A 115343-nucleotide genomic window follows, 5' to 3' on the forward strand; every position below is an offset into this window, starting at 1 on the left:
AATCAGATCCCGAAGCTCTTCCAGCTCCAGCGATGTTTTTTTCTCGCGTCCTGTTAGTTGATCGATGCGTCGGGCAATAACATGCTCGACTGATTCAACGGGCAGCAGTGATGCCCACTGGCCTACATCAGCCCAATGGTAAATAGTGCGCGGCGGCAGGTTTAATTCCTGTGCGATGTCTTTCGGCACCCAGCGTTTAATATACAGGGCGCGTGCCGCGTCTTTTATTTCATCGGAGTATTTAGCCATGAGGCTATTATGACGGGATTATTCTGCCGTAATTATCAATAAATATCGGTAAAAAGCGGATAAGCGTTTATATCCGAATACATCAGAAATAAAGCGGTCGCGAACAATTAATCAATTGGTAATACTGACTACCGCAAACGAAATGCCGTTATTTACTTTTTCAACGAAGGTTATTATGCCGCAATCTCATTACCGCACTGATTGGTTATGTATTGCCACATCTGGGCAGGCTGTGGACGGTCGTATTATTGAAGCGCAATGGCTGATTGATGCGGCAGAAACCTACACCCGTAAAACCTATACCGCCATGATTTGGCCGCACCATCCGCAATACGATATCGGTGAACGTGAATTTACCTGCAATCTGGGTGAAGTGGATGCACTGAAAGTGGAAATAGACGGTGATGTTACGAAGTTATATGCCCAGTTAGTGCCGAATCAATTTTTAATTGATGCCAATCGAATGGGGCAAAAACTGTTTACGTCTGCTGAGTTTATTTCTGATTTTGCGGGAAACGGGCGGGAATATCTTTTCGGTTTGGCGGTAACGGATATTCCGGCCAGTCTGGGAACGGAAAAACTCAAATTCGTTTTGGCTGGAGAAGAAAAGGACGCCGAGCGCGGGAACCTTGAAACGTTCAGCCTGGGAAAATTACAGACGAATAAATCAGATAAAAAAGAATCTTTCTGGTCGCGCTTATTTTCGACCAGTAAAGAGTTTACGCCAACACCAGAACCTAACACTGATAAGCCCAACGAGGGTGAGGAACAAAAGATGGAAGAGCTAAAAGCCCTCATCCAGCAATTGCTGGAATTGGTCAAAAGCGGCAAAGACGCTGCCAGCGGTGATACCGACGCGGTTGATACGCCGGAGCAAGCTGCTGAAGAGGTAGCGGGTATCGCAGAAGAGATCGCCGATGCCGCTGAAGAAGTGGCTGTTCTTGCGCAGGACGTTGTTGATAACCCAGGCGATGAAGTCAAAGCGGCGGAATTCACCGTTGCAAAAGCCAACCTGGCAAAAGCAATGAAGGCGTTCAACGTCACCCCAGAGAAGCGCCCTCGTTCGCGCCCTCGTCGCCGTGAGTTTTCCGCACGTCGTCAGCCCGCTAACCAGCCTGCTAACGATGCAATGGGCGATCTGACCACGCAATTGACCACGGTTTTGACCAAGTTGTCAGCGATGGAGGACGGCAGCACACGTCGCCCGAACAATGCACCAAACGGCAGCAATAAACCGTTTGAGTTTGTTTAACCGCTCCTCTTTTCAGGAATAAAAAGATTATGCAATTAACCCCAAGAGCCGAGGCGCTACTGCGCAAATATGCCGCAGGTCTGGCAACGGCTAACGGCCAGGTGGACACGTCGCGATTTTTCTCGCTGACGAATCCAAAGGAAACCCAGCTACGCAATGCGTTACTGCAAAGTTCCGAATTCCTGAGCCTGTTGCCGAACGTACTGGATGTCGATCAGATAACCGGTCAGGTGGTGACCACGGGCAAGCCAGGTATTTACACCGGCCGTAAGAAAGACGGTCGGTTCACTCGCCCGCTGAGCGTGGGGGGGAACGAATACAAGCTGGTTGAAACGGATTCGGGTTCATATCTGCCGTATTCGCTTTTGGTTGTCTGGGCAAACTCGGGCAGCGAAGAAGAATTCTTTCAGCGCATCCAGGCGTTCAGTAATGAATCGTTCGCACTGGACATGTTGCGCGTGGCGTTTAACGGCATCAGCGTTGCAGACGATACCGATCCTGAAGAAAACCCGAACGGCGAAGACGTCAACATCGGCTGGCACCAGATTGTTAAAACGCGTAGCGCTGAGCAAATCATCGTTGACGACGTGACCATTGGCGGGGCCGGTGCCGACTTTATCGGTCTTGATGCGGCGGTTACCGACCTGGTGCATAACTGCATCTATGAGCCATTCCGCAACGATCCGCGCCTCATTGTGCTGGCCTCTGCTGACTTAATCGGTAATGACGCCACAACTATGATGAATCGGATTGATCGCCCGACTGAGAAGGTCGCCGCGCAACTGATTGGCCGTCAGATTGCGGGGCGTACCGTCTACACCCCGCCGTTTATGCCGGAAGGTCGCCTCGTCGTTACCACGCTGGATAACCTGCACTTGTATACCCAAGGTGGCACGCGTAAGCGTAAAGCCGAATGGAACGATGACCGTAAGCGCTTTGAAAACAATTATCTGCGCATGGAAGGTTACGGGGTCGAGCATGACGAGCTGTACGCGGCATTCGACAAAATCACCCTGGCAACAGGTGACGGCGGCGGTGAATAAAGATGGCCATGTCCCCGTGTCAACGCCATCGCGCTAGCGTGAAAACCGCCAAAGCGCTGGATAAACGTGAAGCACTGGCCGCATCGCCGGTCAGCTTCCATCTGCAAAAGCTGGAGCTGGAAAAAGATGTTGCCATGCTGCGCAGCCTGCCGCGAACAGAAGACCGCATTGAAATGAAACGCAATGTGCTTCTCCCGCGCTGGATGCCGAGCGTTGAAGCCTATCTGGCCGGTGATGCCCGCTTTGCAAATCCGGCGCTGGTTTACTGCGTGATCTGGTTGTTTGACACGGGGGAAATGGGCAGGGCATTGGACTGGGCCGATACGGCAATCCGTGAGAGCCAGGCGACGCCGGATAACTTCAAAAGCACGTTACCGGCATTTGTGGCTGACACGGTGCTGGAGTGGGCCACAGACGAAGCCGCCGCAGGGCACAGCATTGAACCGTATTTCAGCCGGACGTTTAACAACATCCGCGACAAGTGGCGGCTGCATGAGGACATCAACGCGAAATGGTTCAAGTTCGCGGGGCTGTATTTACTGCGTGATGAGAACGGCCAGCCGCGTGCAACGGCGGTTGATGATGTTGACACGCTGGAACAGGCGGATGTGCTGCTGGAACAGGCTGAGAAATTTAACCGGCACGCGGGTGTGGGCACCATCCGTAAAAAGATTACGGCCCGTATTCGGATGCTAACTGAAAAGTAACGACTACCGGCAAGCCGGGGCGGGCGCGAGGGAGGCTGAAAACTCGCAAGGTTTTCAGGCCGTGGATCTCGGTCTGCCCGCCGTCCCTGCTTGCATTGATGAGGTGTGACATGGCTGTGCCATCCCTGGGGTTTAGCGGAAAACCGATTGATTATCAGGATGAACCCATCGTTAACGGTGTGGCGTTCTGGCCCGATCTCAATCTGGGGGAGTTTCAGCGCTCACGCACTATTCCGCCCGATCTGCCCGCGTCTACGGCGACACAGGCGCTATTGGCGGCGGTCGCAGAGGTGAACGATAACCTCGGTGATGTGGTGATTTACTGGCGTGAACGGGGGCATGAGCAGGCCATTGATGTGCCAGGCGCACGGGCAGGGAATGAAAATCAACTGACCGCGCAATACAAAAAGGCGATTTATGCCCGCGCGAAAGCCGATTTACTGGGCGAATTCGCCAGCATTGGTAGACGAGAAACGCACCCAGGGCAGGAAAGCGCCGAAACGCGCGACATTTTGCTAGCAGAAGCGGCCGTTGTGCTGCGAAACATGCAGCGTTATCCGCGTGTTGGGGTGCATCTGATATGAGCCAGATTGAGAGTCTGACCGCGTTTTTAACGCAGAACCTGCCCGAGCGGGTTATGCACCAGTTTGAAAGTGCGCTGGACAATGCGGAGTTAATCCCATCACCCAAAGCGCTGGGGCTGGAGCAGCGCCGGATAGGGGTGTTTCGTTATCAGGCGATATTGAACTGGGGATCGTTCCCGTATCGGATTTGCGCGCCTGCGCAGGTTTACGCGCTGGTACTGGCATGGCTGGCTGACAGCCGCAACGCGCTGTATGACGAGTTGGAGTTATCACCACCCAGCGTTGACATTGAATTCGATGAGGAACTGTCGTCCCCGCTGGAAATCGTCGTCGAGCTGGCTGACAGCATCAACATCCGGCCAAGCGACACGGGTGATATTCCGTTCGGCGGCAAACGTTGGGAGCTGGCCGATCCCGAATTATGGACGGCGTTAAGCGGGGCGTTGTATGCCGCAGACGCCAGCGGCGCACCGCTGTAATGGCGCTGTCTGTTCAAGGCGGGTTGCCGCAGCGACAGTTACGGCAATTGCGTGCCGCGCTGGCATCACTGGAGCTGCCACCCAAAAAGCGCCAGCGGTTGCTGTGGCGTATTGCCAAGTTGGGGGTCATTGTCGCGGCCAAGCGCAATCAGCGTAACCAAACCAGCCCAGACGGTGAGCCGTGGGCACCGAGAAAGTCGAAACGTCGCGGCAAAATGTTGCGTCAGTTGCCGAAGTTGCTGCATGTGCGCGAAATGCCAGAAATTGGCGCAGTGCGTATTTATTTGCAAGGTGGTGGATACCGTAACGGGGAAACGCCTGTACCCGCTGGGGTTGTGGGATATAGCCAGCAAAACGGCATGGACATTACTGTCAATCGCAGGCAGGCCAGGCAGCAACAAAAGAACACGCAAAGTAGTGGAGGTGCGGATCCGCCATCGGCAACAGATCGACAGGCTAAGCGATTACGCGCACTGGGTTACAAAATGCGCAAGGGGAATCGGTATGTCAAAGCGAGCAGCAAATACATTACCGACACCCTGAACATGGCGCAGGCGGGGTTACTGATAAGAAAACTCCGTGGCGAGCCAGCGAAAACGACCTGGACAATAGATATTCCCTCGCGTGTGTTTTTGGGCGTGAGCGATGACGAATTTAACAAAATTTTGGCGCGTCAGTTGCAGGCCATCGGGTTTGGCTGGGACGTCAACGCACAGGATCGAGGGGGATAAATGACCTGGCCTACTATCACAATAAATCAGCTCAATCAGCTTCAGGGCGAAACGAAAGAGATCGAGCGGGTTGTGCTGTTTGTTGGCCGCGCGGTGGGGGATGCGATCCCTGTCACGCCGGTAAACACTCAGAGCAATCTGGATAGCCTGCTGGGCGCTGACGACTCAACGCTAAAGCGTTGTGTTGAGGCGGCGCGGCTGAACGCAGGGCAGAACTGGAGCGCGTTTGTCGTTTCTATTTCTGACGACGAGCTGGACGAGCTGCCCGCCGCCGAGGTTGCCAAAATCTGGGTGAAACGGGTGGAAAGTGCGCAGGCCGTCGCCAGCGTTGAAGGGGTTGTGCTAACGCTGGACACGACAAAAGCCACGATTGCCGCTGCTGCTAGCCTGCGTACCACGCTGATTTCAAAATATGGCCGCTGGGTCTGGTTCATTCTGTCCGTCAGTGGCCTGCAAGCGGATGAAACGTGGTCAGCGTACCTCGCACGTTTAGCCGATTTACAGCGCGGTGAAGCGGTGCCCTCGGTGCAACTGGTGCCGAATCTGTGGGGCAGTGAAGCGGGGGTATTGGCGGGGCGTCTGTGTAGCCGTGCTGTGACCGTCGCTGATAGCCCAGCGCGAGTGCGCACAGGGCCGTTAATCGGCATGGGCACCGTATTGCCCGTTGATAGTGATGATATTCCGCTAGAACTGGCGACCTTGCAGGCACTGGAGGCCATCCGCTACAGCGTCCCGATGTGGTATCCGGATTATGACGGTATTTACTGGGCTGACGGGAGAACGCTGGACGTTGAGGGCGGCGATTATCAGGTTATCGAACACCTGCGCATTGTGGACAAAATCGCGCGGCGTGTTCGTCTCCAGGCTATCGCAAAAATTGCCGACCGTTCAATGAATAGCACGCCAGGCAGCATCGCCGCACATCAGACGTTTTTTGCGCGTCACATGCGTGAAATGTCCCGCAGTAGCCAGATTAATAACGTCACGTTCCCAGGCGAGGTGCAATCCCCGCGCGAGGGGGATGTGGTGATCGCCTGGACGTCATCGGTTGCCGTGGCGGTGTATCTCACGGTGCGGCCTTACGGCAGTCCGAAATCAATCACAGTGGGCATCATGTTAGATGCCACGTTGGAGGCATAACGATGACACAGCGAATCGGCGGGCAGTCGTTTGATATTTCGCTAGGGACTGAACTGGTACACGTCAAGACCGCGACATTGGATATCACGGATAACACCGCCGTATCACAAACGCGCGGCATTCCAGACGGTTACGTTTCCGGTGATGTCGGCGCTGAAGGTGAAATGGAATTTGATACGAAGAATTTCAAAAAAATCACCGCGCTGGCCCGCGTAGCAGGCAGTTACCGCGCCATCCCGACCTCCGATATTTTGTTTTACGCCAACACTGGCGATGAGGAATTCAAGGTTGAGGCGTTCGGGTGCAAGTTGGTACTGACGGGGCCGGTTGCCTTCGATCCGAAGGGCGGGGAGACGGCGACGCATAAAGTGAAGTATCTGGTGACCAGCCCCGATTTTGTGCGTATCGACGGCGTGCCAGTACTGTCTGAAACGGATATTCGGGATCTCATTGGGTGAATTATGCAAAACGGTGAAACGTCATTTTTTACCAGTTTATTAGTTGTTGGCGCGGCTATCGGGTTGGGGAAGCTGCTGGTCAGTGAGGAACGGATCACGTTTCGCCTGTTAGTGGGCCGCATTATTTTAGGTTCGGCGGCGTCAATGGTCGCGGGTGTGGCCCTGATCCAGTTTCCTGAGCTGCCAGAACTGGCGGTGTTGGGATTGGCCTCGGCGCTGGGGATCGCAGGGTCAACGGCGATAGAGGCCATCATTGAACGCAAACTGAGAGCATCACGGGAGAATTCATGAGTTTAAGCGCAAAACAAGCCACGTTTACGGTCATGGTTGCACGCCTGATCACCTGGGCGGCAGAGAACGGCTATTCGCTGACGTTTGGCGAAGCCTATCGGACGCCGGAGCAAGCCGCTATCAATGCCAAATCGGGCGCAGGTATCAGTAACAGCCTGCACACCCAGCGTCTGGCCGTGGATTTTAATCTGTTTATTGATGGGGTGTATCAGTCGAAAACGGAAGCCTACATGCCGCTTGGCGAGTTTTGGGAGTCCATCGGCGGCGCATGGGGCGGGCGCTTTACCTCCCGTCCTGATGGCAACCATTTTAGCCTGGCGCACGGTGGCGTGCGCTGATGAAGCGGCTGCTGGCGTTAGCGGTGGTGGCATTTGTTGCGGGCTGGTATGTCAACAACTTGCAGCACGATAGCGAGGCGTTGCGCATCACCCGCGCGGCTAATGCCGCAGCCGATGGAACGCGTGCCAGGCTAGAGGACATCGCCGGTCAATCAGGGCGGGCGCTGGAGCAGAAATTACAGGAGCTACGCGCAAATGAGCACACACAAGATCGCGTCTTTCATACAGAAACCCTTAAGCCTGTTTTTCTTAATGTGTGTGCTAGCGATGAATACGTTCGGTTGTTCAACGACAGCGCAGAACAGGCCGAACGTGCCTTATCAGGCGAATTTGTTAACCCTTTGTCCGGTACAGTTCCCCCGCCTGGCGGGTAATACCGGTCAGGATTTTGACCAGGCGTTACGGGCGTACCGCGTGCTATATAGCGAATGCGCCGCCATACATAACCAACTGATAACTGACATTAATCAACGCAGAGAGATTGAACGATGAGCAAAGAAACCAACGTGATCACGCTGACCGTCAACGGTCGTGAACTGTCATTTGCGCCAACACTGGTGGCGTATAACAAGCTGTCAAACGAGGCCGCGCGTGACGGTGATGTGATCGGCACGATTGCCACCTACCTGAAACGTATTGTCACCCCTGAAACCCGCGACGCGCTGAATGAGTTGCTGCAACGACCAGGCATCGGCACGCAGATCGCTAAAAAAGTTAATGAAATTTACGCGCCAGAGGTGGAGATCGAAGTAAAGGGATAAGTGCGCTGATTGATGCCATCAGGGGCAATCAGCTTGAGCAGTATATGACGCTGCGGCGTCATTATCTGCCACATGACGACGACGACGCCATGAGTCTGGCCCGCGCGGCGTGGCTGGCTGAGTATTTTCACGAATGCCAGATTAACAGTACCGCCGCAGGTATCGCGTTTGCGTTCAACGGCAGCAGGGAATAACGATGAGAGAGCTGGGCTTTTTATTAAGTCTGAAAAACCAACTGAGTGCGCCGCTGGGACGGGCGCAGCAATCCGTTGAACAGTTTGCTAACCGCAGCGCGGAAGCGCTGGGCCGTGTGGCGATTGGCGCGGCGGGGTTGTGGGGCGTTGCTCAGAGCGTCAAAGGTTTGCTCGATCCCGCTAATGAAGTGAGAAAGGCGCTGGATGAATTATCAACCCGTAACGTCAGCACGCAATCGCTGGATAAAATTTACCAATCAGCTCAGGCATTCAGCACGGCTTACGGTAAGTCGGCGGCGGAGTTTGTCGCGTCTGCAACCGTCATTCGTAGTTCAGTCGCGGGAATAACGGACGACGAGCTACCCCGATATACCACAGGACTCAATACGCTGGCCGTGGCAACAAAATCCAGTGCTGAAGGTGCCGCCAGTTACATGAATGACATGGCGAGTAACTTCAGTACCGTGGCAACGCGAATGGGCAATATTCCGTTTGCTGAAATGATGGCGTCAAAAGGGGCGTACATGGTGCAGAACTTTGGCACCAGTCTGGACGAACTCAAGGAGTTAGTGAAGTCCAGCAAGGGCACGGGCACCCAGATGGGTGTCGGCATGGATGAACAATTTGCCGTCATGGGGATGCTGAAGCAGACAAAAGGCACGGAAGCGGGCGGGATTTATGATGCGTTTCTGAAATCAGCGGTGGAAGGTGGGAAACAGCTCGGTCTGAGTTTCACCGATGCGCAAGGCAAGATGTTGCAATTCCCCGATATTCTGCAAAAGCTCCAGGGCAAATTTGGCAGCTCGATCGAGGGGAACATCAAAGCGCAGGCAGCGTTAAACAAGGCGTTTGGCGACGGTGCGCAGGCATTAACGGCGACGTGGGGCCAGGCGGATAAATTGCGTCAGCATATGCGTGATATGGGCAATACGCAGGGGCTTGATCGTGCCACGGACATGGCGAAAAAAATGGCTGACATGTGGGAACGTCTCGATAAGGTCTGGGAGCGTATTCGGGTATCGATCGGGATGCGGTTGATCCCTGCTATTTCTCCCCTCGGCAATACCGTGATCGCCATCGGTGAAAAATTCGCTAAATGGCTGGATATGTTCCCGAATATCGCCCGTTGGTTGGGTTATGTGGCGCTCGGTACGCTGGCATTTGCGGCAGCGGGGGCGACGGCTAATATCGTGTTTGGCCTGTCCCGATTTATCTGGACGGGGCTGTTACCGCTCTGGTCGCTCGGTACGAAGTCCGTGGCGCTGGTCACGGGTAAATTAAACATTATGGCGGCGATCGGCACAAAGGCCACGACGGCAATGAACTGGCTGAAGTCATCATTTATCGTCACAAAAGTTGCCGCCTGGGCAGCGGCCATCGGTGTTAATGCGGTTATCTGGCCGATCCTCGCCATTATTGCTGCTATCGCGTTGGTTGTGGTCGCCGTCGTGAAGTTTTGGCATCCCATCAAGGCCTTTTTTAAAGGGTTTGTGAGTGGCTTTGGTGAGGCATCCGGCGCGCTTGCGCCACTGTCTCCACTGTTTGACCTGCTGGGAGCCGCGATCGGGATTGTCTGGCAAGGGGTGAAAGCCCTGTTTGGCTGGTTCACCGACTTGCTGACGCCGATTGCGTATTCCTCTGAAGAGCTGGCTGGCGTCACATCAGCTGGTGAGGCGTTCGGACGTATTGTTGCGGAGGCTATCGGCTGGATCCTGGCTCCCATCGGTTGGGTGATTGAGGCGTGCCGTGTGCTGGATGGTGTTTTTTCTGACCTCTGGTCATCGATCCAGCGTGGGTGGGAAATGGCCGTGAATTTTTTTGCGGGGCTATCCCCTGTTGCGGCCTTTAGCGGGTTTGTTGATTCGATAACCAATATTTTTAACGGGCTGTGGGCCTCGCTAATGGACTCGTTTACCCAGACCTACAACTTCATTGCTAAAGGGCTGAATTACCTGCCTGGCATCAATATTGACCTGAAGCCTACCACGGGCAGCGGATTGGCCGCGCCTGCTGGCGTCACTGCGCCAGCGATGCAGAACGGCGGGATTTCCAAAACCTTGCAGACAAATAATCAGAGTACAGCGAATACACGCAAAACAGAGATTGCCAGCGTGAATATCTATCCACCGAACGGCGCAACGTTTACCAGTATCGCAGAATCTCAGGAGCTGGCCGCAGGATGAGTGATGCACTGTATTTTGACCTGCTAATCACTGACGGTGATTTCACGCTGAATACCGGCAATGAACCGCAGTTGTGTAATAACCGCGTCAGCATTGCGCAGGATGTGGTTCACCGGCTGATTGAATCAGGGCTGGTTAAGCAACTGGTTGCTGAACGCAGTCCGGTATTGCGCAGTGACATCATGTTACGCATGGAACTGCTGACAGAAGAAGATACGCGCCTGGTGCCAGGGACGGTGGTTATCCGTGATAACGGTCGCGGGAATTATTTCATTGATGCTGAAACGTATGATTTCGGCCCGATCTCAGTGAGTGAATCATTATGAATAATCGCCCCAATCCCGACTATGAACGCATTCTGGCTGAACAGGGTATGCCTGTTACCGAGAAACAGATCCGTGCAGAGTTTGACGAGGTCGTTTCTGATGCGGGCATGATAACGAACACGTCCCGCATGTCCCCGTTCTGGCGATTAATCACGGCGATTGTTACTGCGCCGGTGATGTGGCTAAAGAATGCGCTGGTCAACACAGTGATGAAAAACCTGTATCTGGCGACGGCCAGCGGGGCGTTTGTTGATGTGTTCGCCTGGGCGGTCAATCTGGAGCGCAAGGGGGCCGTGGGGGCGCGTGGGGTGATTACGTTCACTAAGTTCGATCCCGATATAACCGCCGTTGTGCCTGCGGGAACCCAAATCCAGACGGAACGTATCAACGGCACCGTCTACAGACTGACAACAGACGCTGATTTTACTATCGATGCGGGCGTCAGAAGTGCCCCGATTCCCGTGACGGCCACGCTTGCCGGTAGCGGGCATAACCTCGCACCAGGCTACTACCGAATTTTACCCGTTGGTGTAGACAATATTGAACATATTGTTAACGACGATGACTGGCTGACCGCGCCAGGGGCGGATGTTGAATCTGATGACGAGCTGCGTGACCGCGTGCGCAATCAGTTTAATTTGCCTGGGCAATATCACATTGATGCCGTTTATCGCGGCGCGATTGCGCAGATTGCAGGGCTGACAACTGACCGCATCTTTTTTCAACATGATGCGCCACGCGGGCCAGGTACAGCCAATGTCTTTTTGTTGCTGGATTCCGGCGTTGCCAGCCAGCCGTTTATCGATACCGTCAATGATTATGTGATGGCGCAAGGGCACCACGGGCACGGTGATGATGTGCTGTGCCTGCCCCTGCCGGAGTTTGACGTAACGCTCGATGTTACGGTTTACCTGAAAAATTATGAAAACTTCACGATTCAGGAATTGCAGGCGTTACGCGTTAACGTGCTGGATCTGATCCGCTGTGCATTTCGCCAAAACACCGATTATGACGTGAAAAAGACATGGCCCTATTCCCGTTTTTCCTTCTCAAACTTGGCAGGGGAATGTCATCAGTATTTTCCTGTAATCGAGTCAATCACTTTCAGTGAGTCAGACATTGTCAGTGAGCTGAGCATTCCGCGCCTGTCGGGTGTCAGCGTGGTATTTAAAAATGTCTGAGTTTAAAACGTGGCTGGATAGTCAGACGTTACCGCCGTGGATGGACAACGGGGAACCGCTCAAGCTGTTTACGGCCGTTAAACAATTTTGGCTGAAAACCTATGGCTGGATGCAATTTCCCTTGCAACAGTTTGACGCTGAAACCTGTGACGTGGCGCTACTGGATGCGATGGCGTACCAGCGCGATATCCAGCGGTTTAACGGGGAGCCGTTGGCGCTCTACCGCAAGCGGGTGAAATTCGCGTTTATCAACGCGGTTGATGCGGGCAGCGTTGCAGGGTTCATCAACATCTTCAAGCGGCTGGATGTCGGGGATGTGACGCTGTCCGAGCGGCAGCCCGCGCATGATTGGGATGTTGTCCTGGTGCAACTGAATGACGAGCAGCTCGGCACCTATAACACGTTGATGATGGATTTGATCCGTCAGTATGGCCGTACGTGCCGACGCTACTATTTTGATGTACAGAACATGGATACATCCCGCATTCGTGCCGCAGAGTTCAGTCATGACACCGCGTATTACGCCGCCGATGTTGACATTGTTCATGGGCTGGTCGAAGGGCGAATCCCAGCAAACGCCCCCGCGTTCACATCATCAACCGAATATTATACCGCCAGTCAGTGAGGTTTTATGGCACAGAGTATTGTTACCCGTGCATTTGAAGCATGGAACGTAAAAAAAGTGCTGGATGGGCAACCCGCCGTTCCCGACCAGATCGTTTTCGCCCTGAACCCTAATCAGGACGAGAATCAGGCGGTGAGCCGTGATGAAGGAATGCCCGCCGCTGCGGCAATCAAACACCGCGCCGCTATCACGCAATCAGGTGTACTCAATACTAACGCGGTGGTCTATTCCGTTGTGTTAGACACAGCGATCGGCGATTGGGATTACAACTGGATAGGACTCGTCGATAGCAAAACCAATACCGTGTTGATGATCGTCCACGTTCGCACCCAGCAAAAAATCAAAACGCAGAACGGCAGGCAGGGCAATAGCTTAACGCGCAATCTTGCTATGCAGTTCGATGGGGCGGCGGCGGCGACACAAATCAACGTATCGGCAGCAACGTGGCAGATTGATTTTTCTGCGCGGTTGTTCGGGATGGATGAAGCGCATCGGCTGGCCATGTTGGATTACTACGGTGCGGCGGCGTTTCTCAATGACGGGTTCCGTGTGTCACTGGCTAACGGTGTGGCCACGGTGATGGCGGGGATCGGGTATGTGGGCGGGTTACGGGCGCAGTTGGATGCGCCGGCAATGCTCAACGTATCGGCTAATACATCTGTCTGGCTGGACGTCAGCAGGCAGGGAACTGTAACGGGCGCATGGGAAAACCGTATCAAGTTTACTGCCGCTTCGCCCATTACAAGATTCAACAATTACACGGACGATGCAGGCTACGCGCACTATGTTACTAAACTGGCTGCTATCGTCAGTGGTCAGTTAACTGATAATCGTCCACTTTCTCCGATTGCCGATCTTGATAGTCGCTTTATTCTTAAAGACCAAAACGGCGCAGACATCCCAAATAAGCCGCTATTTCGGGAAAACGCGGGCATTACTGCGTTACTAAATGAAAAGGCGAACAGCAGCACCGTGTTGTTGCTAAAAGGGCCGATCGGCGCCAGCGATTTGGATACACTGGCGGGACAGAATTACCAGGGACGCTGGACGCAGGGAGATACAGCTAACGCGACAATCGCAAGACATTATCCAATTGTTTCTGCTGGTTCTCTCGACGTCATTTATAACGCCGTGGCTGGGTATGGCACTGTTCAGATATATACAACGCATATATCAAACAGAATATTTGTAAGAAGCAAACCACTAACTACAGATCCTTGGTCTGACTGGGTTGAGGTTTGGACAAGTGCAAATCTACCTAACCCGATGACAACTGACACAGCGCAAACAATAACGAACGCAAAATCATTTAAATCTGGACAGCAGCCCCTGCGGCTTCTGGCAGACGTGGAAGGTGCACCAATATTCATACCATTTTTTGACTCAAATGGGACAACAAGAAAGGGCTTGGTCGGTCGAGGTTCAGCTAACAACAGTATCCAGATACTAAATGACGTCACAGCAGCAGGCATTATACTAGCCCCTAACGGCAACATTAATCTGTCAACATCGGGGGCGGGCATTGTTAACTGGAATGGTCAGCAGGTCTTAATGTCTGGCAATGCGCAGACAATCGCAGGGATAAAAACATTTACAGCAAACCCAAGCATCGCGCGCGCTGGATTTCCGGGGATAGAATTTACAAATTCGTCTGTAGCCGCGAATGCGGTTGGGCGATACAAGCTTTTGACGTCCCCCACAGCCACGCTGATGCAAATATACAGCCGCGTTGATAGCGAAACAACGACAGGGCAAACAGTAATATCAATACCAACTGCGTCAACTGGAACCGCTCTAGTAACAGGAAATAACGCAGTGGCAGATGCTAACGGTTCGTGGGTTATGCCTGGTAGCGCTGGTTCAGTATCTATTAACGACCTAGCGGGCATCCCCCTGCCATTCCCAGCGGCCGTCGCGCCATCTGGCTGGCTCAAATGCAACGGGCAATCATTTGATAAAACCCTGTATCCGGTTTTAGCGTCCCGATACCCATCCGGCGTATTGCCCGATTTGCGCGGCGAGTTCGTCCGTGGCTGGGATGATGGGCGGGGCGCTGATGCTGGGCGTGCGTTGCTGTCAGCGCAGGGCGACGCAATTAGAAACATCACAGGTAGCCTGTTTTATGGTTATGACGCAGATGTAGCGATAAAAAAAGCGAATTCATCAACAAGTGCGATGTATTACGATACTAGTGAAAAACTGCATGATACTGATAATTATATGAGTGTTGTGGATAGTCCAACAATGAACGCGTGGTATCCAGCTAAATTGGACGCGTCACGCGTCGTACCCACAGCTAACGAAAACCGCCCCCGTAACATTGCATTTAACTACATTGTGAGAGCAGCATAATGAGCAACTATTCAACACAAATCACTAACGCAGAACTGAACGAACGTGGGCTGGCTATCAATTCCGGCTGGATTACCGTTTATCACGTTAACCCTGCAACACGCGAATATCAGTCAGCGAGTTACGAGTACGTCATGCAAGGCATTGGACTGCCTGCTGACAGCTACGCAGACGAACCCGAATTGCCGCCTGTCGGCAAAGCCCTGCGCCGTTCCACTGATGGCACATCGTGGGAGCAAGTGCCGGACTATCGCGGCCAGACGGTCTACAGTACGGAAACACGACAGCCGCAGACTGTTAGCCAGTTCGGCGAACTGCCGGATAACGTCACGCTGCTGAAACCATCCACTGAGTTTGATGTCTGGAATGGGAAAAAGTGGGTGATCGATAAAGATGCGCAAGCCGCAGCCGCGCTCAAGGTTGCACAGCAAGAGTTGGCCACCCGTCGCGCTTCTGCAACGTCACGCATCAATGAATTGACCTATGCCATTGATCTGGACATTGCGACAGATGAAGAAAAAGCCGCGCTGACTGAATGGCAGACCTACGCGGTGTTACTGAGCCGTATCGATGTGAACGCGGTGAAAATCGACTGGCCGGAGGCCCCACAGTAATGTGGCATGAAAAACGCCTCGCCATTCCTGCGAACATGCGCCCGATCACGTGCTCGACAGTGATCGTCCATCCGTGGACGTTTGGTGTCGGGCACGCGGTGGAATCCGGTGTTTTTCTCAGTCCGCCCAATGCCGTTAACGCACTGGCGGGAAAGCTGACGGGCGCGCCTGCTAATCATGATGTCGTGATATTCATGATAACCGCGACCACGAACGAGCAGTTTATTACGTTGTTAACTGCCGCCGCTGCCGTGTTCCCGTTGCCTGAGTTAACGCAGGTTCAGCGCCGCGCTCGTTCGGCATTGAGTCTGGCCGTAACGAAAATGCAGCGTCCCACGATGGCAGGCAGTTTGCCCGCTGCCGCGCCGCTGTCATTCAGTACGGCCAGACAGGCATCATCCGCGCAGGCGATGCAACAGGCTATCAGCCAGACGGGCGGGGCTGGGATGGCGGATATCGCCAACGCGTTGGCAGGGTTTGCTGTCCAGCGCCAGGCATTGTTGGCTGCGGCGGGCGAGACACTACAACAGTTACAGGGGGCGTCCGTGCCGATTTGGGCACTGTCAGTCAACAACAGTATCGAAACGGCACTATTGGACATGCGGGAAAATATCCCCAACCCTGATGCCGTGTTGACGCTGTGCATGATGTTTGTGGGTGAGGATTTAGGGCCGCTGCGTGAAATGGTGACAGAACGATGAATCAGATTATTGTGCTGGCGTTGGATGGTGAGGCGATTTTGCTAAAAAATATTCTGGTGTCGCCGTCAATGCAAATTCAGGATAAAGACCAGAGCGGGCAGGCCAGCAGCACAGCCAGCGCAGAGCAGGGGATTAAGGGCAAGGAACTGCGGGTTTCCGGCCTGATCCCGTTTGCGGAGAAAACACAGCTTACCCGCCTGTTTGCACTGGCTGAGGCAAAGAGCGCGGACGGCAGCATGAAACGTTATCGTGTGGCGAATGAAGTTGCCCAGGCGATAAAATTCAGAGAGGCAACCTTTTCCGGCGCAGTCGATGCCGCGCCGCAGACTGACAAAATGGCCTGGCTGGTCAATTTCACGCTAAAAGAATTTTTCAGCGTCGCAGAGCGCAAGGCGGCGCAGGCCAGCGCGAAGGGCGGGATGGGGGCGACGGTTCAAACGGCCAGCGGTACGGGCAGCGCCGATGAGGGAGAAGAAAAGCTATCCTGGTTTGAATCCGTACTGAAGAAAATCGATAACAAGATTGGCCCCGCAGAGGAACAGACATGAAACCGATCATCGCATTGCGACTGGCTGGCGAGGATGTCCCTGTCAGTGGCTTAAATCTGGTGCTGGAGCTAAATAAATGCGGTCTGGGGTTTGTGACGGCACTGACCGATCGTGATGTGACGGGTGAGCTGGTTCGTTTGGATTTGGGGTATAACACCTCTGTATATCGCTGGTTTACCGGATTTGTTGAACGCTGTGCGCCTGCGGAGAACGGCGCACAGCGTCTGTTTATTCGTGAGCTGGTCGGGGTATTTGAGCGCCATTGGCCGATCTCGCTGCAACATCCCACGCTGCGTGATGTGATAGCACAGCTTGAATCCAGCACATCCATGCGGTTTTCATTGCCCGCCGCGCAATATGCCGATACGCCAATCCCGCATTTTACCCATTCCGGCAGCGGCTATCTGCTACTGGCTAATCTGGGGCGTGCGTTTGCCATTCCAGACTATACGTGGTTCCAGTTGCCGGATGGCGAGGTTTATATCGGCAGTTACGCGGATTCACGTTTTGCCAATACCCCCGTCGAGATCCCCCGTGAATTTTCTACCGCGGGCGGCGCGGGCAATACCCAGACATTACCGGTCATTCCTGCTATTCGGCCAGGGGTCATTGTGAACGATCGGCGCATTACGAAAGTGGCGATTGATAATGATGAAATGTCGCTGACGTGGACACCGCTGAACGCCAGCGGCCAGCCCGCACAGAAGCCGCCCGCGCAACGCCAGATAGAACAGTATTACCCTGAGCTGGGGGCCGGATTGCACTTACCGCGCCTGGCGCGTGTGATGAGTGCGAATGACAGCGCCGCGCTAGGCGACCAGTCCGATCCGTTTCGTCCCCGTTACGCGGTTAATCTGCAATTGCTGGATGAGAACGGCAACCCCGCCGCCGACACGCCTGAATACAATGCCGTGCCGCTGCCCGTTCCAATGGCGGGAGCCGAAGGGGGAATGTTTCAGTATCCGCCTGCGGGCGCGGTTGTTGAAATCGGATTCGCGGAGGGGAGGCCAGATAAACCGGTTATCAGACAGACCATGCAGGACGGCATGGCATTGCCGGATATTAAGCCAGGCGAGCAGCTCCAGCAGCAGCGTGCAGGTGTAAGCCAGCGTGTCACAACTGACGGCAGTTGGCAGCGGGAAACCGATCAAACTATTCAGGAGCGTAGCAGCCAGCGCCACATCACCAGCGATGCAGAAACCCGCACGACCACGACACGGACAATCACGGTCAACGGGACGGACACGATAACGGTACTCGGTACACATAAATTATTGGCTGGCGCGGTTGTGGCGTTGGCTGATGGGGATTACGCGATCGGCACATCGGCAAACATGCTGATCCGCAGCAGTAAAGACAGGAATGACTATGTCGGCCAGAACTACAATTCAGAGGTTGCTGGCGCATTAACAGAGCGTATCGCAGGTATTCGCCGCAGTGTAGCCGCACAACAGGAATTGATCGCGCCGTCGATAAGGTTGGGCAGCGATCAGTTAAATGTGCTCACGCTACTGACGGACACGCTGGACGTGCTGCATACGCTGGCGCAGCAGACGGCCAGTCACACGCATAACAACACTGGCGCACCGCTGAACGCTGGGGCGATTAACAACACCGGCCAACGCGCGACGGCGCTACGTGAGAAATACGGCCCCTTCATCGCCTGATACCCAGCGCATTTACTCCCTATCCTGTAAAACCGCGTCAATCACATTCTAAGCCCCGCGGGCCGTCATTAACGTGACGGCCTGTGTCATTTCATGAACGTTCAACCACCTGCCGCGCCGGAGTTCTCAGCCCGCATACGGAAGCGCCAGCGAGACGTAAACGGCGCTACACCGCACCCGCCTGCACGATTTGGATCATAAAAATTTTGCAAAAGAAATCTGGCGCAAACCATACCGCCAGCCCGCGCGGTGGCTGGGGTTCTGGCATCTGGGCGCTTTTGCACTCTGTGTAAGGTTTTGCAGCATTTTGCAAAATCAGGCGCATGACGCCCGCGTGATGAATTGAGTAATGCATTGTTTTAAAAGGATCGTTTGTGGTTTTCGTCACTCTGGCCGTGAACAAATTTAGCCGTTGTTATTTTTCCGAAAATGCGGGAAACCCAATGCTGGCGCGGCTTGCAGGGCGATAGTGTTGTTAGGGATGTTTGCAAAATATTGCACGAAAGGATCTGCAAAAGGATCGTTAAGGCTGCGGGGAAAAAGGTTTGCGGGCTGATGACGGAAAGTAGATTCAGGGCGTTCCGTGATGGTTCGCCAGACATGTTTAAATGCCGAGTTTACGGCGTGGGCTGTACAGCGTGTGATCTACAACGATGAACCCTTTTTCCAGCCATTGCGACACCTGGGCAGGTTGTACGCCGGTTAGTCGAGCAAACGAGGCTTGATTCCCGTTGTAGTATTTTTTGATGTAGTCGAGCAGTGGCATGGAACTATCCTTTTATCTATCTCAATTATCATATAGTAAAACACTATATGATTATTTAGATAAGAAAAAAGTTTGAGAAGGTTTCCCGCCTGTTTATGGGGGCAGTCTGAAAGCTCAGGGGACAAAAAGGGGACAGTGACCACAATTAACAAAAAAGCCACCTTGCGAAAGGTGGCTTAATCATATGATTTTAAAGCTAAAATTTGGTGGCCCCTGCTGGACTTGAACCAGCGACCAAGCGATTATGAGTCGCCTGCTCTAACCACTGAGCTAAGGGGCCGAATGGGCTGTGATTATACGGTAATGTGCGGGGGGAGGTCTATAGTCTATCTGCCGGGTGGTGGTTTTATACTCAAGATAGCTTGTTGTTATTCTTATCAGAATTTACGATGGCTGTAGTCAACGGAAGTAGGGAAAGACATGATTACCGATATTCTGGCCATGAATCTTCAGGTGGTTTTCTGCGGCATTAACCCCGGGCTGTCGACGGCCCATCACGGTTACCACTTCGCGAACCCCAGTAATCGCTTCTGGAAAGTGATTTATCAGGCAGGCTTTACGGAACGTTTGCTGGTACCCGCGGAAGAACAACATCTGCTGGATACCGGATGCGGCATCACCATGCTGGTGGAACGCCCAACGGTTGAAGCCACCGAGCTGGGGCGAGATGAGCTGCTGCAAGGCGGCAATGCGATTGTTGAGAAGATGACGCGCTATCAGCCGCGTGCGCTGGCGGTGTTAGGGAAGCAGGCGTTCAGTCAGGCGTTTGGTATCAAGAAAGTTTCCTGGGGACGTCAGGCGCTGTGTATTGGCGAAACGCAGGTTTGGGTACTGCCGAACCCTAGCGGGCTGAACCGTGCGACGCTGGAGTCGCTGGTGGCGTCGTATCAGGAACTGCATCAGGCGCTGCAAAATAAGGCGTGAAACCAATCTGAGCGTTTTTGGCGGGCAAAAAATAACCCCGGCGGACCGAGGTTATTTATCATGCAGTTATCTGAAGTGTGGATTAGCTTAGGAGTGAATTAATCATCCAGGAAGCTACGCAGCACTTCGGAACGGCTTGGGTGACGCAGTTTACGCAGCGCTTTCGCTTCGATCTGACGAATACGTTCACGCGTAACGTCAAACTGTTTGCCCACTTCTTCCAGCGTATGGTCGGTGTTCATATCGATACCGAAACGCATGCGCAGGACTTTCGCTTCACGTGCGGTCAAGCCAGCCAGTACGTCGTGTGTCGCAGAACGCAGGCTTTCCGACGTGGCGGAATCCAGCGGCAGCTCCAGCGTCGTATCTTCGATGAAATCGCCCAAATGTGAATCTTCATCATCACCAATCGGGGTTTCCATTGAAATCGGCTCTTTCGCGATTTTCAGCACTTTACGGATTTTGTCTTCCGGCATCAGCATACGCTCAGCCAGCTCTTCCGGCGTCGGCTCGCGACCCATTTCCTGCAACATCTGACGAGAGATACGGTTCAGTTTGTTGATCGTCTCAATCATGTGTACCGGAATACGGATGGTACGCGCCTGATCGGCGATAGAACGGGTGATCGCCTGACGGATCCACCAGGTCGCATAGGTCGAGAATTTGTAGCCACGGCGATATTCAAACTTATCTACCGCTTTCATCAGACCGATGTTGCCTTCCTGAATCAGGTCGAGGAACTGCAAACCACGGTTGGTGTATTTCTTCGCGATAGAAATAACCAGACGCAGGTTAGCTTCCACCATTTCTTTCTTGGCACGACGCGCTTTCGCTTCACCAATCGACATACGGCGGTTGATGTCTTTCACCTGCTCGATCGTCAGGCCAGTTTCTTCTTCGATCTGCTGCAGTTTTTGCAGGCTGCGGGTGACGTCTTCTTCAACATCATTCAGCTTTTCAGACCATGGCTTGCCCATGGCGACTGCTGCGGCAAACCAGGTGTTGTTGGTTTCATTGCCAGTGAACATCGTGACGAAATTTTTCTTCGGCATTTTGCACTGTTCAACACACAACTTAATGATCAAACGTTCCTGAGTACGAACGCGATCCATCATGGAACGCATGCTGTTAACCAGGAAATCAAACTGTTTTGGCACCAGACGGAACTGTTTGAAGACTTCTGACAGATTCAGGATTTCCTGTGCTGCCAATGCATGGCTACGGCCGTGAGCTTTGATAACCTGACGGGTCGTTTCATATTGCTCACGCAGCTCGGTGAACTTCTCACGTGCCAGCTCAGGATCGATGCTGTTGTCGTCCTCTTCTTCCTCTTCGTCTTCTTTTTCCTCATCGTCATCGTCCATTTCTTCGCTCGAAAGCTCGGAACCAACGTGAGTCGCGGTAGGCGCAATGTCCTCTTCCGCATTAGGATCGACGAAGCCAGTGATCAAGTCGGACAGGCGGCTTTCGCCCGCTTCGACGCGATCGTATTGTTCCAGCAGGTAAGTAATAGCTTCAGGATACTCGGCAACAGAGCACTGAACCTGGTTGATACCGTCTTCAATACGCTTGGCGATATCGATCTCGCCCTCACGCGTCAACAGCTCAACGGTACCCATTTCACGCATGTACATGCGAACCGGATCGGTGGTGCGACCAATTTCCGATTCGACACTGGATAGAACCTGCGCAGCAGCCTCTGCCGCATCTTCATCGGCATCATTGGTGTTTTCGGCCAGCAACAGATCGTCTGCATCCGGTGCTTCTTCCATCACCTGGATGCCCATGTCGTTAATCATCTGGATGATATCTTCGATCTGATCCGAGTCGATGATATCTTCCGGCAGATGGTCATTGACCTCAGCATAGGTCAGGTAGCCTTGCTCCTTACCACGGGTGACAAGCAGCTTCAGCTGTGACTGCGGGTTTTGCTCCATAAGACGGTATCCACACTTCAGAGTATTTGGGTTGGTGTCGGTCAGCGTAGTTCGCTAACAATAGCATTAGGGGTATTTTTCTTATCGCCGCGCCCCTGTAGCGGCTCTTTGCAGGGCTCAACCCTGCTATTTATCGGCAATTAAGCCTCTGTATCAGTGTTTTCTGGTCAACGCCAGTTGCAACGACCAAAGCTCTTTTTTTTCTTTGGCGTTGAGCCCATTCGGATTTGTCCTGTCACGGGCAATCAAAATTTCTAATCGCTGGTTCAATAACTGATCGTAGAGCTCTGCCAGACTAATTCTGAACTTCTCTTCGAGCTCTTCCTCTACGATCATATGGTTCCATACCGCGATGGTTTCAAGTTGTTTATAGTATTTGCTGTCGCGATATTGTTCTAACAGCAGAGCCATACTCATCCTCGGGCTGGCGTTACAGGTTTTCACCAAGTCCTGAAACAGCGATAAGCCTGGGACTTTGTCTTGCTCAACACCTTCCAACGCAAGGTCAGGCACCTCTGCTGCCAGTCTTGGGTTTTGCACTAAGAGTCCTATAAGTATACGCATAGTTGTGACTTTTAGTTGCGGCGTCTGGTAAGACTGCTCCAGCTCTGCCGCTTTGGGCAGCAGCCGATCCAACTGGCTGTCGTCCAAAATACCCAGCTTGTTGCCAAGCTGCTGGCGTAAGTAAAGCCGCTGTGTTTCTCCCGGCACCTGGCCAATCAATGGCATAGCGAGAATACCGAGTTTGGTTCGACCGTCAGCAGAACTCATATCCACCTGCTGTTGCAGCGTCTCAAACAGAAACTGCGACAGCGGCAATGCTTGTACCATACGCTGCTCAAAGGCGGCTTTGCCTTCTTTACGTACCAGCGTGTCGGGATCTTCACCGTCTGGCAGGAACATAAAACGTAGCTGGCGACCATCGTTCAAATAGGGTAGCGCAGTTTCCAGCGCGCGCCATGCCGCTTCACGTCCGGCACGGTCTCCGTCGTAACAACATACCACCTGGTCTGTGGCGCGGAAGAGTAACTGAATGTGTTCAGCTGTGGTGGAAGTACCCAGCGATGCCACCGCATAATCAATACCAAACTGCGCCAGCGCCACCACATCCATATAACCTTCAACAACCAAGAGTCGTTTGAGATCTTTATGGCTTTGCTGTGCTTCATACAGGCCGTACAACTGGCGACCTTTATGGAAAATGCCCGTTTCTGGTGAGTTCAGATACTTCGGCGTATCGTTACCTAACACACGTCCGCCGAAGGCAATCACTCTTCCCCGTTTGTCACGGATGGGGAACATCACTCGCTCGCGAAAGCGGTCGTATGTTCTGCCCTGATCGTTAGTCACCAGCATGCCGGCATCGTTCAATACGTTGCGATCGCTACCTTCACCAAACCGCTTGAGAACGTTATCCCAGCCGGATGGGGCGAAGCCAATTGCAAAATGGCTGATCACCTCTGCACTTAAACCACGCTGTTGCAGATACTGCAATGCAGGAACTCCGACGGAATGTTGCAGCGCTTGCTGATAAAACTCGCTGATGTGTCCCATCAGCTCGTACTGATTATGTCGTTGGTGAATTTCTTGCTTAGTTGGACCTGTGCCGGTTTCATAAGGCACTTCTAGGCCATGCATCGTAGCCAGTTCTTCAATGGTTTCAACGAATTCGAGACGATCGTAATTCATCAAAAAGTCAATGGCGGAACCGTGTGCGCCACAGCCAAAACAGTGATAGAACTGTTTGTCACCGTTTACGGTGAATGAGGGGGTTTTTTCGTGATGGAACGGACAGCACGCATGGTAGTTTTTGCCCTGCTTTTTCAGTTTGACGCGCGCGTCAATGAGATCGACGATGTCGGTGCGAGCAAGCAGGTCATTAATAAATACGCGTGGGATTCGTCCAGCCATAAGCCCCTAGTGTATACCCTTCTGTAAGGTGGTTACATTGGATATAGCTTATAAACGACAACAAGCCGCGCTTCCTTTCGGAAAGCACGGCCTTACGTATGCAACTGCTAAGTCTGCGGATTAATCACGCGTTGGAGGGAAACCCTCCTGAAAATTAATACAGACGAGTGCGGCGTGCGTTTTCTCGAGCCAATTTCTTCGCGTGACGTTTCACTGCAGAAGCTTTAGCGCGCTTGCGTTCAGTCGTTGGTTTTTCATAAAACTCACGACGACGAACTTCAGCCAGAACGCCTGCTTTTTCACAGGAACGTTTGAAGCGACGCAGAGCTACGTCGAACGGCTCGTTTTCACGTACTTTAATTACCGGCATGTGCCTCTCACCTCAATAAATTCGGTTTGCCGCTGGCCTTGTGCCAGCCTTTTCAAAATGGTGCGGAATTCTACTGCAAACGTGACGCCTTTGTAAAGCATTGCGGTGATCATAAAACACCCAACCGCGGCCAGCGCAGAAATCAGGTCGCTTATGGTAGACTATCCGCAGTTTGAAGCAAGCGGCATTTAACGAATGCTTGTATCGTCATAAAAGTAGGAACAGCAATGCGCGTATTGGGTATCGAAACATCCTGTGATGAAACCGGAGTAGCTATTTATGACACGGAAGCTGGTTTGCTCGCCAATCAGCTATACAGTCAGGTCAAATTACATGCTGATTACGGTGGTGTAGTGCCTGAGCTCGCCTCACGCGATCACGTGCGTAAAACGGTTCCGTTGATTCAGGCGGCGCTGTGTGAAGCTGGGCTACAGGCTGACGATATCGATGGTGTGGCTTACACCGCTGGCCCAGGCTTGGTCGGCGCGCTATTGGTGGGTGCGACTGTCGGCAGGTCGTTGGCATTCGCCTGGGGGGTACCGGCGATTCCTGTGCACCATATGGAAGGGCATTTGCTGGCGCCGATGCTGGAAGATAATCCACCTGCGTTTCCTTTCGTGGCGCTGCTGGTTTCTGGTGGTCATACGCAGCTCATCAGCGTGACAGGCATTGGTGAGTACCGTTTGCTGGGCGAGTCGATTGATGACGCGGCGGGTGAAGCGTTTGATAAAACGGCAAAGTTACTGGGATTAGATTATCCCGGCGGGCCAATGTTGTCGAAAATGGCGCAGGCGGGGAATTCCCAACGCTTTACGTTTCCGCGCCCGATGACAGACCGGCCGGGGTTGGATTTTAGCTTTTCTGGGCTAAAAACGTTTGCTGCCAATACGATTCGTAGCAACGGTGATGACGATCAAACGCGTGCCGATATTGCTCGTGCGTTTGAAGACGCCGTCGTAGATACGCTGGCGATAAAATGTCGTCGTGCGCTGGATGAGACGGGCTTTAAACGACTGGTCATGGCGGGGGGCGTGAGTGCAAACCGGACGCTGCGTCAGCGCTTAGGTGAAGTGATGGCGAAACGCGGTGGTGAAGTGTTTTATGCACGCCCCGAATTCTGTACAGATAACGGTGCGATGATTGCTTATGCGGGCAGTGTACGTCTGGTTCATGGCGCGAGCCAGACGCTAGGCGTATCCGTTCGGCCACGTTGGCCGTTGGCTGAATTGCCTGCGGTGTGAGTGTTCGAGTGATAACCACTACGTGTAGATAACTGCTCTACACGTAGTGAAGAAAGCGTAGCAAAAAGCGCATTACAGCTCTTGTTCGAATAGCACCAGAATCGCTTCGTAAAGCTGTTTGACGCTGAAGCCTCGTGCCGGGGTGGTAAAGATAGTATCATCCCCCGCGATGGTGCCGAGAATGCCTTCTGACTTACCTAATGAGTCCAGCAGGCGAGCAATGAGCTGCGCAGCGCCTGGGCTGGTATGGATCACGACGACGGCATCATTGTAATCCACGTCCAGTACAAGGTTCTTCAGCGGGCTGGACGTCGTCGGGACGCCAAGCTCGGCAGGGAGACAATACACCATCTCCATTTTGGCATTGCGTGTGCGCACGGCACCAAATTTCGTTAGCATGCGTGACACCTTGGATTGGTTGATGTTTTCAAATCCGTCGTCTTGCAATGCCTGAACAATTTCACTTTGAGAACTGAATTTCTCTTCCTTTAACAGCGCTTTGAACGCTTTAACGAGGTCTTCTTGTTTTGTCGAATTTCGCATTCTGCACCGGATTAATTGTTATGGTTAATCTTCCTATTATGCAGTTGTGTGAATTTTTATGCAATTAAATCGCGTATAATTCCAATCCATTTCACCAGATATGCGTTAGTCGCTGTTTTCAAAAAAAATCGACTCTCGGGTAGTCCGAAAAATGCGTCCTGCGTCACATAAAAGTAAATCAAATGTTATCAGAATGATGTTGTTTGGACGCCACCGATCGGTGTAATGTAGCGCACAGGTTAATTGCACGTGAATGAACACCGCGTTATAGCTCAATAGCTTATTAACTTTACTTACCTTTCAAACGAATGGTTGTTTTTGATTTATTATTAGAGACATAGCGTATTTTTGTCTCTCATACAATTTGTGGAGAGATAAGTAGGTTGCTCGTATTCCCATTTTTATATTCTGTTTATAACCAAATGAATTCACGGCACTTTTTTATTTTATGATAATAAGGAGTTTAGGATGAAAGTTGCAGTTCTCGGAGCAGCAGGTGGTATCGGTCAGGCACTCGCACTCCTCCTCAAAACCCAGCTTCCTTCAGGTTCAGAACTATCCCTTTACGATATCGCCCCTGTAACGCCGGGTGTTGCCGTCGATCTGAGCCATATTCCTACAGCCGTGAAGATCAAAGGTTATAGCGGTGAAGATGCTAAACCAGCGCTTGTTGGTGCAGATATCGTGCTGATCTCCGCGGGTGTGGCACGTAAACCTGGTATGGATCGTTCCGATCTGTTCAACGTCAATGCTGGCATTGTGCGTAATCTGGTTGAGCAAATTGCGGTTACTTGCCCGAAAGCCTGTATCGGTATCATCACCAACCCAGTGAACACGACCGTTGCGATTGCGGCCGAAGTGCTGAAAAAAGCTGGTGTATATGACAAAAACAAACTGTTCGGCGTCACTACGCTGGATATCATCCGTTCCAACACGTTCGTTGCTGAGCTGAAAGGCAAACAACCGCAGGATATTAATGTGCCGGTTATCGGCGGACACTCTGGTGTGACGATTCTGCCTCTGCTGTCTCAGGTTCCTGGTATCAGCTTCAGCGAGCAGGAAGTGGCCGATCTGACCAAGCGTATTCAGAATGCGGGTACTGAGGTTGTTGAAGCCAAAGCGGGTGGCGGATCGGCAACGCTGTCTATGGGTCAGGCAGCTGCGCGTTTTGGTCTGTCTCTGGTTCGTGCGCTGCAAGGTGAAAACGGTGTGGTTGAATGTGCATACGTTGAAAGTGATGGCAAATATGCCCGCTTCTTCGCTCAGCCGATTCTGTTAGGTAAAGACGGCGTCGCCGAGCGTAAAGACATCGGCACATTAAGCGCTTTTGAGCAAAACGCGCTTAACAGCATGTTGGATACGCTGAAGCAGGATATTGAGCTAGGCGAGACGTTCATCAAGAACTAAATACCCGTCATACTTCAAGCTGCATGTGCGTTGGCTTTCCTCGCTCACCCCAGTCACTTACTGATGTAAGTTTCTGGGGACTCACTGCGTCGCCGCCTTCCTGCAACTCGAATTATTTAGGGTATGAGCGAGTGTTAGTCATTCGCAGAATAAAAAGCCGGAGATGTTGATCTCCGGCTTTTCTTTTTTAATCGGGACGGATGAGTTTTTTTCTGTCGATAAGCTCATTGGTTTCCGGGTTGTAGTACCGGCTGGGCCAAATCTCTGAAGGGTGAATACCCAGCGCATCGGCAATAAGCCATTCCCCCTTGGGCCAAGGGCGTGAGAGCGCATTAGCTAACGTCGATGAGCTTAATCCGGCCGCTCGCGATACCGCCGCCAGCGTTGTGTTTTTCTTGCGCAGTGCAGCAATGATATCAGCGGGATGCCAGTCTTGTTTCCTTAAAATCATAATCCTTCCCTTATTTGCTATAAGACGACTGTCGATTAGTGGTATAAATAACGGATGTTAGTTATATGCCGAACTAACATGACATTATTATTTGGAAATAATATAGCATTAATTTTCCTTAAAATTCTCAATTAATTTCCAAATGAGCGCGTTTTTGTTAGGGATGGCACTATCAGGATGAAAGGCAATGAAAAAAGAGTGGTTTGCTACCAGCGAATTGGTTGGAGTCGGCGGCCTTCCGAAATCAAGACAAGGATTAAATAAACGCGCCCGCGAGGATGGATGGGAGAAGCGTCGCCGTAGAGGCGTCCAGGGAAGAGGGGTGGAATACTCAATTCACAGCTTGCCGGATACGGTAAAAAAATCCCTATTACTCGAAATCGAGCCTTCCGCCTACTCGGCGAAACAGCCTGCGGCACTGGCCGTATGGATGCAGATCTATCAACAACTATCTGAAAAAGAAAGAGATGAGTTAATCGCTTATATTTTGCGAGTCGGGGTCTCTACCACGCTGAGCCAGTTAGGCATTACACCGTCGGATGAGGAACCTATCTCATCGATGGAGATTGACTGATTCGCTACTGGCGATCTTTTTGAACGTTAATCATCAGTGATGAAAAGGAACCTGTGCTTTCTTTTCCTTTATAGCCCGTTATGTTGCCGCGGTGCTTGGTTATCGCGCTGGATTTCATCATTTCTTCTATTATTTAGGTGTATTGGTAACATGTAAGAGTTAGCGGTTTAGGTAACAATAGTCTATTATATGGAAACTTTTGGGCGAGTTGACGTAATGCCTGTTCAAAACAAACAAGGGAGTGACGAGTATGGACAAAGAGTGGTTTGCAACAAGTGAGCTGGTTGGCGTAGGTGGTTTGCCGAAATCACCGCAGGGGCTGAACAAACGGGCGCGTGACGACGGTTGGGAAAAGCGCAGGCGGAAAGGGGTTCAAGGGCGTGGTGTCGAATACTCTATTCGCAGTTTGCCAAACGAGGTCAGGAACTCCCTACTGGTAAAGGAAAATCCGCCAACCGAGTATTATCGTATAGATAATGAACCGACCCTGCTGTCATCGTGGGTGCATATCTTCCATCAACTTTCCGTTGATGAACGAAGTCGGCTGATTAATTTCATCTTGCGTGAAGGGACAATAGCAATGCTGTCTCGGCTGGATGATGTCACACTCGACCAGACTGCCTAAGTCTGGCGAAGGAGTAGCGCTGCAAGGCAGCGCTACTTATGAATCAACGATCTTATCAGATAAGAACCTTACACCACGTTAGAAATCGCGCTGTACGGCTAAGTGAGCAAGCCCTTCGAGCGCAATGCGGTGTGGCGTTTCCGGCAGCAGCTGTAGTGCGCTAATCGCCTTATCTGCCTCTTCTTCGGCACGCTGACGCGTATAATCAAGTGAACCACATTGCTGCATGGCGGCAAGAACCGGTCCCAGCAGATGGCGCCCGTTTCCTTCTTCAATCGCCTTGCGAATCATCGAACGTTGTTCTGCATTACCATGACGCATCGCGTGCAGCAGCGGCAGCGTTGGCTTGCCTTCATTGAGGTCATCACCCGTGTTTTTACCCAGCGTTTTGCCGTCTGCGCTGTAGTCGAGCAGATCATCAATTAACTGGAAGGCGGTGCCCAGGTAGCGGCCATAGTCCTGAAGCGCCTTTTCTTGCTCTGGCGTCGCGCCGGCAAGGATGGATGAAGATTGCGCTGCGGCTTCAAATAAACGCGCCGTTTTGCTGTAAATGACGCGCATGTAGCTTTCTTCAGTGATATCCGGATCGTTGCAGTTCATTAGCTGCAAGACTTCGCCTTCAGCAATCACGTTCACCGCTTCTGACATCAGCGCCAGCACACGTAACGATTCGAGGCTGGTCATCATCTGGAAGGCGCGAGTATAGATGAAATCCCCGACCAGCACGCTTGCTGCGTTGCCAAAGGCGGCATTTGCCGTCGCTTTACCTCGGCGCATGTCTGATTCGTCTACCACGTCATCATGTAGCAGCGTTGCGGTGTGGATAAATTCGATCAGTGCGGCGACAGTGACATGCTTATCACCGGTATAGTCGAGGGCTCTGGCCGCAAGGACAGCAATCATCGGGCGTATACGTTTTCCACCACCGCTGATGATGTAATGTCCAAGCTGGTTTATCAAAACGACGTCTGAATTCAGTTGTTCAAGAATGACGTTATTAACAGCTGCCATATCCTGCGCAGTTAATGTTGTAATTTGTTCTAGATTCATGGTTTGTGCCAACGTATGTCTTCAACACTGCCGTAAGATTGCTGTTGCATATCGGCAAGACGAAACTGATTGTGCCGATTGTACTTGAAAAATGAGAGAGATAAACGGCAGTTGATACGTTGTATTCTTTTTCTTCACATCCGTTGATTATGCACTTGTCATCCTCAGTATTTTTGCGTAGAATTCGCGCCCTATTATGAATATTTATAGCGTGCTCTGAAACCTATTAACGGGTGCGCGGAAAGCGGAGTTTTATATGTACGCAGTTTTCCAAAGTGGTGGTAAACAACACCGAGTAAGCGAAGGGCAAACCGTTCGCTTGGAAAAGCTGGACATCGCAACTGGTGAAGCCGTTGAGTTTGACCAAGTTCTGATGGTTGCCAACGGTGAAGAAATCAAAATCGGCGTTCCTTTCGTCGATGGCGGTAAAATCAAAGCTGAAGTTGTTGCTCATGGTCGTGGCGAAAAAGTGAAGATCGTTAAGTTCCGTCGCCGTAAACACTACCGTAAGCAAGCAGGCCACCGTCAGTGGTTCACTGACGTGAAAATTACCGGCATCAGCGCTTAAGATTAGGAGAGCGGATTAAATGGCACACAAGAAAGCTGGCGGTTCAACCCGTAACGGTCGTGACTCTAACGCACAACGTCTGGGCGTAAAACGTTTTGGCGGCGAAAGTGTACTGGCTGGCAACATCATCGTTCGTCAACGTGGTACTAAATTCCATGCAGGAACTAATGTTGGCTGCGGGAAAGATCATACTCTGTTTGCTTTGACTGATGGTAAAGTTCAGTTTGAAGTTAAAGGCCCGAAAAACCGTAAATTTATCAGCATCGTTGCTGAATAATTTTCCGCGTTAGGTCTAACGGATTTAAGCCCTGCAATTCTTTGCGGGGCTTTTTACATTCTGATTCTGAGTAAACCATCTGGATAAGTATGAATACTAAACAACAGACGGGCATCGGTCTTTGTCTGGCGCTGACTACGGCTGTTTGCTGGGGAGCGTTGCCGATAGCCATGAAACAGGTTCTGGTGGTGATGGAACCTTATACGATTGTTTGGTATCGCTTTTTCATTGCTTCCATTGGACTTGGCATTATTTTGTCATCCCGTAAGACGTTGCCACCAATGCGGGTTTTCCGGCATCGGCGCTGGTGGGTTCTGCTATTGATTGCGACGGCTGGGCTGCTGGGCAACTTTGTTTTCTTTAGCTCGTCTCTCCAATATCTGAGCCCGACGGCGTCTCAGGTTATCGGGCAGCTTTCCCCCGTAGGCATGATGTTCGCCAGCGTACTTATCCTAAAGGAAAAGATGCGCGGTACGCAGGTTATCGGCGCGATCATGCTGATCTGTGGTCTGCTCCTGTTCTTTAATACCAGCCTGATTGAGATTTTTACCCGACTGACAGACTACACGTTGGGCGTGCTGCTGGGTGTTTGCGCCTCGGCGGTATGGGTATCCTATGGTGTAGCGCAGAAAGTTCTATTGCGACGTCTGACATCACAGCAGATTCTGTTTTTGTTATATGCTCTGTGTGTCGTCTTTATCACGCCTTTTGCCAAGCTTGAGGTTATTTTTCAACTGAGCAACTGGCAGCTTATTTGCCTGTTATTCTGCGGTGCGAATACGTTGATTGGCTATGGTGCGCTGGCGGAGGCAATGGCTCGCTGGCAGGCGTCGCAGGTTAGTGCGGTCATTACGCTGACGCCGTTGTTTACGTTGCTGTTTTCCGATCTGCTGGCGTTAGGGTGGCCGACTTTCTTTGCTGTGCCAGTATTGAATTGGATTGGTTACGTCGGTGCGTTTGTGGTTGTTGCTGGCGCCATGTTTTCCGCTATTGGACATCGTTTCCTTCCTAGAAAGAAAGAGCCTGTGCTGCCATTGGTCGCGAAAAAATAGCTTAAGAGAAAGTGTATTGCAGCGGTCACTGCCATCTTTTGACAGCCTGCATGTGTTGTTTATTTTTAATACAGATGAAATTATTGGAGCGGGCAGGTACAATCCGCTCCTTTGCTGGAATGCGTTCTGGTGCGTCAGTTTTTTAATGGTGAGTAGAAATACGCTACATGCCGTAAAATCAAAAGTTACGCCAAGAAGAACCAATAACAAGCCTAAAACACGTAGATATTCTCTATTGGTTTTTTGCGGAGAGAATCAATGAAGTTTGTAGATGAAGCCACAATTCTCGTTGTGGCAGGCGATGGCGGTAACGGTTGTGTCAGCTTTCGCCGTGAAAAATATATTCCCAACGGCGGTCCGGACGGTGGTGACGGCGGCGACGGCGGCGACGTTTATCTGCTGGCAGACGAAAACCTGAACACGCTGATCGACTATCGTTTTGAAAAATCCTTTCGCGCTGAGCGTGGACAAAACGGGCAAAGTCGTGACTGTACGGGTAAACGCGGCAAAGATATTACGATTAAAGTCCCTGTTGGTACCCGTGTTCTGGATCAGGGAACTGGCGAAGTGCTGGGCGATATGACGCGCCATCAGCAAAGCTTGATGGTGGCGAAAGGCGGCTGGCATGGTTTAGGTAACACGCGTTTTAAATCGTCCGTCAACCGTGCTCCTCGCCAGAAAACCAGCGGTACGAAAGGCGAAGAGCGTGAGCTGACGCTGGAACTGCTGTTGCTGGCTGACGTGGGCATGCTTGGCCTGCCTAATGCAGGTAAATCGACCTTTATCCGCGCAGTATCAGCAGCAAAGCCGAAAGTGGCAGATTATCCGTTTACCACGCTGGTGCCTAGCCTTGGTGTTGTCCGTATGGATAGCGAGCAGAGCTTTGTTGTGGCGGATATCCCTGGTTTGATTGAAGGCGCATCTGAAGGCGCTGGGTTAGGGATTCGTTTCCTGAAACACCTTGAACGCTGCCGTGTTCTGCTGCATTTGGTTGATCTGGCACCGATTGATGAGTCAGATCCGATTGAAAATGCCAAGATCATTATCAACGAGTTAGAGCAGTATGGCGCTGGCTTGGCAGAAAAACCGCGTTGGCTGGTTTTCAACAAGGTTGACTTGATCGATAAGGCTGAAGCGGAAAAACGTGCCAAAGAGATTGCGGCCGCGCTTGGTTGGGATGATAAATACTATCTGATTTCTGCAGCGAACCGTGAAGGCGTCAACCCACTTTGCTGGGATGTGATGAACTTCCTGAAAGCCAATCCTAAAGTAACGGCGATTGCCGAAAGCGCACCGGAAAAAGTGGAGTTCATGTGGGATGATTATCACCGCGAACAGCTGGCTGAAATAGAAAAAGAAGCTGAAGAAGAGTGGGATGATGACTGGGACGATGAAGATGATGAAGGCGTTGAAATCATCTATCAAAAATAATTCGTTCTTCTGCTAGTCATGTCTTACATACGCGGGCTTATCCTATCAGGGTAAGCCCGCGTTGTTCTTTTAATTGCTCTGGTAAATATCTTTATAGAGACGGCTTTCAAATCTCACCAGAGGGACGCGACGTGCGCGCTGGTCTTCTGGTGGCACGGCATAGCCGGACAGGAACTGGACGAATGCCATGCGCTGGCCGCTCGCGGTAGTAATGAATCCTGCCAGATTATATACGCCCTGCAATGCCCCGGTTTTAGCCGAAACCTTGCCATCGACGCCTGCTTCATGTAGGCCGCCACGATAACGCAGCGTGCCGTCATAGCCGGAAAGCGGAAGCATCGTGATGTAATTCAGTTCATTATCGTGCTGTGCGATGTACTGCAAGACCTGCATCATCGTTTCCGGTGAAATCAGGTTATGTCGTGACAGGCCTGAACCATCCACCACAATGCTGTTTCCTAAATCTACACCTGCCTTCTGACGCAGAATTTGTCGCACGGCATCAGCGCCAGCGCGCCATGTTCCTGGTACGCTAAAACGCTCGTGCCCAATAGTACGAAAGACCGTATCGGCAATCATGTTGTCTGATTTTTTCAGCATGATAGTGAGCAGGTCGTGCAGCGGAGGCGATTGTGTCTGGGCTAGTACGCTTCCTGCTGGGCCTGGCTGCGTCTGACGGCGAAGGCTGCCTTTAATACGAATATCTGCCTGCTGTAGCTCATCTTTAACGATAGCGCCGGCATAGCTGGCGCCATCCTGAATCGCGAATGCCAGCGGAAGCGGCTCTGTGCGCTGAACCAGACAACCTGTAAGCGTAAAGTGATTTAATTCCCCAGGGACTACATCCAATTCGCAATATTGGGTATCGGATGAACCTTTGGCCAATGTGCGGACTTCGCTGAACATTTGCACTGGATAATAGGATGCAACGCGGATAAACGCATTATCACCCGCTTTAGGCGCACTGTAGAGTGAAACAGAGAAGCAGTTGCGATCGACAATCGCAGCACTCGGAGGGGCGCTGAAACACTGTGTCATGTCGTTCCAGGGCCAGCCCGGTGCTTTATCGTGACTGGCGAACACTGAGGTGTCGATCAGCACATCACCTGCGATTTCTTGTATCCCGCGCTTTCTTAACTCTTGCACCATATTGCGTATTTGCTGGCGTTTAAGCGTAGGATCGCCGCTAAACCGTACAACGAGATTACCGTTCAGAATACTGTTGGTGACAGGCCCGTGGCTTTCCATCGTGGTGATGAATCGATAATCTGGACCCAATTGTAGTAATGCAGCTAATGCGGTTATCACCTTTTGCGTACTGGCTGGAAGCGCCATTTGTTGGCTATTGAAGGCCATACTGGGTGTTGTTGCGCCAACTTTTTGTACCAATAGCGCCAAATTGGCACCATCGGGTAAATATTGGCGATGATCCTCAACAGAAGCTGCATTGGCATGCAGAACAAAAGCGCAGGCAAGTCCGGTAACAATCGATGAAAAACGCATAATCTCAGCTAATAACGGGGTAACGTGTGGTCATACTACGGCGCAATAAGGTCTAAAGTAAACGATGACCCTCATTGAACTCTGGGGTAAAATACGTATCAAAATGCAAAGCCGCTGCTAGCCTGGAAATTTTGTTCCGGGACTGGTTGCTTTTGTTTTATGTCCAGTGAGGACTGGCACGTTGCAGAGACTCCGTCGCCTTTGATTTTTAGCGCGTCAGGATGACGATTATTCGAGTCTTACGGACTTTTTTAGAGGTATAGACAATATGAAACAATTTCCGATGACGTTGCGTGGCGCTGAAAAATTGCGCGAAGAGCTTGACCACCTGAAATCTGTGCGTCGACCTGAAATTATTGCCGCGATTGCCGAAGCACGTGAGCACGGCGATCTGAAAGAAAATGCAGAATATCATGCTGCCCGCGAGCAGCAGGGTTTTTGTGAAGGACGTATTCAAGATATTGAAGCAAAACTGTCTAACGCACAGGTTATCGATGTCACGAAAATGTCAGCGAACAACGGGCGTGTTATTTTTGGTGCGACTGTGACGGTGATGAATCTGGATAACGAAGAAGAGCAAACCTATCGAATTGTTGGCGATGACGAAGCGGATTTTAAACAGAATCTGATCTCTGTGAATTCCCCTATCGCGCGTGGCCTGATCGGCAAAGAGCAGGATGACGTTGTGGTCATCCGTACACCGGGCGGCGACGTGGAATATGAGATCCTGAAGGTCGAATATCTATAAATTTTGCCGGATTGTTGATTAAAACAGCAAAAATTGTAAAGAAAGGAAAAAGGCCGCTTGCGGCCTTTTCTCTAACCGATAGGCGTGGCACCTTTCCGTTAAAACCGAGTATCCTGAAATAAAAAGTGTTATCGTGGTAACACAATTTTACGTTCTTTTGCAGGCCGGTAGAGTACCAACGTATGGCCGATAACCTGAACGTTAGCGGCACCCGTTTCACGAACAATTGCCTCCACGATCAAGGCCTTGGTTTCGCGATCTTCTGTCGCTACTTTTATCTTGATCAGCTCGTGATGTGCCAATGCTTGTTCGATCTCAGCCAGAACACCTTCGGTGAGACCGTTATTGCCCAGCATGACAACCGGTTTTAACGGATGTGCCAAGCCTTTCAGGTGTTGTTTTTGTTTATTACTTAGGTTCATTGTCTTTTTTACTTAGGTTGGGATTGAAAACGGGTCATTCTACCGCCATCTCATAATTATAACCAATTTGACTGCTCTGATTGGTAATATGTGAGAAGTTTCTCCCCACACACGAGCGTGTTACTGAGAATAGTTGGAAAATCGATGGCGAATAAAAAGCGTTCTGCAAGTTCCAGTCGCTGGTTGCAGGAACACTTTAGCGATAAATATGTGCTGCAGGCCCAGAAAAAAGGGCTGCGCTCACGTGCTTGGTTTAAACTTGACGAAATACAGCAAGGCGACAAACTGTTTAAACCCGGTATGACAGTTGTGGATTTAGGCGCAGCACCTGGCGGCTGGTCACAGTATGTGGTCACGCAAATAGGTGGAAATGGTCGAATTATCGCGTGTGATATTTTACCGATGGATCCGATTGTCGGCGTCGATTTCCTGCAAGGGGACTTTCGTGATGAACTGGTCCTCAAAGCCTTGCTCGAAAGGGTTGGCGATAGCAAAGTTCAGGTGGTGATGTCTGACATGGCCCCTAACATGAGTGGTACTCCAGCTGTTGATATTCCGAAGTCGATGTATCTGGTTGAATTAGCACTTGATATGTGTCGAGATGTATTAGCACCAGGCGGAAGTTTCCTGGTGAAAGTGTTTCAGGGAGAAGGTTTTGATGAATACCTGCGGGAAATTCGCTCCCTGTTTACGAAAGTGAAAATTCGTAAACCAGACGCCTCACGTGCTCGGTCTCGTGAAGTGTATATTGTAGCGACAGGGCGCAAACTGTAGTACCCTAACGCTGTTTTTTAACACAGTTGTAATATGAGGTTAATCCCTTGAGTGACATGGCGAAAAACCTAATTCTCTGGTTAGTCATCGCAGTGGTGTTGATGTCTGTTTTCCAGAGCTTTGGGCCCAGCGAGTCGAATGGCCGTAGGGTGGATTATTCAACCTTCTTGACTGAAGTGAATCAGGATCAGGTCCGTGAAGCACGTATTAACGGGCGTGAGATAAGTGTTATCAAAAAAGACAGCAACAGATACACGACTTATATTCCTGTCAATGACCCCAAGCTACTGGATAACCTGCTAACGAAGAACGTGAAAGTCGTTGGTGAGCCGCCGGAAGAACCGAGCTTGCTGGCTTCTATCTTTATTTCTTGGTTCCCGATGCTGTTACTGATTGGCGTTTGGATCTTCTTCATGCGTCAAATGCAAGGCGGCGGCGGTAAAGGTGCCATGTCCTTCGGCAAGAGCAAAGCGCGCATGCTGACTGAAGATCAGATCAAGACGACGTTTGCTGATGTAGCGGGTTGTGACGAAGCGAAGGAAGAGGTTAGCGAACTGGTCGAGTACCTGCGCGAGCCTAGCCGTTTCCAGAAACTGGGCGGTAAAATTCCAAAAGGCATTCTGATGGTCGGCCCGCCGGGAACAGGTAAAACGCTGCTGGCAAAAGCGATTGCCGGTGAAGCGAAAGTGCCTTTCTTTACGATTTCCGGTTCTGACTTCGTTGAAATGTTTGTCGGTGTCGGTGCTTCTCGTGTCCGTGACATGTTCGAACAGGCGAAGAAAGCCGCGCCTTGTATCATCTTTATCGATGAAATCGACGCCGTTGGCCGTCAGCGTGGCGCAGGTCTGGGCGGTGGTCACGATGAACGTGAACAAACGCTGAACCAAATGCTGGTTGAGATGGACGGATTTGAAGGCAACGAGGGCATTATTGTCATCGCCGCAACTAACCGCCCTGATGTTCTTGACCCCGCGCTGTTGCGTCCAGGTCGTTTTGACCGTCAGGTTGTGGTTGGCCTGCCAGATGTTCGCGGTCGTGAGCAGATTCTGAAAGTTCACATGCGTCGCGTACCGCTGTCTCCAGATATTGATGCGTCAGTGATTGCACGTGGTACGCCAGGCTTCTCTGGTGCAGATTTGGCTAACCTGGTTAACGAAGCCGCATTGTTCTCCGCTCGTGGTAACAAACGCGTTGTTTCGATGGTCGAATTTGAGAAAGCGAAAGACAAAATCATGATGGGTGCAGAGCGCCGTTCCATGGTTATGACTGAGAAGCAGAAAGAATCGACGGCGTATCATGAAGCTGGGCATGCGATCATTGGTCGCCTGGTGCCAGAACACGATCCGGTTCATAAAGTGACGATCATTCCGCGTGGTCGTGCGCTGGGGGTGACGTTCTTCCTGCCTGAAGGCGATGCGATCAGCGCCAGCCGTCAGAAGCTGGAAAGCCAGATCTCTACGCTGTACGGGGGTCGACTGGCCGAAGAAATTATTTATGGCGTGGAGCATGTTTCTACGGGCGCGTCCAATGACATCAAAGTGGCAACTTCGATTGCTCGTAACATGGTGACGCAGTGGGGCTTCTCTGAAAAACTCGGTCCGTTGCTCTATGCGGAAGAAGAGGGTGAGGTATTCCTCGGTCGTTCTGTGGCAAAAGCCAAGCACATGTCAGATGAAACCGCGCGTATTATCGATCAGGAAGTAAAATCGCTGATTGAACGTAACTATGTGCGTGCTCGTGAACTGTTGATGGCAAACATGGATATTCTTCACTCAATGAAAGATGCATTGATGAAGTATGAAACCATTGATGCGCCGCAGATCGATGACCTGATGGGACGTAAGAAAGAAGTACGTCCGCCAGCCGGTTGGGAAGCGTCTCGTTCTGACAACGATTCTGGTAACGGTGGCGGTACACCTAAAGCCCCTACGCCAGTGGATGAGCCGCAGACGCCTAATCCTGGTAATACGATGTCTGAGCAAGTGGACGACAAATAATCCCCCTGCGATTCATATCTGTAACTTACGAAACCCCAGCTCATGCTGGGGTTTTTTACTGGGAGTGTTCTTCGAACCACATTTCATGCTAACTACACCAGACTGCGGAGGTAAATCATGCAACTGGTCGCCAGAGACTCAACGCTGGATCTTTCCTGCCCACACATCATGGGTATTCTTAACGTCACGCCGGACTCTTTTTCCGATGGCGGTAAACACAACAAGCTCGATGCGGCATTACTGCACGTTCAGGAGATGGTTACCGCGGGGGCGACCCTGATCGATATTGGCGGTGAATCGACACGCCCCGGTGCGGTTGAGGTAAGTACGGAAGAAGAGCTGGACCGTGTGGTGCCCGCGGTTGAAGCCATTGCTAAACGCTTTGACGTATGGATATCGGTCGATACGTCAAAGCCTGAAGTGATGACGGCGTCGGCGAAGGCGGGGGCACATCTGATTAATGATATTCGCGCTTTGCAAGAACCCGGCGCTCTGGAGGCGGCCGCAGCTACAGGTTTACCAGTCTGCCTGATGCACATGCAAGGTATGCCGAGAACCATGCAGCACAAACCGCATTATGATGACCTGATGCAGGACATTGGCGATTTCTTGCAGCAGCAGATTGATCGCTGTGTGAATGCTAATATTCCGAAAAGTAAGCTATTGCTGGATCCTGGGTTCGGATTCGGTAAGAATCTTGCCCATAATTATGCGCTTCTGGCTCGCCTGAGCGAGTTACATCGTTTTGAACTGCCTCTTCTGGTTGGCATGTCGAGGAAATCCATGATTGGACAGATCCTCAACGTACCGCCTGCGCAGCGTGTTCATGGCAGCGTCGCTTGTGCGGTGATCGCGGCGATGCAGGGGGCGCAGATTATTCGCGTTCACGATGTTAAAGAAACGGCTGATGCTATGCGCATTGTTGAGGCCACCCTTTCTGCGAAGGAATGAAAAACGAGATGAGTAACCGCAAATATTTTGGTACCGATGGTATACGTGGCAAGGTTGGTGATACGCCGATTACCCCTGATTTTGTACTTAAACTGGGCTGGGCTGCGGGGAAAGTGCTAGCTCGGCATGGTTCGCGTAAAATTATTATCGGCAAAGATACCCGTATTTCTGGCTATATGCTGGAGTCTGCATTGGAAGCTGGGCTGGCAGCCGCCGGTTTATCGGCTTCTTTTACTGGCCCGATGCCTACGCCTGCGGTTGCTTACCTTACCCGCACGTTTCGTGCTGAAGCGGGTATCGTGATTTCGGCTTCTCACAATCCTTATTACGACAACGGTATTAAATTCTTCTCGATTGACGGCACCAAGCTGCCAGATGAAGTAGAAGAAGCAATCGAAGCTGAACTGGAAAAACCACTGACGTGCGTTGAGTCCTCAGAGTTAGGTAAAGCCAGCCGCATTGTTGACGCTGCCGGACGCTACATCGAATTTTGCAAAGGAACGTTCCCGAGCGAACTTAGCCTTAATGGCTTAAAGATTGTCGTCGATTGCGCCAATGGCGCTACCTATCATATCGCCCCTAGCGTATTGCGCGAGCTTGGCGCTAAAGTCATCGCGATTGGCTGTGAGCCAGATGGCATGAACATCAATGAAGAATGCGGAGCGACGGATGTCAGGCAGCTACAGGCGCGTGTGCTCGCTGAAAAAGCGGACGTTGGTCTGGCATTTGACGGCGATGGCGATCGGCTCATCATGGTCGACCATTTAGGCAACAAGGTCGATGGCGATCAGATTCTGTATATCATCGCTCGCGAAGGTTTACGCCAAGGGCAACTACGCGGTGGCGCGGTGGGCACGCTGATGAGTAACATGGGGCTTGAGGTGGCGTTAAAGCAACTGGGTATCCCGTTCGCTCGTGCAAAAGTGGGTGACCGCTATGTCTTAGAAATGATGCAGGCAAAAGGGTGGCGCATCGGGGCAGAAAACTCCGGTCATGTGATCCTGCTGGACAAAACCACGACGGGCGATGGTGTGATTGCCGGTTTGCAAGTCCTTACCGCGATAGTGAAAAACCATATGAGCCTGCATGATTTATGCAGCGGTATGAAGCTGTTTCCACAGATTCTGGTCAATGTGCGGTTTACGGGGGAACACGATCCGCTGGAAGACAAAAATGTGCAGCAGATTACGCAGGATGTGGAAAAAGAATTGGCTGGACGCGGACGGGTATTGCTGCGTAAATCCGGCACTGAGCCACTCATCCGCGTTATGGTTGAGGGGGAACATGAAGAGACGGTAATCGCGTTGGCAAATCGTATTGCCGATGCGGTAAAAGCCGTCGGTTGAAGGTTTTTTTGATTAGCCAATCAGGTATATAAGGCTTTCGATAGGTATCTTGCGTCGAAAGCCGCTGTTTTTTTCTGCAATCAACCTGTGTTGACCAAATTACCCTTGCGTACGTTACATCCTTTGGTTAGTATTCAAATCCGCTTGATAAGGGATGTTCTACGCCCTGTTTAGCGGAATGACACGCGGTTTACCGCCAGAATATAGCATCTCCATAAATCATGGAGAAAACGGTTAACGGGTACGACTATGTACGAAGCTCTATTAGTAATTTTCCTGTTAGTATCGATCGGGCTAGTTGCTTTGATCATGCTTCAGCAGGGTAAAGGTGCTGATATGGGGGCCTCGTTCGGAGCAGGTGCTTCTGCCACTTTGTTCGGTTCGGGCGGCTCTGGTAATTTCATGACCCGCATGACAGCAATACTGGCGAGCCTGTTCTTCGTTATTAGTCTCATTCTGGGCAACTTAAGTTCGCTGCAGAAAAGAGGCGGAACATGGGACAACCTGAACCAGCCAGAAAAAGCGGAGCAAACGACAACGCCTGCTGCGCCTTCAACGCCGGTGAGTGACATTCCGAAGTAAGCGTTTTAAATCAGCGATTGTGATGCCGTGGTGGTGGAATTGGTAGACACGCTACCTTGAGGTGGTAGTGCCCGATTGGGCTTACGGGTTCAAGTCCCGTCCTCGGTACCAACATAAAAAAATAGACGTCTATCGACGTCTATTTTTTTGTCTTTAATTTACTGTCTCAGCACCTTACAGGCGTACCAACTGCTTGCCAAAGTGTTTGCTGTCCAATAAGTCGATAAAGGCTTGGGGCGTGTTTTCTATTCCCTCAATAATGTTCTCTCGATATTTTAATCGCCCTTTCTCTACGGCATCCAATAGCCATGTGTTTGCTTCTGCATAGTCTTTGAACCACTCGGTGACGAGAAAAAAGCGGCTCAGCGGCGCATCGGGGAGAGAAGAAAAAAATGCCACTATGTTGGACGCGTCAACGTCAGGATCCTGATTGTATTGTGCCGCACTGCCACAGACGGGGACTCTTGCGCCTTCGTTAAGCAGTTTGGCAACGAAAAGTGAAACTCTGCCGCCAACGTTTTCAAAATAGATATCAATTCCGTTAGGGCAGGCAGCCCGCAAAGCGTGATTTAAGTCATCTTCTTTATAGTTAACACAGGCATCAAAGCCTAATGTCTCAACGACATAGCGACATTTTTCTTCGCTTCCAGCCAGACCGACAACCCGGCATCCAGCCTGTTTACCTAATTGACCGACGACGGAACCTACGCTCCCTGACGCGGCGGATACCACCAACGTTTCTCCCGCTTTGGGTTTGGCAATTTTGTTCATGCCAAAATAAGCGGAACGTCCCGGTGTGCCCACCACGCCGAGAAAAACAGAGGGTGACAGGGCCGTTGACTGCAGGCGATGCGTAATAAAATCCTGAGGCGTGCCGACATAGTATTTCTGCCAGCCTGAAAACGTGAACACACAATCTCCAACCTTAAAGTGTGGGTTCTTCGTTGCCACGACGTAGCCTACCGTTTCACCTTGAATCACTTCTCCCTGTTTGATTGGGCTCACATAGGCTGTATTTTTGTTAAGCCGTGGGCGTGTATAAAGATCAATGGATAGCCATTTGTTTTCAACCAGATATTCGCCAGGCTGTAGTGCATTGATATGGCGTTCTTCGAGCCGGAAATCCTCTAACTGTGCGGGGCCATCAGGATGACGATTCAGTACAATCAGTTTGTTTTCTAACGGGTTCATAATATTCCCTATATTTAACATTCATTATGTTATGCACTACCTGCAACGCTGATCAGGCAGCGTTATTGTGTGCGAGTGATGACCAGCGATGCTTTGGCCATCGGAAACTGAAGATCACCAGCAGTAGCGTAAGAGGCCATCCGCTGATGAGGACAAGCGTATCCATCGGCAAATCAGACTGGCGGGAAAGTAGGTAGATAATGATGGCTTTCACCAGGTAAACCAGAATCCAGACCAGTGATACCTCGTTCCAGACTCGAACGTACTGCGGTGTGCCATAAACGGGGAGTGTCTTAAGTGCTGGCGTGGCTTGTTCGGCCAATGTTTGTATGACCGGACGCCCCTTGATGCTGTAAAGGGTAAAAATGATCACGGTTGAAATTGCGCCGCTGACCGACAAAAAAACGCTCTCCTGATGGATATCAAACAGGATGACGCCTTCCAGATAAAGGTAGTGGCTAAGCCCCGATACCAGAATGAGAGCAATGATTGGCAGATAGCCTTGCCAACGGCTGATGAGTTGCAGTACACCGGAATAGATCGCGGTTATTAACAGCGCGACGCCAGCCCCCCATTGTAAAAATGCGATGTTGTAAATAACGACCGGTATGATGATGGTCAGAAGCGCATCGCGCGATACTAGATATCGCCAAACGGTTAATGACGGGGGATGGCCCATGTTTTCTCCTCACTTACGTCATAAAATCGCCGTTCTGCGTTGGAAACCGCAGACGGCGAATGTGTTATTGCCATACTTTTTTGAGCTGTTCGGCTATACGGGAAATGTGCGGTGCGTTCATCATTGAGATATGATCGCCGGACGTCGGCAGTACCGTCAGGCAACCTGAAGTGAGGCGACGCCACCCCAGCCCCGACTCTGGCAGGCGGATACGACTGGGTAAGATATCTTCCGCTTCGACGACCAGCACATCACCTGCGTAGCGTTCGCCACGGTAAGCGTCCGTCGCATAGATATGGGTTTGCAGGATATTGATAAAGTCCTGAAATGCTCCAGGCCCAATTGACTCAGGAACCAGCCCCACACGTTTAAATTCAGCCAGAAAGCGCGACGTTCGTTGCGCATTGCTCATGTTCGCAAGTGACTGTTCCGACAGATCGAAAGACGCACCGGTAAACAACGCCACTTTATGCGCAAAATACGCCAGACGTTCAGCCTCGTTCATGTTTGCTGAGCCGTCGATGTTGATCTCTGGTGCCGGTTGATCCAACACTAACACCGTCGGTGTTATGCCTTTTTTCGCGAGCTGCTGCGCCATTTCAAAAGCAATAGTTGCACCCAGAGACCATCCTCCTAATACCAGACGAGAGTGATGAACGATGTCGCCAGCTTCTGAGAGATAAAAAGCGGCAAGCGCTTTGATATCGGCGTTATAAGGCTGGTTAACGCTGAAATCGGGCACCTGAATACCATAGATCGGATAGCGCTCGCCCAATTCACGCGCCAGCCCGGAATAACACAGTACGTTACCGCCTGCTGGATGAATCAGAAGCAACGTGGGGTTATCTTCAGGCTGCCCACGATTGATCGTCACCCTTGCGGCTTGAGTCTGCGATCCCTTTTCTTCAATCACGCGGGCCAACTGGGCAATGCTGCTGTTTTCGAACAACTGCCCCAGAGACAGGGAGGTGCCGAAGTGCTGATTAACGCTCAGGATGAGCTTTAATGCGCTGAGAGAATTCCCACCAAGGGTAAAAAAGCTCTCCTGCGTATCAATCGTCTCGCTTTGCAAAATGTCGCGATAAATTTCATGCAGGTCGTGTTCACGCGGATTTTCCGGGGCATGGAATGCTACGCGCTTTTCTGCTGAGGGCAGGGGTAACGCGGCATAATTTATCTTACCGCTGGCGGTTAATGGCATCGCGTCTAGCCATACCCAGCGTTCTGGCTGCATATAGTCTGGCAGTTTTTTTTGCAGCGCCGTTTTTACTGTGGCATGACTGGGTTCATCAATGCCGCACAGGTACGCGGTTAAGACGGTTTCCCCGTGGTGCAGCGTGTTTTGTTTAATAGCAACGTGGGTCGCATTAGCAACCTGTTGCAATACCTGTTCGATCTCCGTCAGTTCAACACGGTAGCCGCGCACTTTCACCTGACGATCCAAGCGTCCCATAAATTCAAGATTGCCATCAGGCAGGAAACGACCTTTATCACCACTGCGATAGAGCCGCTCGCCCTCAAGGTAAGGATGAGGAATAAAGCGTGCATTATTTTGATCTGGCAGGCCAATGTACCCTTCTGCGACATGCGAACCGCCCAAATAAATTTCCCCTGGTAAGCCGGCCGGAACGAGCTGGTGATAAGGATCGAGCAGCAGAACATGGCTATCAGACAGAGGTTTACCGATAGGCAAATAGTCGCCCGAAAGGAGGCTGAGATCGTCCGGCACCGGATAGGTGGTGACACCGACGGTGCATTCGGTTGGCCCATAATGATTGAGGAGGCGGCAAGACGTTCGGAACTCGCGTACACGCTTGATGAGTGACAGAGGAACACGTTCTCCGCCGATAACCAATAACTGGCGAGGTAACAGCGCTTCAGCCTGCGGTGACGTCAATAACGTCGCTAAATGCGACGGCGTAATCTTTATGCAATCGACTGGGTATTGCGCCAGATAAGCGAATAGCTCCTGTGGGGAGCGGAGTAATTCCGTGCTGATCACGTCTAACTGACCCTGGTGAATTAGGGCAGGGAACAGCACCGTGTGTGCTAAATCGGTGGTGAAGGATGAAAACATGCCGTAGCGAGCATCGGGCGGCAGGTTGAGCACGGGCCGAATGGCCTGACAGTAGTGGCTAAGCTGCGAGTGTTTGACACGAACGCCTTTCGGTTTGCCGGAACTGCCCGAGGTATAAATGATGTAAGCTGGGCCATCCGTAACCTGTGGCGGCGATGGATTGCTTACCGGCATCCTACTGCGATTTTGTCTTACGTAGAGGCAAGGGAGCCTGTTACCGGGTGCCTGTTCGTCGATGATGACACAGCGGGCGGCGGAGTTTTGCAAGATGAACTCAACCTGCTGAGCAGGGAGATCGATATCGATTGGAACGTAGCATCCGCCTGCTTTTAACACGGCCAGAATCGCGACGACGTAATACTCGCTTTTCGGCATGAACAGCGCGACGCACTCGCCATGAGTAATGCCGTTTTTCTGGAGCTGATGAGCCAGCTGGTTTGCCCGTTCATTGAGCTGGGCATAGCTGAACGTACGGCCTTCACAACGAATCGCGATGGCATCGGGATGTTGCTGTGCCTGTTGTTCAAACTGCCGATGAACCGCAGGCGGTAACGCGTTAGCGGTTGGGCGGCATTGTGCGATTGTCGCGCGGCGTTCTTCGTCGCTTAACAGTGAGATATCCCGAACGGTTAACTGCGGCTGGGTGATTAAGGTTTCAAGAACCGTCCGCAGGTCGTTCAGCATGCGCTGGATGGTGCTGATGGAAAATAATGCGCTACTGTAGTTCATGGTGAACAGCAGGCCGTCGCTATCCTTGTCTTCTTCTACCCATAAGTTCAGATCCAGTTTTGCGGTGCCGTAATCCACTTTTAACGGCTTATATTTGAACCCACCATAGCTGCTGTGAAAATGGGGGAAGACCTGATACGTCAAGATTGCCTGAAAGATGGGATTGATCTGGGGATTACGCACATAGGTAATCTCGTCCAGAATATAATTGAACGGCACATCCTGGTATCTCAAGGTTTCTTCACACTCGGCGCGCGCGCCCTCAATCAGGGAGGCGACACTGGCATTAGGATCGATATCAAAACGTAATGGCAGGGTATTCATGAATAGCCCCATCATGTTTTGCGTGGCAGGTAAATTTCGGTTGGCAAACGGTGCGCCGATGATGATTTCCTGCTGCCCGCTGTATTTATGCAGCAGGAGTTGGTATGCCGTGAGGATAACGTGGAATTGTGTCGCCTGATGCTGTGTCGCACAGGTTTGCAAGCGCTGGCAGAAAGATGCATCAAAGAACTGGCTGGCGATTCCCCCTGTGGTGCTCATTTTGGCCGGACGCGGGTAATCCGTCGCCAGATCTAACTGCCCTGTGATGCCATCCAGCTTCTTCGCCCAGTAGGCCAGCCCGGTCTGGTATTCGCCCTCGGTATGCCACCGATCTTCCGCCAGTGCATAATCGGTGAACTGGAGCGTTTTTTCGATGGGTAATGTCCCGCCCTGCAGCAGACGAAAGTAGTTTTCCATGAGCATCTTGAAGAACACATTGACCGTCCACCCGTCGGAAATAATGTGATGAAATGTCAGGAACAGGACATAGTCGTACTGATGGGTTTTGACCATATGGAGATAAACCAAGGGGCCATTCTCCAGATCAAAAACAATGTTCCCTTTCGCCTTGGCTGTCTCCGAGACATATTTTTCAATGTCTTCTTCGCTGAATGTGGAGATATCTTCAAAGCTGAACGTGAAAGACATGTCGTCAGCAACGCACTGGCACACGTCGTTATCGACCAGCCGGAATGTCGTACGCAGAATGTCATGCTGTTGCATCAGATAGTCGAGCGTTTGCTGTACTCGCTGTGGCTCCATATCGTGCTCGATCCGGCAGGCAAGCACATAGGGATTATTGTAGACCTGGCTATCGTCAAGGTATTGGGAGAGCATCCAGATGCGCTTCTGCGCGCTGGTCATGGGGAAGTGTACTCTGCCGGGTGTCGCGTGCGGAACAATGGCTTTGCCTGAAGATGCGTTGCCCGTTTTCTTCTTTTCTCTTGCCAGCTTTTTGAGTTCATCCAGGCTAAGCGAGGTCAGTTTTGCGGTGGGAAGCTGCGTCATTATCGAGTCTCATTTTGTGACATTCGGTTTTACATTAGCGGCCGCCTTCGAGATGCATACTGAAGGCGGCCGTTCCCTTATTCCTGCAATAAGGCTTCCAGCTCGGTAAGGATCAGCGTTGCTAACCCTTTCACGGTCTGGTTCTGGTAAAACAGATCAACGCGAATATCGATTTCAAATAGGCCGGAAACGGTAGACACGACCTGTACTGCCAGCAGCGAGTTACCGCCCAGTTCAGTAAAGCTGTCGTTAACGCCGATCCCCGAGATCCCCAGAATCGACTGCCAGACTTTGACGATCTCCTTCTCGATGTCATTTTCTGGCGCGACATAATCCACAGAGAGGGCCGGTCGGGCATATCCTTCCGTTGCTTCGCTATTCTGCAAAATGAATTCAGGCGTTTCCTGTTCAGGAATCGACTCATAAATGAGCTGTTCCAGATCGCTGGTGACGACGACTAACTGTTCAAATTCCAGATGCGCGAGCTGGCGTTTTATTGCATCCAGCCCTTCTGGCAACAGAATGTCTTTATCTGCCAGATTCACTTTTACTGCTGCTGTGGCTGCTGTGGCTGCCGTTGAGGCGTTTTCTGACGTCGCGAGCTGATTGCCCATCGTCATCTTCATCAGCGTGTAATTTTCCAGAACCAGCAGCGGAATGCCCTCTGGTGACAGGAACGTGATATCCATGACGATGGCGTTATCCTGCGGCTGATAGGCCTGCTTGAGCCTGGCGTGGGCGTAGCACTCTTTCCCCAGTGGCGATAAGAAGGTCATCTTGCCATAGCTGATAGGCAGGAAATTCTCCTGTGTAATCAATGATAGGCAGGAGATGGCCGTAGCATCAATCACTGCGGGGTGGTACGGGTAGCGGGTAAGATCGTGCGTATACTCGCTTCCCAGCACTTTGTGGATCAGCCATTCGTTATGGCCCTGAACAATCTCGCGGTGGTTGTTCCAGCGCTGGCTAAACGACAGGAAATTCTCGCCCGTGTTGGCATTACCCAGCTCGGTGATAAACGGCGCGTAGGGAACCTGCGTGGTGCAGCGCTGTTTGATGGCGTCAATCGATTGTGGCGTGAGGTCTGCCGTTGGAGCGCCGTGGCCTATGCTTCCGAACGCGTGTTCTTGCCATGCCAGCTCAAGCACGCCCCGCGTCTTGAGGCTGAATTTATAGCCTTTCCCCTCTGGCGTGATGAATAGCCTCATCTGACGCGGCCAGGCATCGGTATAGATCACCGGCTTGGTCAGCATCAGGTTCTTGACCTGAAGGCTTTCCTGAGACTTAAAGCCTGTCATGAACTCATGCAGCAGCGATAAGATTGTCGCCCCCACCAGTGAAGGTTGTTTCGCAAGGCGGTGCTCATCGATAACCCAGTCCTGCGTGGTGAGATTGACCTGATAGCTTTCCTGCGTGCCTTCACGTTCCAGGTGCGTCAGCAGGTCGCCTTTAGTTTCCTCAACGGCAGCCAGCTTGCTGTTTTTCTTCTCCTGCAGCTGTTTGCCCCAACGGACGGCCATTCCCACATCGCCCCATTTTCCCCAGTTCAGCGAGACGGTGCGCCCACGGCGATGCTGGTTGCGATAATGCGCAAAGGCATCCATAAACGCGTTACCCGAGCAGTAATCGATGCGGGCTTCGTCACCGACGATGGAGGTAATAGAAGAGAATAAAATAAAAAAATCAGGCTGTTTGTCCTGCAGCAGCTCATCCAGAATGAGCGATCCTGCCACTTTGGGATCGAGCACGTTGGCGCAATCGGCGTCATTCTTCAGCGCAATGATACCGCCGCCAGCCACGCCTGCCGTATGGAACACGCCATCGACCTGCGGGAACGCGGATAACATCTCGCGCATACCGTGATAGTCATTCACGTCGACCTGCGCCAGATGTATCGTGTTGCCGCGAGCTTCCAGACGTAAAACGCTCGCCAGTTTTTCACTGATAGGATCGTCAACCGGATGCTGTTGGATCCAGGCTTGCCACTCTTCACGCGGTGGTAACGCCGTACGGTAAGTCAGGATGATCGCCGCATTACTGTTTTCAGACAGGTGGTTGGCGAGCAGTATCCCCAATCCACCCAGGCCGCCGGTGATGAGGTAGACGCCGTCGTCTTTCAATTCCGCAGGTAAACCGAGGGTGTCCTGCTTCAGATGCACGGCCTGATAACTTTCTTCCCAGCGCTGGTTTCCGCGGTAAGCCACCAGATTGCCGTGTGTGGCGATATGGCTTTCTGCAATCAGACTGTGGGCAAACTCATCAAGCTGTTCGGCGTTTTGTTTAAGATCGATATCCACCAGGTGGCACTGCACTTCAGGATACTCGTGATAGAACACGCGCGACGGCCCGACCAGTAACGCATTCTCCGGTGAAGCGATGCGCTCACCCATCACGCTGAATGTGTTGCTGGTGGCGAAGGTCACATGCAGATCGTCCAGCAAATTCTCGTTCACCAGCGCCTGCTGGAGATAGAGAGCAGGGTAGAACGTGTTCAGCGGTGAAGAGAGATAGGTGTGCTCAAGCGGCTGGACCTGTTCCGCCACCGTCAGGTTCCATAAATACAGGATGCGTGATGGACGTAACCCTTGTTCTGTCAGGCTTTTCAGCAGCCGGACATAGTCGGCGCGTGAGGATACATTGAGGGTGTATTGGCCTTCGGAAAGCGCTTCCTGATACTGCGTTCCCGGGCTGACGAAAAAGACCTTATGCCCGTCCTTTTCCAGCAGTTGCTTCGCACGTTCGGCGATCCCCTGCGTATCCGTCAGGAGCAGCCAGCAGGTGTTCTCGGCTTCAACGCGTTTGCCCGCCATGTATTTCGCCGGAATGGTTTTCTTCCAGGTCGGCATATAGAACCAATCACCGATATCCGCCTGTTTCCGCTTTTTAGCCTTAACGGATTGCTCACTCTGCATGTCATGACTGGCTGACGACAGGGCTGGCAGGGCGAAGCGTTTACGCTCGAAAGGGTAGCCCGGCAGCGGGATGCGGCGACGGTGCTGTTCTGGATGATGCTGATGCCAGGGAACGTTTACGCCGCTTGCCCAAAGCGCACCGAGCGTCGACAGGAGGTGTTCGCCGGATAAGGCTACGTCTTTCGCCGTTGGCAGGGAGGCATAAATCAATGCGCCGTCTTCTGCGCTGAAATGCTGCTTGGCAGACGATTCCAGCGAGCGTCCCGGTCCGACTTCAAGGAACACGAAATCGTGATGCTCATCAGCCATCAGCGTTTTGAAGGCGTGAGAGAACAGCACCGGATTGCGTACGTGACGCACCCAGTAGTCGCTGTTCTTCGCCAGTTCTTCAGTCACCCATTCTCCGTTAACGGTAGACACAAATGGGATCTGCGGCGCGTGCAGCGTGATGCTATCAATGACCTTTTTGAAAGCGGGCAGCATGGGTTCCATCATGTGTGAGTGGAAAGCATGCGAGGTATCCAGATGTTTGCAGAAGATATTGCTGTCTTCCAACTGCTGTTGGAAACGTGCGACATCGTTTGAAGCACCGGCGATGACGCATAATCCAGGGTAGTTAACCGCCGCAATTTCCAGCTTGCTGCCGTGAAGTTTGGCCTTCAGGGTTTCTTCATCGAGCAGGACGGCAAGCATATCTCCCGCGGGTAATGCCTGTACCATCTTGCCCCGCATCGCGACGGCTTTCAGTGCATCTTCCAGTGAGAACACGCCGGACAGGCAGGCTGCTACGTATTCCCCCACGCTGTGACCGATCATGACATCAGGCTGAATGCCCCACGACATCCACAGTTTTGCCAGACTGTACTCCACCACGAACAGGGATGGCTGGGTAAACTGGGTTTCATTGATGCGGGACTCGGCGATATTATCGCCGTCCTGAAAGATAATCGACGTCAGATTGACGTCCAGAATCGGCTCCAGATAGTTACAGCATTGATCCAGGCTCGCGCGGAAAACATCGTAGGTGTCGTATAGCTCACGCGCCATATTAACGTACTGGTTGCCCTGTCCCGGGAACATAAACACGACGGATTTTTGGTTTTTTCCCTGCTGTGTCACCACCAGTGAAGGCTGATCCAGCTTGGCCAGCAGTGAATCGCGATCCTTCCCGATAATAGCCGTGCTGTGAGAGAATTTTTGTCTCCCAACCTGCAAGGTGTAGGCGATATCTGCCAGATTGGCATCGTCATGCGCACTGAGGTAATCGCGCAGACGGTGTTTCATGTCTTCCAGCGCCGTGCGGCTTTTCGCGGAGAAAGGCAAAACCAGCAGGCTGTTGTCATGGATATCGCCCGCTTTTAGCGGCGGTGCGGCTTCCAGAATGACGCAGGCATTGGTGCCGCCGACGCCAAAAGAGTTCACCAGCGCGCGATGCGGTGTTTCTGACGGTTCCAGTTCACTGAGTTCGGTGTTCATGATGAACGGGCTGGTTTCAAACTCAATGTTAGGGTTTGGCGATTCGAAATGGAGCGAGGCTGGCAGTTTTCCGGTTTCCAGCGCCAGTGACGCTTTGATGAGGCTGGCCATGCCTGACGCTGCGTCCGTATGGCCGATGTTGGTTTTCACCGATCCCAGACGGCAATATTGGGTTTTGTCCGTGTATTCCTGAAACGTCTGTGTGAGCGAGGTGAACTCGATGGGATCGCCCAGCGCCGTCGCGGTGCCGTGAGCTTCAACAAAGTTGATCGTGGCGGGATCGAGCTGCGCATTGGCGATCGCCTGTTTGGCAACGGCGATTTGCCCGTCGATGCTCGGCGCAGTAAAGCCAGCTTTCAGGTTACCGTCGTTATTCACTGCGCCGCCTTTCAGTACGGCATAAATATGGTCGCCGTCGCGTACGGCGTCATTCAGTCGTTTCAGTAATACGACGCCAGCACCGCGGCTGAACACCGTGCCGTTGGCTCGCGAGTCGAAAGCATAGCAGCGACCATCCGCGGATTCCATGCCGCCTTGCATGTAGGGGTAACCCCGGCGTTCTGGCGTGTCCACGGAAACGCCGCCCGCGACGATCAGATCGCTTTCCCCGTTCAGCAGGCTGTTCATACCCATCACGACGGCGACCATCGCGGTTGAACAGGCGGTCTGTACGTTAACGCTCGGCCCTTTTAGGTTGAGCTTGTAAGATACTCGGGTCGTTACGTAGTCTTTATCATTGTTGGTGACGACCGATGCACCGCTGGCGTACTTCTGCACTTCAGGATGGGCATTCACTTTACTCAAATGCCAGGCGGTTCCCGTTCCGCCGAATATGCCCACTTTTCCAGGGTAGGTGGCAGGGACGTAGCCGGCATCTTCAAACGCGTGCCAGCAGCATTCCAAAAAGACACGATGCTGTGGATCCATAATTTCGGCATCGCGGGGCGTAATATCGAAAAAATTAGCGTCAAAGTGCTGTGCGTTACCCAGAATCCCCCGGCGGCGAATATAGTTGGGTGAGGCGATCATCTCTTCTTCAATGCCTGACTCCCTCAGTTCTTCTTCACTGAATGTGCTGATCGTCTCCACGCCGTCCAACAGGTTTTGCCAAAATATTGCGGTATCTTCTGCACCGGGAAAGCGAGCCGACATTCCTACAATGGCAATATCCTTATCGCGGAACTGTTCTTGCTGTTTCATTTCATTACCTCACCGTGAATATATTCGCCTCCTTTTCACGGCGCAGGCCGCTAACCTTCTTTCTCTGAATACTATCCAGAGGAAGAAAGGTCGACGTCCTACGCCGTGAATATAGAAGGGACAGCTACATTAAAAGTTAATTACTTTTTGCTACCTGCGACGCCAGCAGTAACCCGGCTGATGAGGCTTTGCAGGTTAGAGGCCGACGGGTGTTGCAATGCTGCTTTGATTGAAACAGGAATGTCTGGAATAGACTTCGCACGCCAGTATTTCTTGGTGTTAGGAAGAATTTTCTGGCCAATCGCATAGTAGTGAGCGGGCTTGGATGAATTTTGGTGACTCAGAACAAATTTAATTGCCGAATCCACTTTTGCTTTGACTGCCGAGGCAGCGTTCAATTGAGTTGCAGACATGGTATTACCACCTATTATCAGTGAAATAAGGATGATGAAATGCATTACCCATTACAGGGCGGTTATTCCCCTGGAGGATAAATACGCTTTTGGGCGTAATTACTTCTTGCTGCTTGATTTCCCAGCGTGTATTTCGCTAATACGCTTGCTTAGCATCTGTACCGTTGGGTATTGGAATAAATCAACAATAGAGATAGGTGACTCCATTTTGTTTTTTATTTCGCGATAAACCTTGGACATCAGCAGGGAATTTCCGCCTGCATCAAAGAAGTTCTCTTGGATAGAGACTTTCGGATTGTTGAGTACGGTCCGCCAGATAGAAATAATATTTTTTTCTATCTCGGAAGGTAATATTGCTTTGTCGTTTGACATTTTTTCACCATTAGTTATTTACGCAGGAACACAGCTTGGATTTATCAATTTTTCCATTGGGGTGCGTTGGCATTTTTTCCAACGCAACGAAATGAGAGGGCACCATGAAAAAAGGCAGCGTCTTGGCAAGGTGCGCTTTTATCTCTTGAATATCGATGTGCTTTTGATGCCGTAATACATAAAAGGCTGAGAGCGATGGCGCTGCGTTTTCCGAGCGCTTTTCGAGAATAACGGCAGCATGGTTAATTTGCGGCAGCGCCTGTAGGTGCGTTTCTATTTCCGCCAGCTCAATACGGTGTCCGCGCAATTTAACCTGGCTGTCTATTCGGCCAATGAACTCCAGCACGCCATCGACGCGCTGCTTAACCCAGTCGCCGGTTTTATACATTTTCTGCCCGGTCTGATGGCTAAACGGGTCATCAACAAATCGCTCCTGCGTCAGTTTTTCTGCATGCAGATAGCCTTTTGCCAGAATATCCCCTGCCAGATAAAGTTCACCGCTTTCCCCCACATCGACAGGCTGTTGCGCCTCATCTAATACATAAGCGGCGGCATGGGGGATGGGTTTGCCAATCGGGGCAATTTTTTCTTCTGCTCCCGGCTGGCAGAGCCAATGACAGGCAAAGATTGTTGCCTCGGTCGGGCCGTAGAGATTGTGGATCTTTCCCGGATATTGCAGGGAAAGATCGTTGACCAGCGTTTGATCGAGCGCCTCGCCGCCAGAAAAGATATGGCATAGAGAGGTGCAGCGGGATAGCACTTCCGCATCCACAATGACGCGCAGTGCTGTCGGTACGAACTGTGCGACCGTGACCTGATGACGGTGCATAAATTCAGCCAGCAGCTGCGGATCGTACTTGGCATCCTCGGTAATGACCGCACAGCTTGCGCCAGCGATCAGCGGCCAGAAAATTTCCCACACTGAGACATCAAAGCTGAACGTGGACTGGTTAAGGACCACATCGTCGTGCTGTAGCACGAAGGCGCTTTGCATCCACGCCAGATAATTGACCACCGTCCTGTGACTGACCATGACGCCCTTTGGCGTTCCGGTGGAGCCGGAGGTGTACATCACATAACAAAGCTGTTCTTCACTGACTGAGGGAAGCGTGTGAGTAGCCTGAACGCTCAGATCGATCTGATTGATGTCAACGATCTCACGATGGCTCGGTGCCAGCGTAAGCGCGTGGGCATTGTCGGTAATAACCAGACGCGCATCGGCATGATTGACCATGTAATCCAGACGCTCGTGCGGATAGTAAGGATCAAGCGGTAAATAGCACGCACCGGTTTTCAATACGCCGAGCAGGCTGACGATCAGATTCGGGCTTTTATGCAAATAAATACCGACAACATCCTTCGGCTTTACGCCCCGCTGCAATAGATCGCTCGCCATGGCGTTTGCCTGCTGATCCAATTGCCGGTAGGTCAACGTTTCTGTATCGCTTCTCAGGGCGATGGCGTCCGGCGTCTGATGCCGCTGCTGTTCAAATAAGGTGTGGAGCACTCTTGCCGATGCCATGATCTGATCCTCTGGTGATGCCAGGGGTCACGCCGGGCATCCTTTTACGCGTTATGCAGGTACGGCACACATGCACTATGCCGCTGAATAATGTGCTTTGATTATGATGACGCTTCTTGTTGCTCCGCAGGTGCTGGTGGTGCGGCGTTTTCCGCTACCTGCGGTGCGCTTTTCTCTGCGGGAATACTGGGTCTGATTGCGGCATCGGTCAGAAAATCGATGACGCGCATGAGCGCTTCGGGCGTGGGTTGACGTTTTACCTGCGTGTGAATGCTGTACTTGGCGCGTGTGTCCGTCGCACGGGTCTGCGCTGACTTGTGTGATACCCGACCGGCCATTTTGACTTTGAATGGCCCCCATCCCAGTGACGCCGCCAGATTGCCGTCTTCTCCGGTATCATCGGATGAAGATTCACTCTGTGTGACTTCAAGTTCGAAATCGATCGTCCCTTCTTCAATAGAAATAATCGGATGGGTAATCGCGGCAATGAGCGGTATGTGCATCGTTTTTGTCACGGCACCTTTTGCGACTCCGCTTTCGTCAATAAGCGTTTCGTCGTAGTCGAATTGGATAGCGACAGCTTTATTATTCTGAATGCAGACGGATAATAGAAAATCCGTATAGGCTTTGCTGGCTTGAACCTGTGCGTTAATCATTGCCTGTAATGGCCCGCTAATCATATTTTCCAGCGGTAGCGCATTAATAACAGAACCGATAAATTGTGAATCCATCGGAGCCTCCAATTATCTGCGGATAGGGTGTGATGCACTGTCAATAAAAATAGCAAAGGGAAGGGAAAATAATACCCGTCAGGGTACGGGGAGACTTTCGCATTCTGGCGTAGTCCTTTTGGTATATAGGCAATAATGTCTTTTATTTGTTAAACCCATACTCAGGCATGCGCGTTATTTTATGTGTCTTTCCTGGTATTAGCATGACGAACCCATCATTACGTGTTTTCATTTTTATAGCATTAATTTTTCATCGCGTGAGATACCGGAAGTCGCGTTAGAACCATTCCCGAAAAAAGCATCCTTTTACAATATGGAAGGAAAATGATGAAGAATAGAAAAACGGTCTTTGAAATTATCTCTGAATGGTCACTGAAAAGTCCCGATAAGACGGCGGTGGAATTTAATGGCGACAGGTTGAATTATCAACAACTAGAGTCTCAGTCGCGCCGTTTGGCCGATTATTTATTATTACATTATCCAGATAATAAACGGGGAAGAATCGCCGTTTATCTGGAACCTGGTGTGATGATGCCTGTGGTCTTGCTGGCTATTTTAAAAGCAGGACATACCTATGTTCCGCTCTCGCATTTTCATCCGTCAGAAAGAATTATGCAGATCCTTGATGATTCTTCGACATTTTTATTTATTTCCACGCGAGCGATGTTAAATAAAACGGCCATCGATAAGGTTTTCCCCTCCACGATTGTATTAGAGGATATCCATTATTCTGCTGAGCCTGTGGCGACGCTTCCACCCGTTTGCGAAAACGATCTGGCTTATATTCTCTATACCTCCGGTTCTACAGGGAAACCAAAAGGGGTGGCCATTGAACACCGGAACCTGAGTTATTATCTGAACGGGTTTAATGAGGACGTGTGGCCAGAGACCCGTGCGACGCTTCCTCTGACATCGACACTCAGCTTTGCTGCTGCCGTGACACAGCTTTATGCGCCTTTATTGCGCGGCGACACGCTGTTTATTTTGCCTGCCGACAGCTTGAATGAGCCGGAGGTGTTATTACGCTGGCATCAACAGCATCCCGACGGTGCCATTTATTGCGTGCCGACCGTTTGGGATGAGCTGCTGCGCTATCAGGCATCCTCTTCTCACGCGTGGGCATTACCTAAAACGGTCTTTCTCTCCGGCGAGCCCGTCTCTTTTGATTTAAAAGAGCGTACGTTCCAACAGATTCCTGATGTCAGGCTCTTTAATCTGTATGGCCCGACGGAAACGACGGCCAACTGCTCATTTGCTGAATTAAAGCTGGGAAAAAGTGTGACGCTCGGTAAGGCACTGCGTGGCAGCGAAATTATGATCGTGGATGAGAACCTGTGTCCCGTGGCTGAAGGGCAAGAAGGGGAAATTTGCGCGTTCGGTGAAGGCGTCGCCCGTGGCTATATTAACCGCGACGAATTAACACAGCAGCGTTTCTTCACCCATGTTCGAGCCGATAAACGCTCTTGGGGGCACCGCACTGGCGATCTAGGGAAAATGACGCCAGAAGGGGAAATCCTGTATCTGGGACGTATCGATCGCCAGATTAAGATTAATGGCATTCGTATCGAGCCTGAAGAAGTCGAAATTGTGTTACGTCAGCATGGCGATATCGACAAGGCGCTGGTGCGGCCGATTCAGGAAAACGGGCGTCAGCGTCTGGTGGCCTATCTGGTGAGCCGTAACCCGTCGCTTGCCACGAACGATCTGCGCCGCTTCTTGCAGGATAAACTGCCGCGAGCGATGCATCCGTCTCACTTTATTATGCTGGAAACCCTGCCCAAATTGCCTAACGGGAAATTGGATGTGAGCCGGCTTCCAGAGCCTTGTCCGCAGCGCCCTGAGTTGGGATATCCTGTTAAAGCCGCAGGTAACGAGCTGGAACAGGAACTGATCGATATCTGGCAAGAGGTGCTTGGCTTTCGTGAACTCGGCGCCAACGATAACTTTTTCGATTTAGGGGGCGATTCGCTTCAGGCGATGAAAGCCCGGCTACTGATTAGAAAACGGCTGTTTAGTGACATTGATTACCCGTTATTTTTCAACAACGCGACGCCCCATCTGCTGGCTTTCATCGTCCCTTACTATGTGAACGATGACGAGCCTACGTCTGACGAGAACAACGCGGATATCGAGGCACTCGCACCTTCATCGCAGCAGCGTTATTTTCTGACGCTGGACCAGCTCAGCTCGGAGCCGTCGGCCTATCAATTGGCTTTCCGTTTGACGATAAAGGGCCCACTGGATGAGTCTGCTGTGGAGTGGAGCATTCGGCGTATTCTGGAAGGTAATCCGGTGTTACGAACCCGCTTCGATCTGGATCGTTTACAGTGCCTTGAGGGTGATTATCCGATCGAGGCGATCCCGATTGAACGCCTGACGGCGTTCTCTCCTGATGGGGGAAAGAATACGCTGAGCGACCGACGGCTGCTGGAGCTGATCAGCACATCGGAAATGGATGTAGAACACTCGCCGCTCATCTGTTTTCATCTGATTTCGCTGACAACACAACGGCATATTCTGCTGGGACGTGTACACCATACGGTATTCGACCATGACGCGATTGGTTTGTTCTTCCATCAGTTTGTTGATTACGTCCGTGCGTATAGCGCTGGCGATCGCAGCTATCGAATAGGCAGTGAAGAGCGCTATTTGCGCTATCGGCAGCAGCAACGGCGCACCAAAGATCAATGCCATCCGAGAGAGCGTCAGTTCTGGCTGGATAAGATGGAGGATTACCTGGCTGCAGGAGCCGATGCGACGGCATTCCCGCTCAGTGACAGCCAGGACGGAGAAAATTATTGGTGCATGTTGTCAGATACGCTGACGCAGGCGATAAAGCACTATGCCCAACAGCATCGCACGACGCCGTTTGTTTGCATGCTGACCGCTTTTACCCAACTGCTCAAAACGACAAACTATCGTCATGTTCCCATCGGTATTCCGGTGTCGAACCGTATGTTGACTGAAAACGCCACCACAATAGGCTGTTTCGTTAATATGGTGGCTTACTACGATGATTCGCCGGCTCAGGAATCTTTTAGCACGCTTTTGGCACGTAGCCAGAATAAGATCCATGCGATTTTGGACAATCAGACGTTGCCCTATGATGTGTTAATGGCCGATGTCCGAGCTAAAGGATGGTCTGATAAGCTGCGTTTTCCTGTGAGTTTTAACTATCTGACGGCCATGCCGCCAGCCGTACAGATCAATGAAACTGCCTATCAGATTACGGATATTGCTAATCATCAGGCTCGGCTGGATTTAACGCTCTCTGTTTATGACGATGAGGCTCTGGCGCTGTGTTTTAATTATCAGCAAGCGGCTTTTAAAGCGGGCGAGATTGCCACACTGTCCCATCAGTACCATCAAATTCTGCTGGATATCGTACAGCCAAATACGACTCTCTTGTGCAGTAACCTGTAGATAATGCTAACGAAGGTGTCCCGAATTGAGACACCTTCGTTGAGGAGACCCACATTGAGGCGTTGGTTTTATTGGCAATGTATTGTCTGGGTGGCTGAACACGTCAGGAAGAGGAAAGCAGTAGCAGTAAGGCAACGAGGTGCCTTACTGCCATATGGGCGACGTGCGATTGATTAAGAACGCTAGCCTTCAAGAACGCTTGCTCTAAAGAACGTTCTATCTTATAAAATTAACCTTTAAGAACAATCTCTTAATGGTCTGATGGGGTTTTGTCATTGGGTGTTTTTTTCTGGGCCTCATTAATCAAATGAACGCCTTTTCTGGCCTGTTTTATTTCCGATGCGACATCCAGAATATCGTTATTTTCTCGATAGCTGAAAAAATTTGCCAGCAGCGTAACCAGACCTACGCTAATCGCACCAACCAGATAGCCTAATCCTATTGCATTCTCCATTTTACTAATATTAACGTGCAGCAATTCGGCGATAATCCCTACCAGTGAGAAGGCAGCTGAAATGCTGATGATGATAATGATTAATGCGGCAATGAGTTTGTCGTAATTATTCAGTTTCTGCGGTCGCCAAAAAAAGGAAATACTGAGGCCACCGAATAATCCTGCAATTGATGCAATAATATCACTGATCAGAATGTCATAAATAATAGGGAATTGTGATGTATCCATAATATATCCACGATAATTTTCTATGAAATAGCGTTTTTTACTTTTGTTGAATATTAATTTGATGTGACGGATTGTAGGAAAAGTGCTTTCTCTGCTTCTCTACGGCGAAGGAGTCCTGCCACGATTTGCTCACCATCTTTGTCCCAGCGTGGAAATTGATCGGCTGCGCCAGTATAGTCACCTTGGTTAAGCAGGCGTAATAATGTCGACGTCTTCAGGCTATTGACTCCGAGATTGTAGGTAAATGACGTTAATGCACCAAATTGATTGTCGTTGAGATCAACGTTCACATAATGCTGAACACCCGTTTCCGCCGTTTTTAAGTCCTGCTGTAACAGAGAATCCGCTTCCTGGAGGGTAATTCCGTTATCAAAGTTTTCATTCGGCAGTATTAAATGTCCATATCCAATCGTCCATTTACCCGCTGTGTCACGATACTTTGTTAATTTGAGACCTTCAAAACTCTTAATCAGAGAGAGACCAGCTTCATTGATCGTGCCTGGAATATTAGCCATTGTTTTTTTCCTCTTGCGTAATTTTTGGGATAACGAGATTGGTGTATTCATCAATTAACCGCATGATGCTTTCTGGAGGATCCAGCGCAGTGAATTGCATTTCTATATCGACGTGCTGACTATTTCTGCCTTTTTTTTTGCCTGAAGGCGACATGCTGACGTGAAAATTAGTGATGTTATGATCGTCTAAAGATGAGGTGATTTTGTCCTGGCTGACCGCATCGGCTCTCACCGTCATTCGCACTTTCATTTTTTCCAGCATCAATCCCCTTGGGGTAGAAAGCGCAACCAGTGGCAGTTCGACGTGGTGCTGGGGATCGAGTTGAATCGCAACCGTCTTTGGGGTTAACACGCCATCAGCGTCACGTTCAAAAAAAGGCTCGAGAGTCTGTTTATATTGATGAGCGATAAATTGATTGGCGGCGGTGGCAGCATGCTGCATACCGCGAGCAATATCTGCTAGCGTCATTGCCTTTGATGACGTGATGCTATCGTTCCGTGTGGAATGGGGGTTTTCTTTTTTGGTATTATTGTCATTTTCTGTTTTTTTATTTTTCCCCGTTATCCAGTTCTTTAATGACATACGCTCTCCTTATCTTATTTTTCAGACGACAAATATGAATTTCCTGGAGTGAAATAAATGATAATTTGAGAAAACGTTAACAGCTAATGAGGGAGGTGCGTATCAGCCATTATGTTATAGACATAATGTAATCTGGCATAGGCTATTCACTCCCGATCTATATTTTCCAGTTTTAAAATTCTGCGATAAATGTTTTGTGTGTTTATGAAATCATTACGCCACCAGATCTTATTTTAAGATAATATTTCATTGCTAATGAGTATTCCTTTTTGGGGCGGTTGTCTGGAATTATCATGTCAGTATGCACGAATAAATATAGCCTGGTCTATAAGGTAAACGGCATATGCCAAATGGCGTGAAATCATTCTTTCAAGATAGGCTAAAACTTCTTAGAGGTACTTTTAAGCATGGCATTTTAAAATAAAGGTAAATGGAGGTTGCATAGTGAATGTTGTTATTATTGATAAGTCCCCTGTGTTCATTCAGGGGTTATCTGTTGGGTTGAATGATTTTATGCGTGATGCCAATATTGTTGGTGTAAAGGAAATTGAAGATGTATGGCCTGTCCTTGAGGGAATGAACAATGCTTTTATTTTGCTAAATTGTAATAAAGAGAGTGGAGAGTACAGTTTTTTCCTTGAGTTACTGCATGAGAAATATATTAATGTCAGTGTTATTATTATGGTTGATACTATTGAAAGACATATTTTGAATAACTATCTGAAACACCATGTGATGGGCGTCATTCTTAAAACATCATCGGTTGATTCTATTGCTCAGGCATTAAAAACAGTGTCGATGGGTATGGTCTGTTTACCGGATGATGGGGTGATCTATGAGGGGTGGAGTATCGATAATAGTGTAAAAGGCAAACTCAGCGAAAGGCAGCATGAAGTTCTGCAACTCATTGCGTCAGGCGCTTCCAATAAACAAATCAGTCGGACATTAAACATCAGCGCAGGAACGGTGAAGTCACATTTGGAGTCGATTTTCAGGCGGCTTAATGTGCGTAACCGCACGCAGGCAGCGATCGTGCTATTAGAAGAAGAACGAAGATAAGTTTTATCTCATTATATTAGTCGTTATTGTTTGATTTAAGCATCAGGGAATTTCACACGTTATCTCTTTCAACTTTCTTGGCATCAGGGGCTTTGCTTCGACCTTCTACGATAGGTCTACTGTACGGCTTGCGTGATGGCATCACGCAAGGTCTGCTTACAAAAAAGTAGAATATCCATTTTTGCGATGACCACTTTCAGGCGAACGCTTATTCTTGACAAAGAAACCTACCTAGCGTATAAGAATTGCCTTCGAACCAATCCTATGGATGACTTGCATTTATGCAGTTGTCAGCGTAGTATTTGCCACGATTTCGGACGCGGGGTGGAGCAGCTTGGTAGCTCGTCGGGCTCATAACCCGAAGGTCGTCGGTTCAAATCCGGCCCCCGCAACCACTTAACTTCCAGTAAAGTGTTTTTTCAAATACGTTCTTCACTCAATTTTTCTCTCTTTTTGCAGTGATTTTTGAAAAAATCCTTCACCGAAGTTATGCCGCGCTGGTTAGCGGTATTAGGGTCCAGTTGCATAAAGCCCCGATTTTCGGGGTTTTTTGTTATTTGGCAACAAACAACTGGGCTATTAGGCCCTTTTTTTATGTCTTGGGGGTGGACTTGTCCACATTAGAGCAAAAATTAACAGAGATGATTTCAGCACCCGTTGCCGCATTAGGCTATGAATTGGTTGGGATTGAGTTCATCCGTAGTCGTCAATCTACGCTGCGTATCTATATTGATAGTGAAGATGGGATCACTGTTGATGATTGTGCTGATGTCAGCCACCAGGTCAGTGCGGTATTGGACGTAGAAGATCCAATTACTGTCGCCTATAACCTGGAAGTTTCGTCTCCAGGGCTTGAACGTCCCTTATTCACGGCGGCACATTATCTGCATTTCGTCGGTGAAGACGTCACAGTGGTGCTGCGTATGGCAGTCCAGAATCGCCGTAAATGGTTGGGTGTGATCAAAGCTGTTGACGGCGAAATGATCACCATAACAGTGGAAGGCAAAGATGAAGTATTCGCACTGAGCAACATTCAGAAAGCGAATCTTGTACCCCACTTTTAAAGTTTGGATGAGGCAACTAGGATGAACAAAGAGATTCTGGCTGTTGTTGAAGCAGTTTCCAATGAGAAAGCCCTTCCTCGCGAGAAGATTTTTGAAGCGCTGGAAACCGCACTGGCGACAGCGACCAAGAAAAAATATGAGCAGGAAATTGATGTTCGCGTCAGTATCGATCGCAAAACGGGCGATTTTGATACCTTCCGTCGTTGGTTAGTGGTGAATGAAGTCACTCAGCCAACTCGTGAAATTACGCTTGAAGCGGCGCAGTTTGACGATCCTGCTCTTGATGTTGGTGGTTACGTTGAAGATCAAATCGAATCCGTAACGTTTGATCGCATCACGACGCAAACGGCAAAACAAGTTATCGTGCAGAAAGTTCGTGAAGCAGAACGTGCGATGGTTGTTGATCAGTTCCGTGAGCAAGAAGGCGAGATTATCACCGGTGTCGTGAAGAAGGTGAATCGTGATAATATTTCGCTTGAAGTCAGACCAATCGATGGCTCTAACACCAGTGCAGAAGCGGTAATTGGCCGCGAAGATATGCTGCCTCGTGAGAATTTCCGCCCTGGCGACCGTATTCGTGGTGTGCTGTACTCTGTTCGCCCTGAAGCTCGCGGTGCTCAACTGTTCGTCAGCCGTTCCCGTCCGGAAATGCTGGTTGAACTCTTCCGCATTGAAGTGCCAGAAATCGGTGAAGAAGTTATCGAGATCAAGGCCGCAGCCCGCGATCCGGGTTCACGTGCGAAAATTGCAGTGAAGACGAATGACAAGCGTATCGATCCCGTCGGTGCTTGTGTGGGGATGCGCGGTGCACGTGTTCAGGCTGTTTCCAGTGAACTGGGCGGCGAGCGTATTGATATCATTCTGTGGGATGATAACCCTGCACAGTTTGTGATCAATGCTATGGCACCTGCCGATGTGGTATCGATCGTGGTTGATGAAGATACCTGCACGATGGATATCGCTGTTGAGTCGAGCAATCTGGCTCAGGCGATTGGTCGAAACGGGCAGAACGTACGTTTGGCTTCCCAACTGTTGAAACAGCATCGTTCAGACGATCGTTGGGAACTGAACGTGATGACAGTGGAAGATCTTCAAGCCAAGCATCAGGCTGAAGCACATGCTGCAATCGACGTCTTTACCAAGCACCTTGATATTGATGAAGAGTTTGCCACCGTGCTGGTTGAAGAAGGTTTCTCCTCACTTGAAGAACTGGCTTACGTGCCAATCAAGGAACTGTTGGCTATCGAAGGCTTTGATGAAGAAACCGTTGAAGCATTGCGTGAGCGTGCGAAAGCCGCATTAACAACGCTGGCACTGGCGCATGAAGAGAGCCTTGGTGACGGTCAACCTGCGGAAGACTTGCTTGGCTTGCCTGGGCTGTCGCGTGAGTTGGCGTTCAAGCTTGCTGCGATCGGTGTTTGTACGCTGGAAGATCTTGCTGAACAGGGCGTTGACGACCTGACAGATATTGAAGAGCTCAATGATGAGCAAGCGGGCGAATTGATTATGGCCGCACGTAATATCTGTTGGTTTGGCGACGACAACGAATAACGAACTGTAGCAGGAAAGGAACAGCATGACAGATGTAACCGTAAAATCGCTGGCCGCAGAGATTCAAACGCCGGTTGACCGCCTGATACAGCAGTTTGCTGATGCGGGAATGACCAAGTCTGCATCGGACTCTGTGACCCAGCATGAAAAAGAAACGTTATTGGCGCATCTGAACCGCGATCGCGGTAATGCGCCAAGTAAATTGACGTTGCAACGCAAAACGCGCAGCACGTTAAATGTCCCTAGCACCGGCGGAAAAAGTAAGTCGGTGCAGATCGAAGTCCGCAAGACACGCACTTATGTAAAACGCGATCCGATTGATGCCAAACAGGCAGAAGAGGAAGAGCAGGCACGGCGTGAAGCGGAAGAACAGGCACAACGTGTCGCTGAAGAGCAGGCTAAACGCGAGGCCGATCTGCGCGAAGCTGCTGAGAAAGCGAAGCGTGCTGCCGACGAGCAAGCCAAACGTGAAGCCGCTGAAAAAGCTAAGCGTGATGTAGCGGAAAAAGAAAAAGTGACGAACCAACAAAACGAAAATATGACCAAGCCGGCTCAGTCTGAGAAAGCGAAACGCGAAGCGGAAGCTGCCGAACTTAAGCGCAAAGCGGAAGAAACTGCACGTCTTAAAGTTGAAGAAGAAGCTCGCCGTATTGCTGAAGAAGCTCGCCGTATGGCTGAAGAAAATGCAGGGCGCTGGGAAGCGGAAAGCGCGACTAAACCTGAAGAATCTGCTGATTATCATGTGACGACGTCTCATCATGCCCGCGAAGCGGAAGATGAAAACGACCGTCAGGTTGAAGGTGAGCGCCGTACCCGTACCCGCGCGGCCAAAGTCACCAAGCAGAAGAAAGGTAATCGCCAGTCTGAGTCTAAGGCAGACCGTGAAGAAGCGCGTGCTGTTACCCGTGGTGGTAAAGGTAAACGTAAACCAAGTACACTGCAGCAGAGCTTCAATAAGCCTGCTCAGGCAGTTAACCGTGATGTGGTAATCGGTGAAACGGTTACCGTTGCTGAACTGGCTAACAAAATGGCCGTTAAAGGCTCTCAGGTCATCAAAACGATGATGAAACTGGGCGCAATGGCAACCATCAACCAGGTTATCGACCAGGAAACCGCGCAACTCGTGGCGGAAGAAATGGGCCATAAAGTCATCTTGCGTCGTGAGAACGAGCTGGAAGAAGCGGTAATGAGCGACCGTGATATGGGTGTTGCGGCAGAATCGCGCGCGCCAGTCGTGACCATTATGGGTCACGTTGACCACGGTAAAACCTCTCTGCTCGACTATATCCGTTCAACCAAGGTTGCAGCAGGTGAAGCGGGTGGTATTACTCAGCACATCGGTGCTTACCACGTTGAAACTGACAACGGTATGATTACGTTCCTGGATACACCGGGACACGCCGCGTTTACCGCAATGCGTGCTCGTGGTGCTCAGGCTACGGATATCGTGGTACTGGTCGTGGCGGCGGATGATGGCGTAATGCCTCAGACCATCGAAGCGATCCAGCACGCGAAAGCAGCTCAGGTTCCGGTTGTTGTCGCAGTAAACAAAATCGATAAGCCTGATGCCGACCCCGATCGTGTGAAAACCGAACTGTCTCAGTACGGTATCATGCCGGAAGAGTGGGGCGGTGAATCTCAGTTTGTTCACGTATCGGCTAAAGCGGGTACGGGGATCGACGAACTGCTGGATGCGATTCTGTTGCAGGCCGAAGTTCTGGAACTGAAAGCGGTCCGTAGCGGCATGGCGAACGGTGTCGTGATCGAATCCTTCCTGGATAAAGGTCGTGGCCCGGTTGCAACCGTACTGGTACGTGAAGGTACGCTGAATAAAGGTGATATCGTTCTGTGCGGCTTTGAATATGGCCGTGTCCGTGCGATGCGTGATGAGTTAGGTCGTGAAATCACGTCCGCGGGGCCTTCTATTCCGGTAGAAATTCTCGGTCTGTCCGGTGTACCTGCCGCAGGTGACGAAGCGACGGTGGTTCGTGACGAGAAGAAAGCGCGTGAAGTGGCCTTGTATCGTCAGGGTAAATTCCGTGAAGTTAAACTGGCTCGTCAGCAGAAATCTAAACTGGAAAACATGTTTGCCAACATGACGGAAGGTGAAGTTTCTGAACTGAATATCGTTCTCAAATCTGACGTTCAGGGTTCTTGCGAAGCGATTTCCGATTCACTGCAGAAACTGTCTACTGATGAAGTGAAAGTGAAGATCGTCGGCTCCGGTGTGGGCGGTATCACAGAAACGGACGCTACGCTGGCAGCAGCATCGAATGCGATTATCCTTGGCTTTAACGTTCGTGCTGATGCATCAGCACGCCGCGTCGTTGAAGCGGAAAGCTTGGATCTGCGTTATTACTCCGTCATCTATGATCTGATCGACGAAGTGAAACAGGCGATGAGCGGTATGCTGGCGCCGGAATATAAGCAAGAGATCATCGGTCTGGCTGAAGTACGTGACGTCTTTAAATCACCGAAATTTGGTGCTGTTGCGGGTTGTATGGTGACCGAAGGTATCGTTAAGCGTCATAACAAGATCCGTGTACTGCGTGACAACGTAGTGATCTATGAAGGCGAGCTGGAATCTCTGCGCCGCTTCAAAGATGACGTTGGCGAAGTCCGTAACGGCATGGAATGTGGTATCGCTGTTAAGAACTACAACGACGTTCGTCCTGGCGATATGATTGAAGTCTTTGAAACGATTGAGATCAAACGTACGATCGCATAATCGGTTTTCAGCGACGATGTAAGTTATTAGTAAGGGGGGGCCTAGTGCCCCCCGATTTTTACTTGAGGATTTATCATGGCAAAAGAATTCAGCCGCACCCAGCGCGTCGCGCAGGAAATGCAAAAAGAAATCGCCATTATTATTCAGCGTGAAGTCAAAGATCCGCGCATCGGCATGGCGACTGTCTCCGGTGTGGAAGTGTCTCGCGATCTGGCGTACGCCAAGGTTTTTGTTACCTTCCTGAATGATAACGAACCAGAGCAAATTCAAAAGGCAGTAAAAGCACTGCAAGATGCATCTGGCTTTATCCGTAAGCTGATTGGTAAGGCAATGCGCCTGCGTGTTGTTCCAGAATTAACCTTCTCCTACGACAACTCATTGGTTGAAGGGATGAGAATGTCCAATCTGGTGACGAATGTGGTCAGAAACGATACGGAACGTCGTCCTGTGACGGGCGAAGACCTGGAGGATTAATGAGTCGTCCTCGCCGCCGTGGCCGTGATGTACACGGCGTATTGTTATTAGATAAGCCGCAGGGCGTGTCGTCTAATGATGTTTTGCAGAAGGTAAAACGGATTTTTAACGCGAACAGAGCGGGCCATACGGGGGCGTTGGATCCATTAGCCACCGGTATGTTGCCGATTTGTCTTGGGGAAGCGACGAAGTTTTCCCAGTATTTGCTGGATTCTGATAAACGCTACCGTGTCATTGCTCGACTTGGGCAACGGACTGACACCTCTGATGCCGATGGCAACGTGATTGAAGAGCGTGCGATTGGTTTTTCTGCTACCGATCTGGAGCAGGCGCTGGAAGGCTTTCGTGGTACCACGCAGCAAGTGCCATCCATGTACTCAGCGCTGAAATACCAAGGGCGCAAGCTGTATGAGTATGCGCGTCAGGGGCTGACGGTTCCACGTGAAGCACGTGAAATCACCGTTTACGAACTGCAGTTTATTCGCTGGGAAGGTGATGAACTGGAGCTAGAGATTCACTGCTCTAAAGGGACGTACATCCGTACCATCATTGACGATCTGGGCGAAAAGCTTTGCTGTGGCGCGCATGTGATTTACCTGCGTCGTTTGCAGGTTGCTACGTATCCTACCGAAAGAATGGTGACGCTGGAGCAGCTAGCGGCTTTGGCTGAGCAGGCTCAAACACAAGAACACCCACTTTCGCTGAGTCTCGATCCGCTTCTCATGCCGATGGAAAGCCCAGTTATTGATTTTCCTGAGGTAAATTTGACGCCAGTTGTCGCGGGTTATTTGAAGCTGGGGCAAGCGGTTCAGGCAGCGAATGCGCCCTCGAACGGTATGGTGAGAATCACCGAAGGTGACGAACACAAATTTATCGGAATGGGCGAAATCGACAGTGATGGCCGCGTTGCGCCGCGTCGTTTGGTTGTTGAGTTTCCAGTGTAAACCCGCCCGTTGCTGCCTTGCTATCGCAGAACGCTGAGGGTAGAATAGCGCGGCTTGACTATTGGGTGGCTGAATTAGAGATCGGCGCCTGTTTTTTTATCTATAATGTTTGGAGTATTACAATGTCTCTAAGTGTTGAAGCTAAAGCTAAAATCGTAGCAGACTTCGGTCGTGGCACTAACGATAGTGGTTCTACTGAAGTTCAGGTTGCTTTGCTGACTGCGCAGATCAACCACCTGCAAGGCCACTTTTCTGAGCACAAAAAAGATCACCACAGCCGTCGTGGTCTGCTGCGTATGGTTTCTCAGCGTCGTAAGCTGCTGGACTACTTGAAGCGTAAAGATGTAGCACGTTACACCAGTCTGATCGAGCGTCTGGGTCTGCGTCGCTAAGTCTTCTGTGTTTCAGTGGAAAGGGGCCTCTTTGGCCCCTTTCTTCTAGGAAGCGTTAGCAAAACAGAGTAGTGTATTGTTGTTAATATGATCTTTCATTACAGAGGTTCGCGCGGCTAATGAGAGGCTTTATCTGCATAAGCAAGATAAGGGTTGTCATTAGTCGTGAGAATGTAGTGCAAAGGTCGGGAGTTCACTGGCGCGTTTATAGAGAATACGTGTAGCGCGCCCCAGCTAAGGATATTATTTTGCTGAATCCGATCGTCCGTAAGTTCCAATATGGTCAGCATACCGTCACGTTAGAGACCGGTATGATGGCACGCCAGGCTACCGCCGCTGTGATGGTAAGCATGGATGACACCGCGGTATTCGTTACCGTTGTAGGCGCTAAAAGTGCTAAGCCGGGTCAAAGTTTCTTCCCGTTGACGGTTAACTATCAGGAGCGTACCTACGCTGCTGGACGTTTCCCTGGTGGTTTCTTCCGTCGTGAAGGCCGTCCAAGTGAAGGTGAAACGCTGACTTCTCGTCTGATTGACCGCCCGATTCGCCCTCTGTTCCCAGAAGGCTTCCTGAATGAAGTTCAGGTGATTGCGACCGTTGTTTCTGTTAACCCACAGGTTAGCCCTGACATCGTTGCCATGATTGGTGCCTCTGCGGCGCTGAGCCTGTCTGGTATTCCGTTCAACGGCCCTATCGGTGTCGCTCGCGTCGGTTACCTGAACGACCAGTATGTCCTGAATCCAACGATGGACGAGCTGAAAGAAAGCCGTCTGGATCTGGTGGTTGCAGGTACAGAAGGCGCGGTTCTGATGGTGGAATCTGAAGCTGAGCTGCTGAGCGAAGATCAGATGCTGGGTGCTGTGGTGTTTGGTCACGAGCAACAGCAGATCGTTATCCAGAACATCAACGCTCTGGTTGCTGAAGCAGGCAAACCGAAGTGGGAGTGGCATGCGCCAGAAGTTAACGTTTCTTTAGAGCAGCGTGTACAGGCTTTGTCTGAAGCACGTCTGGGTGACGCTTACCGCATCACTGAAAAACAAGAGCGTTATGCACAAGTTGACGTCATCAAAGCGGATGTTGTTGCCGCTCTGCAAGCCGAAGACGAAACGCTGAATGCGGGCGATATCCAGGAAATTCTGGGTAACGTTGAGAAAAATGTCGTACGTAGCCGCGTGCTGGCTGGCGAACCGCGTATCGATGGCCGTGAAAAAGACATGATTCGTGGTCTTGATGTGCGTACTGGCGTACTGCCGCGTACCCACGGTTCTGCACTGTTCACCCGTGGTGAAACGCAGGCGTTGGTAACCGCTACGTTGGGGACTGAGCGTGATGCGCAGAATATCGACGAATTGACTGGTGAACGTACCGATCGCTTCCTGCTGCACTACAACTTCCCTCCGTACTCTGTTGGTGAAACGGGTATGGTCGGTTCGCCTAAGCGTCGTGAAATCGGTCACGGTCGTCTGGCTAAGCGTGGCGTGTTGGCCGTTATGCCTAAGGCGAACGAATTCCCGTACACCGTACGTGTCGTGTCTGAAATCACAGAATCCAATGGTTCTTCTTCTATGGCGTCTGTCTGCGGTGCTTCTTTGGCACTGATGGATGCAGGTGTGCCAATCAAATCAGCCGTTGCGGGTATCGCGATGGGGCTGGTGAAAGAAGGTGATAACTTTGTTGTTCTGTCTGACATTCTGGGTGACGAAGATCACCTAGGCGATATGGACTTCAAAGTTGCCGGTAGCCGTGAAGGTATCACTGCGCTGCAGATGGATATCAAGATCGAAGGGATTACCCGTGAGATCATGCAGGTTGCTTTGAATCAAGCCAAAGGTGCACGTTTGCACATTCTGGGCGTGATGGAGCAGGCGATCAGCTCACCGCGTGGCGATATCTCTGAATTCGCACCGCGTATTCACACCATCAAGATCAGTACCGATAAGATTAAAGACGTGATCGGTAAAGGTGGTTCTGTGATTCGTGCGCTGACGGAAGAAACGGGCACGACCATTGAAATTGAAGACGATGGTACTGTTAAAATCGCTTCAACCGACGGCGAAAAAGCGAAACACGCAATTCGTCGTATTGAAGAGATTACTGCCGAAATCGAAGTCGGCCGTGTGTATCAGGGTAAAGTTACCCGCATCGTTGATTTTGGTGCTTTCGTCGCTATTGGCGGCGGCAAAGAAGGCTTGGTGCACATTTCTCAGATCGCCGACAAGCGCGTAGAGAAAGTGACTGATTACCTGCAAATGGGTCAGGAAGTGCCGGTCAAGGTTCTGGAAGTTGATCGCCAGGGCCGCGTGCGCTTAAGCATCAAAGAAGCAAATGCGCAAGCCCAGGAAGCGGCAGCCCCGTCTTCTGAGGAATAACGACTGTTAGAAAACGGTCTTATGGCACCTTGCCTGATTATTATGGCAAGGTGCTGCGTGTATCGTAAGGGAATGGATGTCCTTGCGTTGAGCGGTCCGGGACAGGATGTTCATCCAATGTTTGTCTTCGGGAGTGGGAAATGAAGCCTTTCTTGCGCTGGTGTTATGTTGCAACAGCACTCATGCTGGCAGGATGCAGCAACACTGATTGGCGTAAAGACGCAGTATTGGCGATTCCGTTACAGCCTACTTTACAGCAGGAAGTGATTCTGGCACGTATGGAACAAATCCTTGCAAGCCGGGCATTAACCGATGATGAGCGAGCACAGCTATTATATGAGCGCGGAGTGCTGTATGATAGTCTCGGGTTACGGGCATTGGCGCGGAATGATTTTTCACAAGCGCTGACGATCCGCCCTGATATTCCAGAAGTTTTTAACTATTTGGGTATCTATTTAACGCAGGCAGGCAACTTTGATGCTGCCTATGAAGCGTTTGATTCTGTACTAGAGCTTGATCCAACTTACAATTATGCGCGTTTAAACCGGGGCATCGCTTTGTATTATGGCGGTCGCTACCTGTTAGCGCAGGATGATCTGCTGGCGTTTTATCGAGACGATCCGAATGATCCTTTCCGTTCGTTGTGGCTGTATCTTGTGGAGCGAGAAATCAATCCAGAGACGGCCAAAATTGCGTTGAAGAAACGTTATGACGACGCCAAGAAAGGGCCTTGGGGATGGAATATTGTCGAATTTTATCTGGGCAGTATCAGTGAAAAAACACTGATGCAGCGTTTACAGGTAGAAGCTACGGATAACACTTCGCTCGCTGAGCATCTCAGTGAAACTGACTTCTATTTAGGTAAGCACTACCTAAGTCTGGGGGACAAGAACACCGCTTTGGCGCTGTTCAAGCTGACGGTTGCCAACAACGTCCATAACTTTGTTGAGCACCGCTATGCATTGTTGGAATTGGCGCTATTAGGCCAAGAGCAAGACGACCTATCAGGATCGGACCAGCAATAGCTGACGAACACTTAATCAGCCTGAAAAAACTTCGGTTATCACCTTCACGGGTGAGGGCTTTTTTGTTCGCTTTTTAATCCAATTTGAGCCGGTTCACACTTTTCAATGAAAATGACTGAAAATTTTCACGACGAGTTATGTAGACTGGCCGCCATGTTTAATGAGGCACGTGTACATGACTGATTTATTTACTTCTTTTTCCGATTTGGGGCTGTCTGCTCCTATTATTAACGCCCTGACCGATCTGGGCTATGAAAAACCATCGCCAATTCAGGCTGAATGTATTCCCCATCTGCTGAGCGGTCGCGATGTGCTGGGTATGGCACAGACTGGCAGTGGTAAAACTGCGGCTTTTGCTCTGCCATTACTCAATAATTTAAAGCCTGAGTTAAAAGCGCCTCAGATGTTGGTGTTGGCTCCAACCCGCGAACTGGCTGTCCAGGTTGCTGAAGCCTGTAATGATTTTGCCAAGCATATGCATGGCGTTAACGTCGTTGCCCTGTACGGTGGCCAGCGTTATGACGTCCAACTGCGCGCATTGCGTGGTGGAGCACAGATCGTTGTGGGTACGCCGGGCCGTCTGTTGGATCACCTGAAGCGTGGTACGCTGGATCTGTCCAACCTGAGTGGTTTGGTGCTGGATGAAGCTGATGAAATGCTGCGTATGGGCTTCATCGAAGATGTTGAAAACATCATGGCTCAGATCCCTGCTGAACATCAGACTGCGCTGTTCTCTGCGACCATGCCTGAAGCGATTCGCCGCATTACGCGCCGTTTCATGAAAGATCCACAAGAAGTTCGCATTCAATCAAGTGTGACTACGCGTCCAGATATCAGCCAGAGCTACTGGACGGTGCAGGGTATGCGTAAAAATGAAGCGCTGGTACGTTTCCTGGAAGCAGAAGATTTTGATGCGGCGATTATTTTCGTTCGTACCAAAAACGCGACGCTGGAAGTGGCCGAAGCCCTGGAGCGTAGCGGTTACAACAGCGCCGCGCTGAACGGTGACATGAATCAGGCGCTGCGTGAACAAACGCTGGAGCGTCTGAAAGATGGTCGTCTGGATATCCTGATCGCAACCGACGTTGCGGCGCGTGGTCTTGACGTTGAGCGTATCAGCTTGGTTGTCAACTACGATATCCCAATGGATTCCGAGTCTTACGTCCACCGTATTGGTCGTACGGGCCGTGCAGGTCGTGCGGGTCGTGCACTGCTGTTTGTTGAAAACCGTGAACGCCGCCTACTGCGCAACGTTGAACGCACAATGAAGCTGACGATTCCTGAAGTGGAATTGCCAAATGCAGAATTGCTGGGCCAACGCCGTCTGGCTAAGTTTGCCGCTAAAGTACAGCAACAACTGGAAAGCAGCGATCTGGATATGTACCGTGCGCTGTTGACGAAATTGCAACCGCAGGAAGAGTTGGATGTTGAAACGCTGGCTGCTGCGCTGCTGAAAATGGCGCAAGGCGAACGTCCTCTGATTCTGCCGCCAGATCCGGCATTCCGTCCGCGTCGCGAATACCGCGATCGTGATGAGTCTCGTAGTGATTCACGTGGCGATCGTCGCCGTGAACCCCGCGATGCTCGCGATTCCCGTGAACCCCGTGATGGTGACCGTCCACAGCGTCGTGAGCGTCGTGATGCGGGTGAAATGCAACTGTATCGTATCGAAGTGGGTCGTGATGACGGCGTTGAAGTTCGCCACATTGTTGGTGCTATCGCCAACGAAGGGGATATCAGCAGCCGCTACATCGGTAACATCAAGCTGTTCGCGTCTCACTCGACGATTGAACTGCCGAAAGGTATGCCGGGCGACCTGTTATCACACTTTACCCGCACGCGTATTCTGAACAAACCAATGAATATGCAATTGCTGGGTGATGCAGTCGCACAGCCAGAACGTCGTGGTGGTGGTCGTCCTGCGGGTGCGGGCGGCGAACGTCGTGATGGCGCAGCGCCACGTCGCTCTTTCGGCGGTGGTGAACGCCGTGAAGGTAACGCTAACGGCGGTGAGCGTCGCGAACGTTCTTTCAATCGTGATGCCGCTGCACCGCGTGCTCCACGCCGTCGTCCTGCTGATGCTGGTCAATAAAACTAACATCGGGTAATAAGCGTATTGTCTTACTGTTCGAAGTGAAGTTAAACACTTCGCTTCAAATAACAAAATGGTACCTTACGCAATCTTTACCCTTGGTTTTGTTATAAAAAGCGGTCTGTCGATAACGATGGACCGCTTTTTTTGTGACTCACCTCACCGGTCTATCTTAATTTTATAATTAAGGGACGATTCATTCCGAAGTGCAATGCTAAGTCACCATTCTTAATATCTCGAACACTTTTGATGACTACCTAATCTCAATACATTTACGCGGTACTGCTCAGCCGTCCTGATAGCCTTTTATCTCTTCTTCCGACACCGTTCTCGGGGTAAACTGCTTTAGCTGCCGATACTTCATGTTACTCGCTCGTCTTCGGTAGGAAGAACAAGATAGCTTATCAGTATCTTCACTCCCAGCCAGCCAAAACCAAATGTTGCAGTTATTAGATAGATTTATCAGGTTCTAAACGGATAATATTGATCTTTGGCGTTGTTTATTCTGGTGCCGAAAGAAGTGTAATCAAAAAAGACCTAATTAAAGTAGTGCCATTTGGCGCTGCGTAAAAAATAACAACGTTGTGTGGAATTAAACATGTCTGAACTCTTTGCTAAAGAGCGCTTTAGTTGGTGCTCGCTCGGATGGCTTTTACTCTATTTTTGGTTTTTCTCCTGCGCACTACAGCTTGTCATTGTTCTGACCGGACATAGTGGCACCACGGGATTACGTGATTCGCTACTCTACAGCTTGCTGTGGCTGCTCCCCGTTTTTGTTTTCCCTGCTCGAACTAGAATCATCAGTGGCGTATTGGGTATTCTATTATGGAGTACATCCTTGATCGCACTTGGTTATTACTCGATTTATAAACAAGAGTTCTCACAAAGCGTAATGTTTGTGATGTTCGAGTCTAATAGTAAAGAAGCTGGCGAGTATGTAAGCCAATATTTCAGTCTGAAAGTGTTGGCTATATTGTTTTTTTATACGGTGATCGTTGGGTTTCTGTGGCGAAAACTGCGGCCAGTTTATTTACCGCTTAAATATAAAGTGACAGCTTGTTCATTAATTGTTGTGGTGCTATTTGGTATTCCCCTTTATAAAAAAATGCACAATGAGGGGCAGACGTTGGTAGAAGCCAGCGGCTATCTGGCAAGTCGCATGTCCACTACTGCCCCATGGCAGTACATTGCTGGTTACGTAGAGTACCGCCAGCAATTGGGAAGCATGACCGAAATGCTCAGGCAGAATGCGGCGCTGCCACCCCTTGCAAACCTGAAAGATGCGAACGGCAATACACCGCGCACACTGGTATTGGTAATCGGTGAATCAACCACCAGTAGCCGTATGAGCCTGTATGGTTATGGCCGACAGACCACGCCGCGACTGGATGCACTGCGTAAAAGCGATGCCAATCTGGTGGTGTTCAACGATGTGGTGACCTCACGTCCGTACACCATTGAAATCTTGCAGCAGGCACTGACGTTCGCCGATGAGCAGCAACCAGATCTCTATCTGAGCAAGCCTTCGCTGATGAACATGATGAAACAGGCCGGATACAAAACGTTCTGGATTACCAATCAGCAGACGATGACCAAACGTAATACGCTCCTGACGGTGTTCTCCCAGCAAACAGACGAACAGTTCTATATGAACAATCAGCGCACGCAAAGCGCGCGGCAATACGATGACGTGGTGTTCGCGCCGTTTGAAAAGGTGCTGACCGATCCCGCTGAGAAGAAATTTATTGTTGTGCACCTGCTAGGCACTCACATGAAATATAAATTTCGCTATCCGGAAGAGGCGACTCAATTTGTTGGGCGAGAAGGGATTCCTGACGGCGTGGACGACAACGATGTTGAAGTCTATAACGACTACGATAATGCTGAGTTGTACAACGATTACGTTCTTGAAACGCTGATCCGATCCTTTGAAAAAACGCAGCCGAATGGCTTCCTGCTCTATTTCTCGGATCACGGTGAAGATGTTTACGAGACGCCGCCGCACAACGTGCTGGGGCGAAATGAGACAGCACCGACGCGTACTATGTATACCGTGCCGTTTATTCTCTGGACTTCACCGCAGTGGCAGAAAGATCATCCGATCGATTATTCCCCATATGTTGATCGGAAATACAGCAATGCGCACCTGCTGCATACCTGGTCAACTTTGGCGGGGCTTAGCTACGATCTTCAGGAACCCGAAAAAAGCCTGGTTAGCCCTGTATTTCGTGAATCAGAGCGTTGGATAGGCAACCCATACAGTAAGAAAGGGCTGAGCACCTTTGACAGCTTGCCTTACACCACAGGCGGTAAATAACCCCCAGGGAATAACCGAGGTGGAGAGGGGACGCTTTCTCCACCTATTCGGCCCTGCAGAGGGTGCTAACCGATCACGTCCTGACGTATCTGTATGATCCGCTCGAAGGAGTCTTTTCGCGCCTGATGGTCAAAAATTTGGCCATTAATCATCACTTCATCCGCCTGCGTTTCACGCAAAAGGCTCTGCAATCCATGACGGACTTTCGCGCTATCGCCAACAATCGACAGCCGTAATGCTTGATCAGTACCAAACTGCTCGGCAGGTGATCCGACCGTATCGATGTTTTCTACCGGCGCGGGCAGCGGGCCCGGCGTGCCACGGCGCAGGTTGATGAACTGCTGCTGCATCGAGGTGAAGAGGAAGCGCGCATCCCGATCGCTATCGGCTGCAACCACATTGACGCAAACCATCGCGTAGGGCTTAGTGTGGGTAGCAGAAGGGACAAAGTTTTCACGGTAGAGTCGGAAGGCTTCCAGCAACATATCGGGGGCGAAATGAGCGGCAAAGGAGAAAGGTAAACCCAGTCTCGCGGCTAATTGTGCGCTGTACAGGCTCGATCCCAATAGCCAGATCGGAACGTGTAGACCTTGTCCGGGGACGGCCTGCACTGCCTGACCCGGCTGTGCATCGGCGAAATAACGTTGCAATTCCTGCACATCGCGTGGGAAATCTTCGATATCGGCATTGAGATGACGGCGCAGCGCCATCATGGTGCGTTGGTCGGTACCGGGTGCACGGCCTAATCCCAAATCGATACGGCCGGGATACAGTGATTCCAGCGTACCGAACTGCTCGGCGATGACGAGCGGTGAGTGGTTCGGTAGCATCACGCCGCCGGAGCCGAGACGGATGCGTTGTGTGCCCGAGGCAAGATAGCCAAGCAGCACCGACGTCGCCGCGCTGGCGATACCCGTCATGCTGTGGTGTTCCGCCAGCCAATAGCGGTGATAGCCCCATTTTTCTGTGTGCTGCGCCAGATCCAGCGAGCGATGGAAGGCGTCACGCGCTGTCGCACCTTGAGGAATCGGCGCAAGATCGAGGACGGAAAACACGGTGGGTTGAGAAGACGTAGACATAATATGGCTCACTTTGTTGTTCACTGACTCCACCCATTCGGTGGATGCTAACGCTGTCAGTCAATGATGAAAGTCAGATCAGTATGCGGGAATGTCGCGGTTATACGTAGTTCAAAGGTGCGCTTAGGAAGGAAAGGGCGGCTGGCCGCCCTGATAGGAAGTGAGTTACTGAACGAGTTCAAGGCCGGCGACGCGGCGCCAGTAGCCGTTGCAATCTGCCTGATTCTCCAGCGTCAATGGCACATTGCCTTGTTCGTTGGCGCGGAATTTATCCAGCATCGCCGGTGTGCTGATATCGTTCGGGGACAGCCGGACAATATCGACCAAATCCTGCATTGATGTCAGCTCGTTGCCGAGATTGTAGCAATAGCCGCTTTGCGTCTGAATGCCGTTGAGGACAAACACCTGCTGATTCTCCTGCGACAGCATTTTTCTGCCTTGTGGATAGTTGAGGCAGCAGGTTTCGCATTCATCCTTCGGTCGATCTTCTGAACGTGCGGTAAAGCAGCGGGCGGAATAGGCTAACGGTAAATGGCCGTAGCTGAGCACTTCCACTTCAAACTGATGGCGAAAGCCAAGCTCGTCACACTGATTCAATAAGTTTTGCAGCCAGTCTCGGGATAGCTCAACTGGCATGCACCAGCGCACCATGCCTTGTTTATGCAGAACTCGCAGGGTGTACGCGTTGTAGCAGTTGAGCGCGTGTCCGGCGACAAACGGCAAGTTACGTTCGGCGGCGATGTTAACGGCACCCAGATCGTTTGCTTCCAGTAAGAACTCGCCGTTCTCCACATAGCGTTTTAGCTCGGTGAGTTCAGATGGAGCTTGTAAGAGTGCGAGCGTAGAGATCACCACTTGTTTACCGCTATTGGCGACCTCGCGGGCGACGTTGAACCAGTCCGCCACCTTCATCAAGCGGCGCTTGCTGCACACTGTTTCGCCGAGATAAATGATATCGGCGCTGCTGTTCACCGCGGCCTGATAAAACGCCTCAACATCCTCTTTCGGCCAATAGTAGAGAATATTCCCTAATGCGTATTTCATGTGTTCTCCTGCTACTGCCATTTACGGTGATAAGCGCCGAGCGTGGTCTGCGTGCCTTCTGCCACCGCACCTAATGCATCCATCCAGGCCTGAGTGGGAACGAATGTCTCAGGATTGGCGCGGCAGCGATCGATAGCCTGTCGCCATACTTGCGTAATTTGGCTGACGTAGGCTGGGCTGCGCTGGCGGCCTTCTATCTTCACGGAAGCAATATTGGCAGCCATCAATTCAGGCAGCAGCTCCAGCGTGTTCAGGCTGGTTGGCTCTTCCAGCGCATGGTAGCGCTGCCCATCGACTACATAACGCCCTTTGCACAACGTGGGATAACCGGCGTTTTCATCGTCCTGATAGCGGTCGATCAGGATATTGTTCAGACGTGATTCCATGCCGTTTTCCGTCTGCTGCCAGCGTACAAATCGCGCCGGCGAGCAGGCACCTACGGTATTCGGTGATTCACCAGTCAGATAAGAAGAGAGATAGCAGCGGCCTTCCGCCATGATGCACAGGCTGCCAAAGGCGAACACTTCGAGCGGCACCGGGCTGGTGCGGGCGATTTGCTTCACCTGATGGATGGACAGCACGCGCGGCAGCACGATGCGTGCGACATCGAAATGGCGATGATAGAAATGGATCGCTTCGGTGTTCGTCGCGGAAGCCTGAACCGACACGTGACGCTCAATGTGGGGATAGCGCTCGGCGGCGTATTCCAGCATGGCGAGATCGGCGAGGATCAGCACGTCGGCCCCGATCTGCGCAGCCATATCCACAGCGCGTTGCCAGCGCTGATAGCCGTTCGGATGGGCAAACGTATTGATGGCGATATGCAGCTTACGCTGGTGGCGATGCACGTACTCTCGCGCTTCCTGTAGCTTCTTGTCGGTAAAGTTAAGCCCGGCAAAATGACGTGCGTTGGTGTCATCTTTCAGGCCGATATAGACCGCATCTGCGCCATTATCGATGGCAGCTTTCAGTGCCGGCAGGTTGCCAGCGGGGCAAAGCAGTTCCATACACAATCCTTCATTAATCCCTTTGGAGCCGTAGCTGCTCAGTACGATCAATGATGTTCAGACTGACAATCGCGTTTATGACGGGCGTTCTGCCTACCACCCTTGTGGGTCGCCGTAAGCGATTTTTTATCAGTCGATGAATGTTGTTAACGATTGGGAATCTTAATTAACCAAATCGGTAAGGACTTTGATTTAAGGCAGTTTATGGTGCTAATCGTCGCGCAAGGACAAAATCTGTTGGGCATAATCGAATAACCGACTAAATTATTGACATAGACCTCTGCCGCGTGCGGTGGATGTGGCAAAATGTTTGCAGATTATCTGAACAGTCAGATTGCTTTAAGAGGAGTACGCCAGTGTTGGAAAAACTACGAGCGCAGATTGTGCGTCAGGGACCGAGCTTATTAGGTAAGCCACTCAAGTTCACTCCCTTTGCGCTACAGCGTCAGGTTTTGGAACAGATGTTGGGCTGGCAGTTCCGTCAGGCGCTGGAAGAGGGCGATCTGGCATTTCTCGAAAGCCGCTGGCTGAAAATTGAGGTGCGTGACGTTGGCTTGCAGTGGTTTATGACGCTGCGCGACGGGCGTCTGGTCGTGAGTCATGCTGAGACGCCGGATGTCAGCTTCAGCGCAGACGCGAACGATCTGATTTTGATTGCCGCGCGTAAAGAAGATCCTGATACGCTCTTTTTCCAGCGTCGTCTGCGCATTGAGGGCGATACCGAGTTAGGGTTGTATGTGAAGAACCTGATGGACGCTATTGAGCTGGAATCTATGCCTGCGCCGCTGCGCATTGGCCTGCTGCAACTGGCGAACTTTGTTGAAGCCGGCTTACAGGAGGGTGTGGTGCAACCCGCGAATCACACGCCAGTATCATGCTAGTTCGGGTGGAAATTCCCGTTGATGCCGCAGGGATCGACAACTTATTGCGCCGTGCTTTTTCAACGGGGGCGGAAGCGGATCTGGTTCATCAACTGCGTGAAGATGGCTTATTGACGCTCGGCGTTGTGGCGACTGACGATGAAGGTGGCGTGGTGGGCTACGCGGCATTCAGCCCAGTGTTGATCGACGGTGAGGATCGCCAGTGGGTGGCGCTTGCACCGTTGGCGGTAGACGACAGCCTGCGTCGACAGGGCGTAGGGGAGAAGCTGGTCTACGAAGGGCTGGATGCGCTGAATGAATTTAGCTACACCGCTGTCGTCGTACTGGGTGAGCCAACATACTATTCTCGCTTTGGTTTCGTTCCGGCTACAGAACATCAACTGCACTGCCGCTGGCCGGACAGTGAATCGGCTTTTCAGGTTTACCCTCTGGCGGATAACCATGTCGTCGGTGAAGGTCGTCCTGAGGGCGAAAGCGGGTTTGAAAGCGCGAGCGGGCTGGTGGAATACGCCGAGCCGTTTAACCGTTTTCTCTAACGTGATTCGTTAGCCGATAGCGTATCAATACAACGTGTTTGAAATACAAAGCGTCTTGGGCTGGTCTTGTACCAGCCTTTCTTTTTGGTTTTTGCTCAACTGCTTAATGCGATATTCCAGTTTGAGTGCGTCTGAGCGATCGCCCACCAGACAGTGAAACACCAGCGTTAATTCTCCCTTTCCCCGCAGCGCTTTTGCCCCTTTTCCCGTTTGATGCTGATTCAGGCGGCGGCTGACATCCGTTGTGATACCCGTGTACAACGCCCCAGCGACCGTGCGCAGTATGTACAGATACCAGTGAGAATCTTCGGCGTGTTCGGTCATGGTGTTGTCTGTGGTTTCTCGTAAGCCGTCGTGTTGTCAGTCAGTTTAGGGCGCTTGTCCTGCTGCGTGAAGTGATAACTCGCTATTGTTTTGCCCCTCTTTTTCCCGATATAAATGGACGTCTGGCCGACAAGGCTGTCACGGTTAATTCATCGGATGAACCTTATCTGGAACAGTTTGTGTGATAAAAATCACATATAATCACCATCTATTGCATTTTTATTACATCAAGTGTGAGTAAATTCACAAAATAGTCCGACATAGCGTGTTCCAATGTCTAATAAATCGTTTTTTTGTCTAATAACTTTGTCTAATAACTTTGTCTAATAAATAGTTTCTTTCGATGTCATTCTTTCAGTGTTGAAATAATCACAGAATGAAGGGTAGAGGAAGGCTGATTGCGGTGAGAAGGATCTCGGTGCCGCTACAGGTTGTTTCGCCTGGGCGCTATCTTCAAGGAACCAAGTCCGCTCGCCAAACGTGCTGGTTTTGCACCAGTTAATGTTCAGGGCCGGTTAGACCGGCTGACGAGTTGGAGTGTTGTATGACCAAGCTGACCACGGCGGCGCGACGTGCGCTGGCGCTGATGGATTTAACCACGCTGAATGAGGATGATACGGATGAAAAAGTGACGGCACTCTGCCGTCAGGCAAACAGCCCGGCCGGAAAAACAGCTGCTATCTGTATCTATCCACGTTTTATCCCTCTGGCGAAAAAGGTCCTGCGTGAGCAGGGTACGCCGAATATCCGCATCGCGACGGTGACCAACTTCCCGCACGGCAATGATGATGTGGCAATTGCTGTTGCAGAAACCAAGGCAGCGATAGCCTACGGCGCTGATGAAGTTGATGTCGTATTCCCTTACCGCGCACTGATAGCTGGCAACGCGCAAATCGGTTTTGAGCTGGTGCAGGCATGTAAAGCCGTGTGTCAGGATGCCCATGTGCTGCTGAAGGTGATCATCGAAACGGGTGAGCTAAAGCAAGAAGCGCTGATCCGTCAGGCGAGCGAGATTGCCATTGATGCGGGGGCCGATTTCATTAAAACCTCGACCGGTAAAGTGCCGGTGAACGCGACGCCAGAAAGCGCGGCGATCATGCTGAAGGCGATCCGCGATAAAGGTGTGGGTGAGCATGTCGGTTTTAAAGCGGCGGGCGGTGTGCGTAACGCGGAAGATGCCGCCATCTACCTGCAACTGGCGGACGATATCATGGGCGCTGAATGGGCGACGGCGCAGCATTTTCGCTTTGGCGCATCCAGTCTGCTGGCGAGTCTGCTGACAACACTTGGCCACGCGACAGCGGCTCCGAAAGGTAGCTACTAATCACGCGCACAGGCGCACTATTTTATCCGTGACAGTTTATTTGTGATAACGCTATTCGTGACAACACTATTCTTTACAACGTATTGTTTATAAAGAATTTGTATTCATGGTGGCGTTGGCTCACACATAGCAAATGTGCTCGCAGCGACAGGCTGCTGAGCCACATCAGAATTGATCAGGAGTACAGACCTTGTTTCTGATTCAAGAAATTATTCGTAAGAAGCGTGATGGAAAAGCTCTGAGCGAAGAGGAAATCCGCTTCTTTATCAATGGTATTCGTGACAATACCGTCTCTGAAGGCCAGATAGCAGCGCTGGCAATGACCATTTATTTTCACGACATGTCGATGGATGAGCGCGTGGCGCTGACGTTGGCGATGCGTGACTCCGGCACGGTACTGGACTGGAAGAGTCTGAACCTGAACGGCCCGCTGGTGGACAAACACTCTACCGGTGGCGTCGGGGATGTTACCTCGCTGATGCTGGGGCCGATGGTTGCCGCCTGTGGGGGGTACGTCCCAATGATCTCTGGGCGCGGCTTAGGGCATACCGGCGGCACGTTAGATAAACTTGAAGCGATTCCGGGACTGGATATTTTCCCGAACGATGAAGATTTTCGTCGCATCATCCAGCAGGTTGGCGTCGCGATCATTGGGCAGACTTCCTCGCTGGCTCCGGCGGATAAACGCTTTTACGCCACGCGTGACATTACCGCCACGGTCGATTCAATCCCGCTGATCACTGCGTCGATTCTGGCGAAGAAGCTGGCGGAAGGGCTGGATGCGCTGGTGATGGACGTCAAAGTGGGTTCCGGGGCGTTTATGCCGACCTATGAACTGTCCGAACAACTGGCACAGGCGATTGTCGGCGTAGCGAATAACGCGGGATGTCACACCAGCGCATTGCTGACTGACATGAATCAGGTGCTGGCCTCGAGTGCGGGTAACGCGCTGGAAGTGCGAGAAGCCGTGCGTTTCCTGACGGGGGAGAGCCGCAATCCACGCCTGTATGATGTTACTATGGCGCTATGTGGCGAGATGCTGCTGGCGGGCGGACTGGCAAGCTCGGCGGACGACGCGCATTCACGTCTGCAAGCCGTGTTGGATAACGGTAAAGCTGCCGAAGTCTTTGGTCGCATGGTCGCCGCACAGCGTGGCCCGAGCGATTTTGTCGAACACTACGATCGTTACCTGCCAGTGGCGACATTAAGCAAGCCGGTTTTTGCGACGCGTGAAGGCATCGTGACTGGGATGGATACCCGCGCGCTGGGCATGGCCGTCGTCTCGCTGGGCGGTGGACGCCGTCAGGCCACGGATACGATCGATTACAGCGTCGGTCTGGATAGCATGATCAGTTTGGGTGAGCGCGTTGATGCGCAGTGCCCGCTGGCGGTGATCCACGCCAATACGGAAGCGCAGTGGCAGCAGGCGGCGAATGAAGTCCGTGCCGCGATCCAATTGGGCGACACCGCGCCAGAAAAGACCCCGATGGTCTATCGTCGAGTGAGCGCAGAAGCCTGATCGCACGGGGCCGATTAGTGGTCGTCTTGAATTGATTTTCCCCTGCCTGTCGGCAGGGCGTTAGCGCATAGCTGCGCAGGAGAAAAAGAATGAAACGTGCATATATTATGGTTCTCGACTCGTTTGGGATCGGCAGCAGTGCTGATGCAGAACGTTTTGGCGATGTCGGTTCGGATACGCTGGGTCATATCGCTCAGGCGTGTGCAGCAGGGACGGCGGATAAAGGGCGCAGCGGTAAGCTGCATTTGCCGAACCTGAGCCGTCTGGGGCTGGGTAAAGCCGCTGAGGCCTCAACGGGGACGTTCCCGGCAGGGCTGGATGAAAACGCAGACATCATCGGTGCTTACGCGCACGCCAGCGAAATCTCCTCGGGTAAAGATACGCCGTCTGGTCACTGGGAAATTGCCGGTGTGCCTGTCCTGTTCGACTGGGGTTATTTTAAAGATGAAGAAAACAGTTTTCCGCAGGAGCTGCTGGATAAACTGGTAAAACGCGCCAATCTGCCGGGCTATCTGGGCAACTGCCACTCTTCCGGTACGGTGATTCTGGATCAGTTGGCTGAAGAACATATGAAAACCGGCAAGCCGATTTTCTACACCTCTGCGGATTCGGTGTTCCAGATTGCCTGCCATGAAGAAACGTTCGGTCTGGATAAGCTGTACGAGCTGTGTGAAATCGCCCGCGAAGAGCTGACCGAAGGGAATTACAACATCGGGCGCGTGATCGCGCGTCCGTTTATCGGCGACAAACCCAGCAATTTCGAGCGCACTGGCAACCGTCACGATCTGGCCGTTGAACCGCCAGCGCCAACCATCCTGAAAAAAATGGTGGATGAAAAAGGCGGCGAAGTGGTTTCCGTCGGCAAGATTGCGGATATCTATGCGCAGGTCGGTATCACGAAGAAAGTAAAGGCCACCGGCATCGATGCGCTGTTTGACGCCACGCTGAAAGAGATGGATAGCGCGGGTGATAACACTATCGTGTTTACCAACTTTGTTGATTTCGATTCTGCCTACGGCCACCGCCGTGATATTCCGGGCTACGCTGCCGCGCTGGAGCTGTTTGACCGTCGCCTGCCAGAAATGCTGTCCCGCGTGAAGGGTGACGACATCCTGATTCTGACGGCTGACCACGGCTGTGACCCAAGCTGGCACGGCACCGATCACACTCGTGAGAACGTACCGGTGTTGATCTATGGGCCTAACGTGAAGCCGGGGTCATACGGCCACCGTGAAACCTTCGCCGATATCGGGCAGACGGTCGCGGCCTACTTTGGCCTGTCGCCTATGGACTACGGCAAATCGATACTGTAAAACACACCGTTTTTTACGTGAAACTTGATTAATTAAGGAATAAACGCATGGCTACGCCACATATTAATGCAGAAATGGGTGATTTCGCGGACGTTGTACTGATGCCGGGCGACCCGCTGCGCGCTAAGTACATTGCAGAAACCTTTCTGGATGATGCCCGCGAAGTGAACAACGTGCGTGGCATGTTAGGGTTCACGGGGACTTACAAAGGCCGTAAAATTTCAGTCATGGGCCACGGCATGGGTATCCCATCCTGCTCAATTTATGCGAAAGAACTGATCACCGAATTCGGCGTGAAGAAGATCATTCGTGTGGGTTCCTGCGGTGCGGTACGTGAAGATGTTAAGCTGCGCGACGTGGTAATCGGCATGGGTGCCTGTACGGATTCCAAAGTGAACCGACTGCGTTTCAAAGATCACGACTACGCGGCGATTGCCGATTTCGATATGGTGCGTAATGCCGTTGATGCTGCCAAAGCACGCGATGTTTCTGTCCGCGTCGGTAACATCTTCTCCGCCGATCTGTTCTACACGCCAGATCCGCAGATGTTCGACGTGATGGAAAAATACGGCATTCTGGGTGTGGAAATGGAGGCGGCCGGTATCTATGGCGTCGCGGCAGAGTTCGGTGCGAAAGCGCTGGCAATCTGTACCGTTTCTGACCACATTCGTACCGGTGCACAGACTACGTCAGAAGAGCGTCAAAACACGTTCAACGAAATGATCGAAATCGCGCTGGAATCCGTTCTGCTGGGCGATAACGAGTAACATCACATCAGCCCGGACATCCGCTCCGGGCTGTATTTTCCTGTTTTTCCCTTCAAATCCTGCTGTAAGCTACCTGCTGATTGTCCGCCGCTGGCGGCGGAACAGAAAGATCGACAATGCAGTTCTCTGTGTGCGCTTTCTTCTCTGGTTCGAGTGGCGTTAACCGTATCTGATGTTTGAAGCATGCTAGCACCGCAGGCTGATGGCTGACGGCCAAAACAATGGTTTGTGGCAGCGTAATCCTGATGTGTTCTAGTAGTTGAAGCGCTGCCGCGTCGTCGAGTTGGCTGGTGGCCTCATCCAGACAAAGTAGCGTCGGGCGCAGCAGTAACGCACGTGCGAGCGACAGGCGCTGTTGTTCACCGCCTGATAGTTCCCGGCTCCAGTTTGCCTTGTCGTCCAGACGGGGAATCAGCGCGGTCAGCCCGGTTTGTTCTAGTACCGCGATCAACGGTGCGGTATCCGCTAACTGCGCCTGCGGATAACACAGTACCTGACGCAGCGTGTCCTGCGGTAAATAGGCCTTTTGCGGTAAAAACAGCGCGCGGCCCGCAGGGAAATGCCTCTCTCCTTGCGAGGTTGGCCACAGTCCCGCCAGCGCCCGCAGCAGCGTGGTTTTTCCACTGCCGCTGACTGCGCTGAGTACCGCCCATTCGCCAGCCTGAAGCGTGAGCGTCAGCGGGGCAAAGTACGGTGAACCCTCCGGGCGCGAGACGGACAGCGCGTTGATGTGCAGAGCATAGCCTTCATGGCGAGGTTCCTCTGGCGTCGGTAACTGTTGTAAGCGGTGCTGGAATTCCCACAGCCGTTCAATCGTAGAAGACCACTGAACCAACTGGCGATAGGCATCGATAAACCAGCCAAAGGCATCCAGCACATAACCGAAAGCGGATCGCGCCTGCATAATCGCCCCGAGGCTAACCTGACGGGCGAGAAACAGCGGCAGGGTAGCGAAAACCGGAATAATCAGGCTGAAACGGAAATAGCTGGTCGTAAAGCTTTCCAGCCGGAATTCTCGCGTCATTAAACGCTGCCAATTTTGCACGATGGGCAGGAAGTGTTGCCGCATCCGCTGCTGCTCGGCGTCGCTCCCTTGGTAAAACGCGATTTGCTCGCTGTTGTCTCGCACCCGCAGCAGCGTGGCGCGGTAGTCGGCTTCTGCCCGCTGGCGTTCAATATTCAGCTTGTGCAGACGATGCCCCAGCAGGTGCGTCACCACGCTGGCTACTGCGGCGTAAACCAGTGCGATCCACACCAGATAGCCGTGTACCGTGATGGTGTAGCCGCTCAACGTGAAGGTATGGACGCCGGAAAGCTGCCAGAGAATGGCGATGAAAGAGAAAAAACGGGCGGTATTTTTCAGCAGCGAAAGCAGGAGTTCGAGACTCTGTTCAATCAGCAGACGGATATCTTCCGCGATGCGCTGATCGGGGTTATCCAGCCCGGCGCTGAGCTGGTAGTGGGCGTGATTACGCAGCCAATCCTGCTCATATTGATGCGTCATGATATCGCGCCAGCGGATAATCAGCTGTTTCTTGAGCCAGTTGCCGCAGATGATGACCAGCACGAACAACAGTGTATAGGCCAGATAGCGCATGGCCATATCGTAGATTGACGCGTGCTGAAAATAGTCGGCCAGCGCGTCGTAAAAATCCCGGCTCCAGTTGTTGTACTGCACGCTGATCCACACGACGGAGAGCGTCAGGCTCATAATCAGCAGCAGTAACAGCCAGAGCAAGGTGGCACGTGTGGTTAGCCAGAAAGGCGCGGTCAGCGCATAAAAGCGTTTAAGTGTTTGCATAATGGGTTGAGCGAGGGCCTGCCAGCCGAGGCTGGCAGGCGTGTTCGCTTAGAAATTCCACTTCGCGGTCAGCATGAAATTACGCGGGTCGCCGTAATAGTTGTTGCCGCTAAGATGGCGGTTGTTCAGGTTTAAGTAGTAGGTTTTATCCGTCAGATTATTGCCCACCAGATTGAAGCTCAGGTTTTTGCTGTACTGATAGCGGACATTGGCGTTAAACAGGGTGTAACCGCCCTGATGCAGACCATAAGCCCTGTTTGGGGAGGTTTGCGTCTCAGTCTGTGCCGTCATGCCTGCGCCAATCGTCCATTGGTTCAACTCACCCGGCAGATTGTATGAGGTGTACAGCTTGAACATATGTTTCGGCGTACGCGGGCTGAACTGTGCCGCTCTTTCGCTCGCGCTACCTTCAAGATATTTACTGTTGGTCAGGGTATAACCGGCCTGAATCTGCCAGCCTTCAGCCAGTTTGCCTGTGACATCCAGCTCCACACCCTGGCTACGCACTTCGCCTTGAGCTTGCGAGCAGCTTGTCCCGACTAGACAAACTGAACTATCCGCCACGGCCATTGCGCGATTCGCCTGAATGATGCGGAACAATGCCAGAGAGGTATTCAGATCGCCATCAAAGAACTCGCCCTTCACGCCGGTTTCATAGTTGGTGCCGGTAATGGCGGGCAGCAGCTTACCATTGCGATCTTTTTCGCTCTGCGGCTTGTAGATCTCGGCGTAGCTCAGATACCAGGTGTAGTTGTCAGCAAAGTCCCACAGCAGACCGCCGTAAGGCACAAACTCATTGCTGGCATGCAGGCTGCTGAGTGAGGAGGTATTACGGATATGATTAGTGAAATACTCGTCATAGCTGTAGGCGCTGTAACGGCCGCCCAGAATCAGCTTCCAGTCATCCGCCAGTTCGAATCTGGCCGTGGCGAACGCGCCGCGCTGATACAGATTAAAGCGGTCGTTATAGTGGTTGTTGTAGAGACTCGTATTTGACCAGTCTGGTTCTGCCAACGAATTCGGCTGCCAGTTGAAAATATTCACGCTGCTGGTGTTGTTGATGCGGATGTGGTTGTTATCGAAATTCTCTTTCTGATAATCACCTCCCACCACCAGTTCATGATTACGCCCCAATAGCTCGAACGGACCGTTCAGGCTCAGGTTGTAACCCCACTGTTCAGCCTTATTGTCGTAGCGCAGATTATTGTTTAGCGATGACGTCCCCGTTGCTGGATTGACGCCGCTGGTGCCGTTCATGATACCGATATAGCTGCTTGCTGCACGGGAGTGGATATAGTTCAGCGCGGTTTTCAGCGTCCAGTCGTTGTCGAAGTGGTGCTCCAGTTCGACAAACGGGTTAATTTTTTCAAACTCAATGCGGTTCCAACTGGCGCCCAGATAGGTGGATCGCGGCAGGTTCAGGCTGCTTTTATTGGTGGCGAACGGGATGCCATACACATCCGGCACGCCTCGGGTTTTTTGCCAGTTAATGCCGCCGGTGACCGTGGTGGACGGCGTCAGATCGTAGGCCAGCGTGCCGAACAGCACTTTTCTTTCACTGTGTTCGTAATCTTTAAAGCTTTGTTTATCCTGATAAACGCCAACGAGACGGCCGCGCAGGCTGGCATCGTCATTCAGCGGGCCGGAGACATCGAGCTCGCTGCGGTAATTATCCCAACTGCCCACGCCAACGCTGCCCGATGCCTGAAAATTGTGAGTAGGCTGCTTGCGCACCAGATTAACGGTGCCGCCGGGTTCGCCATTGCCTTGTGACAGGCCGGACGCACCGCGCAGGATTTCGACGCGGTCATAAATCGCCAGATCGGGAGATTCGCTGGAGGACTGAACCGCCCCCATGTTGGATACGCTGTTCTGGCTGGAAAAGTTAACGCCGTCTTCCTTGATATTATCCATCACGAAAGCACGCGATTCGTATTTCACCTGATAGCTGTTCTGGTTGACCACGTTGATGCCGGTGGTTTGCTTCATGGCCTCATCCAGCGAGGTCATATTCTGATCGTCCATGCGCTGGCGTGTGACAACAATAACAGATGAAAATAGTAGAAAATATGCCTTATGGTAGCTCTCGATAGCTCCAAAAAATATACATTTTTTTCTATACACACTGAAATTCATTTATATTATTGATTTGTATGGATAAATATAGTTTTCACTTGTTTTTTTAATTACAGAAAATTTATTTTATTACATATTTTTCAATTACTTAATGGTTTTTAATCGTTAAGCGTAGTGCTCTATACTTGATATGTTTATGGTGATAGCATTGATTTCGTCGAATGATGCTGCATCACGGAACTCTAAAAATGGCTAAACCCGCTAAAAAGGTCGTCTTGTATCGCGCTAAATGTTTAGAGGCTCCTTGCAAACACGAATGGACGAGTCGTGCTGGCGCAGGGACACCGAACTATTGCCCAAAGTGCCGTAGTGTTCGTATTACAAGTAGTCCTATTGGTTGATAAAGGAATTTAACCATGAGTGCGAAGCACAAGGGTCAATGCCCATTTTGCAATGAGATGGTTCAGCCAAAGGTAGTTGAAGAGAATACCGTTAGGCGAGATAAGTGCTTATGCACTGAATGCAACGAGACTGTTTATGTATGTCGCAGCCCTGGCTGTCAGAACTATGCAAAAGGCGGTGAATACTACGATGATGAACTTTGCCCATCCTGCACTTCGGGAATTGCTGACATAGGTAAAACCACCGCAGTTATGGGGGCGATTAGTATGGTGGTAAAAATTTTAACCAAAGTAAAATAATCCCAAAAAATAGAAATTATACTTAAAGGATTAAAATATAATGAGTCAAGAAAAAGCACGCCGCCAACGTAATGCTCGAAGTGATGCCAGCGTAGGTAGCATTGAGAAGCACATTGAAAAGACTTATGGCTTACCGGAGGGTTCGGTGCAGATTAATAACAAAAATGGCAAGAACTCTCGCAGCGACCAAAAGATAAAAACCTTGAGAAAGCAACACGACTAAGAAGCTGAGCATGCCAAGTGTTAAATAGAGCCGCCTTTATAGGCGGCTTTTTATTTCTGCTTTTAAACGAAAATTTTTGAGAGTAAAAGCATGGATCGACTAATAAAAATTGGGTTTGAAGACATAGGCCACTGGCTAATTGAAAACGGCAGCCTCGTCCAGCCGTTTGCGCAATAGCCCCTGTAACCAGCCATGATGCTGACAATAGAGCTGATGCAGATCTGCTGAGGTATCAATATTGGCTGATGACATGTCTGGTGCCTGAAACGGAGCGATAGGAGGTCAAATTTCAGGCGCATATTAATTGAGAATGATTTTTATTTCAACGCTAAGGAAAATGTGGATACGATATCGAAAGGAGAGGAGGGGGAAGCTGTTCGTGGAGCTACAGGATTAGAATATACCACGCCCGGCAGCAGATTCAGGCGTGGTGATGTTCAACGAAATAGGGATGGCAGGCCGAAGTGCCAGACTATCCCAACACGTTACTTGATGGCCTGAGCCGGAACCTGTGCGGCACTGTTAAAGCTGAGCTCGTTGATGGCACTCCATTTGTTCACATCGGTGCCGAACGTATCCAGCTTGAAGAATTTCGCTTTCACGGCAGGGAAGGTGAATTTTTCACCGTCTTTGGCATTGTTGGAGGTGACCAGATTGTCAGCCAGTTTTTGCCAGATTTTACCGTCGGTGGAGTAGGAAACAGAGAATTTCAGTTTGCGTTCGTCCGCTTTGAAAGGAACCAGAACAAAGTTTTCAACCGACTGTTCTTTATCCAGTTCTACCTGAACCCAGCTCTCACCATTTGCCGCCCAGCGCGTTTTTACGTCGCCATCGGCAATGTTGGCCGGTTTGTGGCCCTTGTCTGAATCATAAGCGGAAGCTGTCACCGCCGTTACTTGTACCGCGTAAGCGGAAAGAGAGAATAAACCGCACAGGAGCGTCGTAGCCAGAGTGTATTTTTTCATATTATTCCTCGTAGATAACGGATAAACCATGCATGCCTGCAAACCAGAAACATGAAATGGAATCTCATTGTGATAAAAAAGAAACAAGGTTTTATTTATAGCGATCACGTTGCGGGGATTTTTCTATCAGGAAAAAAGCAGAGCGGGATGGGGCGCACATTATGGCACCCGCCTTGCCACGAGGAGTATAGATAAAGAGGTTAGCCGAGCGGCAGCGCCATGAGAACGGCGTCTTCCCGACCCTGGGCCGTGGGGTAATAATCCCGGCGCACGGAGACTTCGTTAAATCCCAGACTTTCATAAAGCGCGATGGCTCGCGCGTTTGACTCGCGGACTTCCAGCCACAGCGTCAGAATGCCGCGCCGCTCCATTTCGTCGATCAGGTGTTCCAATAACTGGCGACCCAACCCCTGACGCTGGTGGTCGGGGTGTACCGCGATATTGAACAACGTCGCTTCATCCAACACGACTTGTGTGATGGCGTAAGCGGCAAGCTGCCCGCCATGCTCCAGTTTGATGTTGAAATAACGCTCACCTTGATTGCTGACAAACGTTTTTTCCGACCAGGGAAAGGCGTGGCTGGCTTGTTCAATTTTAAAGGCTTGTGCCAGATCGGCTGGCGTCAGAGAAGATATCGTGTTCATGTTCACAGATCTGTTGCCACAGCGCCCGTTTGGCGTCGGCATTTTGATAAAGTTCGGAAAGCAGAGGGCTGGAAAGCTGAACACCCTGTAGCGCAATGGGTTCCGCGATGCCCAACCGCCAGCTATGGCAGTGCGAATCGGCGGGCAACATCTCGATCTGCTGCTGCGTCAGGCGATAGGCTTGCGCAGGCGTGAGCGCCAGACTGTGCAAAACGTCGGTCAGCAGCGGTTCATCATCGGCCAGCGGCTCGGCGGAGACAATCACCAGACGCACCTGTTCGGGCAGACTGACGGCGATTTCGCCTTGCAGCACCGTCGGGCGACGCAGCGTCCACTGCGTAATCCCCAGTTGCTGTAGCAGCCTGTCACGTCTTGATTCCATGCATTATCCTGTCTGGCGTGCGAGAAAATGATTCGTGCCTATGCTAACAAACCCCGTCAGACTGCGCCAACGTCGGTGCGGTTATTTCCTCTCCGCTCTGCAACTTCGGGGACGAAGCGTATATAATCCCCCGCTCAATGATTAAGGAGCCGTAGCCTGATGTCCGCATTAACCCCAGCCAGTGAAGTCATACTGCGCCATAGTGACGAATTTCTTTCACGCCGAGTTCTGTTTGCCGGTGATTTGCAGGATACCCTGCCCGCGCAATTTGAGGCGGCGTCAGTGCGTGTCCATTGCAACCAATACCACCACTGGCAACAGATGGCAAAGCCACTTGGGGATAACGCTCAATATGGTCTGGTCGCGGATGCGGCGCTGGTGGCGGATAGCGACACGCTGATTTATTACTGGCCGAAGAGCAAACAGGAAGCGGAATTCCAACTGCGTAACCTGCTGTCTCTGATGCCGGTCGGTACGGAAATCTTCGTTGTTGGAGAAAACCGCAGCGGCGTGCGTAGTGCGGAAATTGTGCTGTCTGACTTCGTTGAACTGGTAAAAATCGACAGCGCGCGCCGCTGTGGGCTTTACCACGGTCGGATTGACAAGCAGGCCAGCTTCACGCTGGATGAGTGGTGGGACGAGTATGTGACGGACGGCGTGACCGTCAAAACGCTTCCGGGTGTCTTCAGTCGTGATGACCTGGATCCGGGTAGCCGACTGCTGCTGTCTACGTTTGAGCCGCACATGAAAGGCAAAGTGCTGGATATCGCCTGTGGTGCGGGCGTGCTGGCATCGGTACTGGCGAAACAGTCACCGAAAATCCGCCTGACGCTGAGCGATGTCAGCGCAGCCGCGGTGGAGTCCAGCAAGGCAACGCTGGCGGCGAATGCGTTGGAAGGCGAGGTGATTGCGAGTAACGTCTATTCCGACATTAATGGCCGCTTCGATATGATCGTGTCTAATCCGCCGTTCCATGACGGCTTACAGACCAGCCTGCAAGCCGCGGAAATGCTGATTCGTGGTGCGGTAACCCATTTACCGATTGGCGGGCAGTTACGCATCGTCGCTAACGCCTTCCTGCCTTATCCGGCGCTGTTAGATGCCGCTTTTGGTAGCCATGAAGTACTGGCGCAGACCGGACGCTTCAAGGTGTATCAGGCCACCGTCGGTCGTCCGCCGCGCACAGGAAGCAAAGGTCGTCGTCGGTAATCCTATTGATTCAGTGCCGCCATACTCTCCTTGCCGTAGCGTTCACCTGCTGCGGCATCGGGTGGGAAAATAGCATCAATGGCGGCCAGTTCCTCTTTCGTCAGCGTGACATCCAGCGCCGCGACGTTCTCTTCCAGATAGCGGCGGCGTTTAGTGCCCGGAATCGGCACGATATGTTCACCCTGTGCCAATACCCACGCCAGCGCCAGCTGTGAGGGCGTCACCTGTTTTTCCTGCGCCAGTTGGTTGATTTTCTCTACCAACTGCAGATTTTTACCGAAATTTTCCCCCGAGAAGCGTGGATTGGTACGACGGAAATCGTCGGCAGCCAAATCGTCCGGGCTGCGAATCGCGCCGGTCAGGAAACCACGCCCCAATGGGCTGTAAGGCACAAACCCGATACCCAGACGCTCACAGGTGGGCAGAATCTCTGCTTCCATATCGCGTGTCCACAGTGAGTATTCGCTCTGTAACGCCGTAATGGGGTGCACGCGGTGCGCACGTTCCAGCGTGGCGGCGGAGGCTTCACTCAGGCCGATGTAACGAATCTTGCCTTCCTGAACCAGCTCTGCCAACGCGCCGACTGTCTCTTCAATGGGAACCGTCGGGTCGATGCGGTGCTGATAGTAAAGATCGATAACGTCAGTCCCGAGGCGCGTCAGGCTCCCTTCCACCGAACGGCGGATGTAGTCCGGTTTACCGCAGATGCCACGGGCGTGGGGATTCGCCGGGTCGCGGATGATGCCGAATTTGGTTGCCAGAAAGACCTGTTCGCGTTTGCCTTTTATGGCTTTGCCGAGCAGCAGCTCATTGGTGTGGGGGCCATACATATCGGCGGTATCCAGCAGCGTAACGCCCAGCTCCAATGCGCGATGCAACGTGGCAATGGATTCTTTTTCGTCCTGCGCGGTGGAGTAGAAATCACTCATTCCCATGCAGCCTAGCCCAATAGCCGAAACCTGCGGGCCGTTCGCACCTAATTTGCGCTGTTGCATTGTCATCTTCCTCATGTCGTTGGCAGTGAAAGCAGTCTGGTTGTTTATCCAGCAAAGATAAATACCCATTTTTATGCAACACTATTCAAAAATAACCAACAATGGTGGCGGCGATGGATCACATTCAGGCGATGCGGGTTTTTGTGCGTATTGTCGAACTGGGCAGCTTTAGCCGCGCGGCGGAGCGACTGACGCTGCCACGCGCGACGGTAAGCAACACCATCAAACAGCTTGAAGCACGGCTGGGAGTTCGTTTGCTGCAACGTACGACTCGTCAGGTGCAGATCACCGACGAAGGGCGCGTTTATTATGAACGCTGTCTGCAATTGCTCGTGGAAATAGAAGAAATCGACACGCTGTTCACGCAGCAAAAGCAGCAGCCTATTGGCAAAGTGCGGGTGGATATGCCGCACTCGCTGGCGCGGGAGATCGTCGTTCCGGCGCTGGGCGAGTTCTACGCGCGTTATCCGCAGGTAACGCTAATGCTGAGCGCCAATGATGCGGCGATTAATGTGCTGCGTGAAGGCGTCGATTGTGTGCTGCGCGCCTGGCAGACGGACGACGAAACGCTGGCAACCCGCCATTTGCCATCAATGCCGCAGATTACCTGTGCGTCGGCCGACTATCTGGCGCGCTACGGTGTGCCGCGTTCGCTTGATGAGCTGTCGGGGCATCAGATGGTCGGCTATTTCTCTCTGCGTACCGAATACCGTTATCCGCTGGAATTCATGTCGGGTGATGAGTGCATTACGCGTATGCTGCCCGGTGCGTTGCAGGTTAACGGCACCGATGCCTACATCGCCAGCGCGCGTGCCGGATTGGGGATTATTCAGGCACCGCGTCGCGGCCTGCGCCCATTTCTGGAAAGTGGGGAACTGGTGGAGATCCTGCCGGAAATGCCGCCGCCCGCGATGCCGCTTTATGTGATGTATGCGCCCGGTCGTTTTCTCGCGCCACGGATTCGTGTGTTCATTGAATGGCTCGATGAGCTCTTTACGCGCAACGCCGCAGCGAGATGATGATTTTTGCAGCAAACCCCGCATTCCAGAGGAAATAATCATTGACGTGAACGTGAAAACCTCTAGAATTCGGCCCCGTAGTGATATTGCGTAAAGCAGTGTTGCGAAGGTGGCGGAATTGGTAGACGCGCTAGCTTCAGGTGTTAGTGTTCTTACGGACGTGAGGGTTCAAGTCCCTCTCTTCGCACCAACATCACTACACGGTTCTGGTTTGTCGAACCGAAGCAGTAAATCAGTGTCGCATGACATAGTTATTACATGACAGAATTGCGAAGGTGGCGGAATTGGTAGACGCGCTAGCTTCAGGTGTTAGTGTTCTTACGGACGTGAGGGTTCAAGTCCCTCTCTTCGCACCATGTCGTGATAGATTTAGCGTGTAAGATAGGTTTACTGCATAAGACAAACAACATTCTCAGTGCGAAGGTGGCGGAATTGGTAGACGCGCTAGCTTCAGGTGTTAGTGTCCTTACGGACGTGAGGGTTCAAGTCCCTCTCTTCGCACCACAGATTCCCTCTGTATCTTCCTGATTTTCTTCCCTGTTTATTCTCTTTCATCCCGTTTCTGGCTATGCCGCTTTTTCGCGATTATTTACCATTCTGAGTTGTGCACTCTTTCTCGTTTACTTATCTACATCCACGTACATTTACAGCGTCGTGAGATTAAACGTGACGGACAGCGCCGCCAAACCGCCAGCCAGCGCAATGCAGGATGGCAGCAGTAAATAGTGGCGTAAACGTTGATGAAACAGCATGACAAGCGTCGCCAGCAGGGCGATGGCGATAATCACTTTTAGATGCGTCAGATTCAGGTTGAGCAGCGCCAATAGCGGCATGATGGCACAAGGCAGTAACACGCCCCAGGCGCTGGACAGATGCTTCCCCATACACCAACTCACCCCCCATAGCCCGCAGGCTGTGATCATTGCTGTCAGCATTTTTCCACCCGTCAAAAATGATAATGATAACTAATATCATATAAGAATTTATATCAATTACTAGCTTTTTGACGAGCAGATTGTTGGAATTTTCTACCTAGGCGCGTTAATCGGGATGTTGAGTGCTCAAATGCTGGCGTATCAGGTAGATCATATTCACGATAGCGGGCGATCGCTCATGTTTGCGCCAGATAGCCGCAATTTGTGTATGGATTTCGGGCATACCGATATCATGATAGGTCACATTATCCGCCTTAATACAAGCGAGAGATTCCGGCACAAGCGTGATGCCGAAGCCTGCGGCGACCATCCCGATAGTGGCCGTTAACTGCGGAGCAAAGGGGCTAGGTCTGGGGCCATAGCCTGACAGATAGCAAGTGCGGATTATCATGTCGTGTAGCCCTGGACACACCTCGCGTGGGAAAATAATCAGCGGTTCCTGACGCAGTTCGCTGAGTGAAACCTGCGTTTTATGGCTAAGCACGTGTCCTGCGGGTAACACCAGCTTCATCGGCTCTTCGGCCAAAATTTCCCCGTTAATCTCATCACTGAGATCGCAAGGTAAACGCAGAAAGGCGATGTCGATATTACGTTCTTGCAGCGCAGTGATAAGCGCTGCCGGATTTTCCTCCTTTGGCAGCGGCTGAACGTGTGGATGCTGCTGACAGTAACGATGCAGCAGCGCAAGCACGGTTGGGTGGAACATGGCCGACGGCGAAAACCCCACGTTCAGGCTACCTTTCTCACCCCGCGCAATGCTTCTTGTCCGCGCGATGGCCGAATCGGTAAGCTGCAAAATCTGACGTGCATCTTCATACAGCGCTTGTCCCGCCTCGGTCATTTCTACGCCGCGCGTCAGTCGCTTGAACAGCGGTGTACCGATCTCCTGCTCGAATTTCTTGATCTGCTGGCTGAGAGGCGGCTGTGACATCCCCAGATTTTCCGCCGCACGCGTGAAATGCTTAGCTTGTGCAACGGCGACAAAATAGCGCAGATAACGTAGCTCCATTTACGTGACTCCATATGTTTCCGATCTTGAAATGACCTTAATTGCATATTGGAATTTTGTTCTCTCACGCGTCAATCTTTATCTAAATATTAGCGTTATTTAAGTAATTGGTGCGGTGAGAAGGACGGTATGAAAACGAATGTCAGTGAACAATCCTGTGAAGAATCCTTTGTTAGCTACGCCCATGATTTTTGGCGACAGCATGCAGACAGCGTTATTTATCAAACCTCATTAATGAGTGGACTAATAAATGGTGTATACGAAGGCAGCCGAACGATGGCTGAATTACTGGAGCATGGTGACTTTGGATTAGGAACATTTAATAGTTTGGACGGGGAACTGGTTGCCTTGAATAGCCAGATTTTCCAGCTGTTATCCGACGGCAGCGCACGGGCGGCGAAGCCGGAGCAGAAAACGCCGTTTGCGGTCATGACGTTCTTTCGCCCGACGGAAACGATCCGTTTTGATCGCTGGACCTCGCGTGAAGACGTACATCGTCAGATCGATGAGATCGTGGGAACGGATAATCTGTTCTGTGCCTTGCGGATTGATGGGCGTTTTCGCTGCATTGAAACGCGTACCGTCCCCCGACAGTGCCGACCTTATAAACCGATGCAGGAAGCGATTGAAGGGCAACCAACATTTCATTTTGAACACCGTAGCGGCAGCGTTATTGGTTTTCGTAGTCCAGCTTACACTCAGGGAATGAATGTCGCGGGTTACCACGAACATTTCATTACTGACGATCGCCAGGGCGGCGGTCATATTCTGAATTATGACGTCGAGCAGGGCACGCTGACGTTTGGTGTGATTGCCAAACTGATCATCGATCTGCCTCAGGATCGGGAGTTTCTCAATGCCGACCTGTCCTCAGAAAACCTCAACAGCGTAATCCAGTCAGTAGAGAGCTAGTCATTTCATCGGAGTCATGTCATGGAAAAGTCCACCGAACAGCAAAGCTGGAGCAGCGGAGCCGAGCTGATTGTAAAACACCTGGAAGCGCAGGGCGTGAAGCATATTTTTGGTATTCCCGGCGCAAAAATTGATCGTGTGTTTGATGAGCTGGAAGACTCGACGATCCAAACGATCCCAGTACGGCATGAGGCGAACGGCGCGTTTATGGCGGCGGCGATAGGGCGCCTCACGGGGAAAGCAGGAGTGACGCTGGTGACATCCGGCCCCGGTTGTTCCAACCTCGTCACCGGATTGGCAACGGCAACCGCAGAGGGAGATGCGGTAGTGGCGCTAGGCGGGGCGGTTAAGCGGGCAGATAAACTTAAGCTGACGCACCAGAGTCTGGACACCGTCAGCCTGTTTCAGCCGGTCAGTAAATTCAGTGCGGAAATTACGGCTTCTTCCGCCATATCGGAAGTGCTGGCGAATGCTTTTCGGGCGGCAGAGAGCGGGCGTCCGGGGGCGGCGTTTGTCAGCCTGCCGCAGGATATCGTCAATGAACCGGTCACTAGCCCGGTGCTGGCGTGTCCGAACTTGCCGTTGCTAAACGGCGCGCCGCATAGCGACATTGCCGAAGCGGCCAAACGGCTGCGGCAGGCTAAAAATCCGGTGCTGCTGCTCGGGTTAATGGCCAGCCAGCAGGAAAATGCGCAGGCACTGCGTCGTTTCCTTCACCATAGCAAACTGCCCGTGACCAGCACGTATCAGGCTGCTGGTGTGATCGATCAGCAGCAGTTCGATCACTTTGCCGGACGTGTCGGATTATTCAACAATCAGGCTGGCGATAAGCTGCTGCAACAGGCGGATGTGATCGTTACCGTAGGTTACAGCCCGATTGAGTACGATCCGGTGTTATGGAATAGCGGCAAGGCGACGCTGATCCACATCGATGTGCTGCGAGCGGAGATCGACAGCGCTTATCGTCCCGATATCGAGCTGCTTGGGAATATCGCAATGACGGTGGACACGCTGAATGCCTGCATCAGTGAACCGTTTATCTTGTCTACTGATACACAGTCCGTGTTGCGGGATCGTCAGCGCCAGCGCCACGATCTCAGTACGCGCGCCATCAACATGGCGGGATTTGCGATCCACCCTCTGCGTCTGGTACGGGCGATGCAGGATATCGTGAATGAGGATGTCACGCTGTGTGTGGATATGGGGAGTTTCCACATCTGGCTGGCGCGTTACCTGTATAGCTTCCGGGCACGACAGATTTTGATGACCAACGGTCAGCAGACGATGGGCGTGGCGCTACCGTGGGCAATCGCCGCATCGCTGGTGCAGCCCGGCAAAAAAGTGGTGTCTGTTTCCGGCGACGGCGGGTTTATGCAGTCCAGTATGGAGCTGGAAACGGCGGTGCGTCTGAAAAGCAATCTTCTGCATATCATCTGGGTGGATAACGGCTACAACATGGTGGAAATTCAGCAGCGGCACAAATACCATCGTCCGGCGGGCGTGTCGTTTGGGCCGATTGACTTCAAAGCGTATGCGGAAGCATTCGGCGCGAAAGGGTTTGCCGTTGAATCTGCGGATGAACTGGTCAGCAAACTCCGTCAGGCGATGGACGTCGACGGCCCCGCGGTGATTGCCATCCCCGTTGATTATTCCGATAACCATTGGTTGATGGAGAATCTGAATATTAGCGTGCTGATTTAGTTTGTATCAATTTTGTGCCCGCTTATTTGTGCCCGCTTAGTAACGATGGCGGGCACAAAACAGAGCCTTGCTATAACGCGTTAATAAATCGACTGATACAGCGCGTTAATCTCATCGATATTCGTATCGCGCGGGTTGCCGCCGGTGCACACATCGTCAAAGGCAGCCTGTGCCAGTGCTGGAATATCCTCTTCTCTTACTCCGACATCACGCAGTCTCGGTGGAATATCCACATCGTGGGAAAGCTGCCGCACGGCGTTAATCGCGGCTTCCCGCACTTGGGCTATCGGCATCTCAGCCGCGCCTTTTACCCCCATTGCCACGGCGATGTCTCGGAATTTTTCACCCGTATAATCCGCGTTGTAGGCCATGATATGCGGCAGCAGGATCGCGTTAGCAACGCCGTGCGGGGTGTTGTAAAACGCGCCGAGCGGGTGCGCCATGCCGTGTACCAGCCCAAGCCCAACGTTCGAAAACCCCATGCCGGCGATGTATTGCCCCAGCGCCATCTCTTCCACGCCTTTCGGCTTCCCAGCAACGGAGTCGCGTAGTGAACGGCTGATAATCTCAATGGCCTTCAGATGCAGCGTATCGGTCAGTTCCCAAGCGGCTTTGGTGGTGAAACCCTCAATGGCGTGCGTCAGCGCGTCAATCCCCGTAGCGGCTTTCAGCGAGGCAGGCATACTCATCATCATATCGGGATCGACGATGGCGACAATCGGAATATCATGCGGATCGACACATACGAATTTGCGGCGTTTTTCTTCATCGGTGATGACATAGTTGATGGTGACTTCTGCGGCCGTGCCGGAGGTGGTCGGGATCGCAATAATCGGGACGGCAGGGCGTCGGGTGGCGGCAACGCCTTCCAGGCTGCGGACATCGGCGAATTCAGGGTTATTGATAATAATCCCGATAGCCTTACAGGTATCCTGCGGTGAGCCGCCGCCAACTGCGATCAGATAATCGGCCTGTGATGCCTTGAAGCGCTCGACGCCCCTTTCCACCACGGCGATGGTTGGGTTGGGAATCACTTCATCGTAGATATCGTAGGGTAAGCCTGCCTCATCCAGTTTCGCCGTGACGTTGGTCGCGACGCCAAATTTAACCAAATCCTTGTCCGTCACCAGCAGCGCTTTTTTGAATCCCCGCCGCCTCACTTCATCGACAATGTGGGCAATCGCGCCCGTACCAAAGTAGGACGTTTCGTTAAGGATCATTCTGTTAGCCATCATCTATCTCCTAATCACGTTTGATTTTGATAAAGCGAAAAATGCATGTCGCGCAATTCCTTGCTATTAGTGTGGGATAAATCGGTTCTCAGCGCCTTCCGCCAGGTGCCATGTCACCTTGTTTGCTGGCACTGAGGTAAAGACGCCTGAGAAACGGTTCACAGAATCGTGATGATGATGGCGGAAGGGAGGGAGTCAGGTTGGGAGTCGTTGTTGGTTTTTGATTGAAAAAATCTAATTTAGGTTTGTTTTTATCATTACATTATCTAATCCGAATGGTGTTTTCGGTTGGGTGCCAATGCCTGCGTTATCCATTTTTAATGTCATTAATTTGTGGTTTACGCTGATTTAAATAATTTACGTGCTTATTTTTGTTAATTATTAAGAATATTACGCTGCTTTATTTTTTGTGGGCGGCTCGACTTTCTTTGTCTTCTATATAATTTATCTTATGCCTGAGAGAGTGGTTTAACCTGCGCGTCAGTGGTAAGTTCAATCATAAGATATCGTTTGCGCAGTGTGTTTTATCGCCTGAACGCCATGCGCTGAAGAGGGATGAAGAATGGCAAAGCAGACCCCGTTGTACCAACAACATCTGGCCGATGGTGCCAAAATGGTGGATTTTCACGGCTGGATGATGCCGCTGCATTACGGTTCCCAACTGGATGAGCACCACATTGTGCGTCGGGAAGCCGGCATTTTTGATGTCTCCCACATGACCATCGTCGATTTGCACGGCGTGAGAACGCGTGAATTCCTGCGCTATCTACTGGCGAATGATGTCGCCAAACTCACACAGTCGGGCAAAGCCCTGTATACCGGCATGCTGAATGCCTCCGGCGGCGTCATTGACGATCTGATCGTTTACTTTCTCACGGAAGACCATTTCCGACTGGTTGTGAATTCCGCGACCCGTGAAAAAGATCTCGCCTGGATCGGGCAGCACGCTGCACCGTTCGGGGTTGAAATCCGCGAGCGCGACGATCTGGCGCTGGTTGCGGTGCAAGGCCCGCAGGCGCAGGAAAAAGTGCAAAAACTCCTGAAGGCAAAAGGCCTGAGTGATGCAGACGTGGCTGCTGTCGCCAGCATGAAGCCGTTTTTTGGCAAGCAGGCAGGTGACTTCTTCGTTGCCACAACAGGTTATACGGGCGAAGCCGGTTATGAAATCGCGCTGCCGAATGAACAGGTGGTCGATTTCTGGCAACAACTGCTGGCCGTTGGTGTGAAGCCATGCGGACTGGGCGCACGCGATACGCTGCGGCTTGAAGCGGGGATGAACCTGTACGGTCAGGATATGGATGAGGGCATTTCGCCGCTGGCCGCCAATATGGGCTGGACAATCGCCTGGCAGCCGGAGGATCGCGAGTTTATCGGGCGTGAAGCATTAACGCATCAGCGTGAAAAAGGGACCGATCAACTGGTTGGTTTAGTGCTGACGGAAAAAGGCGTATTGCGCAATGATTTACCTGTGCGCTTTACTGATAGTGATGGCGTGATGCGAGAAGGGGTCATCACCAGCGGATCGTTCTCGCCGACGCTTGGCGTGAGCATCGCGCTGGCGCGTGTTCCGGTGGGGATTGGTGAGCAGGCGATGGTGCAGATTCGTTACCGCGAACTGCCTGTTCACGTGACCAAACCCGGTTTTGTCCGTGCTGGAAAAGCCATCGTTCAGTATTAATAGCCGCTTGTCTATAAAGATAAGCGCATAGGATTAACGACTTTAGGAAAGGGGATGCAATGATCAACGTACCAACAGAATTAAAATACACCACGTCGCACGAATGGGTGCTGCATGAGGGCGACGGTATCTACAGCGTGGGCATTACCGAACACGCGCAGGAACTTCTGGGTGACATGGTCTTTATCGATTTACCGGAAGTGGGCACGGTCGTCGCCGCAGGTGATGACTGCGCAGTGGCGGAGTCGGTAAAAGCGGCGTCTGATATTTATGCGCCCATCAGCGGTGAGATCGTGGAAGTTAACGACGATCTGGAAACCGCCCCTGAGTTGGTCAACAGCGCGCCTTATACCGATGGCTGGCTGTTCCGCATCAGAATTTCTGATGAGTCTGATTTGGACGAACTGCTTGATGCCGAAGGCTATCAGGTGTCGTTAGAAGAAGACGAATAGTTATCGCGCCCCGGCCTCTATGCTGGGGCGTTTTATTTTATTCACCCGCGTCGTCTTTCAGCGCGGCAGCTATCACGATTGATACAGGCACGATTGATCCAGGAAATTACTGTAATGACCCAGACACTCAGTCAACTCGAATATGACGGCGCGTTTATCGAGCGCCATATCGGTCCTTCCGTTAGCCAACAGCAGCACATGTTGTCAGTGGTGGGCGCGACGTCGCTGGATGCGCTGATCCGCCAGATTGTCCCAGTGGACATTCAATTGCCCAGCCCGCCAGCGGTGGGAGAGGCGGTGACGGAACATGAAGCGTTAGCTGAGCTGAAGGCCATTGCAGGACGCAATCAATGTTATAAAAGCTACATCGGCATGGGCTATAGCGCGGTGCTGATGCCGCCGGTGATTTTACGCAACCTGCTAGAAAACCCAGGCTGGTACACCGCCTATACGCCGTATCAGCCGGAAGTCTCCCAGGGGCGTCTTGAAGCGCTGCTGAATTTTCAGCAGGTCACACAGGATTTAACTGGTCTGGATTTGGCCTCTGCCTCGTTGCTGGATGAAGCAACCGCTGCGGCGGAAGCAATGGCGATGGCGAAGCGCATCAGCAAACTCAAACAGGCTGAACGTTTCTTCGTCGCCGCCGACGTGCATCCGCAAACGCTGGACGTGGTGCGTACCCGTGCGGAAACTTTCGGTTTTGAAATTGTTGTCGGTAAGGCGGAAGACGCGCTGAAAGACGATGCGGTGTTTGGCGTGTTGCTGCAACAGGCAGGGACGACGGGTGAACTGCACGATTACAGCGACCTGATGGCGGCACTGAAAGCACGTAAGGTCGTCAGTTGCGTGGCGTCGGATATTATGGCGCTGGTACTGCTGAGCGCGCCGGGCAAGCAGGGCGCGGATATCGTCTTCGGCTCCGCACAGCGCTTTGGCGTACCGATGGGCTACGGCGGGCCACACGCGGCGTTCTTCGCCTGCCGTGATGAACATAAACGTGCGATGCCGGGCCGTATCATCGGCGTGTCGCGCGATGCGGCGGGCAATACTGCGCTGCGTATGGCGATGCAGACGCGCGAACAGCACATTCGCCGCGAGAAGGCGAACTCCAATATTTGTACCTCGCAGGTGTTGCTGGCCAACATTGCGGGGATGTATGCGGTATTCCATGGGCCGGAAGGTCTGAAACGTATCGCTGGGCGCATCCATCGTCTGACCGATATTCTGGCAGTGGGGTTAACGCAGGGCGGGCTGCTGCTGCGCCATCGCAGTTGGTTCGACACGTTGACTATTGAGGTCGCGGACAAAGAGGCAGTGCTGAGCCGAGCATTACGTTTCGGCATCAACCTACGAAGCGATTTGGCGAGTGCGGTAGGCATCACGCTGGATGAAGCGACCACGCGTGAAGACGTGCTGGCGCTGTTCGCGGTTCTGCTAGGTGACGATCACGGGTTGGATATCGACGCGCTTGATGCGGCCATCGGCCAGAAAGCGGCAACGATCCCGGCTGGGCTGGCACGCCACGACGCGATCCTATCGCATCCGGTGTTCAACCGCTATCACAGCGAAACCGAGATGATGCGCTACCTGCACCGTCTGGCACGTAAAGATCTGGCGTTGAATCAGGCGATGATCCCGCTCGGTTCCTGCACCATGAAGCTCAACGCGGCGGCGGAAATGCTGCCGATTACCTGGCCGGAGTTTGCCGAACTGCATCCATTCTGCCCGCCGGAACAGGCGCTGGGTTATCGCCAGATGATCGAACAGCTATCAGGCTGGCTGGTGCAACTGACGGGCTATGACGCGATTTGCATGCAGCCCAATTCGGGTGCGCAGGGTGAATACGCGGGGCTGCTGGCGATCCGTCGCTATCATGAAAGCCGCAATGAGGCTGGCCGTCATCTCTGCCTGATTCCTAGCTCTGCCCACGGTACGAACCCAGCATCGGCGCAGATGGCGGGGATGGACGTGGTGGTGGTCGCCTGTGACAAACAGGGCAATATCGATCTGCACGATCTGCGTGAGAAAGCGCAGGCGGCGGGCGAACAGCTTTCCTGCATCATGGTGACCTATCCATCCACTCACGGCGTCTATGAAGAGACGATCCGCGAAGTGTGCCAGGTCGTGCATCAATATGGCGGTCAGGTGTATCTGGACGGCGCGAACATGAACGCGCAGGTTGGCATCACGACGCCGGGCTACATTGGTGCAGACGTCTCGCACCTGAACCTGCATAAAACGTTCTGTATTCCACACGGCGGCGGCGGACCGGGCATGGGGCCAATTGGCGTGAAAGCCCATCTGGCACCGTTTGTGCCGGGTCATCAGGTGGTAAAAATTGAGGGTGTACTGACGGCGCAGGGCGCGGTCTCTGCGGCACCGTTCGGCAGTGCGTCTATTCTGCCGATTAGCTGGATGTACATCCGTATGATGGGGGCAGAAGGGCTGAAACAGGCTAGCCAGATGGCGATCCTGAACGCCAACTACATCGCGACCCGCTTGCAGCAGGCCTATCCGGTGCTTTACACCGGCCGTGACGGTCGCGTGGCGCACGAGTGCATTCTGGATATTCGTCCGCTTAAAGAGAGCACCGGCATTAGCGAAATGGATATCGCCAAACGCCTGATCGACTATGGTTTCCATGCGCCGACCATGTCATTCCCCGTCGCGGGCACGCTGATGGTGGAACCAACGGAATCGGAAAGTCAGGTCGAGATCGATCGTTTTATTGATGCGATGCTGGCGATCCGCACAGAAATCAACAGTGTCGCGCAGGGAGAATGGCCGCTGGATGACAATCCGCTGGTTAACGCACCGCATACGCAGGCGGAGCTGGTGGCCGACTGGACGCATCCGTACAGCCGCGAGCTGGCAGTATTCCCAGCAGGCAGCGAACACAAATACTGGCCGAGCGTGAAGCGTCTGGACGATGTGTACGGCGACCGTAACCTGTTCTGCTCGTGTGTGCCGATGAGCGAGTATTAATTAGATAATGTCTATACCCTAAATTTATTTGGTTCTGCGGAGAATTGTAAACTGATACCAGAAGGGATTTTTGGTTTATTCAATCATTCCTCAATATTCAGCCTCTCTTATTTATAATAAGAGAGTGAATTAAGCTGTCTTTCATTTAGAGACTGAAATTTGCTTTCCGTTATTTTTATAATAGTAGGCAATAGCTTCTTAATTTTTTCATGACCATCTGGCTTAATAATCGCAATCACTTGAATATGCAGGGGATGGATATTGTGTATCGCAAACACTAAAAAATTATCGCTTACTCTGCGATGAAGAGGCTGTGATGCCGGCCAAGGAGTCTCTTCTCCTGGAATACGAATATGAGATTTGTAAATCCCAGAAAGGGTTGATTGAGGTGAACGTTCAAAGCCCCCTATCTTTCCAAGATATGCAGAGACTTTGCCGTTATTTTTATAATTTGCTAATGCTTTAGCAAAGAAATTTTCTAATTGACCTGCGGCGGCATCAACAATAATGCTTACGCGGTTTTCCATACTGGCGGCTCCATGCCAAGTCTTTTGTGGCTGTCTTCAACTGACTTTTTGAAAGCAGCTAATTCTTCATCACTAAATTCCTCTGCTTCTTCGTATTCAAGAGGAAGAAACTGAGTGCCGAGAGTAGCTAAAGCCATAGTCAACTTCTTGTATTCAATGAACGTGTTGATCGCGTGGTTTTTCATTGTCATAAGCGTGGTGAGATGTGGCAGCCACGCTTTATTATTTTCGGCAACAAAGAAGGTATAAAGAAGCCTCGTTATGCCATGATCTATTTGATTAACCTGATCGTTTAGCTTGTCGATGTCACTGCGCTGAATGTCTAGTGCCGCAATGTTCTCATCAGTTCCATTGCTAAGAATATCGATAAACTCTTTATATTTCTCACAGCTTCTTTCAACGGGGGCCATGACTCTGTAGATAACTTTCAGTGCATTGGAGGCTTGTTTTTTCGAGATAGAATTCCCGTGACTTCTGTCAAAGTCAGATAGGGATCGTTCAATAGGCTGAGATACGTTATTGAAAACGCTCTCTATCTTATCCGGCCCTTGGTTGACGATAGCCATAGCTTCAAGCCCTAGCATGATTGATTCCTTATCATTCTACAGGTTAAAAATGATACAGCAAAGTGAGTCACTCTTCCCAGCCGTATTTTTCGGGACTTCGAGCCTTCCCGCAAATCGCCTGCCAAAACGGAGATAAATCATTCGCAGGCATATTTTCCCTACCCGAAAACAAACTGTCATTAAACTGACGCCCCACTGACACGCTAGCGTTCTAGGGTAAGGCCTCTGTGTTTCACACTGAACGGCCTTTGAGTTATGCGTGCAAAATGCTTTCCCTATCTTGTGCTGTTGCCGACGCTGGGTTTTTTGCTTGCCTTCACCTATTTCCCTCTGTTGCGCTCGGTTATCGATAGCCTGTATGACACTCGGCTGAATGCCGATACGCCGCTGTTCGTCGGGATGGATAATTTTGTGCGTCTGGTACAGGACGCCGTGTTTTGGCAAGCCTTGCTGAACAACGTGCTGTATATCCTGATGACGGTGGTGCCCGGTGTCCTGCTGGCGCTGTTGTTGGCGGTGCTGCTGTGGGAAAACACGCGCGTTAACCGCTGGCTGCGCACTGCTTTCTTCTTTCCGATGATTATTCCGCTGGTGAGCGCCGCGACGCTGTGGTTGTTCATCTTTATGCCGGGACTGGGGCTGCTGGATTACTATCTGGCGAAAGTGTTCGGCCCGATGAACAACAACTATCTCGGCATGAGTGACAGCGCGCTGGTGGCGGTGAGCGTCATTGGTATCTGGAAATTCGCTGGCTACTACATGCTGTTTTTTCTTGCCGGCCTGCAAGCCGTTTCCGCCTCCGCACGCGAGGCGGCGCTGATGGAAGGAGCTTCCCGGCGTCAGGTATTTTTCTACGTCACGCTGCCGCTGCTGCGGCCAACCATCGCCTTTGTGGTCACCATCGCTTTTATCTACGCCATTACCCAGATCGACCACGTTGCCGTCATGACACGCGGCGGGCCGAATAACGCGACGACCGTGCTGCTCTATTACATCCAGGATCTGGCGAATGACACGCACGATCTGGGCAAAGCCTCTGCGGCCACCTTCCTGACGCTGGCGATGCTGTTCGCCTTTTCCATTATGAATCTGAAAGTGCTGGAGAAAGGGGCGCACTATGAACGTTGAAAATCCGAGCGTTGATCACCCGAATGTTGAGAACTTAAGCGTTAACGTTCGGCATGTTGCAAACCGCCGCGTTGCCAATCGCCATCCGCTGCGCGTCACGACGCGGTTCACACTGCCGCTGCTGCTGATTTGCGCCGCGCTACTGTGGGTCAGCCCGTTTATCTGGATGCTGTCTGCTTCCGTCAGCACCAGCAGCTTTGGCGTAGACATGGCCTCGCTGCTGCCGCGTCTCCCGCTGACGCTCGATAACTTCCGCGACGCGTGGGACAGCGCCGACTGGCTACGGCTTTACACCAATACGCTTTTCTTTGCGGTCGGCACGTTTCTGGTACAGCTGGTGACGATCACCACGGCGGGCTACATCTTTGCCTATCACGAGTTCCGCGGCAAAACGCTGCTGTTCTACCTGCTGCTGATTCAAATGATGATCATGCCCGTCGTCATGATGGTGCCGAACATGATGACGCTCAAACAGCTCGGCCTGCTCAATACGCTGACCGGCGTAATGATGCCGTATTTCGCCTCGGCGTTTGGCGTGTTCCTGATGCGTCAGGCGTTTCTCAATATCGCCAAAGAGATCGAAGAAGCTGCGTTGATGGAAGGCTGTCGCTGGTGGCAAGTGGTGTTTCACGTCCTGATTCCGATGACCTGGCCGTCGATTCTGGCCTTCGCCACGGTCAGCATTACCTACCACTGGAACGAATATCTCTGGCCGCTGATGGTGCTCAACGATCCCGACAAACAGGTGCTGACCATCGGGCTGGTGTCGTTTGCGATGGGCGCAGAGTCCGGCGGGCAGTGGGGATTGATCTGCGCGGGCACGCTGCTGGTGTGCTTGCCGCTGATGGTGGCTTTTGTGGTGTTCCAGAAGCAGTTCCTGAGCAGCTTCGGCTTCTCGGGCATTAAGTGAATCGCTAATGGGTTAATGCGGGTAATACCGGTTACTTAAGCCCGTTGTTAGGGGAAACACAGGGGGAGGTGCCCGCAGGGATGCCTCACCCCTGTGGTCGCCCCGTGTATCTCGATCCTTAAACGATCGGCGTTCACCAACGGGCGAAATAACGAGAGAGGTGGTTATTATGTTGCTGGCACAGATTTCCGATCTGCATTTTCGCAGTGAGGGGCGCAAGCTCTATGAATTTATTGATATTAACGGTGAAAACGCCAAGGTCATTAACCAGCTAAACGCGCTGAACGAGCGGCCGGACGCGGTGGTGATTAGCGGCGACATCGTCAACTGCGGAAGCCCGCAGGAGTATCAGGTGGCACAGCGCGTGTTACAGATGCTGGATTACCCGATGTACGTGATTCCGGGCAATCATGATGACAAGCAGCATTTCCTCAACGCGATGCGCCCGCTTTGCCCGCAGTTAGGCGATGATCCCGAGAATATCCGCTATGCGGTGGATGACTTCCCGATGCGGCTTCTGTTCATCGACACCAGTCTGGCTGGACAGGCGAAAGGCTGGCTGACGCCATCCACGCTGGGTTGGTTGGAACAGCAATTGCAGGATCACTCAACGCGCGAAACGGCGATCTTCATGCACCATCCACCGCTCCCGCTGGGATCGGCGCACATGGATCGGATCGCCTGCGAAAATGGGAGCGAGCTGCTGACGCTGATCGAACGTTTCCCGCAGCTTACGCGGATCTTCTGCGGCCATACGCACCGCCTGATTATGACGCAGCATCGGCAGGCGATTATTGCCACGGTGCCGGGGACCGTCCATCAGGTACCGTATTTCTACTATGACGATACGTCGTACTACAACCTGGAACCTGCCAGCGTAGTCATGCACCGCTATGTGCCGGTAACCGGGCTGGTGAGCTACAGCCAGTCGATCGCGTCGTACCCCGGGCCTTACCTCTACGATCCGCGTATCAGCTGTCCGGTGGATGCCTAATGGCCGTGATTCAGTTACGTAATATCAGTAAACGCTTCGAGCACATGCAGGCTCTGGCGTCGCTGTCGCTGGATATCGCTGACGGTGAGTTTCTGGTGCTGGTCGGGCCGTCCGGCTGCGGCAAAAGTACGCTGCTACGTATGCTGGCCGGTCTGGAAGACGTGAGCGATGGGCAGATCCTGCTGGGTGACGATGACATTACGACGTGGAGCCCGAAGCAGCGCAATTTCTCGATGATCTTCCAGAACTACGCGCTGTTTCCGCACCTGACCGTCGAGCAAAACATCACTTTCGGGATGCGGATGCGCGGTGAGCCGAAAGCGGAGTATCCACAGCGCGTGCAGCGCGTTGCCAGCCTGCTCCAGCTTGAGCCATTACTCAAACGCAAACCGGGAAAACTGTCCGGTGGTCAGCGTCAACGCGTAGCAATGGCGCGGGCGATCGTGCGCGATCCGTGCTTGTTTTTGATGGATGAGCCGCTGTCGAATCTGGATGCCCGTCTGCGCAGCGATGTGCGGGACGGCATTATGGATCTGCATCGGCAGTTGAAAACAACCACCGTTTACGTCACGCACGATCAGATTGAGGCGATGACGATGGCGGACAGAATCGCCGTACTGGATCGCGGCGTGCTGCAACAGGTTGGCACGCCGGAACAGCTGTATTCGCACCCCGCAAATGTCTTTGTCGCCGGATTTATCGGCACGCCCGCGATGAATATGGTGACGCTGCCTTGTGCTGATGGGCAGGCATTTCTACAGGCATTGCCTGTGGCGCTGCCCGTCAGTGAAGAAACGCGTTCATTAACCCGTGTGCTGCTCGGGATTCGCCCTGAGCACATTACCGAACACGCCGCGTCAGACGGCGATTTGTCATTGTCGGGAATAGTGAAACAACGGGAGCTGTTTGGCGCGGAGTATCTGATTCATGTGGATACGCCGTTGGGAAATATTCGCTACCGTCGGCCAAATCGCGATGGCGTGCCGGATGTCGGCGCATCCATTGTGCTTCATTTTTCACCGCAGGATTGTCATTGGTTTTCCGGGCAAACCGCCCGTAATTTATCCCAGGAGAAAAGAAATGCGTAAGCCCCGTATGATGGCGTTGGCGATAGCCTTGCTGATGTCTGGCCCCGCGCTGGCGAAAGAGAGTATCGATTTTATGTTTCCCGCGCCGGTTGATGGCAAGCTGACGATGGAAATGACACGCATCATCAAAGAGTACAACCAATCGCAGGATCAGGTTGAAGTGCGTGGGATCTTCACCGGCAATTACGATACGACCAAAGTGAAAGCGGAAGCGGCCGCCAAAGCGGGCGATCCTCCGGCGCTGGTGATTATGTCGGCAAACTTCACCGCCGATCTAGTCATAAAAGATGAAATCCTGCCGATGGACGAGCTGTTCAAATACGGTAATGAAAAAGCCACGCCTTTCCTTACCAAAAACTTCTGGCCTGCGCTGCATCAGAACGCGCAGGTGATGGGCGTGACTTATGCGATCCCGTTCCACAACTCGACGCCGATCCTCTATTACAACGAAGACATGCTGAAGAAGGCGGGCTTTAACGAACCGCCGAAAAACTGGGATGAAGTGATTGCGGTCGCGAAGAAACTGACCGACCCAGCGAAAGGACAGTGGGGCATCATGATTCCGTCCACGAACGATGACTACGGCGGCTGGCTGCTGTCTGCGCTGACGCGTGCCAACGGCGGGGCGTATTACAATGCTGACTACCCGGGCGAAGTGTATTACAACACCGCATCGACCAAAGGCGCGCTCCAGTTCTGGCGCGACTTAGTGTACCGCGACAAAGTGATGCCCGCTGGCGTGCTGAATTCCAAACAGATCAGCGCCGCGTTTTTCTCCGGCAAGCTGGGCATGACGATGCTGAGCACCGGCGCGCTGGGCTTTATGCGGGAAAATACCAAAGATTTCCAGCTTGGCGTGGCGATGATGCCGGAAAAAGAGCGTCGTGGCGTGACCATCGGCGGGGCCAGTCTGGTGAGCTTCAAAGGGATTTCTGAAGATCAGAAGAAAGCAGCCTGGCAGTTTATGAACTATCTGGTCAGCCCGGAAGTCAGCGGCAACTGGAGCCGTTTTACCGGCTACTTCGCTCCGCGCATGGCGGCCTACGATCTGCCGGAAATGAAAGACTATCTGGCGAAAGATCCGCGTGCGGCCATTGCGCTTTCACAGCTGCAATATGCCCATCCGTGGTACGCCACCTATGAAACGGTCGCGGTACGCAAAGCGATGGAAAATCAGCTGGCGGCGCTGTTAAACGATCCGGCGAAAAAAGTTGAGGATGCTGCCGCTGCCGCACAAAAAGAAGCGGATGGCATCATGAAGCCTTACGTGGATAAAACCGCGCTGCGGAACGTGAAATAGTAACATCGCGCCCCATCGGGTTAACACCAACGGGGCGCGGTAATGTTAGTTGCCTGTGCTCTTCATCACCGCGGAAAGCGCGACCAGAATGGCGGTTTCTGGCGTCAGGACAGGCAGGGCAAGGCCGGCCTGCATCAGCCAATCACCGGAAACCACGATCGGTTGACGTAACCAAGGCGGGAGCTCACGCATGGTGCCGCCGCCTTCTCGCACCGTTTTGATTTCTGGGCCGTCCAGCAGTGTGACTTCATAGCGTGCGTCGGGCAGCAGACCGGGGAAGCGGAGTGTACCCGCCAGCGAATAAGCCGGCATACGCAACTGGGCTACCTGGAAAACGGCGTTCTGCCGATCGTGGCTTACCACGCCGGTGACCTGCACCGTATCGTCCGGC

The 115343-nt window shown here is 51.8% G+C and carries 108 protein-coding genes and 6 tRNA genes (2 of these 114 running past the window's edge); 75 read left to right on the forward strand and 39 right to left on the reverse strand.

The genetic code is table 11. The annotated features are described in order from the left end of the window. On the reverse strand, positions 1 to 249 hold the beginning of the coding sequence (locus DMB82_RS03255; protein WP_116164147.1) for a terminase large subunit domain-containing protein. 1563 nt of this gene lie to the left of the window's left edge; the window shows 249 of its 1812 coding nt (coding positions 1-249); it begins with the start codon at positions 247 to 249; its stop codon lies off the left edge, out of view. 175 nt (positions 250 to 424) lie between these two features. Between DMB82_RS03255 and DMB82_RS03260 the strand changes: the two genes are divergently transcribed. From DMB82_RS03260 to DMB82_RS03370, 22 genes are all read left to right on the forward strand, one after another. Beyond that, positions 425 to 1501, forward strand: a complete 1077-nt coding sequence (locus DMB82_RS03260; RefSeq protein ID WP_116164149.1) for a GPO family capsid scaffolding protein — start codon at positions 425 to 427, stop codon at positions 1499 to 1501. Between the two features lie 29 nt (positions 1502 to 1530). Next, a complete protein-coding gene (locus DMB82_RS03265; protein ID WP_116164151.1) occupies positions 1531 to 2544 on the forward strand; it encodes a phage major capsid protein, P2 family in 1014 nt (337 codons plus the stop codon). A 2-nt stretch (positions 2545 to 2546) separates the two neighbouring features. Continuing rightward, positions 2547 to 3251 (forward strand): phage terminase small subunit, encoded by a 705-nt coding sequence (gene gpM / locus DMB82_RS03270; RefSeq protein WP_116164153.1) that lies wholly within the window; start codon positions 2547 to 2549, stop codon positions 3249 to 3251. Positions 3252 to 3361: 110 nt separating this feature from the next. Further along, complete coding sequence (locus DMB82_RS03275) at positions 3362 to 3835, forward strand: head completion/stabilization protein (protein WP_116164155.1); 474 nt, start codon at positions 3362 to 3364, stop codon at positions 3833 to 3835. Next, complete coding sequence (locus DMB82_RS03280; RefSeq protein WP_116164157.1) at positions 3832 to 4314, forward strand: phage tail protein; 483 nt, start codon at positions 3832 to 3834, stop codon at positions 4312 to 4314. Before DMB82_RS03275 ends, DMB82_RS03280 begins: the two co-directional genes overlap by 4 nt. A 5-nt stretch (positions 4315 to 4319) precedes the next feature. Then, positions 4320 to 5045, forward strand: coding sequence for a phage virion morphogenesis protein (locus DMB82_RS03285; RefSeq protein WP_116164252.1), 726 nt, complete (start codon positions 4320 to 4322; stop codon positions 5043 to 5045). Continuing rightward, positions 5046 to 6185: a DUF2586 domain-containing protein gene (locus tag DMB82_RS03290; protein WP_116164159.1), complete on the forward strand. Its 1140-nt coding sequence runs from the start codon at positions 5046 to 5048 to the stop codon at positions 6183 to 6185. Positions 6186 to 6187: 2 nt separating this feature from the next. Continuing rightward, positions 6188 to 6643 (forward strand): phage protein, encoded by a 456-nt coding sequence (locus DMB82_RS03295; RefSeq protein WP_116164161.1) that lies wholly within the window; start codon positions 6188 to 6190, stop codon positions 6641 to 6643. A 3-nt stretch (positions 6644 to 6646) separates the two neighbouring features. Then, a complete protein-coding gene (locus DMB82_RS03300; RefSeq protein ID WP_039275368.1) occupies positions 6647 to 6934 on the forward strand; it encodes a phage holin family protein in 288 nt (95 codons plus the stop codon). Further along, on the forward strand, positions 6931 to 7272 hold the full coding sequence (locus tag DMB82_RS03305) for a M15 family metallopeptidase (RefSeq protein WP_116164163.1): 342 nt from the start codon (positions 6931 to 6933) through the stop codon (positions 7270 to 7272). Before DMB82_RS03300 ends, DMB82_RS03305 begins: the two co-directional genes overlap by 4 nt. Then, entirely contained in the window at positions 7272 to 7646 is a 375-nt protein-coding gene (locus DMB82_RS03310) for a hypothetical protein (protein ID WP_116164165.1), read from the forward strand. The genes DMB82_RS03305 and DMB82_RS03310 overlap by 1 nt, the downstream gene beginning before the upstream one ends. Positions 7647 to 7760: 114 nt before the next feature. Then, positions 7761 to 8033, forward strand: coding sequence for a putative phage tail assembly chaperone (locus tag DMB82_RS03320; RefSeq protein ID WP_116164169.1), 273 nt, complete (start codon positions 7761 to 7763; stop codon positions 8031 to 8033). A gap of 44 nt (positions 8034 to 8077) precedes the next feature. Continuing rightward, complete coding sequence (locus DMB82_RS03325) at positions 8078 to 8227, forward strand: DUF6890 family protein (protein ID WP_164671199.1); 150 nt, start codon at positions 8078 to 8080, stop codon at positions 8225 to 8227. Between the two features lie 2 nt (positions 8228 to 8229). Continuing rightward, positions 8230 to 10410 carry a phage tail tape measure protein gene (locus DMB82_RS03330; RefSeq protein ID WP_116164171.1) on the forward strand — a complete coding sequence of 727 codons (2181 nt, stop codon included), beginning with the start codon at positions 8230 to 8232 and terminating at the stop codon, positions 10408 to 10410. After that, positions 10407 to 10736, forward strand: a complete 330-nt coding sequence (locus tag DMB82_RS03335; protein WP_039275378.1) for a DUF2590 family protein — start codon at positions 10407 to 10409, stop codon at positions 10734 to 10736. Before DMB82_RS03330 ends, DMB82_RS03335 begins: the two co-directional genes overlap by 4 nt. Then, the gene (locus DMB82_RS03340) at positions 10733 to 11917 is read left to right on the forward strand and encodes a baseplate J/gp47 family protein (RefSeq protein WP_116164173.1); all 1185 of its coding nucleotides are present in this window, start codon (positions 10733 to 10735) and stop codon (positions 11915 to 11917) included. Before DMB82_RS03335 ends, DMB82_RS03340 begins: the two co-directional genes overlap by 4 nt. Beyond that, positions 11910 to 12542: a hypothetical protein gene (locus tag DMB82_RS03345; RefSeq protein WP_116164175.1), complete on the forward strand. Its 633-nt coding sequence runs from the start codon at positions 11910 to 11912 to the stop codon at positions 12540 to 12542. The genes DMB82_RS03340 and DMB82_RS03345 overlap by 8 nt, the downstream gene beginning before the upstream one ends. A gap of 6 nt (positions 12543 to 12548) precedes the next feature. After that, positions 12549 to 14894, forward strand: a complete 2346-nt coding sequence (locus DMB82_RS03350; protein WP_116164177.1) for a phage tail-collar fiber domain-containing protein — start codon at positions 12549 to 12551, stop codon at positions 14892 to 14894. After that, positions 14894 to 15508, forward strand: a complete 615-nt coding sequence (locus DMB82_RS03355; RefSeq protein WP_116164179.1) for a tail fiber assembly protein — start codon at positions 14894 to 14896, stop codon at positions 15506 to 15508. The genes DMB82_RS03350 and DMB82_RS03355 overlap by 1 nt, the downstream gene beginning before the upstream one ends. Further along, positions 15508 to 16209, forward strand: coding sequence for a hypothetical protein (locus tag DMB82_RS03360; protein WP_116164181.1), 702 nt, complete (start codon positions 15508 to 15510; stop codon positions 16207 to 16209). The genes DMB82_RS03355 and DMB82_RS03360 overlap by 1 nt, the downstream gene beginning before the upstream one ends. Then, positions 16206 to 16757, forward strand: a complete 552-nt coding sequence (locus DMB82_RS03365) for a baseplate complex protein (RefSeq protein WP_039275384.1) — start codon at positions 16206 to 16208, stop codon at positions 16755 to 16757. Before DMB82_RS03360 ends, DMB82_RS03365 begins: the two co-directional genes overlap by 4 nt. After that, positions 16754 to 18424, forward strand: coding sequence for a hypothetical protein (locus DMB82_RS03370; RefSeq protein ID WP_116164183.1), 1671 nt, complete (start codon positions 16754 to 16756; stop codon positions 18422 to 18424). Before DMB82_RS03365 ends, DMB82_RS03370 begins: the two co-directional genes overlap by 4 nt. Before the next feature lie 166 nt (positions 18425 to 18590). Here the strand turns inward: DMB82_RS03370 and DMB82_RS03375 are convergent, their stop codons facing one another. The 3 genes from DMB82_RS03375 to DMB82_RS03385 form a co-directional block, all read right to left on the reverse strand. Next, entirely contained in the window at positions 18591 to 18812 is a 222-nt protein-coding gene (locus DMB82_RS03375) for a hypothetical protein (RefSeq protein WP_228400043.1), read from the reverse strand. Between the two features lie 216 nt (positions 18813 to 19028). Then, positions 19029 to 19190: a helix-turn-helix domain-containing protein gene (locus DMB82_RS03380; RefSeq protein WP_145985148.1), complete on the reverse strand. Its 162-nt coding sequence runs from the start codon at positions 19188 to 19190 to the stop codon at positions 19029 to 19031. A gap of 204 nt (positions 19191 to 19394) precedes the next feature. Further along, a tRNA-Ile gene (locus tag DMB82_RS03385) sits at positions 19395 to 19470 on the reverse strand. Positions 19471 to 19610: 140 nt separating this feature from the next. On the opposite strand from DMB82_RS03385, the gene mug reads away from it, so the two are divergent. Continuing rightward, positions 19611 to 20114, forward strand: coding sequence for a G/U mismatch-specific DNA glycosylase (gene mug, locus DMB82_RS03390; protein WP_116164185.1), 504 nt, complete (start codon positions 19611 to 19613; stop codon positions 20112 to 20114). 98 nt (positions 20115 to 20212) lie between these two features. Here the strand turns inward: mug and rpoD are convergent, their stop codons facing one another. The 3 genes from rpoD to rpsU form a co-directional block, all read right to left on the reverse strand. Continuing rightward, on the reverse strand, positions 20213 to 22051 hold the full coding sequence (gene rpoD / locus DMB82_RS03395; RefSeq protein WP_102118093.1) for an RNA polymerase sigma factor RpoD: 1839 nt from the start codon (positions 22049 to 22051) through the stop codon (positions 20213 to 20215). A gap of 153 nt (positions 22052 to 22204) precedes the next feature. After that, the gene (gene dnaG / locus DMB82_RS03400; RefSeq protein ID WP_116155141.1) at positions 22205 to 23962 is read right to left on the reverse strand and encodes a DNA primase; all 1758 of its coding nucleotides are present in this window, start codon (positions 23960 to 23962) and stop codon (positions 22205 to 22207) included. A gap of 154 nt (positions 23963 to 24116) precedes the next feature. Further along, a complete protein-coding gene (rpsU, locus tag DMB82_RS03405) occupies positions 24117 to 24332 on the reverse strand; it encodes a 30S ribosomal protein S21 (protein WP_001144069.1) in 216 nt (71 codons plus the stop codon). A gap of 227 nt (positions 24333 to 24559) precedes the next feature. Between rpsU and tsaD the strand changes: the two genes are divergently transcribed. Further along, a complete protein-coding gene (gene tsaD / locus DMB82_RS03410; RefSeq protein WP_116164187.1) occupies positions 24560 to 25573 on the forward strand; it encodes a tRNA (adenosine(37)-N6)-threonylcarbamoyltransferase complex transferase subunit TsaD in 1014 nt (337 codons plus the stop codon). 72 nt (positions 25574 to 25645) lie between these two features. On the opposite strand, the gene argR is transcribed toward tsaD, so the two are convergent. Next, entirely contained in the window at positions 25646 to 26116 is a 471-nt protein-coding gene (gene argR, locus DMB82_RS03415; RefSeq protein ID WP_039274176.1) for a transcriptional regulator ArgR, read from the reverse strand. Between the two features lie 468 nt (positions 26117 to 26584). Here argR and mdh point away from each other — a divergent pair, with 468 nt between their 5' ends. After that, positions 26585 to 27523, forward strand: a complete 939-nt coding sequence (gene mdh / locus DMB82_RS03420) for a malate dehydrogenase (RefSeq protein WP_102118090.1) — start codon at positions 26585 to 26587, stop codon at positions 27521 to 27523. 187 nt (positions 27524 to 27710) lie between these two features. Here the strand turns inward: mdh and DMB82_RS03425 are convergent, their stop codons facing one another. Next, complete coding sequence (locus DMB82_RS03425) at positions 27711 to 27974, reverse strand: helix-turn-helix domain-containing protein (RefSeq protein WP_039470687.1); 264 nt, start codon at positions 27972 to 27974, stop codon at positions 27711 to 27713. A gap of 187 nt (positions 27975 to 28161) precedes the next feature. Between DMB82_RS03425 and DMB82_RS03430 the strand changes: the two genes are divergently transcribed. Then, positions 28162 to 28548: a DNA-binding protein gene (locus tag DMB82_RS03430; RefSeq protein WP_102118089.1), complete on the forward strand. Its 387-nt coding sequence runs from the start codon at positions 28162 to 28164 to the stop codon at positions 28546 to 28548. 250 nt (positions 28549 to 28798) lie between these two features. Further along, positions 28799 to 29173 carry a DNA-binding protein gene (locus DMB82_RS03435; RefSeq protein WP_039485888.1) on the forward strand — a complete coding sequence of 125 codons (375 nt, stop codon included), beginning with the start codon at positions 28799 to 28801 and terminating at the stop codon, positions 29171 to 29173. Between the two features lie 78 nt (positions 29174 to 29251). Here DMB82_RS03435 and ispB read toward each other — a convergent pair whose 3' ends face one another. Continuing rightward, positions 29252 to 30223: an octaprenyl diphosphate synthase gene (gene ispB, locus DMB82_RS03440; RefSeq protein WP_102118088.1), complete on the reverse strand. Its 972-nt coding sequence runs from the start codon at positions 30221 to 30223 to the stop codon at positions 29252 to 29254. A gap of 256 nt (positions 30224 to 30479) precedes the next feature. On the opposite strand from ispB, the gene rplU reads away from it, so the two are divergent. The 4 genes from rplU to cgtA all read left to right on the forward strand — a co-directional run bounded on the left by rplU (position 30480) and on the right by cgtA (position 33551). Beyond that, positions 30480 to 30791, forward strand: coding sequence for a 50S ribosomal protein L21 (gene rplU / locus DMB82_RS03445; RefSeq protein WP_010283026.1), 312 nt, complete (start codon positions 30480 to 30482; stop codon positions 30789 to 30791). A 19-nt stretch (positions 30792 to 30810) separates the two neighbouring features. Beyond that, entirely contained in the window at positions 30811 to 31068 is a 258-nt protein-coding gene (rpmA, locus tag DMB82_RS03450; protein ID WP_005971498.1) for a 50S ribosomal protein L27, read from the forward strand. 89 nt (positions 31069 to 31157) lie between these two features. Then, positions 31158 to 32120 carry a DMT family transporter gene (locus DMB82_RS03455; RefSeq protein ID WP_102118087.1) on the forward strand — a complete coding sequence of 321 codons (963 nt, stop codon included), beginning with the start codon at positions 31158 to 31160 and terminating at the stop codon, positions 32118 to 32120. A 258-nt stretch (positions 32121 to 32378) separates the two neighbouring features. Next, positions 32379 to 33551, forward strand: a complete 1173-nt coding sequence (gene cgtA, locus DMB82_RS03460) for an Obg family GTPase CgtA (RefSeq protein ID WP_039282291.1) — start codon at positions 32379 to 32381, stop codon at positions 33549 to 33551. 69 nt (positions 33552 to 33620) lie between these two features. Here cgtA and dacB read toward each other — a convergent pair whose 3' ends face one another. After that, a complete protein-coding gene (dacB, locus tag DMB82_RS03465; RefSeq protein ID WP_116155142.1) occupies positions 33621 to 35054 on the reverse strand; it encodes a serine-type D-Ala-D-Ala carboxypeptidase in 1434 nt (477 codons plus the stop codon). A 268-nt stretch (positions 35055 to 35322) separates the two neighbouring features. On the opposite strand from dacB, the gene greA reads away from it, so the two are divergent. Then, on the forward strand, positions 35323 to 35802 hold the full coding sequence (gene greA / locus DMB82_RS03470; RefSeq protein ID WP_095701554.1) for a transcription elongation factor GreA: 480 nt from the start codon (positions 35323 to 35325) through the stop codon (positions 35800 to 35802). Positions 35803 to 35930: 128 nt separating this feature from the next. Here the strand turns inward: greA and yhbY are convergent, their stop codons facing one another. Continuing rightward, entirely contained in the window at positions 35931 to 36224 is a 294-nt protein-coding gene (gene yhbY, locus DMB82_RS03475) for a ribosome assembly RNA-binding protein YhbY (RefSeq protein ID WP_010283039.1), read from the reverse strand. A gap of 144 nt (positions 36225 to 36368) precedes the next feature. Here yhbY and rlmE point away from each other — a divergent pair, with 144 nt between their 5' ends. The 6 genes from rlmE (at position 36369) to DMB82_RS03505 (ending at position 41985) form a co-directional block, all read left to right on the forward strand. Next, complete coding sequence (gene rlmE, locus DMB82_RS03480) at positions 36369 to 36998, forward strand: 23S rRNA (uridine(2552)-2'-O)-methyltransferase RlmE (protein WP_116164189.1); 630 nt, start codon at positions 36369 to 36371, stop codon at positions 36996 to 36998. A 56-nt stretch (positions 36999 to 37054) separates the two neighbouring features. After that, complete coding sequence (gene ftsH, locus DMB82_RS03485) at positions 37055 to 38995, forward strand: ATP-dependent zinc metalloprotease FtsH (protein WP_102118085.1); 1941 nt, start codon at positions 37055 to 37057, stop codon at positions 38993 to 38995. A 117-nt stretch (positions 38996 to 39112) separates the two neighbouring features. Next, on the forward strand, positions 39113 to 39946 hold the full coding sequence (gene folP, locus DMB82_RS03490; RefSeq protein ID WP_102118084.1) for a dihydropteroate synthase: 834 nt from the start codon (positions 39113 to 39115) through the stop codon (positions 39944 to 39946). Between the two features lie 8 nt (positions 39947 to 39954). Next, entirely contained in the window at positions 39955 to 41292 is a 1338-nt protein-coding gene (gene glmM / locus DMB82_RS03495) for a phosphoglucosamine mutase (RefSeq protein ID WP_102118083.1), read from the forward strand. A 249-nt stretch (positions 41293 to 41541) separates the two neighbouring features. Beyond that, positions 41542 to 41874 (forward strand): preprotein translocase subunit SecG, encoded by a 333-nt coding sequence (gene secG, locus DMB82_RS03500; RefSeq protein WP_102118082.1) that lies wholly within the window; start codon positions 41542 to 41544, stop codon positions 41872 to 41874. Between the two features lie 24 nt (positions 41875 to 41898). Beyond that, positions 41899 to 41985, forward strand: a tRNA-Leu gene (locus DMB82_RS03505). A 63-nt stretch (positions 41986 to 42048) separates the two neighbouring features. On the opposite strand, the gene DMB82_RS03510 is transcribed toward DMB82_RS03505, so the two are convergent. From DMB82_RS03510 to DMB82_RS03545, 8 genes are all read right to left on the reverse strand, one after another. Then, on the reverse strand, positions 42049 to 43065 hold the full coding sequence (locus tag DMB82_RS03510) for an NADP-dependent oxidoreductase (protein ID WP_102118081.1): 1017 nt from the start codon (positions 43063 to 43065) through the stop codon (positions 42049 to 42051). Between the two features lie 52 nt (positions 43066 to 43117). After that, positions 43118 to 43744 carry a hypothetical protein gene (locus DMB82_RS03515; protein WP_116164191.1) on the reverse strand — a complete coding sequence of 209 codons (627 nt, stop codon included), beginning with the start codon at positions 43742 to 43744 and terminating at the stop codon, positions 43118 to 43120. A 64-nt stretch (positions 43745 to 43808) separates the two neighbouring features. Then, positions 43809 to 47882: a non-ribosomal peptide synthetase gene (locus tag DMB82_RS03520; RefSeq protein ID WP_116164193.1), complete on the reverse strand. Its 4074-nt coding sequence runs from the start codon at positions 47880 to 47882 to the stop codon at positions 43809 to 43811. A 77-nt stretch (positions 47883 to 47959) separates the two neighbouring features. Continuing rightward, positions 47960 to 53470 carry a type I polyketide synthase gene (locus tag DMB82_RS03525; RefSeq protein WP_116164195.1) on the reverse strand — a complete coding sequence of 1837 codons (5511 nt, stop codon included), beginning with the start codon at positions 53468 to 53470 and terminating at the stop codon, positions 47960 to 47962. 140 nt (positions 53471 to 53610) lie between these two features. Next, positions 53611 to 53883: a hypothetical protein gene (locus DMB82_RS03530; RefSeq protein ID WP_228400044.1), complete on the reverse strand. Its 273-nt coding sequence runs from the start codon at positions 53881 to 53883 to the stop codon at positions 53611 to 53613. Between the two features lie 99 nt (positions 53884 to 53982). Then, positions 53983 to 54255, reverse strand: coding sequence for a phosphopantetheine-binding protein (locus DMB82_RS03535; RefSeq protein ID WP_039470710.1), 273 nt, complete (start codon positions 54253 to 54255; stop codon positions 53983 to 53985). A 10-nt stretch (positions 54256 to 54265) separates the two neighbouring features. After that, positions 54266 to 55777 carry an amino acid adenylation domain-containing protein gene (locus tag DMB82_RS03540; protein WP_116164199.1) on the reverse strand — a complete coding sequence of 504 codons (1512 nt, stop codon included), beginning with the start codon at positions 55775 to 55777 and terminating at the stop codon, positions 54266 to 54268. Between the two features lie 101 nt (positions 55778 to 55878). Beyond that, positions 55879 to 56508 (reverse strand): DUF2589 domain-containing protein, encoded by a 630-nt coding sequence (locus DMB82_RS03545; protein WP_116164201.1) that lies wholly within the window; start codon positions 56506 to 56508, stop codon positions 55879 to 55881. A 324-nt stretch (positions 56509 to 56832) separates the two neighbouring features. Here DMB82_RS03545 and DMB82_RS03550 point away from each other — a divergent pair, with 324 nt between their 5' ends. Then, positions 56833 to 59931 carry a non-ribosomal peptide synthetase gene (locus DMB82_RS03550; RefSeq protein WP_226887590.1) on the forward strand — a complete coding sequence of 1033 codons (3099 nt, stop codon included), beginning with the start codon at positions 56833 to 56835 and terminating at the stop codon, positions 59929 to 59931. Between the two features lie 250 nt (positions 59932 to 60181). Here DMB82_RS03550 and DMB82_RS03555 read toward each other — a convergent pair whose 3' ends face one another. From DMB82_RS03555 to DMB82_RS03565, 3 genes are read right to left on the reverse strand one after another with little or no spacing between them, the layout of a single operon-like run. Then, on the reverse strand, positions 60182 to 60613 hold the full coding sequence (locus tag DMB82_RS03555) for a hypothetical protein (protein ID WP_102118074.1): 432 nt from the start codon (positions 60611 to 60613) through the stop codon (positions 60182 to 60184). 53 nt (positions 60614 to 60666) lie between these two features. Then, a complete protein-coding gene (locus DMB82_RS03560; protein ID WP_116164203.1) occupies positions 60667 to 61128 on the reverse strand; it encodes a lysozyme in 462 nt (153 codons plus the stop codon). Then, positions 61121 to 61711 (reverse strand): DUF2589 domain-containing protein, encoded by a 591-nt coding sequence (locus DMB82_RS03565; protein WP_102118072.1) that lies wholly within the window; start codon positions 61709 to 61711, stop codon positions 61121 to 61123. The genes DMB82_RS03560 and DMB82_RS03565 overlap by 8 nt, the downstream gene beginning before the upstream one ends. 444 nt (positions 61712 to 62155) lie before the next feature. On the opposite strand from DMB82_RS03565, the gene DMB82_RS03570 reads away from it, so the two are divergent. The 13 genes from DMB82_RS03570 to cptA all read left to right on the forward strand — a co-directional run bounded on the left by DMB82_RS03570 (position 62156) and on the right by cptA (position 77726). Then, positions 62156 to 62770 carry a response regulator transcription factor gene (locus tag DMB82_RS03570; protein WP_102118071.1) on the forward strand — a complete coding sequence of 205 codons (615 nt, stop codon included), beginning with the start codon at positions 62156 to 62158 and terminating at the stop codon, positions 62768 to 62770. A 318-nt stretch (positions 62771 to 63088) separates the two neighbouring features. Further along, positions 63089 to 63165: transfer RNA gene (locus tag DMB82_RS03575), tRNA-Met, on the forward strand. A gap of 216 nt (positions 63166 to 63381) precedes the next feature. After that, positions 63382 to 63834, forward strand: a complete 453-nt coding sequence (gene rimP, locus DMB82_RS03580) for a ribosome maturation factor RimP (protein ID WP_102118070.1) — start codon at positions 63382 to 63384, stop codon at positions 63832 to 63834. Positions 63835 to 63855: 21 nt separating this feature from the next. After that, positions 63856 to 65385, forward strand: coding sequence for a transcription termination factor NusA (gene nusA, locus DMB82_RS03585; RefSeq protein ID WP_102118069.1), 1530 nt, complete (start codon positions 63856 to 63858; stop codon positions 65383 to 65385). 25 nt (positions 65386 to 65410) lie between these two features. Then, entirely contained in the window at positions 65411 to 68113 is a 2703-nt protein-coding gene (infB, locus tag DMB82_RS03590) for a translation initiation factor IF-2 (RefSeq protein WP_102118068.1), read from the forward strand. Between the two features lie 75 nt (positions 68114 to 68188). Beyond that, on the forward strand, positions 68189 to 68587 hold the full coding sequence (rbfA, locus tag DMB82_RS03595) for a 30S ribosome-binding factor RbfA (protein ID WP_102118067.1): 399 nt from the start codon (positions 68189 to 68191) through the stop codon (positions 68585 to 68587). Beyond that, a complete protein-coding gene (truB, locus tag DMB82_RS03600) occupies positions 68587 to 69531 on the forward strand; it encodes a tRNA pseudouridine(55) synthase TruB (protein ID WP_116155149.1) in 945 nt (314 codons plus the stop codon). Before rbfA ends, truB begins: the two co-directional genes overlap by 1 nt. Before the next feature lie 122 nt (positions 69532 to 69653). Beyond that, positions 69654 to 69923, forward strand: coding sequence for a 30S ribosomal protein S15 (gene rpsO / locus DMB82_RS03605; protein ID WP_010279698.1), 270 nt, complete (start codon positions 69654 to 69656; stop codon positions 69921 to 69923). Between the two features lie 248 nt (positions 69924 to 70171). After that, a complete protein-coding gene (pnp, locus tag DMB82_RS03610) occupies positions 70172 to 72292 on the forward strand; it encodes a polyribonucleotide nucleotidyltransferase (protein ID WP_102118065.1) in 2121 nt (706 codons plus the stop codon). Between the two features lie 140 nt (positions 72293 to 72432). Next, positions 72433 to 73317: a lipoprotein NlpI gene (gene nlpI / locus DMB82_RS03615; RefSeq protein ID WP_010279700.1), complete on the forward strand. Its 885-nt coding sequence runs from the start codon at positions 72433 to 72435 to the stop codon at positions 73315 to 73317. Positions 73318 to 73428: 111 nt separating this feature from the next. Then, positions 73429 to 73500, forward strand: a complete 72-nt coding sequence (gene yrbN / locus DMB82_RS20765; RefSeq protein WP_223193433.1) for a protein YrbN — start codon at positions 73429 to 73431, stop codon at positions 73498 to 73500. Next, a complete protein-coding gene (locus DMB82_RS03620; RefSeq protein ID WP_116155150.1) occupies positions 73493 to 75409 on the forward strand; it encodes a DEAD/DEAH family ATP-dependent RNA helicase in 1917 nt (638 codons plus the stop codon). The genes yrbN and DMB82_RS03620 overlap by 8 nt, the downstream gene beginning before the upstream one ends. 598 nt (positions 75410 to 76007) lie before the next feature. Then, positions 76008 to 77726: a phosphoethanolamine transferase CptA gene (cptA, locus tag DMB82_RS03625; protein ID WP_116155151.1), complete on the forward strand. Its 1719-nt coding sequence runs from the start codon at positions 76008 to 76010 to the stop codon at positions 77724 to 77726. 65 nt (positions 77727 to 77791) lie between these two features. Here cptA and DMB82_RS03630 read toward each other — a convergent pair whose 3' ends face one another. The 3 genes from DMB82_RS03630 to ubiU all read right to left on the reverse strand — a co-directional run bounded on the left by DMB82_RS03630 (position 77792) and on the right by ubiU (position 80856). Beyond that, on the reverse strand, positions 77792 to 78805 hold the full coding sequence (locus DMB82_RS03630; RefSeq protein WP_116164205.1) for a luciferase-like monooxygenase: 1014 nt from the start codon (positions 78803 to 78805) through the stop codon (positions 77792 to 77794). Positions 78806 to 78970: 165 nt separating this feature from the next. Further along, positions 78971 to 79849 carry a U32 family peptidase gene (locus DMB82_RS03635; protein WP_102118062.1) on the reverse strand — a complete coding sequence of 293 codons (879 nt, stop codon included), beginning with the start codon at positions 79847 to 79849 and terminating at the stop codon, positions 78971 to 78973. Between the two features lie 11 nt (positions 79850 to 79860). Continuing rightward, the gene (gene ubiU / locus DMB82_RS03640; RefSeq protein ID WP_116155153.1) at positions 79861 to 80856 is read right to left on the reverse strand and encodes a ubiquinone anaerobic biosynthesis protein UbiU; all 996 of its coding nucleotides are present in this window, start codon (positions 80854 to 80856) and stop codon (positions 79861 to 79863) included. Positions 80857 to 81212: 356 nt separating this feature from the next. Here ubiU and ubiT point away from each other — a divergent pair, with 356 nt between their 5' ends. Both ubiT and DMB82_RS03650 read left to right on the forward strand, forming a co-directional pair. Beyond that, positions 81213 to 81737 carry a ubiquinone anaerobic biosynthesis accessory factor UbiT gene (ubiT, locus tag DMB82_RS03645; RefSeq protein ID WP_116155154.1) on the forward strand — a complete coding sequence of 175 codons (525 nt, stop codon included), beginning with the start codon at positions 81213 to 81215 and terminating at the stop codon, positions 81735 to 81737. After that, a complete protein-coding gene (locus tag DMB82_RS03650) occupies positions 81731 to 82273 on the forward strand; it encodes a GNAT family N-acetyltransferase (protein WP_116164207.1) in 543 nt (180 codons plus the stop codon). Before ubiT ends, DMB82_RS03650 begins: the two co-directional genes overlap by 7 nt. Positions 82274 to 82297: 24 nt before the next feature. Here the strand turns inward: DMB82_RS03650 and DMB82_RS03655 are convergent, their stop codons facing one another. Beyond that, positions 82298 to 82597, reverse strand: coding sequence for a GIY-YIG nuclease family protein (locus tag DMB82_RS03655; RefSeq protein WP_010300032.1), 300 nt, complete (start codon positions 82595 to 82597; stop codon positions 82298 to 82300). Positions 82598 to 83141: 544 nt separating this feature from the next. Between DMB82_RS03655 and deoC the strand changes: the two genes are divergently transcribed. The 4 genes from deoC (at position 83142) to deoD (ending at position 87520) form a co-directional block, all read left to right on the forward strand. Next, positions 83142 to 83921, forward strand: coding sequence for a deoxyribose-phosphate aldolase (deoC, locus tag DMB82_RS03660; RefSeq protein ID WP_116164209.1), 780 nt, complete (start codon positions 83142 to 83144; stop codon positions 83919 to 83921). A gap of 190 nt (positions 83922 to 84111) precedes the next feature. Beyond that, complete coding sequence (deoA, locus tag DMB82_RS03665) at positions 84112 to 85440, forward strand: thymidine phosphorylase (protein ID WP_116164211.1); 1329 nt, start codon at positions 84112 to 84114, stop codon at positions 85438 to 85440. An 89-nt stretch (positions 85441 to 85529) separates the two neighbouring features. After that, a complete protein-coding gene (deoB, locus tag DMB82_RS03670) occupies positions 85530 to 86753 on the forward strand; it encodes a phosphopentomutase (RefSeq protein WP_102118056.1) in 1224 nt (407 codons plus the stop codon). Between the two features lie 47 nt (positions 86754 to 86800). Then, positions 86801 to 87520: a purine-nucleoside phosphorylase gene (gene deoD / locus DMB82_RS03675; protein WP_044203954.1), complete on the forward strand. Its 720-nt coding sequence runs from the start codon at positions 86801 to 86803 to the stop codon at positions 87518 to 87520. A gap of 52 nt (positions 87521 to 87572) precedes the next feature. On the opposite strand, the gene DMB82_RS03680 is transcribed toward deoD, so the two are convergent. Continuing rightward, entirely contained in the window at positions 87573 to 89321 is a 1749-nt protein-coding gene (locus tag DMB82_RS03680) for an ABC transporter ATP-binding protein/permease (protein WP_116164213.1), read from the reverse strand. A 48-nt stretch (positions 89322 to 89369) separates the two neighbouring features. After that, positions 89370 to 91346: a TonB-dependent siderophore receptor gene (locus DMB82_RS03685; RefSeq protein ID WP_267132205.1), complete on the reverse strand. Its 1977-nt coding sequence runs from the start codon at positions 91344 to 91346 to the stop codon at positions 89370 to 89372. A gap of 467 nt (positions 91347 to 91813) precedes the next feature. On the opposite strand from DMB82_RS03685, the gene DMB82_RS03690 reads away from it, so the two are divergent. Next, positions 91814 to 92098, forward strand: coding sequence for a hypothetical protein (locus DMB82_RS03690; RefSeq protein WP_116164215.1), 285 nt, complete (start codon positions 91814 to 91816; stop codon positions 92096 to 92098). Between the two features lie 40 nt (positions 92099 to 92138). Continuing rightward, positions 92139 to 92321 (forward strand): hypothetical protein, encoded by a 183-nt coding sequence (locus DMB82_RS03695; RefSeq protein ID WP_116164217.1) that lies wholly within the window; start codon positions 92139 to 92141, stop codon positions 92319 to 92321. Positions 92322 to 92806: 485 nt separating this feature from the next. Here the strand turns inward: DMB82_RS03695 and DMB82_RS03700 are convergent, their stop codons facing one another. The 3 genes from DMB82_RS03700 to DMB82_RS03710 form a co-directional block, all read right to left on the reverse strand. Continuing rightward, the gene (locus DMB82_RS03700; protein WP_116164219.1) at positions 92807 to 93286 is read right to left on the reverse strand and encodes a discoidin domain-containing protein; all 480 of its coding nucleotides are present in this window, start codon (positions 93284 to 93286) and stop codon (positions 92807 to 92809) included. Between the two features lie 200 nt (positions 93287 to 93486). Continuing rightward, positions 93487 to 93930, reverse strand: coding sequence for a ribosomal protein S18-alanine N-acetyltransferase (gene rimI / locus DMB82_RS03705; protein WP_116164221.1), 444 nt, complete (start codon positions 93928 to 93930; stop codon positions 93487 to 93489). Beyond that, a complete protein-coding gene (locus DMB82_RS03710; protein WP_102118051.1) occupies positions 93881 to 94312 on the reverse strand; it encodes a DNA polymerase III subunit psi in 432 nt (143 codons plus the stop codon). Before DMB82_RS03710 ends, rimI begins: the two co-directional genes overlap by 50 nt. A 159-nt stretch (positions 94313 to 94471) precedes the next feature. Between DMB82_RS03710 and rsmC the strand changes: the two genes are divergently transcribed. Beyond that, complete coding sequence (rsmC, locus tag DMB82_RS03715) at positions 94472 to 95521, forward strand: 16S rRNA (guanine(1207)-N(2))-methyltransferase RsmC (protein ID WP_116164223.1); 1050 nt, start codon at positions 94472 to 94474, stop codon at positions 95519 to 95521. Positions 95522 to 95523: 2 nt separating this feature from the next. Here rsmC and DMB82_RS03720 read toward each other — a convergent pair whose 3' ends face one another. Continuing rightward, positions 95524 to 96516 (reverse strand): aldo/keto reductase, encoded by a 993-nt coding sequence (locus DMB82_RS03720; RefSeq protein WP_116164226.1) that lies wholly within the window; start codon positions 96514 to 96516, stop codon positions 95524 to 95526. A gap of 113 nt (positions 96517 to 96629) precedes the next feature. On the opposite strand from DMB82_RS03720, the gene DMB82_RS03725 reads away from it, so the two are divergent. The 4 genes from DMB82_RS03725 to DMB82_RS03740 all read left to right on the forward strand — a co-directional run bounded on the left by DMB82_RS03725 (position 96630) and on the right by DMB82_RS03740 (position 98039). Next, complete coding sequence (locus DMB82_RS03725; protein WP_116164228.1) at positions 96630 to 97535, forward strand: LysR family transcriptional regulator; 906 nt, start codon at positions 96630 to 96632, stop codon at positions 97533 to 97535. Positions 97536 to 97638: 103 nt separating this feature from the next. Further along, positions 97639 to 97725, forward strand: a tRNA-Leu gene (locus tag DMB82_RS03730). 79 nt (positions 97726 to 97804) lie between these two features. Next, positions 97805 to 97891 (forward strand) — tRNA-Leu (locus DMB82_RS03735). Between the two features lie 61 nt (positions 97892 to 97952). After that, positions 97953 to 98039: transfer RNA gene (locus DMB82_RS03740), tRNA-Leu, on the forward strand. Between the two features lie 140 nt (positions 98040 to 98179). Here the strand turns inward: DMB82_RS03740 and DMB82_RS03745 are convergent. Both DMB82_RS03745 and DMB82_RS03750 read right to left on the reverse strand, forming a co-directional pair. Further along, the gene (locus DMB82_RS03745; RefSeq protein WP_029369019.1) at positions 98180 to 98470 is read right to left on the reverse strand and encodes a DUF1435 domain-containing protein; all 291 of its coding nucleotides are present in this window, start codon (positions 98468 to 98470) and stop codon (positions 98180 to 98182) included. Between the two features lie 106 nt (positions 98471 to 98576). Continuing rightward, positions 98577 to 99479, reverse strand: a complete 903-nt coding sequence (locus tag DMB82_RS03750; protein ID WP_102118047.1) for a LysR family transcriptional regulator — start codon at positions 99477 to 99479, stop codon at positions 98577 to 98579. A 129-nt stretch (positions 99480 to 99608) separates the two neighbouring features. Between DMB82_RS03750 and budA the strand changes: the two genes are divergently transcribed. Next, positions 99609 to 100391, forward strand: a complete 783-nt coding sequence (gene budA, locus DMB82_RS03755; RefSeq protein WP_116164230.1) for an acetolactate decarboxylase — start codon at positions 99609 to 99611, stop codon at positions 100389 to 100391. A gap of 21 nt (positions 100392 to 100412) precedes the next feature. Continuing rightward, a complete protein-coding gene (gene alsS / locus DMB82_RS03760; protein ID WP_102118045.1) occupies positions 100413 to 102092 on the forward strand; it encodes an acetolactate synthase AlsS in 1680 nt (559 codons plus the stop codon). Positions 102093 to 102172: 80 nt separating this feature from the next. Here the strand turns inward: alsS and fucO are convergent, their stop codons facing one another. Beyond that, the gene (gene fucO, locus DMB82_RS03765; RefSeq protein WP_116164232.1) at positions 102173 to 103324 is read right to left on the reverse strand and encodes a lactaldehyde reductase; all 1152 of its coding nucleotides are present in this window, start codon (positions 103322 to 103324) and stop codon (positions 102173 to 102175) included. 562 nt (positions 103325 to 103886) lie between these two features. On the opposite strand from fucO, the gene gcvT reads away from it, so the two are divergent. From gcvT to gcvP, 3 genes are all read left to right on the forward strand, one after another. Continuing rightward, positions 103887 to 105002, forward strand: coding sequence for a glycine cleavage system aminomethyltransferase GcvT (gcvT, locus tag DMB82_RS03770; protein WP_102118043.1), 1116 nt, complete (start codon positions 103887 to 103889; stop codon positions 105000 to 105002). Between the two features lie 59 nt (positions 105003 to 105061). Continuing rightward, positions 105062 to 105454, forward strand: coding sequence for a glycine cleavage system protein GcvH (gene gcvH, locus DMB82_RS03775; RefSeq protein ID WP_102118042.1), 393 nt, complete (start codon positions 105062 to 105064; stop codon positions 105452 to 105454). A gap of 114 nt (positions 105455 to 105568) precedes the next feature. Continuing rightward, positions 105569 to 108439: an aminomethyl-transferring glycine dehydrogenase gene (gene gcvP, locus DMB82_RS03780; RefSeq protein WP_116164234.1), complete on the forward strand. Its 2871-nt coding sequence runs from the start codon at positions 105569 to 105571 to the stop codon at positions 108437 to 108439. Between the two features lie 107 nt (positions 108440 to 108546). Here the strand turns inward: gcvP and DMB82_RS03785 are convergent, their stop codons facing one another. Beyond that, positions 108547 to 108966, reverse strand: coding sequence for a type II toxin-antitoxin system YafO family toxin (locus DMB82_RS03785; protein WP_116155168.1), 420 nt, complete (start codon positions 108964 to 108966; stop codon positions 108547 to 108549). Then, the gene (locus DMB82_RS03790; RefSeq protein ID WP_116164236.1) at positions 108951 to 109550 is read right to left on the reverse strand and encodes a hypothetical protein; all 600 of its coding nucleotides are present in this window, start codon (positions 109548 to 109550) and stop codon (positions 108951 to 108953) included. Before DMB82_RS03790 ends, DMB82_RS03785 begins: the two co-directional genes overlap by 16 nt. 237 nt (positions 109551 to 109787) lie before the next feature. Between DMB82_RS03790 and DMB82_RS03795 the strand changes: the two genes are divergently transcribed. The 5 genes from DMB82_RS03795 to DMB82_RS03815 all read left to right on the forward strand — a co-directional run bounded on the left by DMB82_RS03795 (position 109788) and on the right by DMB82_RS03815 (position 114952). Continuing rightward, positions 109788 to 110660 (forward strand): carbohydrate ABC transporter permease, encoded by an 873-nt coding sequence (locus tag DMB82_RS03795; protein ID WP_102118038.1) that lies wholly within the window; start codon positions 109788 to 109790, stop codon positions 110658 to 110660. Next, positions 110650 to 111570, forward strand: a complete 921-nt coding sequence (locus DMB82_RS03800) for a carbohydrate ABC transporter permease (protein ID WP_107332299.1) — start codon at positions 110650 to 110652, stop codon at positions 111568 to 111570. The genes DMB82_RS03795 and DMB82_RS03800 overlap by 11 nt, the downstream gene beginning before the upstream one ends. A 169-nt stretch (positions 111571 to 111739) precedes the next feature. After that, entirely contained in the window at positions 111740 to 112564 is an 825-nt protein-coding gene (locus DMB82_RS03805; RefSeq protein WP_039282154.1) for a phosphodiesterase, read from the forward strand. Next, positions 112564 to 113652 (forward strand): ABC transporter ATP-binding protein, encoded by a 1089-nt coding sequence (locus tag DMB82_RS03810; RefSeq protein ID WP_116164238.1) that lies wholly within the window; start codon positions 112564 to 112566, stop codon positions 113650 to 113652. The genes DMB82_RS03805 and DMB82_RS03810 overlap by 1 nt, the downstream gene beginning before the upstream one ends. Next, positions 113645 to 114952, forward strand: a complete 1308-nt coding sequence (locus tag DMB82_RS03815) for an ABC transporter substrate-binding protein (protein ID WP_116164240.1) — start codon at positions 113645 to 113647, stop codon at positions 114950 to 114952. The genes DMB82_RS03810 and DMB82_RS03815 overlap by 8 nt, the downstream gene beginning before the upstream one ends. A gap of 45 nt (positions 114953 to 114997) precedes the next feature. Here the strand turns inward: DMB82_RS03815 and DMB82_RS03820 are convergent, their stop codons facing one another. After that, positions 114998 to 115343: the 3' end of an alpha-galactosidase gene (locus DMB82_RS03820; RefSeq protein ID WP_116164242.1), read on the reverse strand. Its footprint extends 1799 nt past the window's final position; 346 of the gene's 2145 nt are visible here — the last part of the coding sequence; its start codon lies off the right edge, out of view; it ends in the stop codon at positions 114998 to 115000.

The organism is Pectobacterium aquaticum, from assembly GCF_003382565.3.
Taxonomy (GTDB): Bacteria; Pseudomonadota; Gammaproteobacteria; order Enterobacterales; family Enterobacteriaceae; genus Pectobacterium; species Pectobacterium aquaticum.

Excerpts from the sequence above, each read along its gene's own strand:
- DMB82_RS03260 (WP_116164149.1), top strand. The coding sequence starts at position 425 with ATGCCGCAATCTCATTACCGCACTGATTGGTTATGTATTGCCACATCT.
- DMB82_RS03265 (WP_116164151.1), top strand. The coding sequence starts at position 1,531 with ATGCAATTAACCCCAAGAGCCGAGGCGCTACTGCGCAAATATGCCGCA.
- gpM (WP_116164153.1), top strand. The coding sequence starts at position 2,547 with ATGGCCATGTCCCCGTGTCAACGCCATCGCGCTAGCGTGAAAACCGCC.
- DMB82_RS03275 (WP_116164155.1), top strand. The coding sequence starts at position 3,362 with ATGGCTGTGCCATCCCTGGGGTTTAGCGGAAAACCGATTGATTATCAG.
- DMB82_RS03280 (WP_116164157.1), top strand. The coding sequence starts at position 3,832 with ATGAGCCAGATTGAGAGTCTGACCGCGTTTTTAACGCAGAACCTGCCC.
- DMB82_RS03290 (WP_116164159.1), top strand. The coding sequence starts at position 5,046 with ATGACCTGGCCTACTATCACAATAAATCAGCTCAATCAGCTTCAGGGC.
- DMB82_RS03295 (WP_116164161.1), top strand. The coding sequence starts at position 6,188 with ATGACACAGCGAATCGGCGGGCAGTCGTTTGATATTTCGCTAGGGACT.
- DMB82_RS03300 (WP_039275368.1), top strand. The coding sequence starts at position 6,647 with ATGCAAAACGGTGAAACGTCATTTTTTACCAGTTTATTAGTTGTTGGC.
- DMB82_RS03305 (WP_116164163.1), top strand. The coding sequence starts at position 6,931 with ATGAGTTTAAGCGCAAAACAAGCCACGTTTACGGTCATGGTTGCACGC.
- DMB82_RS03310 (WP_116164165.1), top strand. The coding sequence starts at position 7,272 with ATGAAGCGGCTGCTGGCGTTAGCGGTGGTGGCATTTGTTGCGGGCTGG.
- DMB82_RS03320 (WP_116164169.1), top strand. The coding sequence starts at position 7,761 with ATGAGCAAAGAAACCAACGTGATCACGCTGACCGTCAACGGTCGTGAA.
- DMB82_RS03325 (WP_164671199.1), top strand. The coding sequence starts at position 8,078 with ATGACGCTGCGGCGTCATTATCTGCCACATGACGACGACGACGCCATG.
- DMB82_RS03330 (WP_116164171.1), top strand. The coding sequence starts at position 8,230 with ATGAGAGAGCTGGGCTTTTTATTAAGTCTGAAAAACCAACTGAGTGCG.
- DMB82_RS03335 (WP_039275378.1), top strand. The coding sequence starts at position 10,407 with ATGAGTGATGCACTGTATTTTGACCTGCTAATCACTGACGGTGATTTC.
- DMB82_RS03340 (WP_116164173.1), top strand. The coding sequence starts at position 10,733 with ATGAATAATCGCCCCAATCCCGACTATGAACGCATTCTGGCTGAACAG.
- DMB82_RS03345 (WP_116164175.1), top strand. The coding sequence starts at position 11,910 with ATGTCTGAGTTTAAAACGTGGCTGGATAGTCAGACGTTACCGCCGTGG.
- DMB82_RS03350 (WP_116164177.1), top strand. The coding sequence starts at position 12,549 with ATGGCACAGAGTATTGTTACCCGTGCATTTGAAGCATGGAACGTAAAA.
- DMB82_RS03355 (WP_116164179.1), top strand. The coding sequence starts at position 14,894 with ATGAGCAACTATTCAACACAAATCACTAACGCAGAACTGAACGAACGT.
- DMB82_RS03360 (WP_116164181.1), top strand. The coding sequence starts at position 15,508 with ATGTGGCATGAAAAACGCCTCGCCATTCCTGCGAACATGCGCCCGATC.
- DMB82_RS03365 (WP_039275384.1), top strand. The coding sequence starts at position 16,206 with ATGAATCAGATTATTGTGCTGGCGTTGGATGGTGAGGCGATTTTGCTA.
- DMB82_RS03370 (WP_116164183.1), top strand. The coding sequence starts at position 16,754 with ATGAAACCGATCATCGCATTGCGACTGGCTGGCGAGGATGTCCCTGTC.
- DMB82_RS03380 (WP_145985148.1), bottom strand. The coding sequence starts at position 19,190 with ATGCCACTGCTCGACTACATCAAAAAATACTACAACGGGAATCAAGCC.
- mug (WP_116164185.1), top strand. The coding sequence starts at position 19,611 with ATGATTACCGATATTCTGGCCATGAATCTTCAGGTGGTTTTCTGCGGC.
- rpoD (WP_102118093.1), bottom strand. The coding sequence starts at position 22,051 with ATGGAGCAAAACCCGCAGTCACAGCTGAAGCTGCTTGTCACCCGTGGT.
- dnaG (WP_116155141.1), bottom strand. The coding sequence starts at position 23,962 with ATGGCTGGACGAATCCCACGCGTATTTATTAATGACCTGCTTGCTCGC.
- rpsU (WP_001144069.1), bottom strand. The coding sequence starts at position 24,332 with ATGCCGGTAATTAAAGTACGTGAAAACGAGCCGTTCGACGTAGCTCTG.
- tsaD (WP_116164187.1), top strand. The coding sequence starts at position 24,560 with ATGCGCGTATTGGGTATCGAAACATCCTGTGATGAAACCGGAGTAGCT.
- argR (WP_039274176.1), bottom strand. The coding sequence starts at position 26,116 with ATGCGAAATTCGACAAAACAAGAAGACCTCGTTAAAGCGTTCAAAGCG.
- mdh (WP_102118090.1), top strand. The coding sequence starts at position 26,585 with ATGAAAGTTGCAGTTCTCGGAGCAGCAGGTGGTATCGGTCAGGCACTC.
- DMB82_RS03425 (WP_039470687.1), bottom strand. The coding sequence starts at position 27,974 with ATGATTTTAAGGAAACAAGACTGGCATCCCGCTGATATCATTGCTGCA.
- DMB82_RS03430 (WP_102118089.1), top strand. The coding sequence starts at position 28,162 with ATGAAAAAAGAGTGGTTTGCTACCAGCGAATTGGTTGGAGTCGGCGGC.
- DMB82_RS03435 (WP_039485888.1), top strand. The coding sequence starts at position 28,799 with ATGGACAAAGAGTGGTTTGCAACAAGTGAGCTGGTTGGCGTAGGTGGT.
- ispB (WP_102118088.1), bottom strand. The coding sequence starts at position 30,223 with ATGAATCTAGAACAAATTACAACATTAACTGCGCAGGATATGGCAGCT.
- rplU (WP_010283026.1), top strand. The coding sequence starts at position 30,480 with ATGTACGCAGTTTTCCAAAGTGGTGGTAAACAACACCGAGTAAGCGAA.
- rpmA (WP_005971498.1), top strand. The coding sequence starts at position 30,811 with ATGGCACACAAGAAAGCTGGCGGTTCAACCCGTAACGGTCGTGACTCT.
- DMB82_RS03455 (WP_102118087.1), top strand. The coding sequence starts at position 31,158 with ATGAATACTAAACAACAGACGGGCATCGGTCTTTGTCTGGCGCTGACT.
- cgtA (WP_039282291.1), top strand. The coding sequence starts at position 32,379 with ATGAAGTTTGTAGATGAAGCCACAATTCTCGTTGTGGCAGGCGATGGC.
- dacB (WP_116155142.1), bottom strand. The coding sequence starts at position 35,054 with ATGCGTTTTTCATCGATTGTTACCGGACTTGCCTGCGCTTTTGTTCTG.
- greA (WP_095701554.1), top strand. The coding sequence starts at position 35,323 with ATGAAACAATTTCCGATGACGTTGCGTGGCGCTGAAAAATTGCGCGAA.
- yhbY (WP_010283039.1), bottom strand. The coding sequence starts at position 36,224 with ATGAACCTAAGTAATAAACAAAAACAACACCTGAAAGGCTTGGCACAT.
- rlmE (WP_116164189.1), top strand. The coding sequence starts at position 36,369 with ATGGCGAATAAAAAGCGTTCTGCAAGTTCCAGTCGCTGGTTGCAGGAA.
- ftsH (WP_102118085.1), top strand. The coding sequence starts at position 37,055 with ATGGCGAAAAACCTAATTCTCTGGTTAGTCATCGCAGTGGTGTTGATG.
- folP (WP_102118084.1), top strand. The coding sequence starts at position 39,113 with ATGCAACTGGTCGCCAGAGACTCAACGCTGGATCTTTCCTGCCCACAC.
- glmM (WP_102118083.1), top strand. The coding sequence starts at position 39,955 with ATGAGTAACCGCAAATATTTTGGTACCGATGGTATACGTGGCAAGGTT.
- secG (WP_102118082.1), top strand. The coding sequence starts at position 41,542 with ATGTACGAAGCTCTATTAGTAATTTTCCTGTTAGTATCGATCGGGCTA.
- DMB82_RS03510 (WP_102118081.1), bottom strand. The coding sequence starts at position 43,065 with ATGAACCCGTTAGAAAACAAACTGATTGTACTGAATCGTCATCCTGAT.
- DMB82_RS03515 (WP_116164191.1), bottom strand. The coding sequence starts at position 43,744 with ATGGGCCATCCCCCGTCATTAACCGTTTGGCGATATCTAGTATCGCGC.
- DMB82_RS03520 (WP_116164193.1), bottom strand. The coding sequence starts at position 47,882 with ATGACGCAGCTTCCCACCGCAAAACTGACCTCGCTTAGCCTGGATGAA.
- DMB82_RS03525 (WP_116164195.1), bottom strand. The coding sequence starts at position 53,470 with ATGAAACAGCAAGAACAGTTCCGCGATAAGGATATTGCCATTGTAGGA.
- DMB82_RS03530 (WP_228400044.1), bottom strand. The coding sequence starts at position 53,883 with ATGTCTGCAACTCAATTGAACGCTGCCTCGGCAGTCAAAGCAAAAGTG.
- DMB82_RS03535 (WP_039470710.1), bottom strand. The coding sequence starts at position 54,255 with ATGTCAAACGACAAAGCAATATTACCTTCCGAGATAGAAAAAAATATT.
- DMB82_RS03540 (WP_116164199.1), bottom strand. The coding sequence starts at position 55,777 with ATGGCATCGGCAAGAGTGCTCCACACCTTATTTGAACAGCAGCGGCAT.
- DMB82_RS03545 (WP_116164201.1), bottom strand. The coding sequence starts at position 56,508 with ATGGATTCACAATTTATCGGTTCTGTTATTAATGCGCTACCGCTGGAA.
- DMB82_RS03550 (WP_226887590.1), top strand. The coding sequence starts at position 56,833 with ATGATGAAGAATAGAAAAACGGTCTTTGAAATTATCTCTGAATGGTCA.
- DMB82_RS03555 (WP_102118074.1), bottom strand. The coding sequence starts at position 60,613 with ATGGATACATCACAATTCCCTATTATTTATGACATTCTGATCAGTGAT.
- DMB82_RS03560 (WP_116164203.1), bottom strand. The coding sequence starts at position 61,128 with ATGGCTAATATTCCAGGCACGATCAATGAAGCTGGTCTCTCTCTGATT.
- DMB82_RS03565 (WP_102118072.1), bottom strand. The coding sequence starts at position 61,711 with ATGTCATTAAAGAACTGGATAACGGGGAAAAATAAAAAAACAGAAAAT.
- nusA (WP_102118069.1), top strand. The coding sequence starts at position 63,856 with ATGAACAAAGAGATTCTGGCTGTTGTTGAAGCAGTTTCCAATGAGAAA.
- infB (WP_102118068.1), top strand. The coding sequence starts at position 65,411 with ATGACAGATGTAACCGTAAAATCGCTGGCCGCAGAGATTCAAACGCCG.
- rbfA (WP_102118067.1), top strand. The coding sequence starts at position 68,189 with ATGGCAAAAGAATTCAGCCGCACCCAGCGCGTCGCGCAGGAAATGCAA.
- truB (WP_116155149.1), top strand. The coding sequence starts at position 68,587 with ATGAGTCGTCCTCGCCGCCGTGGCCGTGATGTACACGGCGTATTGTTA.
- rpsO (WP_010279698.1), top strand. The coding sequence starts at position 69,654 with ATGTCTCTAAGTGTTGAAGCTAAAGCTAAAATCGTAGCAGACTTCGGT.
- nlpI (WP_010279700.1), top strand. The coding sequence starts at position 72,433 with ATGAAGCCTTTCTTGCGCTGGTGTTATGTTGCAACAGCACTCATGCTG.
- DMB82_RS03620 (WP_116155150.1), top strand. The coding sequence starts at position 73,493 with ATGACTGATTTATTTACTTCTTTTTCCGATTTGGGGCTGTCTGCTCCT.
- cptA (WP_116155151.1), top strand. The coding sequence starts at position 76,008 with ATGTCTGAACTCTTTGCTAAAGAGCGCTTTAGTTGGTGCTCGCTCGGA.
- DMB82_RS03630 (WP_116164205.1), bottom strand. The coding sequence starts at position 78,805 with ATGTCTACGTCTTCTCAACCCACCGTGTTTTCCGTCCTCGATCTTGCG.
- DMB82_RS03635 (WP_102118062.1), bottom strand. The coding sequence starts at position 79,849 with ATGAAATACGCATTAGGGAATATTCTCTACTATTGGCCGAAAGAGGAT.
- ubiU (WP_116155153.1), bottom strand. The coding sequence starts at position 80,856 with ATGGAACTGCTTTGCCCCGCTGGCAACCTGCCGGCACTGAAAGCTGCC.
- DMB82_RS03650 (WP_116164207.1), top strand. The coding sequence starts at position 81,731 with ATGCTAGTTCGGGTGGAAATTCCCGTTGATGCCGCAGGGATCGACAAC.
- DMB82_RS03655 (WP_010300032.1), bottom strand. The coding sequence starts at position 82,597 with ATGACCGAACACGCCGAAGATTCTCACTGGTATCTGTACATACTGCGC.
- deoC (WP_116164209.1), top strand. The coding sequence starts at position 83,142 with ATGACCAAGCTGACCACGGCGGCGCGACGTGCGCTGGCGCTGATGGAT.
- deoB (WP_102118056.1), top strand. The coding sequence starts at position 85,530 with ATGAAACGTGCATATATTATGGTTCTCGACTCGTTTGGGATCGGCAGC.
- deoD (WP_044203954.1), top strand. The coding sequence starts at position 86,801 with ATGGCTACGCCACATATTAATGCAGAAATGGGTGATTTCGCGGACGTT.
- DMB82_RS03680 (WP_116164213.1), bottom strand. The coding sequence starts at position 89,321 with ATGCAAACACTTAAACGCTTTTATGCGCTGACCGCGCCTTTCTGGCTA.
- DMB82_RS03685 (WP_267132205.1), bottom strand. The coding sequence starts at position 91,346 with ATGGACGATCAGAATATGACCTCGCTGGATGAGGCCATGAAGCAAACC.
- DMB82_RS03690 (WP_116164215.1), top strand. The coding sequence starts at position 91,814 with ATGAGTGCGAAGCACAAGGGTCAATGCCCATTTTGCAATGAGATGGTT.
- DMB82_RS03695 (WP_116164217.1), top strand. The coding sequence starts at position 92,139 with ATGAGTCAAGAAAAAGCACGCCGCCAACGTAATGCTCGAAGTGATGCC.
- DMB82_RS03700 (WP_116164219.1), bottom strand. The coding sequence starts at position 93,286 with ATGAAAAAATACACTCTGGCTACGACGCTCCTGTGCGGTTTATTCTCT.
- rimI (WP_116164221.1), bottom strand. The coding sequence starts at position 93,930 with ATGAACACGATATCTTCTCTGACGCCAGCCGATCTGGCACAAGCCTTT.
- DMB82_RS03710 (WP_102118051.1), bottom strand. The coding sequence starts at position 94,312 with ATGGAATCAAGACGTGACAGGCTGCTACAGCAACTGGGGATTACGCAG.
- rsmC (WP_116164223.1), top strand. The coding sequence starts at position 94,472 with ATGTCCGCATTAACCCCAGCCAGTGAAGTCATACTGCGCCATAGTGAC.
- DMB82_RS03720 (WP_116164226.1), bottom strand. The coding sequence starts at position 96,516 with ATGCAACAGCGCAAATTAGGTGCGAACGGCCCGCAGGTTTCGGCTATT.
- DMB82_RS03725 (WP_116164228.1), top strand. The coding sequence starts at position 96,630 with ATGGATCACATTCAGGCGATGCGGGTTTTTGTGCGTATTGTCGAACTG.
- DMB82_RS03745 (WP_029369019.1), bottom strand. The coding sequence starts at position 98,470 with ATGCTGACAGCAATGATCACAGCCTGCGGGCTATGGGGGGTGAGTTGG.
- DMB82_RS03750 (WP_102118047.1), bottom strand. The coding sequence starts at position 99,479 with ATGGAGCTACGTTATCTGCGCTATTTTGTCGCCGTTGCACAAGCTAAG.
- budA (WP_116164230.1), top strand. The coding sequence starts at position 99,609 with ATGAAAACGAATGTCAGTGAACAATCCTGTGAAGAATCCTTTGTTAGC.
- alsS (WP_102118045.1), top strand. The coding sequence starts at position 100,413 with ATGGAAAAGTCCACCGAACAGCAAAGCTGGAGCAGCGGAGCCGAGCTG.
- fucO (WP_116164232.1), bottom strand. The coding sequence starts at position 103,324 with ATGGCTAACAGAATGATCCTTAACGAAACGTCCTACTTTGGTACGGGC.
- gcvT (WP_102118043.1), top strand. The coding sequence starts at position 103,887 with ATGGCAAAGCAGACCCCGTTGTACCAACAACATCTGGCCGATGGTGCC.
- gcvH (WP_102118042.1), top strand. The coding sequence starts at position 105,062 with ATGATCAACGTACCAACAGAATTAAAATACACCACGTCGCACGAATGG.
- gcvP (WP_116164234.1), top strand. The coding sequence starts at position 105,569 with ATGACCCAGACACTCAGTCAACTCGAATATGACGGCGCGTTTATCGAG.
- DMB82_RS03785 (WP_116155168.1), bottom strand. The coding sequence starts at position 108,966 with ATGGAAAACCGCGTAAGCATTATTGTTGATGCCGCCGCAGGTCAATTA.
- DMB82_RS03790 (WP_116164236.1), bottom strand. The coding sequence starts at position 109,550 with ATGCTAGGGCTTGAAGCTATGGCTATCGTCAACCAAGGGCCGGATAAG.
- DMB82_RS03795 (WP_102118038.1), top strand. The coding sequence starts at position 109,788 with ATGCGTGCAAAATGCTTTCCCTATCTTGTGCTGTTGCCGACGCTGGGT.
- DMB82_RS03800 (WP_107332299.1), top strand. The coding sequence starts at position 110,650 with ATGAACGTTGAAAATCCGAGCGTTGATCACCCGAATGTTGAGAACTTA.
- DMB82_RS03805 (WP_039282154.1), top strand. The coding sequence starts at position 111,740 with ATGTTGCTGGCACAGATTTCCGATCTGCATTTTCGCAGTGAGGGGCGC.
- DMB82_RS03810 (WP_116164238.1), top strand. The coding sequence starts at position 112,564 with ATGGCCGTGATTCAGTTACGTAATATCAGTAAACGCTTCGAGCACATG.
- DMB82_RS03815 (WP_116164240.1), top strand. The coding sequence starts at position 113,645 with ATGCGTAAGCCCCGTATGATGGCGTTGGCGATAGCCTTGCTGATGTCT.